We start from the raw sequence: 112,333 nt of genomic DNA on the forward strand, positions 1-112,333 counted from the left end.
GCGGTCGTTGCGGGGTGCGTCCGAGCTGTCGTACGTCAAAGCCGCCACGTTGATCACCGCGGCCACGCTCCGGAGGGCGACGGGGCACCAGGAGGACGCGCATGACCTGTGCGAGGCCGCCCTCTCGGTCGCGTCCGCGGAGAACCTCGTCGTGCTCTTCGGCCCGCGCGAGGTCGCGGTGCGCCGGCTGCTGCAGGCGCATGTGCATCACGGCACGCAGTTCGAGGAGTTCATCGAGACATGCCTCGCCGTCGACGCGGTCGGCTCCGTGACCGATCGGCTGTCGGAGCGGGAACGCGACGTCTTCCACCAGATGCAGACGGCGCGCACGCTGCCGGAGATCGCCCAGGAGCTCTCCGTGTCGGTGAACACGGTGAAGACGCATCAACGAGCGATCTACCGCAAGCTCGGGGTCTCGTCCCGGCGGGAGGCCGTCCACGCGACCGTGTGAGCAGGCACGGCGTCAGGGGCGCACACCGAGGGTGGCGACGAGTGCGGCGTTCGCGACCGCGGAGGGGATCGCCTGTGTCGCCAGGATCCGGTCCCCGGCGTCCTCGACCTCGCGGATGAAGCGGACGTCCCAGCGCTGTTCGACGAGGATGACGGCCGCGACGGCGTCGGGAGGCACCCACGGGAGGAAATGCCGGACATCGTCGAGGGAGATCAGTCCCGGTGCGTACAGGGGCAGGCCGGCGAGCGAGAAGTCGTCGCCGTCGACCTCCGTGATGCGCTGCCCCTCGGCGGCGTCGCGGCGGACGATGAGGAAGTCGAGCACGCGCAGCGTGCCGTCCTCGACCTGACGCAGCAGCGGTTCGAGGACGGGCGGTCCCGGGTGTGCGCTGCGGAGCTCGACCACGACGAACGCCACGTCGCCCAGCACCCGGCTCCTCATAGCCACCCTCGATTCGTCCCGTCCTCCGATGGTGACAGCCGCACGGAGAGGGAGTCCCGAATCCTCACCCGGAGCGGGTGAGGACCGGCGCGCGGGCGACGACGGCGGTGCCATTCTGGACCGCGGATGAAGGGTGGCGACATGAAGGAGTTCCGATTCGGGCCCGTCGAGTTCTATCTCGTGGGCTTCGACGGTGATCGGCCGGATCCGTCCACGTTCGGCGCGCTGACCGACCTGGTGTCGAAGGGCGTGGTGCGCGTGCTGGACTTCGTGCTGGTGACGCGGACGGCGGAGCGGGATCTCGACATCCTCGAGGTCGTCGAGGACGACGGCACTGCCGTCCTCGACGGCCTCGAGCCGATCGTCGCCGGGCTCGCGAGCGAGGACGACGTCCGCGCCCTGGCGGAGGTCGTGCCGCCGGGACGGTCGGCGGCGGTCGTGGTCCTGGAGCTCCTGTTCGCCCGGACCCTCGCCCAGGATGTGGCCGCCGCGGGAGGCCAGGTGCTGCGCAGCGAGCGCGTTCCGGCACCCGTCGTGAACGCGGTGATGGACATCCTCGAACAGGAAGGTGAATGACATGCCCTTGCGGAGATTCGGCCGGCCGGGGCTCATCGGTCTCGCCGCGCGGACCGCGGTGGTCGCCGGGACGGCGACCGCGGTGCAGGGAGCCGCGATGCGGCACCAGGAGCGCCGCGCACAGAGCGAGTACGAGCAGCAGCAGTACGAGGCCGCCCAGCAACAGGCCCAGATGGACGATGCGGCCCGCACCGCGGCCGCGCAGTATGCGCCGCCGACGAGCCCGCCGGCCGCGCCGCCCGCAGCGGCGGACGACCTGATCGCCAAGCTGCAGGAGCTCGGATCGCTGAAGGCCTCCGGCGTGCTGACGGACGAGGAGTTCACGGCCGCGAAGCAGAAGCTGCTGAGCTGAGCGTCGCGACGATCGAGACGAGGCGGCGATGAGCGAGATCGAGGACCTGCGGGCACGGCTGCGTGCGCTGGAGCAGGAGAACGAGGCGCTCCGACGCCCTCGACGCCGGATCTCGGCCCGCAGCATCATCGCCGGGATCGTGCTCGTGGTCGCCGTGCTCCTCGCGCCGATCGCGGCGATGGGGACATGGGCGCGGCTGCAGCTCGTCGACGCGGACCGGTTCGTCGCGACCTTCGCCCCGCTGGCCGAGGATCCGGACGTGCAGGACTTCGTCGCCGATCAGGTGACGGCCGCCATCGACGAGCAGGTCGACCTGGATGCGGTGGTCGGCGAGCTCTTCGACGGCCTGCGTGCCCTCGACCTCCCGCCGCGCGCCGCCGCCGCCCTCGGACTGTTGGAAGCGCCGGCCGCCTCCGGCCTGTCGTCCCTGATCGACGGCGTCGTGCACGAGGTGGTGTCGTCGCAGCAGTTCGCCGACATCTGGGCGGAGACGCTCCGCTTCACCCACGAGCGCGCGGTCGCCATCCTGCAGGACGAGCCCGGCACCGCGCTGGACCTCAGCGACGACGTCCTCTCGGTGGACGTGGGGGCGGTCGTCGAACGCGTCAAGGAGGCTCTGGCCGAGCGTGGGGCCGGGGTCGCCGACCTCATCCCGGTGATCGATCGCACCATCCCGGTGGTGCAGGCCGACGCCCTGGTGCTGGTCCGCACGGTCTACCAGATCGCGGTGACGGCGGGCTTCTGGCTGCCGTGGGTCGTGCTCGGTCTCGTCGTCCTCGGTGTGCTGCTCGCGGTGAACCGGCCGCGGGCGCTGTTCTGGACGAGCGCCGGGTTCGCCGTCGTCTTCCTCCTCCTCGCCGCCGGGATGGGGATCGGACGCGGGTTCTTCGTCAGCGCCGTCAGCCCGTCGATCATGACGGCGTCGGCGGCCGAATCCCTCTTCGATCAGCTCACGGCCCTCCTCGGGTCCACCATCGTCGCGCTTGCTCTGGTCGGGGTCCTCATCGCGCTGTGGGCCTGGCTCGCCGGGTCGAGCCGCAGCGCGCGCACGGTGCGCGGCGTCACGGAGAGCGGGTTCGGGGCGCTGCGCGAGACGGCGGAGGCACGGGGGCTCTCCACCGGGCGGTTCGGGAGAGCGGTCGACCGCTATCGCGGCGCGATCCTCATCGCCGGGATGGCGATCGGGGTGCTCATCCTCCTGGCGACGCGTCCGGTCACCTTCGGCGCCGTCCTCGGCGTGGCGATCGGCGTGCTCGTGCTGACGATCCTCGTGGAGCTGCTGCGACGGCCGGGCCCCGCCACGGCGCCGGAGGGGCAGGACGCCGCCGTCGGCGCGGACGCGAGCGACGCGGAGATCACCCGGGGCGGGTGAGGGCCCCTGTCGGCACGCACGCGGGGTCGGAAGACTCAGGCCGAGGAGAGCGCGGACGCGCCCTGAGCGAAGGAGAGACGATGTCGGAATTCAACGCGGACTTCTCGGGCGAGATCACGCTGGACGTCCGCGACGCCCGACCCGACTGGTCGCCGTACGAGCTGCGGAAGGCGCCGGACGGAGCGCCGAACGTCCTCGTGGTGCTGTATGACGACACCGGTCTGGCCTCGTGGTCGCCGTATGGCGGCCGCATCGCGATGCCGACGATGGACCGTCTGGCCGCCGGGGGTCTCACCTACACGCAGTGGCACACCACGGCGCTGTGCTCTCCCACGCGGTCCACCATGCTCACGGGCCGTAACCACCACGTCAACCGCGCCGGCGTCATCATGGAGGGCACGAACGGTTTCCCCGGCTTCGCGGGGCGGCTCCCCGCCGAGTGCGCGACCATCGGACAGGTGCTGCAGGAGAACGGGTACAGCACGTTCTGGCTCGGCAAGAACCACAACGTCCCGGAGGAGGACATCGCGCCAGGGGGCAGCCGCTCGATGTGGCCGCTGCAACTCGGCTTCGACCGCTTCTACGGCTTCCTCGGCGGGGAGACCAACAACTGGTACCCCGACCTGGTCGAGGACAACCACTTCATCGAACAGCCGTACCGCCCGGAGGACGGCTACCACCTGTCGAAGGACCTCGCCGACCAGGCGCTCGCGATGATCCGGAACCAGCAGGCCTCGAATCCCTCGAAGCCCTGGTACATGTGGTTCTGCCCTGGCGCGAACCACGCGCCGCACCACGCGCCGCAGGAGTACATCGATAAGTACAAAGGGGCGTTCGACGACGGCTACGACGCCTACCGCGAGTGGGTGCTCGCCCGCATGATCGAGAAGGGCGTGCTGCCGGAGGGCACGCAGATGACGCCGTTCAACCCGCTGCCGGAGGAAGCGGCGAACCCGGCCGATCACGTGCGCCCGTGGGCGGAGCTGAATGACGACGAGCGGAGGCTGTTCGCGCGGATGGCGGAGGTCTTCGCGGGCTTCTCCGAGTACACGGATGCCCAGGTCGGCCGGATCGTGGACTACCTGGAGGAGACGGGGCAGCTGGACAACACGATCATCTTCTACTGCGCCGACAACGGCGCCTCGGGGGAGGGATCGCCGGACGGCTCCGTGAACGAGAACAAGTTCTTCAACGGCTACCCCGACGACCTCGCCGAGAACCTCGCGATGATCAACACGCTCGGGTCCGCCGACACCTACAACCACTACCCGACGGGGTGGGCGGCGGCGTTCTCCACGCCCTTCCAGATGTTCAAGCGGTACTCCCAGTACTCCGGCGGCACCTGCGACCCGATGGTCGTGCACTGGCCGAAGGGGATCGCGGCGAAGGGGGAGCTGCGCCACCAGTACCACCACTCGGTGGACGTCGTGGCGACGGTGCTCGACGTGATCGGCATCGCGATGCCGGAGTCCTACCGCGGAGTGCCGCAGCGACCGCTCGACGGCGTCTCGATGAAGTACTCCTTCGACGCCGCGCCGGACGGGCCGACGCGGAAGAGCGTGCAGTACTACTCGATGCTCGGCACCAGGGGCATTTGGAAGGACGGCTGGAAGGCGGCGGCGGTGCACGCTCCGCTGAGCGGCAAGGGCCACTTCGACGACGACGTGTGGGAGCTGTACCACGTGGCGGAGGACCGCTCCGAGTCGGACGACCTCGCCGCGACGCACCCGGAGAAGCTGCAGGAGCTCATCGCCGCGTGGTTCGCGGAGGCGGAGGCGAACTTCGCCCTTCCGCTCGACGACCGGTCGGCCCGCGAGATCCTCACGGTCCCTCGGCCCCAGGCGGAGGCGCCCCGGGAGCGGTACGTCTACTTCCCCGGCACCGCGGCGGTGCCGGAGAGCGTCGCGGTGAACGTCCGAGGGCGCTCCTACAAGATCATCGCCGACGTCATCCTGGAGCAGGGCGCCGAGGGAGTGCTCTTCGCGCACGGCTCCCGCTTCGGCGGGCACTCGCTGTTCCTCAAGGACAACAGGCTCGTCTACGTGTACAACTTCCTCGGCATCCCGCCGGAGCAGTCGTTCACCTCGGACGAGCTCGCCCCCGGCCCGCACACCCTGGGCGTGGAGTTCGTGCGGGAGGGAGCGGGGGAGCACGGCGAGTCCGTCGGCACCGCAACGCTGTACGTCGACGATCGCGCCGTGGCGTCCGGTCCGATGCGGGCCCAGGTCGGGAAGTTCACGCTCTGCGGCGACGGGCTCTGCGTCGGGTGGGACAGTGCCGACCCGGTGAGTGCGCAGTACGCCAACCCGTTCCCGTTCACCGGCGGCACGCTCCTGGGCGTGGCGGTCGACGTGAGCGCGGAGCAGTATCTCGATATGGAGCTCGAGGCGGCCGCGATGCTGTCGCGCGAGTGACCGCGCGGAGCGGGCGGCGGCCTAGCATGAGGGCATGACGGCGATGATCGAGGTCCCCGGCGGAACGCTGCTCATGGGGTCGGACGAGTTCTACCCGGAGGAAGGCCCCGTCCACGAACGGCGCGTGGAGGCGTTCGCGCTGGATCAGCACCCCGTGACGAACCGCCAGTACGCCGCGTTCGTCGAGGACACCGGCTACGTCACGATCGCCGAACGGCCGATGGACCCCGCCGACTACCCCGGGGTGCATCCGGACGACCTCGTCCCCGGCGCCATGGTGTTCACGCCGACCCGCGGCCCCGTCGACCTGCGCGACTGGCGGCAGTGGTGGCGGTGGGAGCCCGGGGCGTCCTGGCGCTACCCGTTCGGACCGGCCTCGTCGATCGACGACCGCCTGGACCATCCGGTCGTGCAGGTCGCGTACCCCGATGCCGTCGCCTACGCCGCGTGGGCAGGCAAGCGCCTGGCCACGGAGGCGGAGTGGGAATGGGCGGCGCGCGGCGGCCTCGTCGGCGCCCGCTTCGCCTGGGGTCAGGAGACGAAGCCGGACGGCACCCTCATGGCGGACACCTGGCAGGGCGCCTTCCCGTACCGGAACGACGGTGCCGACGGGTGGATCGGCACCGCTCCGGTCGCCTCGTTCCCCGCGAACGGGTACGGCCTGCACGACATGATCGGCAACGTGTGGGAGTGGACGGTGGACTTCTGGACGCACCGGCACGTGCCGCCAGGTGCGGTCGGTGTCGACGCCGGTCAACGCGCGAGCCTGCTGTCCTCCGAGCCCGGGTCGCCCATCCCTCGCCGCGTGCTCAAGGGGGGATCGCATCTGTGCGCTCCGGAGTACTGCCTCCGCTACCGCCCCGCGGCGCGATCGGCGCAGGCGGAGGACACCGCCATGACCCACATCGGGTTCCGCTGCGCCCTCTGACCGGTGATCCCCGACTCAGACGGGGTCGGGGAACAGGGACGCCCAGTCGTCGCGGACGCTCACCACGGTGTACCCGCGGTCGGCGGCTGCGTGGAGGGCCTGCTCCGCTCCCGTGTCGTAGGGCGTGTCGTCGCGGTCGGCGTCGTCGTGATGGATCAGCAGCGCGAGTCCGGGCCGAGGGCCGCCGTGCGCGAAGTCGAGCATCGGCATGTCGCCGTTCGAGTTGCCGGCCGCCAGCAGCGGGCGCCGCCCGATCCGACTCCAGATCCGCACCGGTTTCTCCGGTCCGTCGTCGAAGAACGCCAGGGCCGAGGAGTAGCGGACGCTGGCGTCCTTCTCGTCGTAGGCGAGTCCGAGCGCCGAGCCGATCACGCGCTCGGGAGGGATACCGTAGTTCGCCTGGGTCATCGGCCGCATAAAGTCGCGCTCGCCGCCCGACACGATGTAGCACGTGAAGCCGTGGCCCTCGAGGTACCGCAGCAGCTCGACCATCGGGCGGTACACCGATTTGGCGTAGGGGCGGCCGAGGAGCGGGTGCTGGGCCGTGCGGTAGAACTCCGCCACGGAGCGGGCGTAGTCCTCCACGCTCACGCCATCGGTCAATCCCAGGAGCGCCTGGATGATGACGCCGAGGTCGGAGTCGTCGCCGGCGTAGTGCTTGTCGATCGCGGTGCCGAGCCAGGCGAGGTCACCGGTGACCGCGGCGCGGTAGGGCTGCCGGTCGGCCAGGGAGGGGTCGCGGGTCGCCTCCTCGCGCCAGCGCTCGACGACGTAGTGCAGCTGGGTGGGCATGGGCTTCTCCGACCAGAGAGTGCCGTCGTTGTCGAACACCGCGATGCGTTCGTCGACGGGGACGGCGTCAGGGCCGTCCGTCACGGCGGCGACGAACGCCTCGATGGTGCGCCGCGTGCCGATGTCCCGCCAGGATGACAGAGGTGAGGAGTCCATGACCGCGATCCTCCCAGGCGCGGCGTCGGATGCCGAGCGTGCCTCACCCGGAGCGGACGAGTCCCGCTGCGGCCGGGCGTGCGGGAATACCCTCGGAGGGTATAAGGTTGTGCCGAAGGAGTACCCCGGGGGGGTATCCCGAGGAAAGGAAGCATGATGAGCACGAGCGAGTACCAGGTCACCGGAATGACGTGCGGCCACTGCGAGATGGCGATCCGCGACGAGGTGTCGCGCATCCCCGGTGTCGAGGGTATCGATGTCAGCGCGCAGAGCGGGAGACTCGTGGTGCGCAGCTCCGCCCCCGTCGACGACACGGCCGTGCTGGCCGCCGTGGACGAGGCGGGCTACCAGGCGGTCCGGTCCTGATGGACACCCCGTCCGCGACCAGCGTGGAGCTGGAGATCGGCGGCATGACCTGCGCGTCGTGCGCGATGCGGATCGAGAAGAAGCTCAATCGTCTCGACGGCGTCACCGCCACCGTGAACTACGCGACCGAGAAGGCGAGCGTCACGGTGCCGGCGGGCGTCGACACCGCCGTGCTCATCGCCGAGGTCGAGAAGACCGGATACACCGCCGTCGTCCCCGCGCCTCCCGCGCCGGAGGGAGCGCAGCCCGACGGAGAGCAGCCGGATCCGGAGCTGACGGCGCTGCGGCAGCGGCTGATCGCCTCCGTCGTGCTCACCGCCCCGGTCATCGCGATGGCGATGATCCCGGCGCTCCAGTTCACGTACTGGCAGTGGCTGTCGCTCGCGCTCGCGGGTCCCGTGATCGTGTGGGCGGCCTGGCCGTTCCACAAGGCGGCGTGGATCAACCTCCGGCACGGTGCGGCCACGATGGACACGCTCATCTCGATGGGCACGATCGCCGCGCTGCTGTGGTCGCTGTACGCGCTCTTCTTCGGCACCGCCGGGATGCCCGGCATGACGCACCCGTTCGAGTTCACCGTCGCGCCCAGCGACGGTGCCGGGAACATCTACCTCGAGGTCGGAGCGGGGGTGACCACGTTCATCCTCGCCGGACGCTACTTCGAGAAGCGCTCCAAGCGTCAGGCCGGTGCGGCGCTCCGCGCGCTGCTGGAGCTCGGCGCGAAGGAGGTCGCCGTGCTCCGCGACGGCGTCGAGACGCGCATCCCGACGAGCGCGCTGCGGGTCGGGGACGAGTTCGTCGTGCGCCCGGGGGAGAAGATCGCCACCGACGGGGTGGTGGTCGGCGGCACGTCCGCCGTCGATGCCTCGATGCTGACCGGCGAGTCGGTGCCCGTCGAGGTCGGGGAGGGCGACGTCGTCACCGGCGCCACCGTGAATGCCGGGGGACGCCTCGTCGTCCGCGCGACCCGCATCGGCGCCGACACCCAGCTCGCGCAGATGGCGCGGCTCGTGGAGGAGGCGCAGACCGGGAAGGCCGAGGTGCAGCGCCTCGCGGACAGTGTCTCCGGGATCTTCGTGCCGATCGTGATCGTGATCGCCCTCGGCACGCTCGTGGCCTGGCTCGCGGCCGGGTTCCCGGCTGCCGCCGCCTTCACCGCCGCGGTCGCGGTGCTCATCATCGCCTGCCCCTGCGCTCTGGGTCTGGCCACGCCGACCGCTCTCCTCGTCGGCACGGGTCGCGGCGCCCAGATGGGCATCCTCATCAAGGGCCCCGAGGTGCTCGAGTCGACCCGGAAGGTCGATACGGTCGTGCTCGACAAGACGGGCACCGTCACCTCCGGTCGCATGACGCTGACGGCGGTGCACACCGACGACGGCGTGCAGCGCGAGGAGCTGCTGCGGCTCGCCGGGGCCCTCGAGGACGCCTCCGAGCACCCCATCGCGCAGGCCGTGGCGGCCGCGGCCACCCGGGAGCTCGGCACCCTGCCGAGCGTCGAGGAGTTCGCGAGCGTCGAGGGCAGGGGCGTCCAGGGCATCGTGGACGGCCACGCCGTCGTCGTGGGACGCGCCTCGTTGCTCGCCGACTGGTCGCAGCACCTGTCCGCGGGGCTGGCTGCGGTCAAGGCCGAGGCGGAGGCCCAGGGCAAGACCGCGATCGCGGTGGGCTGGGACGGTCGTGCCCGCGGGGTGCTCGTCGTCGCCGACACGGTCAAGGCCACGAGCGCGGAGGCGGTGGCGCAGCTCCGGGCGCTGGGACTGACGCCCGTCCTGCTCACGGGAGACAACCGTGCGGTGGCCGAGCAGATCGCCCGCGAGGTGGGGATCACCGAGGTGATCGCCGAGGTGCTGCCCCAGGACAAGGTCGAGGTGGTGCGCCGGCTCCAGGGCGAAGGAAAGGTCGTCGCGATGGTGGGAGACGGTGTGAACGACGCCGCGGCCCTCGCCCAGGCGGACCTCGGGCTGGCGATGGGGACCGGGACCGACGCGGCCATCGAGGCGAGCGACATCACGCTCGTCCGCGGCGACCTCCGCAGCGCGGCCGACGCGATCCGCCTGTCCCGCCGCACGCTCGGCACGATCAAGGGCAACCTGTTCTGGGCGTTCGCCTACAACGTCGCAGCCATCCCGCTGGCGGCGCTCGGCCTGCTCAACCCCATGCTCGCCGGTGCGGCGATGGCGTTCTCCAGCGTCTTCGTCGTCGGCAACAGCCTCCGCCTGCGGTCCTTCCGCAGCAGGGCGGTGGACACCCCGTGAACGAGAGACAGAGGAGTACCGACATGTCCGATTCCCCCGCAGGATCCTGCTGCAGCGTCCCGCGCCAGAGCGGCGTCTCCGCCGAAGGGCGCACCGACCTGCTCGCCGTGCCGGCCGAGGGCATGGCCGAATGCCCGGTGATGGCCGGAACGCCCGTCGTGATCGCGACCGCCGAGGCCGCGGGGTTGTACCGCGACCACGAGGGCACCCGCTACTACTTCTGCTGCGCGGGCTGCGGGCCGGCATTCGACGCCGATCCCGCGAAGTACACCAGGGCGGCCTGAGCCCCCGCCCGTGCGGGGCCGCGACAGATCCGGCCCCGCACGGCATCATCGACGTTGGAGGGAAGACATGAGCACCTCGCATCACGACCATTCCGCGCACGGTCACCCCGCGGACCACGCGGGACACAGTGGGCACGCCGGGCACGACGATCACGCGGGACACGGCGGTCACGGGGGCCATGGCGATCACGGCGACCACGTCGCCCAGTTCCGGCGGCTGTTCTGGATCATGCTCGTCCTCGCCGTGCCGACCGTGCTGCTCTCGGGCATGTTCGCGATGATCGTGGGCTACCCGCTTCCCGACATCCCGGGTCTGGTCTGGGTGTCGCCGGTCCTCGGGACGGTCATGTACGTATGGGGAGGGAAGCCGTTCCTCACCGGCGCCGTCAGCGAGATCCGTGCCCGGCGGCCCGGCATGATGCTGCTCATCGGGCTCGCGATCACGGTGGCGTTCGTCGCGTCCTGGGGAGCGAGCCTCGGCCTGCTGCATCATGAGCTCGACTTCTGGTGGGAGCTCGCTCTCCTCATCGCGATCATGCTGCTCGGGCACTGGATCGAGATGCGCTCGCTGGCGCAGACCACCTCCGCCCTCGACTCGCTGGCCGCGCTGCTGCCGGACGAGGCGGAGCGTGTGGAGGGCGATCAGGTCGTGCGGGTCTCCCCGTCGGACCTCCGCGTGGGCGATGTCGTGGTGGTGCGCCCCGGCGGGAGCATCCCCGCCGACGGGCGGATCGTCGACGGCCGCGCCTCGATGGACGAATCCATGGTGACGGGGGAGTCCCGCACCGTCACCCGGGCGACCGGCGACCCTGTGACCGCGGGGACCGTCGCCACCGACTCGGGGCTGCGCGTGGAGATCACGGCGACCGGAGACGACACGACGCTCGCGGGGATCCAGCGGCTCGTGACGGAGGCGCAGAACTCCTCGTCCCGCGCACAGCGTCTCGCCGACACGGCAGCCGGCTGGCTGTTCTGGTTCGCGCTCGGTGCTGCCGCGATCACCGCGGTGGTGTGGAGCGCAGTCGGCCTGCCGGACGACGCCGTCATCCGCACGATCACCGTCCTCGTGATCGCCTGCCCGCACGCGTTGGGCCTGGCCATCCCGCTCGTCGTCTCGATCGCGACCGAGCGCGCAGCTCGCGGCGGGGTGCTCGTGAAGGATCGGCTGGCCCTGGAGAGCATGCGCACCGTCGACACCGTGCTGTTCGACAAGACCGGCACGCTGACCAAGGGTGAGCCCGTCGTCTCCGCGGTGTCGGTGGCCGGTGCGGAGACCGCGGAGGAGGTGCTGGCGCTCGCCGCGGCCGCCGAGGCCGACAGCGAGCATCCGCTGGCGAAGGCCATCGTCCGCGCCGCGCGCGACAAGGAACTCCGCGTGCCGGCGAGCCACGACTTCTCGTCCTCGCCGGCGGTGGGGGTGACCGCGACGGTGGACGGTGCGGTGATCCGCGTCGGCGGCCCGCACCTGCTCACGGAGGAGGATGCCCACGAGCTCCCCGCTGCGGAGGGCTGGCGTGCGGACGGCGCGATCATCCTGCATGTGCTGCGGGATGGACACGTCATCGGGGCGCTCAAGCTCGCGGACGAGGTGCGCCCGGAGTCGCGGGACGCGGTTGACGCCCTGCACGCGCTCGGTGTCCAGGTCGTGATGATCACCGGCGATGCGGAGGCCGTCGCGCACACCGTCGCGGCCGACCTCGGCATCGACCGCGTGTTCGCGGGCGTCCGGCCGGAGGACAAGGCCGCGAAGGTGCAGGAGCTGCAGCACGAGGGCCGCAGGGTCGCGATGGTGGGCGACGGCGTGAACGACGCGCCCGCGCTCGCTCAGGCCGACGTCGGCCTGGCGATCGGCGCCGGCACCGACGTGGCGATCGCCTCCGCCGGGGTCATCCTCGCCGGAGACGACCCGCGTGCGGTGCTGTCGGTGATCGAGCTCTCCCGCGCCTCGTACCGGAAGATGAGGCAGAACCTCTGGTGGGCGGCCGGGTACAACCTGCTCTCCGTCCCGCTCGCGGCGGGTGTGCTCGCTCCGATCGGCTTCGTGCTGCCGATGTCGGTCGGCGCGGTGCTCATGTCGCTGTCGACGATCGTGGTGGCGCTCAATGCGCAGTTGCTGCGGCGGCTCGATCTCCGTCCGGAGGTCGTCACCGCGGGCATCCTGCAGCGCTGAGCGCCACCACGCCGCCGTCTCGGTCCCGGCTCAGCGCCGACGGCCGAGGCGGCGGAGAGCGCGGACGCCCAGGACCGCCGTCAGCACCCAGGGCCCCACGACGATGATCGGGTCGAGCCAGGTGTGCCGGAGATCGATGCGGCCGCGTCCGAACCGCGACGCGAGCGGACGATGCTGCGGTTCCGCGAGGACGCCGGTCTGCGTGATGGGGTCGTCCGGCCGCCGGGTGATAAGGGAGCGGGCGTGCGCGGTCACGGCATCGACGCGGTCGCCCAGCACGAGCAGCAGCCAGCGGCTGTTCTTCGTCTCGCTGAACCGGTCGTAGGCGACGCGCCTGATGGCACCCGACACGCCGTGCAGCGGTTGCGAGGTGCCCCAGACGGGAGGCAGCATGCCGTGCTCGATCGAGCGCTCGCGGCCGCGGTCGGGGCCCTGACGCTCGGGGAGGTCCCAGTGCGCGCCGGTGTCGCCGACATCCTCCAGCTGCTGCCAGGTGCGGCGGTGCTCGGGGGCGAGGTCGGCGCCCCAGCCCGGGATCCGTGCACGCAGCTCATCGGGGGTCGGTGCGGGGATGGGGCGAGATCCTTCGTACGGCATGGTCATTCCTCTCCGACGACGATGAGCGGTTTGATGCAGTCGTCGAGCTTGGACGAGAACACGTGGTAGGCCTCCGCGATGTGCTCCAGGGGGAAGCGGTGCGTCAGCAACTCGGACGGACGGATGTGCCCCGCCTGGATGTGTTCGAGCAGCCGCGGCCACTGCCTCTTCACGGGAGCCTGGTTGCCGCGCACCGTGAGGCCCTTGTTAATGATGTCGCCCAGGCGCACCGAGGTCACCAGCGGGCCGTAGGCGCCGAGGATCGACACGGTGCCGCCCTTGCGCACGCTGTCGATGGCCCAGTTCACCGCGACGGGGGAGCCGCCCTGCAGCTTGAGCTTGGCGGCGGTCACGTGCTGGACGACGCTGCCGTCCGCCTCCGCGCCCACCGCGTCGATCACCACGTCCGCGCCGAGGTAGCCGGTCGCCTTCTTCAGCGCGAGCACGATGTCACCGGCTTCGTGCAGGTGCATCGTCTCGGCGAAGGCGAAGTCCCGCGCCTTCTCGAGCCGGTAGTCGAGGTGGTCGACGACGATGACGCGGCCCGCGCCGAGGAACCAGGCCGAGCGGGCGGCGGCCAGGCCGACGGGACCGGCGCCGAACACGACCACCGTGTCCCCTTCGGCGATGTCCGCCTGTTGCGCGCCGAAGTAGCCGGTGGAGAACGCGTCGGTGAGCAGCAGCGCGTCCTCGGAGGCGAGCCACTCCGGGATCACCGAAGGGCCGACATCCGCGAACGGCACGCGCACGCGCTCCGCCTGCCCGCCGTCGTACCCGCCGGTCGTGTGCGAGTAGCCGTAGATCCCGCCGACGGCGGTCGCGTTCGGGTTCACGTTGTGGCAGTTCGAGAAGAGACCGCGGCGGCAGAAGTAGCACGAGCCGCAGTAGATGTTGAAAGGCACCATCACCCGGTCGCCCGGGCGCAGCGTCTCCACGGAGGAGCCGACCTCCTCGACCACCCCGACGATCTCGTGACCGAAGGTGTGCCCGATACGGGTGTCGGGCATCATGCCGTGGAAGAGGTGGAGATCCGACCCGCACACGGCGGCTCTCGTGACCCGCACGATCGCGTCGTTGGGGTGTTGGATCGTCGGATCGGGTTTCTCCTCGACGCGGATCTTGTACGGTCCGCGGTAGGTCATCGCCTTCATCGGGTGCTCCTTCGCTCCGTGGAGTGACCGACGCTAGGCACCGCCTCGGGGATGACTCAGGGGATTGACGGATGAGACGGAGAGGCGTACGAACGCGGACGCCGGGCGCCGAGCACCGCCGAGTGACGGTGTCCCTGGGCGCGGTTCGTGAGGGCCGCCCAGGGCACTACCCCCGGTCGGCGGTTCGCGCAATGGGCTGGGTTCCCGGCCGGAACGCTGACAGTCTCGGCGTTACCTTCCCCTGTGGGAAGGCGACGCGCGCGGCGCGGAGCGGAGGACAGGTCGTGGGAAGGTTCATCTACGAGGGCGGCCCGCGATGCGAACTCGAGGACCGCGCGCTCCTGCACATCCAGCTCGTCATCACCGCGAAGCTGCGTCGAGGGGAGCCGTTCGCGTTCAGCTGGCGGGAGGATGCCAGCGTCGGCGGCGGGAAGAACACCGTCTGGATCCACGCCTACAGCAGCATCGTCTTCCAGTACTTCGGCAGCAGGAGACCCGAGGTGAATCGCGCGTGGGTCGACGCGCTCGCCTACACGGCCAACAGCCCCACCGGGCTCTACCTGGTACCGGAACCGCCGGGCAGCGCGACGGCCGGAAACCTCGAGATCGCCTGAGGCCGGCCGTCGCGCCGGGGCATCAGCCGGCCGAGGCGGCCCCGCGCGCGCGCCGGCTTCGTGCTGCGAGCACGAGTCCGCCGAGGACCGCGGCGAGGAGGGAGCCGACGAGCACGCCGATCTTCACGTGATCGTCCGCGACGCTGCTGCTGCCGTACGCGAGCTCGCCCACCAGCAGCGAGACCGTGAACCCGATGCCCGCGAGCAGGGACATGCCCGCGAGATCCGGCCAGCGCAGCGACTCATCGAGGCGCAGGGCCGGCATGCGGCTCAACAGGAAGGTCGTGAGCAGGATGCCGACGGGCTTACCGAGCACGAGCCCCACGATGATACCGATCGTGATGGGGTCGGTCAGCGCCGAGACGAGGCCGTCCACGCCGCCGATCTCGACCCCGGCCGCGAAGAAGGCGAACACCGGCACGGCGACGAGGGTCGCCACGATGCCCCAGCGATCCGCGAAGTGCGCGGCGAGACCGTCGTAGACCGGGGCGCCGTCGGCGTCCGTCCCGGTCCGCACCCGCGCGCGCTCCGTCGGACGCACCGGCACCATGAAGCCGAGCAGCACCCCCGCGACCGTCGCGTGCACCCCGGACGCATGTACGAACGCCCAGACGGCCAGGGCGAGGGGAAGCAGGATCCACCAGGACCGGATGCCGTTCTGCACAGCGAGTGCGAAGCCCGCGAGGGGGAGGAGCGCCAGGATCAGCCAGGGGAAGCTGATGGTCTCGGTGTAGAAGGTGGCGATGATCGTGATGGCGATGAGGTCGTCGATGATCGCGAGGGTCAGCAGGAACACCCGCAGGGCGGGCGGCAGGAAGCGGCCGACGACGGCGAGCACCGCGATCGCGAACGCGATGTCCGTGGCCGTGGGGATCGCCCATCCGCGGAGGACCTCGGCGCCCGACGCGGCGTTGATCGCGACGAAGAAGAGGGCGGGGACGATGACGCCGCCCACCGCGGCGGCGATCGGAAGCGCGGCACGGCGCGGGTCACGGAGCCGCCCGGCGACGAACTCCTCCTTCAGCTCCAGTCCGACGACGAAGAAGAACACGGCGAGCAGGCCGTCGGCGGCCCAGGCGCCCACGCTGAGCTCGAGGTGCCACTCCGGGATCCCGAAACGGAAGTCCCTGACGGCCTCGTACCAGGGGGCGGCGGGGGAGTTGGCGAGAATCAGGGCGGCGAGCGTGGCGGTCAGCAGCAGACCGCCGCCGAGCACGTCGCTCCGGGCGGTGGAACGGATGCCGCGCCAGAGCTCATGCGGCGCGAGACGGAAACGGGCAGGGGACGACGAAGAAGACACAGGGATACCTCACGGCAGATGGATGGGTGACGCGATGTCGCCGCACCCGTCCGGGCGCGGCCTATCCCTGTGGCGGCGGGCAGCCCGCGATCTCGCCGTGCGAAAGGGTGCCCCAGACGCTCGTCCACCCGTTGGTGCCGGGGTGCAGCACCACGCGCATCCACTCCGTCATCGGCGTCGCGGACGACAGACGGCGCGGAGCGCGCGTCGAACCGGCGATGTGGAGGGAGGGCACGGATCCAGGCTACCCGGCTCGGCTGCGGGACGTGGACGGACTCCCGGCGGCACGAGAAGAGGGACCGCCCGTGTGGACGATCCCTCTTGCTGTACGTGCCCCCGACAGGAGTCGAACCTGCGACCTACGGTACCGGAAACCGGCGCTCTATCCACTGAGCTACGGAGGCGTACCGATCGACAATATCACTCGTCGGGGGTGGTCTCCGACCCACCGGCCTCCGTGACCGGCGCGGCGCGCAGTTCGTCGAGCGCCGCGGCGAGCTTCTCGGCGAGATAGCGGTGGCCGTCGGTGGACGGATGCTTGCGTCCGACCTCCACGTCGATGACGGAGAGATAGTTGTCCTCGGTGATCCAGTCGAGCGCGACGGGGGAGATGTACCACCAGCCGCGGGCCGAGGCGAGAGCCGCGAGATCCCGGTCGATCCGTGCCGTCTGCGCGCCCACCGGCAGCTCGTGCGGCGCGGGGCCGAGCACGACGATCGCCGCCTCCGGGTACAGCGCCGTCAGCGCGTCCCACGCGGCGGTCACGGCCTCGCGGTAGCCGGCAGCGCCCTGTGCCCGGTCGTTGATGGAGCCCTGGATGATGACGAGGTCCGGGTCGAGACTCGGGTCCAGCGCCGCGATGCGCTCGCCGAAGGTGGGGCCGTCGATGCCGGGCTTGAGGTAGCCGCTGCCGCGCACGCCGTCCACGATGGTCGTGCCGTGCAGCAGGTCGGCGAGCACGTACGCGTAGCCGAGGGTGGGGTCGGACGCGGCAGAGCCGTAGGTCCACGAATCGCCGAAGACGAGGACGGTCGGCTCGTCGGGGAGCGCGAGCGGTGCGGGAGCGATCACCGCGGCGGACTCGTCTCCGGCCGCAGCGCCGACCGGGAGGGACGACGGCGCCGGAACCCACGGTCGCCAGACCCCGATCACGCCCGCGGCGACCGCGACGAGGAGGGCGGCGGCGACGCCCGCGATGCGCAGTCGACGAGGGGCGGCGGGGGCGTTCATGGTGTGAGAGTAGATCACGGAGGACGGATCGCAAACTCGGCGGGACGCGGGGCGACGGAACGGGCCTGCGCACCCCCGTAAACTGGGGGGTCTATGAATCCTGAAACGCTCGCCCACGCCCTCCTCGCCGTCCTCGCCCCCATCGCCGAGGAACGACGTCCGGGCGAGCCGTTCGACCTCTCCGCCGCCGACATCGTGCTGGAGCGCCCGCGCAACCGCGATCACGGCGACTGGGCCTCGAACATCGCCATGCGCCTGGCCAAGCCCTTCGGCACGAATCCGCGCGAGCTCGCCCAGCAGATCGCCGACGGACTGGCCGATGTGGACGGCATCGCGAGTGTGGAGGTCGCGGGCCCCGGCTTCCTCAACATCCGCCTCGACGCGGCGGCCGCCGGCGCGCTCGCGAAGGTCATCGTCGACGCCGGTCCCGCCTACGGGACGAACTCCTCGCAGGAGGGCGTGAGCGTCAACGTCGAGTTCGTCTCGGCGAACCCCACCGGGCCGCTGCACATCGCGCACACGCGCTGGGCGGCCCTCGGCGACGCGATCGTCCGCCTGCTCCTCGCGAGCGGTGCCCGTGCGGTGCGCGAGTACTACATCAACGACGCGGGCGTGCAGATGGACCGCTTCGCCGCGTCCGTGCTGGCCGCGGCGAAGGGGGAGCCCACGCCGGAGGGCGGCTACCCGGGCGAGTACATCGCGACGCTGGCCGGCCGCGTCCTCGAGGCCCGCCCCGACCTGCTCGACCTCCCGGAGGAGGAGCAGCTCGCCGTCGCCCGCGAGCTCGGCTACGAGTACCAGCTCGCCGAGATCAAGCACTCCCTCGAGCGCTTCAACGTGCCGTTCGACGTGTGGTTCTCCGAGCGCACCCTCCACGCGAAGGACGCCTCGGGTTCCAGCCTGATCGACCAGGCCGTCGACCGTCTGCGCGAGCAGGGCCACGTGTTCGACGAGGACGGCGCCGTCTGGGTGCGCACCACCGACTTCGGCGACGACAAGGACCGCGTCATCCGCCGCTCGAACGGCGAGTACACGTACTTCGCCGCTGATGCCGCCTACTACCTGAACAAGGGCGACCGCGGCTTCCGCGACAAGATCTACCTGCTCGGCGCCGACCACCATGGCTACGTGCACCGTCTCAAGGCGGTCGCGGGAGCGGCGGGCGACGACCCCGCGAAGAACATCCAGGTGCTCATCGGCCAGATGGTCTCGATCAACGGTGCCCGCCTCAGCAAGCGCGCCGGCAACATCATCGAGATGGACGACCTGCTCGACTGGCTCGGCACGGACGCCCTGCGGTACTCGCTGGAGCGCTCGCCCGCCGACTCGCCGCTCGACCTCGACCCGGAGCTGCTGCAGAAGCGCACGAACGACAACCCGGTGTTCTACGTGCAGTACGCACACGCCCGCACCCACAACGTCGCGCGCAACGCCGCCGACTCCGGCATCGACCGCTCGGTCTTCGCCCCGGAGACGCTCACGCACGAGACCGAGGCGGCGCTGCTGGGCGCGCTGCAGGAGTTCCCGCGCATCGTCGCGTTCGCCGCCGAGGTGCGCGAGCCGCACCGCGTCGCGCGCTACCTGGAGGAGCTCGCCGGGCTGTACCACCGCTGGTACGACAACTGCCGGGTGATCCCCCTGAGCGACGCCCCGGTCGAGGACGTGCACCGCACGCGCCTGTGGCTGAACGACGCCGCCGGCCAGGTCTTCCGCAACGGGCTCGACCTGCTCGGCGTCTCCGCGCCCGAGCGCATGTAGGGAGCGCCATGAGCGACGACAACCCGACCCTCCCGTACCCGAAGCCCTCGGACGAGCACCCGACGCTCGTGGTCCCCGACCCGGCGGACGGTCGGCGGAAGAGCGCAGCGCCGCGGCGGCGCCGGTGGCCCTGGGTCGTCCTCATCGTCGTGGTCGTGCTCGCCGCCCTCGTGGTCGCGGCGGAGCTCGTCGCCCGTGCCGTGCTCCCCGGCGTCGTGCGGTCGATGGTGATCGAGCAGCTCGACCTGCCCGCCGACCAGCAGCTCGATGTCGAGACCGAGGGGATCCTGTTGCCGCAGCTGCTCGCCGGCCGCCTCGACACCCTGCGCCTGTCGACCGACGCCGTGACGCTGCAGGGCATCACGGGGGCGGCCGACGTCACCGCGACGGGCGTCCCGCTGCGCGGCGGCGACCTCGATGGCGCCGACGGCACCATCCGCATCGACCAGGAGCAGTTCACCGCTCTGCTCTCGGACACCGACCTGCCCGTCGACACGGTCGAGTTCGCCGCGCCGAACGCGACGCTCGGCGGCTCCTTCGCGGTGCTCGGGACGGCGGTCCCGGTGTCCGTCACGTTCACCCCCGGCGCCGTCGAGGGGGACCTCGAACTCACGCCGGTGGCGGCCAGCGTCGGCGGCGTGGAGGTCGACCTCGACCGCGTCGGGTCGTCGCTCGGCTCCCTCGGCGAGGGGATCACCCAGCCACGACGGGTGTGCATCGCCGACCAGCTCCCGGCCGGTCTCACGCTGACGGGGGTCGAGATCGTCGGCGACGACGCCGTGATCGACGTCGATGCGGACGGCGCGATCGTCACCGACGAGGCACTCCAGGCGAAGGGCACCTGCGACCGCTGAGCGCACCCCGGTTCACCCGGGCAGGCGCTCCTGCAGGCGCGCGGCGAGTTCCGCCGGCCGTTGCAGGGGGATGCCGTGACCGCAACCACGGAGGACCTCGAGGGTGCTGCGGGGATGGACACGGTTCAGCAGCGCGGCGGAACGGCGCATGAGCGGCTTCTCGTCGCCTCCGACGAGGACCAGTGCCGAGCCGGGGTGCGTGCTCCACGCGGGCGGCGGCGTGAAACGCAGGTTCTCCTCGACGGCGCGCAGCAGGGTCGTGCGTGAGAGGGCGGCGGAGGTCTCCAGATAGCGGGGGAGCAGTGCGTCCGGGATGAACAGCTCGCGCGCCTGCAGACGGGCGAAGCGCTCGTTCCTGGCGAGTCCGGCGGTGAGGCGGAGCAGCGCCAGAGTGGGCCCGACGGCCCGGATCGGCTCCGCCTGAGCGCTGATGACGACGGCGTCGGCGACGAGGTCCGGGCGTCGTGCCGCCAGCAGGACGGCGAGCTGCGCGCCGAGGGAGAAGCCGACGACCGTGGCCGGTCCGGTCTCCTGCTCCAGCAGGGGGACGAGCGCCGCCACCGTCTCCTCGTGCGACGCGTAGTCCTCGGTCGCGCTGCGGCCGTGACCGGGAAGATCAGGGACGATGACCCGCCGCGCAGGATCGAGGTGCGTGCGCAGCGGCTCCCACATCCAGCCGGCGACGCCGCCGCCGTGCAGGAGCAGAAGCGGTGGTGTCCCCGGGGGACCCGATGTCTCGTGATGCATGTCACTCCATCTCGAAGCTCGCGGCCATGCGGCCGACCGTGTCGATGGCGCTCTTCAGCGTGCCCCGGTCGAGCGGTCCCAGCGTGCGTGCGGCCGAGAGCAGTCCGAGGGTGGCGCTGGAGAGAGCGAGGGCCAGGGCTTCGGGCTCCACATCCGGCACGATCCGGCCCTGGCGCTGGAGGTCACGGATCCCGGCGACGACCCGTTCGTGACGCGTCCGGTACCGGGAGGTCGGCTGCGCGGCGACGTGGGCGCCGAGCACTCCCGCGTCGTCGAGGAACGCGGCCGTCATGAGCTCGTCGCCGAGCAGCGCCGCCGCCGTGGCGCGGTAGAGGGCGCTGAGCGACGGCTGCGGTCCCGCGGTGCGGGCGACGGCGTCGGCGATCCGCGCGGTGCCGCGCTGGAGCAGGGCATCGAGGATGTCGCGTTTCGCCGCGAACTCCAGGTAGACGGCGCCCTTGCCGATACCGGCCGCGCGCGCGATCGCGGCGACGTTCATCGCGTCGAAGCCCTCGGCCAGGACCATGCGCTCCGCCGCGTCGAGGATGCGTCCCCGACGGTCGGGCACGAGCGGCCTAGGCATCGGAGCCTCGGGCGAACCAGTCGCGCAGGGCGGGGATCACGAGGTCGGGACGGTCCCGTTGCACCCAGTGCCCGGCGCCGGGGGCCACGAGGAGCTGCCCGGCGGGCAGGATCTCCGCGGCCTCCTCGACCCGCCGGAGAGGGACACCGGAGTCGCGGTCGCCGTGCACGAGGAGGACCGGGACGCGGATCTCGGCGAGTCGATCACGGTAGTCGGTGCGGAGTCGCAACGGCCGCACCTGATCCCGCTGCCAGTCGCCGAACGTCGTGAGACCGGAGCCGGTCGCGGCCTCGGCGAGCACCGCGTCGACGAGACCAGGGGTGCGGGCGTCGGGGGAGCGCACGAGATCCTGGAGGCCTCGCGTCATCGCCTTCCGGTCGCGTGCGTAGACGCGTGTCATCGCACCGAGCAGGCCCGAACGCAGGAGCAGGAACGTCGACAGGTGCGAGAGGGGCCCGAAGGTGCCGTCCGTCAGGCGCGGCATCAGGCCGTAACTGCCGAGGAGGGCGGCGGCGTGTGCTCCGTCCGGGCGGTCGAGCAGATGGCCCAGCGCCATCCCCGCGCCCATCGAAAGACCCCCGATGGCATACGCGTGCAGCTCGAGGGCGTCGACGAGGTCGCCGACGTACTGCACCAGGCGCTCCTGGGTCAGCGGCGCATCGAGGCGTGGGCTGCGTCCGAAGCCGGGGTGGTCCGGCGCGAGGACGCGGTGTCCGGCCGCCGCCAGCGCCGGCCCGACCTCGCCCCAGGAGAGCTCCGCACTGTCGGCCCCGCCGCCGTGCAGCAGCAGCACGGGTGTCTGCGTCTCGCCGGAGGGGCGCCATTCCAGGACCGACACCGCGGCGCCGGGAACGGTCACGGTGTGCCGTCGTGGTGCGGACATGCGTCCCCTCTCGTTGTGACCATCCTATCGATTCCGGTCACAACGAGGACCTCACTCCGGGGCGGCGGTGCCGTTCTCCTCGGCCGCCGCGCGCTGGGCGTCGCGCAGCTCGGCCGTCGCGATCTTCACGTCGACCTCGGCGCGCTGCAGCCGTCGCTGCACGAACGTCCGCGCACCGAACCGTTCGTGCAGGCGGTCGCCGCGCTCCTCTTCGGCGGTCACGATGTAGGCGCACGCGACGAGGATGACCTGCGTGGACAGCTGGAGCCAGATCAGGAGCGCGAGGAGCGAGGCGAACGACGCGAGGAGGGGGTTGCTCGTCGCTCCGCCCACGAACAGTCCGGAGAGCTGCTGCAGCACGATGAGGCCGAAGGCGCCGAGGAAGGCGCCGCTCCACAGGGAGCGCGCGGCGGGCCGGACGCCGGACAGCAGGAGGAAGGCGCCGACGATCAGGGCCGCATCGAGGATGAAGACCACGAGCAGCGACAGGAGACGGACCGTCCAGGCGAGCAGCGGCGAATCCGACGGCACCCCGAGCAGATCGCCGATCCAGGTCACCCCGAGCTGTCCGATGAAGGTGATCCCGGCGGCGAGCACGAACGCGAGCCCGATGCCGACGGCGAGCAGGAGGTTGCGGACGATGACCCAGATCCACAGGATGTCCGCCTGGATCGTGCCGGCGATGGTCCGGATGGCCGTGCGGAGCGAGCCGATGGCGCCGAGAGCGGCACCGACCAGCGCGACGAGGGAGATGATGCCGGCGATCGAGAACGAGGCCGGAGTCCGGAGGTCGTTCGTATTGATGACACCGCCCTCGCCGATGAGCCCGGGGACCGCGGATTGCACGGCGTCGATGATCGCGCGCCAGGCCTCCGGGTTGCCGGACAGCCAGAGGGCCGCGAGGGAGAAGCCGAGGAGCACGCCCGCGAAGACGCTGAACAGGGCCCGGTAGGTCACGCTGTCGGCGAGCATCGGGCCACGGCGCTCGGAGTACAGCAGCACGGCCCTGACCGGGCGCCGGGCGAGGGCCCAGGCGATCACCGGACCCGTGATGCGGGCGACCAGCCCCGGGCGGGCCGGGGCTGCGGAGTGGTTCTCGGAGTCTCGGTTGTCGGTGTCTGCCACGTGCCCACCCTACGAGCCGGGCGGTACCGCTCCCCAGGGGGTTGACGCGGCGTGTCACCGTGACCAGGCAGCGACAGAGGGTGCCCTAGAATCGGGGCAACTCGATGTGCGCCTCCGCCCGAGATCCGTCCCACGATTGGTGTTCCGTGCTCGACTCTGCCGCCACGCTTGCTCCGGACTGGCTCGTCGTCCCCGAAGATCCGAACGATCTCGCGCCGGGTGTCTGGCCGGCTTCGGCCACGCGCGACGACGACGGCAGCCTGGTGCTCGCCGGAGTGCCGGCGCCCGAGCTCGCCCGCACCTACGGCACGCCGCTCCTCGTGCTCGATGAGGACGAGGTGCGGCACCGCGCCCGGGCCTTCCGCGACGCGTTCGACCGCGCCGCCTCGGCGCACGGCACGACCGCGCAGGTGTACTACGCCGGCAAGGCCTTCCTATGCACGACGGTCGCCCGCTGGGTCGTCGACGAGGGGCTGCGCATCGACGTGTGCACCGGCGGCGAGCTCGAGGTCGCCCTCGCCGCGGGGGTCGCACCGGCCTCGCTGGGCTTCCACGGCAACAACAAGTCGGTCGCCGAGCTGGAGCGCGCTGTCGCTCTCGGCATCGGCACGATCGTCGTCGACAGCGCGATCGAGATCGAGCGCCTCGCCGCCATCACGGCCCGGACGGACACCGTGCAGCGCGTCATGGTCCGGGTCATCAGCGGCGTCCACGCCGAGACCCACGACTTCCTCGCCACGGCCCACGAGGACCAGAAGTTCGGCTTCCCGCTCGCCGAGGCCGAGGTCGCCGTGGCCCGCATCCGCGAGATCCCGGGGCTGGAGTTCGCCGGCCTGCACTGCCACATCGGCTCCCAGATCTTCGGCGTGGCCGGCTTCCGCGAATCCGCGTCGCGCGTGCTCGAACTGCACGCCGCCCTCCTCGAGGACGGCCCGGTGCCGCAGCTAAACCTCGGCGGCGGCTTCGGCATCGCCTACACCCGCGTCGACGACCCCACGCCGATCGACGAGCTGGCCGACGGCATCGTGGCGGCGGTCGCCGAGGGCTGCGCGGCGCGGGGCATCGCGGTGCCCGCGCTCTCGTTCGAGCCCGGGCGCGCGATCGTCGGCACGGCGGGTGTGACCCTCTACGAGGTCGGCACGACGAAGGACGTCACGGTCGCCTCCGGGGCCACGCGGCGGTACGTCAGCGTCGACGGCGGGATGAGCGACAACGCCCGTACGGCTCTCTACGGCGCCAGCTACTCCGCCCGCCTCGCCTCGCGGACGGGGACGGACGAGCCCCAGCTGAGCCGAGTGGTCGGCAAGCACTGCGAGTCCGGCGACATCGTCGTCGACCACGAGTACCTCCCCGGAGACGTGACACCGGGCGATCTGCTGGCCGTCCCGGCGACCGGCGCCTACTGCGCCTCGCTCGCGAGCAACTACAACCACGTCCCGCGGCCGCCGATCGTGGCGGTGCGGGAGGGGCGCTCGCGGGTGATCGTCCGCGGCGAGACCGTCCACGACCTGCTGGCCCGCGACGCGGGCATCGACGGGGCGCACGCCCCCGAGGGAGCACGATGACCCACCCCGAAGGAGCACCCATTGACTGACTACAGACGACTTCGCGTGGCGCTGCTGGGCGCCGGGGCCGTCGGCTCCCAGGTGGCGGCCCTCCTGCTCCGCCACGGCGACGAGCTGGCCGACCGCGCGGGTGCCGCGCTGGACCTGGCCGGAATCGCGGTCCGTGACCTCGACGCGCCCCGCGACGTCGAGCTCCCGAAGGAGCTCTTCACGACCGACGCCGAGTCGCTCATCCTCGGCGCCGACATCGTGATCGAGCTCATCGGCGGCATCGAGCCCGCCCGCACCAACATCCTCCAGGCGATCGGCTCGGGAGCCGACGTCGTCACGGCCAACAAGGCGCTGCTGGCCACCCACGGACCGGAGCTGTTCGAGGCGGCGGATCGCGTCGGCGCCTCGGTCTACTACGAGGCGGCGGCCGCGGGTGCCATCCCGATCATCCGTCCGCTGCGCGACTCGCTCGCGGGCGACCGCGTCGTGCGGATCATGGGCATCGTCAACGGCACCACGAACTACATCCTCGACCGGATGGACACCGAGGGCGCCGACTTCGCCGACGTGCTGGCGGACGCGCAGCGCCTCGGATATGCGGAGGCCGACCCGACCGCGGACGTCGAAGGCTACGACGCCGCGCAGAAGGCCGCGATCCTCGCCAGCCTCGCCTTCCACACCGCGGTGCCGCTGGAGGCGGTGCACCGCGAGGGGATCACCACCATCACGGCGTCGATGATCGAGGAGGCCCGCGCGGCGGGCTTCGTGATCAAGCTGCTCGCCGTCTGCGAGCGCATCGAGGCCGACGGCGCCGAGTCCATCTCGGTGCGGGTCTACCCCGCCCTCGTGCCGGTCGCCCACCCTCTCGCCTCCGTGCACGGTGCCAACAACGCCGTCTTCGTCGAGGCCGAGGCGGCGGGCTCCCTCATGTTCTACGGCGCCGGCGCGGGCGGTATCCAGACGGCCTCGGCCGTGCTCGGCGACGTGGTCTCCGCCGCTCGTCGGCACATCGCCGGCGGCGTCGGCGTGGGCGAGTCCACCCGGGCGAACCTCCCCGTCGTGCCCATCGGCCACGTGACCACGCGCTACCAGATCACCCTCGAGGTCTCCGACGCCCCCGGCGTGCTGGCGACCGTCGCCGGTATCCTCAGCGACGGCGGGGTGTCCGTCGCGACCGTCGTCCAGACCGTCGAGGGGGAGGACGAGCCGACCGCACGCCTCATCATCGGCACGCATCGCGCGACGGAGCAGGCCCTCAGCGACACGGTGGACGTGCTCGCGGGCAGCGACGTCGTCGCCCGCGTGGTGTCCGTCCTCCGGGTGGAAGGCGAGTGACCACCGTGACGGCCACGGCTCCCGCCCCCGAGGAGCACGGTGCGCGTGTGGGTCGCACGGTCGAGGTGACGGTGCCGGCGACGAGCGCCAACCTCGGCCCCGGCTTCGACACGCTCGGCCTGGCGCTCAGCATCTACGACCGGCTCGAGGTGACGGCGCTCCCCGAGGGGCAGCTCGAGATCGAGGTCTCCGGTTCCGGTGCCGAGGACATCCCGCGGGATGCCTCCAACCTCATCGTCCGGACGATCGCCCACGTGTTCGCCGACGCAGGCCGGCCTATGCCCGGTCTGCGCATCGTGGCCGAGAACGCCGTCCCGCACGGCCGAGGCCTCGGGTCCTCCGGCGCGGCCGTCGCTGCCGGTGTGCTCGCGGCGAAGGGGCTGCTGGCGGGAGACGTCGACATCTCCGACACCGATCTGCTGCGCCTGGCGACCGAGCTGGAGGGCCACCCGGACAACGTGGCCCCTGCGCTGTTCGGCGGGCTCACGATCGCGTGGATGGGGGAGCGCGGCCCGCAGCACAAGAAGCTCCTCGTGCACCGCGGCGTCTCCCCGCTCGTCCTCGTCCCGGCGTACACGATGTCCACCTCGCAGGCCCGGTCGCTGCAGCCGCCGCACGTCTCCACGGCCGACGCGGTGTTCAACGTGTCCCGGTCCGCACTGCTCATCGCCGCGCTGATGCAGAGCCCGGAGCTGCTGCTCGACGCGACCGCCGACCGCCTGCACCAGGACTACCGCGCTGGTGCCATGCCGGAGACGCAGCGCCTCGTGCAGGCTCTGCGTGCCGCCGGATTCGCGGCGGTCGTCTCCGGCGCCGGACCCAGCGTGCTCGTGCTCGCCGACGGTCCCGGCAGCCGTCTGGACGCCGTCGAGGTGGCCAATCAGGTGACCGACACCCCGTGGGAGGCGCTCCTGCTCGCCGTCGACGTCCGTGGTGGTACAGTGGGGGATCGAGCGGAGGGCTCCACGTAGCATTCGTGAATCTGGCCCCATTGCATCTCTTGCAAGACCCGCACGCGAACCCCTGAGGCCCAAGTGCCGAGGCTGGCTGACGCCGAGCGTCAGCCCGTGCGATCGTGCGCAGCACCCGTTGTGCGCGTTCACGCTCATTTCCCATGACCTATAAGGGAGTACTCGTGGAGAACCTCTCCGAGACCCAGAACGATCAGGCGGCTCCGACCGCCGATGCCCCCGTCGCCGAGCAGGCGACCGAATCCGCTCCGGCCAAGAAGCGCGCACCGCGTCGGGCGAACACCGCTACGGCTGCGGCCAAGGCGGCCAAGGCCGCGGAGGAGTCCGGCTCGGCGGAGGCCCCTGCGGCTGCCGGCGACTCCGCCGAGGCGGCGGAGGCGGCCCCGAAGGCGAAGGCTCCGCGCCGCACGCGGGCGAAGAAGGCGGACGCCGAGGCTCCGGCCGAGGCCGCACCGGCCGAAGCGGCACCGGCTGCCGAGACCACCGAGGCGCCCGCCGAGGCCCCCAAGTCCGCCCGCGGCCGTCGCACGAAGAAGGCGGATGCCGAGGCCTCGGAGGCGAAGACCGAGAAGGCCGAGGCCGCACCGGCCGACAGCGCGGCGGAGACCGCCGACGCGGGCACCGCCCAGGGCGGCCGCGCCAAGAACGACGCGGCGAAGAGCGAGTCGAAGAACGACGGCGCTGCCGCGAAGAACGAGGCCGAGGCGGACGCTCCCTCGAAGGACTCGTCCGGCGAGGCCGACAACGGCGAGGAGCAGGGCGGTCGGGGCCGCAGCCGCAACCGCAACCGCAACCGTGGCCGTGGCCAGGGCGGCGGTCAGGAGCAGGCGCAGAACGCGCCGGCCGACGACGACCAGTCGGGTAACGGCAACGGCCGCAACCGTCAGCGCAACAAGCGTCGCAGCGGCGGCCAGGTCGACGAGTTCGAGACGGAGATCACCGAGGACGACGTCCTCATCCCGATCGCCGGCATCCTCGACGTGCTCGACAACTACGCCTTCGTGCGCACCACCGGTTACCTGGCCGGCCCGAGCGACGTCTACGTCTCGCTCGGCCAGGTCAAGAAGTACAACCTCCGCAAGGGCGACGCCGTCGTCGGCTCCATCAAGCAGCCGCGCGAGGGCGAGCAGCAGGGTCGGCAGAAGTACAACGCCCTGGTCAAGGTCGACTCGATCAACGGCCTCTCGGTCGACGATGCGGCCACCCGCGTGGAGTTCGGCAAGCTCACCCCGCTCTACCCGCAGGAGCGTCTGCGGCTGGAGACGGCTCCGGAGAAGCTCACGCAGCGGATCATCGACCTCGTCGCGCCGATCGGCAAGGGCCAGCGCGGCCTCATCGTCGCACCGCCCAAGGCCGGCAAGACGATCGTCCTGCAGCAGATCGCCAACGCGATCGCGCAGAACAACCCCGAGGTCCACCTCATGGTCGTGCTCGTCGACGAGCGCCCCGAAGAGGTCACCGACATGGAGCGCACCGTGAAGGGCGAGGTCATCGCCTCCACCTTCGACCGCCCCGCGGAGGACCACACGACGGTCGCCGAGCTCGCGATCGAGCGGGCCAAGCGCCTCGTCGAGCTGGGCCGCGACGTGGTCGTGCTGCTCGACTCGATCACCCGCCTCGGGCGCGCGTACAACCTGGCCGCTCCGGCGTCCGGCCGCGTGCTCACCGGCGGCGTCGACGCGTCCGCGCTTTACCCGCCGAAGCGCTTCTTCGGTGCCGCGCGCAACATCGAGAACGGCGGATCCCTCACGATCCTCGCCACCGCGCTCGTCGAGACCGGTTCCAAGATGGACGAGGTCATCTTCGAGGAGTTCAAGGGCACCGGCAACAGCGAGCTGCGGCTGTCGCGTCAGCTGGCCGACAAGCGGATCTTCCCGGCGGTCGACGTCAACGCGTCCAGCACCCGCCGCGAGGAGATGCTGCTCTCGGCCGACGAGGTCAAGATCACCTGGAAGCTGCGCCGTGCTCTCGCCGGCCTCGACCCGCAGCAGGCGCTGGAGGTCGTGCTCGGCAAGCTCAGGGAGACCCACTCCAACGTGGAGTTCCTCGTGCAGATGCAGAAGTCCATCCCGACGCTGCCCTCGGGCGCTCACGGGCACGACAACAACATCCGCTGAGGACCGACGTGTTCGAGTCCGTCCAGACTTTGATCGACGAGCATCGCCGGGTCCAGGAGGAGCTTTCCGACCCGGCGGTGCACGCCGACGCGGCCCGCGCCAAGCGCGTCAACCGTCGGTACGCCGAGCTGTCGCGCATCGTGGCGGCGCATGAGGCGTGGACGGCTGCCGTCGACGATCTGGAGGCGGCGCGGGAGCTGGCCCGTGAGGACGAGGCCTTCGCCGCGGAGGTCCCCGCCCTCGAAGAGGGCGTGCAGGCGGCGCAGGAGCGCCTGCGGCGCCTCCTCATCCCGCGCGACCCGGACGACGCCCGCGACGTGATCATGGAGATCAAGGCGGGGGAGGGCGGCGCGGAGTCGGCCCTGTTCGCCGCGGATCTGCTGCGCATGTACGTGCAGTACGCCGCGTCGAAGGGGTGGAAGACCGAGCTGCTCGAGCGCAACGAGTCCGACCTCGGCGGCTACAAGGACGTCCAGGTCGCCATCAAGGGTTCCTCGTCCGACCCCGCACAGGGTGTCTGGGCGCATCTGAAGTATGAGGGCGGCGTGCACCGCGTGCAGCGGGTTCCCGCCACGGAGTCGCAGGGCCGCATCCACACCTCCACGACCGGCGTGCTCGTGTTCCCCGAGGTGGACGAGCCCGAGGAGATCCAGATCGATCAGAACGATCTGAAGATCGACGTGTTCCGCTCGTCGGGCCCCGGCGGGCAGTCGGTGAACACCACCGACTCCGCTGTCCGCATCACGCACGTGCCCACCGGGATCGTCGTGTCGATGCAGAACGAGAAGTCGCAGCTGCAGAACCGCGAGGCGGCGATGCGGGTGCTGCGTGCCCGGCTGCTGGCCAAGCAGCAGGAGGAGCTCGATGCGGCCGCCTCGGACGCGCGCAAGTCGCAGATCCGCGGCATGGACCGCTCGGAGCGCATCCGCACCTACAACTTCCCCGAGAACCGGATCGCGGATCACCGCACCGGGTTCAAGGCGTACAACCTCGATCAGGTCATGGACGGCGCGCTCGACCCCATCATCGAGAGCGCCATCGCCGCCGACGAAGAGGCCCGTCTGGCCGCCGTCGGCTCCGAGGGCTGAGCGGCCGCCGCGACGGCGTCAGGTGCGCGCGGCGTACCGGTGCTCGGGACGCCCGGTCGACCCGTAGCGCAAGCGCACCTCGACGATGGTCCGTGCGGCGAGAGCCGCGAGGTGCCGTTGCGCCGTGGCCCGGGAGATGCCGACCCGCTCGGCGACCTCCGCCGCTGAAGCCTCGCCGTCGCCGAGCGCCGCGAGCACGCGCTGCTCGGTGGCCGAGCGCGACAGGGAGACCGGCTCGCCGCCGCCGTGCAGGATCGCCAGCGCGCGGTCCACGTCCTCCTGCGTGACGGGCCGATCACCCGCGAGCAGGTTGCGGTAGCGGGTGTACCGGTCGAGGAGTCCCGTGAGAGCACGTCGGTCGAAAGGCTTCACGAGGTAGCCCACGGCGCCGGCTCGCAGTGCGCGGCGCACGGTGGGCGCGTCGTCCGCGGCGGAGATGAGGATCGCGTCGACCCCGAGCTCGCGGACGAGTCCGATGCCGTCCCCGTCGGGGAGGTAGACGTCGGCGAGCAGGAGGTCGGGGCGTGTCGAGCGCACGAGGTCGCGCGCCTCGGCGCAGGACCGCGCGGTCCCGGTCACGGTGTATCCGGGCTGATCGTCCACGATCGTCCGGTGCAGGTCAGCCACCCGGAAGTCGTCGTCGAGGATGAGCGCGCGCAGCGGTTCGGTCATCGGTCCTCCTTCGGGACACGCGGAGCGGGGTCGACGGCATCCCCGAGCCGGGCGGCGAAGACCGCGCCGTGATCGGGACCGCCGGAGTCGATGATCCAGAGGTCGCCGCCGCTGCGGCGGGCGATCTCCGTCGCGAGCGGCAGTCCGATGCCGTGTCCGTGCACGGAGTCCGCGCTCCCGTCGTCGGCGTGCGGCCGGGGGTCGGACGGGCGGAGCCCCTCGCCGGAGTCGGCCACCGTGACGACGAGCGCGTCACCGTCGCTCAGCACCGAGACCTCCACCCACCGCGGCTCCCGCGCGCCCGCGACGGCGGCCACGACCGCGTTGTCCACGAGGTTGCCGAGCACGCTGGCCACGTCCTCCGCTCGACGGACGGTGCCGATCACCTGGGTGTCCGCCGCAATCCGCAGGGCGACGCCCCGTTCGGCGGCCTCGACGCCCTTGGCTCCGAGGAAGGCGTGCAGGAACGGGTCGCCCACGAGGTCGAGTCCGGTGACGGGGAACGCCACCGGACCGCGGCTCACCAGCTCGTCGAGGAACGCCCTGGCGTCGTCGACGCGACCGGCGTCGATGAGGCCCGCGGCCACATGGAGGCGGTTCGCGAACTCGTGGCGTTGGACACGCAGCGCGGAGGTCATCGTCCGGACGGCCTCCAGTCGCTCGGTCAGGGCGATGAGGTCGGTGCGGTCGCGCACGATCAGCACATCGCCGAGCGCGCGCCCGTCGCGTCGCACCGCGCGCGACTCGAGGTACAGCATCCGGTCGCCCACGACGGCCTCCGCGCGGTCGCGGGCCCCGGTGGCGGTGTCGCGCACGACAGGGGGGAGGGGAAGCGCGTCCACGGTGCGGCCGACCGGATCGTGGAGCCCGAGACGCCGGTCCGCCGCGGCATTGCTCACGCGCACGACGCCGTCCTGATCGACCGCGAGCACGCCGTCGCCGACGCCGTCGAGCACCGCCGTCTGATTCTGCACGAGGGCGACCAGCTCCTCGGGCTGCACGCCGATGGTCAACCGTTCCCAGCGCCGGCGCAGGAGGAGGAAGGTCAGGAGGGCGAGGGCGAGCGCGCCGGCGGCGGTCAGACCGAGAGCGGCGAGCAGCGGCGGCAGGTCGTCGAAGACGCCGTTGCGCTCGAACCCGACGCTGATCTCGCCGACCGGCGTGCCGGAGTCGTCGCGCACCGGCACCTTCGCGCGGGCGGACTCGCCGAGCGTGCCGGTCTGCCAGTCGACCACCTCGCGTCCCGCCAGCACCGCGGCGAACGGGGTGCTCACGACCTCGCCGATCCGCGAGGGCAGCGGATGGGCGAGTCGGATGCCTTCATCGTCCGTGATGACGACGAACAGGGCCCCGGTGCGGGCCATGACGTCGGTGGCGATCTGCTGCAGGTCTCCGTCGCGCAGCGCCTCCGCGTCCGGCTCGTCGTCCGACGCGGAGATGGCGGCGACCGCCGCCCGCACCTGCGCGTCCTCGGCCAGGGTCCTCGCGATGCCGAGCGCGGTCGACTCCGCCTCGGCGCGCAGCTGCTGGACCGCGAGGGCGAGGTACACGCCCGTGCACAGCGTCACGACGAGGGCGACGGCGGCGAGGTGCAGCAGCAGCGCGCGGGTCGCGAACCGGACCCGTCTCCGCGGGGACATCGACACCTCCTCGACGCGCAATATGCGCAGAAGTCACGGTACGCGCACAAGACGCGGTTATGCGGCATACCGCGCTCGGCGTCTCCGGATTCCCTAGCCTCGTCAGGATCCGTCAGCGATGACGGAGCGACGACGAAGGAGTCACGCATGTTCCACGCATCGACCGCGCTGATCGCTGCCGCCGAGGAGGAGGCACCGACCTACGACGTGGCCTTCGTGCCGCCGGAGGGTGTGCTCGTCATCCTCGGCTTCACGATGGTCCTCGTGTTCATGACGCTGATCATGACCAAGCGCCTCACCCCGATGGTGGCCCTGATCCTCGTGCCGACCGCCTTCGGGCTCTTCGCGGGAGCAGGGCTCGGGCTCGGCGACATGATCCTCGACTCGATCGGCACCATGGCGCCCACGGCCGCGCTGCTGATGTTCGCAATCATGTTCTTCGGCATCATGATCGACGTCGGCCTCTTCGATCCCCTCATCCGGCTGATCACGCGGGTGCTCGGCGACGACCCCGCGAAGGTGGTGCTCGGGACGGCGATCCTCGCGGGCGCGGTGTCCCTCGACGGCGACGGCTCGACGACCTTCATCATCACGACCTCCGCGATGCTGCCCATCTACCTCCGCCTCGGCATGAGCCCCGTCGTCCTCACCTGTGTCGCCGGCCTCATGAACGGCACGCTCAACATCGTTCCGTGGGGCGGCCCGACCGTGCGCGCCGCGACCGCGCTCGGTGTCCAGCCGACGGAGATCTTCGTGCCGATGCTCCCCGCCCTCGGCGCAGGCATCGTCGTGACGCTCGGCTTCGCCTGGCTCCTCGGGCTGGGGGAGCGGCGGCGTCTGGGGCGGATCGACGCGGACGGCCGGCTCACCGGAGCCGACGGCGGCGTCCTCTCCTCGGTGCCCCGGATCTTCCGCGGTGCCGAGCTCAAGCCGGGCGCTCGTGCCTCGCTGCGCACCGGCAACCTCGTCGTCGTCGCCGGCGGACACGCTCCGGTCGCCGCCGGGAGCGTCGACCCCGCGGACACGGCGATGGCCGACACCATGCTGGATCCCGCCCGCCCGACCCTGCGTCCGCGGCTGATCTGGTTCAACCTCCTCCTGACCGTCGCGGTCATGGTGCTCCTGGTGATCGACATCCTGCCGCTGCCCTACGTGTTCATGGTCGGCGCGGGCATCGCGCTCGTCGTCAACTTCCGCGGCATCAAGGACCAGGCGGCGGAGATCGTCGCGCACGCCCCGAGCATCGTCGGCGTCGTGTCGATGGTCATCGCCGCCGGCGTCCTCGTGGGGGTCCTCTCCGGCACCGGCATGGTCGACGCGATGGCGACGTGGATCACGAACGTGCTGCCGCCCGCACTCGGCCCGTTCCTCGCCCCGATCACGGGCGTGCTGTCCATCCCGTTCACGTTCTTCATGTCGAACGACGCCTTCTACTTCGGGATCCTCCCCGTGCTCGCCCAGAGCGCGGCGAACTTCGGCATCGATCCGGTCGAGATGGCCAGGGCCTCGATCACCGGGCAGCCGGTGCATCTGCAGAGCCCGCTCGTGCCCGCGATCCTGCTGCTCGTCTCCCTCGCCGGGGTGAACCTCGGAGACCACCATCGCAAGGTGCTGTGGCGCGCGGTCATCGTGTCGCTCGTGATGCTGGGGATCGGCATCCTGGTCGGTGCCGTCCCGTTCTTCGTCGCGCAGTGACCGCGCCCCGGTGCCGCGCTAGGCTCGCCCCGTGATCACACTCCTGTATCGCGGCCTGATGTACCTCGTGTCGGCCGGCCTCGGTCTGCTGGCGGCGGACCTCCTCCTCGACGGTTTCCAGATCCAGTGGGACCAGTGGTGGGGGTTCGTCGTGTGCATCGTCGTGTTCGCCGTGCTGCAGAGCGTTCTGTCGCCGTGGGTCAGCAGGCTCGCCGACCGCTATGCGCCCGTGCTCATGGGCGGCATCGGGATCTTCTCCACGCTCATCGCCCTCATGGTCGTCGTGCTGCTTCCCATCGGGGGCCTGCGCATCGTCGACCTGACCGGGTGGCTGCTGGGCGCCGTCATCGTCTGGCTCGTGACGGCGCTCGGCAGCGTGCTGCTGCCGCTCATCTTCCTGCGGCGCCGGATGGAGGGCCGCAGCGGCCGTCGCTCGGGTCGAAGGGCTGCGCGTCAGATGGAGTAGTCCGGGGCGGTCAGCAGCGCCCTGGTGTCCTCACCGGCGGTCCGCTGACGCGGCTTCGCCGGCACACCCACGAGCACGCTGTCGGCGGGGGCGTCCTTGGTGACCACGGCGTTGGCGCCCACCACCGAACGGGCTCCGACCGTGACGGGGCCGAGGATCTTCGCCCCCGCGCCCACGGCCACGCCGTCCTGCAGGGTGGGGTGCCGCTTGCCGACGTCCCTGGTCCGGCCGCCGAGGGTCACACCGTGGTACATCAGCACGTCATCACCGATCTCCGCCGTCTCGCCGATGACGACGCCCATGCCGTGATCGATGAAGAAGCGTCGGCCGATCCGGGCGCCGGGATGGATCTCGACGCCCGTCAGCCACCGGGCGACCTGCGACCCGGTGCGGGCGAGGAGCCGGAGGCGCAGCCGCCACAGCGCGTGCGAGATGCGGTGCGCCCAGATCGCGTGCAGCCCCGGGTAGAGCAGCGCGACCTCGACCGCGGTGCGCGCGGCCGGGTCGCGAAGGCGCGCGGCGGCGATGTCCTCGCGCATTCGCCCGATCATGCCCATCGACGACCTCAGTCCTCGCGCAGATCCTCGAACAGGGCGGTGGAGAGGTACCGCTCGCCGGTGTCCGGGATGATCACGACGATGGTCTTGCCGGCGTTCTCCGGGCGCGCGGCGACGGTCAGCGCGGCCGAGACGGCGGCACCGGAGGACATGCCGACCAGCAGACCCTCCTTCGCCGCGAGCGCGCGGGCCACGCGCAGCGAGTCCTCGAACTCCGCCGTGATGATCTCGTCGAGCACCTCGCGGTCGAGCACGTCGGGCACGAAGTTCGGGCCGATGCCCTGGATCTTGTGCGGTCCGGGGTGCCCTTCGGTCAGGACGGGGGAGTCCTTGGGCTCGACGGCGATGACCTGGACCTCGGGCTTCGCCGCCTTCAGGGCCTGCCCGGTGCCGGTGACCGTGCCGCCCGTGCCCACGCCGGCGATGAAGATGTCGACCGCGCCGTCGGTGTCGCGCAGGATCTCCTGCGCCGTGGTCTCGCGGTGGATCTGCGGGTTCGCCGCGTTCTCGAACTGGCGGATCCAGATGGCGCCCGGGGTCTCGTCGACGATGCGCTTGACCTCCTCGATCGCCCCCTTCATGCCCTTCGTGGGGTCGGTGAGGACGATCTCCGCGCCGAACGCCTTGAGCAGCACGCGGCGCTCCTTCGACATCGAGGCGGGCATCGTGAGGATGACGCGGTAGCCGCGCGCGGCGCCCACCATGGCGAGGGCGATGCCGGTGTTGCCGCTCGTCGACTCCACGATCGTCCCGCCGGGGGCGAGCTCGCCGGCGGCCTCGGCGGCGTTGATCATGGCGATGCCGATGCGGTCCTTCACGCTGGACGCCGGGTTGTAGTACTCGAGCTTCGCGAGCACGGTGGCGCCGAGGCCCTCGGTCACGCGGTTGAGGCGGACGAGCGGGGTGTTCCCGAAAGCGGTGGTGATGTCGGGGTGGATGCCGGACATGGGGGAGCCTTCCTGTGCGGGTGCGCTGCCGATCCAGCCTAGGCGAGCGCGATGGGGGACGGGGCATTGTGACGGTCGCGCACTCTACGCTGGAGCCATGCCCGACCTCTCCCTCGCCGCCGCCGTGCGCGCCGCGGCGCAGCGTCTCGCCGACGCCGGCGTGCCCGACCCCCTCGTCGATGCGGAGCTGCTCGCCGGACACGTCCGCGGACAGCGCAGGGGAGAGGTGCAGGCGGCGGTGATCCGCGGCGACCGGCTCACCGATGACGACGCGGCGGCGCTGGACGCCCTCGTCGACCGCCGCGCGCGCAGGGAGCCGTTGCAGCACCTCACCGGAACTGCGCCGTTCCGGCACCTGGAGCTCGCGGTCGGCCCTGGCGTCTTCGTCCCGCGTCCCGAGACGGAGACGGTGGTGCAGTACGCGATCGACGCTCTCCTGGGTTCGGGGGAGCCGTCACCGATCGGGGTCGACCTCGGCACCGGCAGCGGCGCGATCGCGCTCGCGATGGCCACCGAGGTGCCGCACGCCCGGGTGTACGCCGCTGAGCTCTCTCCGGAGGCGCACGCCTGGGCCCGACGCAACGTCGCGGGCGTCGAGAACCTCACCCTCGTGCTCTCGGACCTGGCAGACGCGTTCCCCGAGCTCGATGGCACCGCGAGCGTCGTCATCTCCAACCCGCCGTACGTGCCGGCGCAGGCGATCCCCCGCGATCCGGAGGTCCGGCTGTTCGATCCGGCGCTGGCCCTCTACGGCGGAGAGGACGGTCTCGACGTCGTCCGCGTCCTCAGCACGCGCGCACTGCGACTGCTCCGGCCCGGGGGGACGCTGGTGATCGAGCACGGTGAGCTGCAGGGCGCTCCGATCCGGGAGCTGCTCGCGGCGGACGGCTGGCGGGCCGCGGCCACCCATCGCGATCTGACGCTGCGCGATCGCGCCACCACCGCCGTGCGTCCCTGATCAGCAGACGTCGAGGTCGTCCCGAACCCGCCCCGCGTAGAATCGAACCGTCATGTCCCCCATCTTCGACTGCAGCGACGAGGCGCAGCTGCTCGCCGGGATGCGCAACGCGCGTCAGGCGATCGGCCGCGGCGACCTCATCGTCATCCCCACCGACACCGTCTACGGCGTCGCCGCCGACGCCTTCTCGCCGCCCGCGGTGCAGCGCCTCCTGGATGCCAAGGGGCGCGGCCGCAATCAGCCGCCGCCCGTTCTCGTCGGCACGAAGGAGACGCTGACGGCCCTCGCGGAGGAGGTCCCGGAGCCGGTCCAGCGCCTCGTCGACGCCTTCTGGCCCGGCGGCCTCACGATCGTCCTTCCCGCGCAGCCCTCGCTGGTGTGGGACCTGGGGGAGACCAGGGGGACCGTGGCCGTGCGCATGCCCGAGGGGCGCGTGGTTCTCGAACTGCTGGCCGAGACCGGGCCGCTCGCGGTGTCCAGCGCCAACCTCACCGGCAAGGCGGCGGCGATCTCCGCGCTCGACGCCGAGAAGATGCTGGGCGACAGCGTCGCGGTGTATCTGGACGACGGCATGAGCAGGAACGGCGTCGCGTCCACGATCATCGACGCCACCTCGCTCGTCCGCCGCGCCTCCGACGCCGAGCCGGGCGTGGTCCGGGTCCTGCGGGACGGCGTGGTGACGAGAGAGCAGCTGCGCGAGGTCCTGGGCGATCTGCTCGAGCCGGAGCCGCAGGACGGGGATTCGTGAAGCAGTACCTCTTCACGATCATCGTCACCGCCGCGATCACCTTCGTGCTGACGTGGGCGGTGTGGCGGTTGAGCCTGCGCTTCAAGCTGTATCCCGGCATCCGCGAGCGCGACGTGCACACCACGCCGACGCCCCGCCTCGGCGGCGTCGCGATCTTCTTCGGCATCGTGGCCGCCTTCGCGATCTCGGCGGCCAACCCCTTCTTCCAGAGCATCTGGACGCCCCCGCAGACCATGTGGTCCATCCTTGCGGCCGCCCTCCTCATCGCCGTGATCGGGGTCATGGACGACCTCTGGGACATCGACTGGATGATCAAGCTCGGCGCGCAGTTCCTCGCCGCGGGCATCATCACCGTGGGTGGCGGCCTGCAGATCCTCTCCCTGCCGTTCGGCGACCTCATCGTGGTGTCGAGCTGGCTGAGCATCACGATCACGATGTTCGCGATCGTGATCGTCATGAACGCCGTGAACTTCATCGACGGCCTCGACGGTCTCGTCGCCGGCGTCTGCCTGATCTCCAACGGGGTGTTCTTCGCCTACTCGTACATCTTCACGCGCGACTCCGGTGCCTCGAGCTACTTCAACCTCTCCACGTTCCTCGCCGCGGTCCTCATCGGGGCGTGCCTCGGGTTCCTGCCGTTGAACTGGAGCCCGGCGAAGCTGTTCATGGGCGACTCCGGTGCGCTCGTCATCGGCCTGCTCATGGCGACGTCGGCCATCGCGATCACCGGACAGATGGACCCCTCGGCGCTGGACCCGGAGCGCCTCGGACGCTCGCAGCTGATCGGCGCCTTCCTGCCCATCCTGCTTCCGCTGCTCGTCGTGCTCCTGCCGCTCCTGGACTTCGGGCTCGCCGTGCTGCGCCGGATGAGCGCCGGCCGCTCGCCGTTCTCCCCGGACCGCAAGCACCTGCACCACCGGATGCTGGACCTCGGTCACCGCGACCGCGACGCCGTCCTCATCTTCTACGCCTGGACGGCCGTCATCTCGCTCGCCGTCCTCCTGATGTACGTCGGCGCCAGGGAGGACTGGCCGGGCCAGTACATCCCCGGCGTCGTGTTCGGCGTCGTCGGCATCGCCGCGTGCCTCGTCATCACCCTGAGTCCCACCCGCCGACGCAAGACCGCCGCGGGCGCCGCGCCCGACCCGATCCCTCTGGAGCCCCGATGAGCCCGAGCCCCGTTTCCAGCACCCCGATCCTGCGTCGCACGCTCATCTGGTCGGCCGTGGCCACCGTCGTGCTCGCCCTCGTCGCCGGCGGCATCGGATTCGCCGTCGCGCAGGGGGAGGGGCTGATCAGCGGACTGCTCGGCGTGCTCCTCGCTGCGCTCTTCCTCGGCATCACCGGGCTGAGCATCCTCATCGCGAACCGGTGGTACGGCGACCCGCTCTATGTGCAGCTCTTCTTCGCGATCGTGCTCGGCGGCTGGCTGCTGAAGCTCGGCGTCTTCGTCGTCGTGATGATCCTGCTCGCGGGACAGCCGTGGATCGAGCCGATGGTGTTCTTCCTGTCGATCGTGGCGGGCGTGCTCATGTCGCTGATCATCGACGTGGTCGTCCTGACCCAGATGCGCCTGCCGAACGTCAGCGACACCACGCTGCCCACCGAGGTGCCGGAGGACCGCGCCCCGGGAGCAGCGAACGATGCCCCGGACGGCCCGGCGGACACGGCCCCGCGGTCTTAGGGCACCCTTGGATTCTGATAGTGTTGAGGAGTGCCCGCCGCTCGCCCGCGAGCGCTTGCGCTGTGTAGCACACCGACCATCGTCGCCCCGGTTCTGACCGGTGCCCCGAAGCTGGAGCCCGCGCTGTTTAATCTTGCTGCGACCCTGACCCCCCGACTCGCGTCCTCTGATGGCGAGTTCCACGGCCCTTCGATCGATGAGTTCTTCCCGGAGATCCTCTTCCACGTCGGACCCATCCCGGTCAACCGGATCCACCTGATCCAGTTGCTCTCGGTGATCGCCGTCGTCCTGATCCTCTGGCTCGGCACCCGCCGCATGAAGGTCGTGCCCGGCCGGTTCCAGAGCCTCGTCGAGATGGGCCTCGGCTTCGTCCGCGGCGGCATCGCCCACGACCTGTTGGGCCGCAAGGACGGCGACCGGTTCCTGCCGATCCTCACCACGATCTTCTTCATGGTGCTGTTCATGAACATCACGGGCATCATCCCGTTCCTGAACATGCCGGGAACGGCGATCATCGCGGTGCCGCTCACGCTCGCCGTGGTCAGCTACGTCACGTTCATCTACGCCGGCATCAAGAAGAGCCCGAAGAACTTCTTCAAGAACGCCCTCTTCCCGTCGGGCGTGCCGTGGCCGGTCTACTTCATCGTCACGCCGATCGAGCTCATCTCGACGTTCATCATCCGCCCGGTGACCCTCACCCTGCGACTGCTGATGAACCTCGTCGTCGGCCACATGATCCTGGTCCTCTGCTTCGCAGCGACCCAGTTCTTCTTCTTCACCGCGGGTGGCGGCTGGGCCGCCCTCGGTATCGGAACCCTCGCCTTCGGTGGCGCCTTCACTCTCTTCGAGATCCTGGTGGCCGTCCTGCAGGCATACGTCTTCACCGTCCTCACCGCGGTCTACATCCAGCTCGCGGTCGCAGAAGAGCACTGAGCGGGCGGGCAACAGCCCTCCCACCCAACGAAAGGAAAAACCCGTGGACGCAACTACGGTTCTCGCTGAAATCAACGGCCACCTCGCGGCGGTCGGCTACGGCCTCGCGGCCATCGGCCCGGCCATCGGTGTGGGCATCGTGGTCGGCAAGACCATCGAGGGCGTCGCCCGTCAGCCCGAGCTGGCCGGTCGCCTGCAGGTCCTCATGTGGATCGGTATCGCCTTCACCGAGGCGCTTGCGTTCGTCGGCATCGCCGTCGGATTCATCCCCTTCCCGTAATCCCCACCGACTTCTGAAGGAGACAGGATGCTGAACGCTCTTGTCACGAACCTCGCGGCTGAGGGTGAGGCGGCGAACAACCCGCTGATCCCCGCGTGGTACGACATCATCTGGTCGGGCTTCTGGTTCCTCATCATCCTCGCCGTCGTGTGGAAGGTCGCCCTTCCCCGTCTGACGAAGATGCTCGACGAGCGGTCCGCCGCCATCGAGGGCAACATCGCCAAGGCCGATGAGGCGCAGAAGCAGGCGGAAGCGGCTCTCGAGGAGTACACCCGGCAGCTCGCCGAGGCGCGTACCGAGGCCGGTGAGATCCGTGAGGCCGCCCGTGAGGACGGCAAGAAGATCATCGCCGAGGCGAAGGAGACCGCAGCCAGCGAGGCCGCGCGTCTGACCGCCACCGCGCACACGCAGATCGAGGCCGAGCGCCAGACGGCTCTCGTCTCCCTGCGCAGCGAGGTCGGCTCGCTCGCTCTCGACCTCGCCGGCGGCGTGGTCGGCGAGACGCTCTCCGACGACGCTCGCGCGGCCGCCGTGGTCGACCGCTTCCTCGCCGATCTCGAAGCATCCGAGAAGGCGGCTCAGTAATGGGCAGCGCGACCGCTCAGGCACTCGCGGCATCCACTCAGACGCTTGCCGCAGCGAAGGACGTCACCCTCGAGACCGCGCGCGAGCTGTTCGCGGCCGCGCGGGCCGTGGGCGAATCGTCTCAGCTGAGCGGCGCGCTGGCTGACCCCTCGGCTCCGACCACGGCCCGGCAGAACGTCGTGTCCGCGGTGTTCGGCCAGTACGGCTCCGCAGCGCAGGACGTCCTGCGCACCGCGGTCGCCGAGCGCTGGTCGAACGCGTCCGAGCTGATCGACGGCCTCGAAGAGCTCGCGATCCGGGCGGCGACCATCGCCGAGCCCGGCGCGGACATCGAGGGAGAGCTCTTCGGCTTCTCGCGCGTGATCGCGGCGAACCCGGAGCTCGAACTCGCTCTCGGCAGCCGGCTCGGGGGAGAGGACGCGAAGGCCGCCCTGGTCGAGCGTCTCCTCGCCGACGCCTCCGCCAGCGCTCCGACGGCCCTCATCGTCACGTCCCTCGTGCGTCAGCCGCGCGAGCGCCGGGTGCGGCAGCTGCTGAGCCGGGCGATGCGCATCGTCTCGAGCCAGCGCGGCCGCCTCGTGGCCACGGTGCACACGGCGACCGAGCTCAGCGACGCCCAGCGCACGCGACTCGGCCAGACGCTCTCGCAGCGATACGGCGGCCAGGTGTCCCTCAACGTCGTCATCGACCCCAGCGTCGTCGGAGGCCTGCGCGTGCAGATCGCCGATGACGTCATCGACGGCAGCATCTCCGCACGACTCGCCGACCTTCGCCAGAAGCTCGCGGGCTAACACGACTTCGCGCGGGGAACCGCGCACCCAGATACAAAGGGAAGACAATGGCAGAACTATCGATCAGCCCCGACGTCATCCGTGACGCGCTGAAGGATTTCGCCGCCGCGTACGAGCCCACCGGGGCCGCGGCGACCGAGGTCGGCACCGTCATCGACGCCGCCGACGGCATCGCTCACGTCGAGGGACTTCCCGGCGTCATGGCGAACGAGCTCGTGACCTTCGCCGACGGCACCAAGGGTCTCGCGCTGAACCTCGACGAGCACGAGATCGGCGTCGTCGTCCTCGGCGACTTCACCGGCATCGAGGCCGGTCAGGAAGTCACCCGCACGGGTGAGGTCCTCTCCGTCCCGGTCGGTGACGGCTACCTCGGCCGCGTGGTCGACCCGCTCGGCAACCCGATCGACGGCCTCGGCGCGATCGCGACCGAGGGTGTCCGCGAGCTCGAGCTCCAGGCCCCCGGCGTCATGCAGCGCAAGTCGGTCCACGAGCCGATGCAGACCGGCATCAAGGCCATCGACGCGATGATCCCGGTCGGCCGCGGCCAGCGCCAGCTCATCATCGGCGACCGTCAGACCGGCAAGACGGCCATCGCGATCGACACGATCATCAACCAGAAGGCCAACTGGGAGTCCGGCGACGTCAACAAGCAGGTCCGCTGCATCTACGTCGCCATCGGTCAGAAGGGCTCGACCATCGCTTCGGTGAAGGGCGCGCTCGAAGAGGCCGGCGCTCTGGAGTACACCACCATCGTGGCGGCTCCGGCGTCCGACCCCGCCGGCTTCAAGTACCTCGCTCCGTACACCGGTTCGGCCATCGGCCAGCACTGGATGTACGGCGGCAAGCACGTCCTGATCATCTTCGACGACCTGTCGAAGCAGGCCGAGGCCTACCGTGCCGTCTCCCTGCTGCTCCGCCGCCCGCCGGGCCGCGAGGCCTACCCGGGCGACGTCTTCTACCTGCACTCGCGTCTGCTCGAGCGGTGCGCGAAGCTGTCCGACGAGCTCGGTGCCGGTTCGATGACGGGTCTCCCGATCATCGAGACCAAGGCGAACGACGTCTCGGCGTACATCCCGACCAACGTGATCTCGATCACCGACGGCCAGATCTTCCTGCAGTCCGACCTCTTCAACGCCAACCAGCGTCCCGCGGTCGACGTGGGTATCTCGGTGTCGCGTGTCGGTGGTGACGCCCAGGTGAAGTCGATCAAGAAGGTCTCCGGAACGTTGAAGCTGGAGCTGGCGCAGTACCGCTCGCTCGAGGCGTTCGCGATGTTCGCGTCGGACCTCGACGCCGCGTCGCGCCGTCAGCTCTCGCGCGGTGCCCGTCTGACCGAGCTGCTCAAGCAGCCGCAGTACTCGCCGTACCCGGTGGAGGAGCAGGTCGTCTCGATCTGGGCCGGCACCAACGGCAAGCTCGACTCGATCGAGGTCGAGGACGTGCTGCGCTTCGAGCGCGAGCTGCTCGACTACCTGCGTCGCAACACCAAGGTGCTCGACACGCTGCGGGAGACGAACGTGCTGGACGACGCGACCGTCGCCGAGCTCGACAAGCAGACCGACAACTTCCTCCTGGAGTTCCAGGGCGGCAAGGGCCACGCCATCGGCGCCCCTGGTCACGAGGAGCACGCTGCGGCCGAGGCCGAGGACGTCAACCAGGAGAAGATCGTCAAGGGTCGTCGCGCGTAATCGCGTGAGGTACTGATTCATGGGCGCTCAACTCAGGGTCTACAAGCAGAAGATCTCTTCTGCTCAGACGACCAAGAAGATCACGAAGGCGATGGAACTCATCGCGGCTTCGCGCATCCAGAAGGCGATGGCACGCGTCAAGGCGTCCACTCCCTTCGCGCGGGCCGTGACGAGGGCCGTGTCCGCCGTCGCGACGCACTCGAACGTCGACCACCCGCTCACCCGCGAGCCCGAGACGATCCGCCGCTCCGCGGTCGTGATCTTCTCGTCGGACCGCGGCCTCGCCGGAGCCTTCAACTCGCAGATCCTCCGTGAGGGTCTCGAGGTCGCGGAGCTCCTGCGTGAGCAGGGCAAGGAGCCGGTGTTCTACCTCGTGGGCCGCAAGGCCGTCGGGTACTTCCAGTTCCGTCGTATCGAGGCCGCTGCAGAGTGGACCGGCGACACCGACACCCCCTCGTTCCACACGGCGGAGGAGATCTCGCAGACGCTTCTCGAGGCCTTCAACCGTGGGGGAGAGGACGGCGGCGTCGACGAGATCCACCTCGTGTACAACCGCTTCGTCAGCATGATGACGCAGTCGCCGGAGTCCGTGCGCCTGCTGCCGCTGGAGATCGCGGAGGCCGACGACTCGGAGGCGGGCAGCACCGTCTACCCGCTGTACGAGTTCGAGCCCGACGCCGAGACGGTGCTCGACGCGATCCTGCCGGTGTACATCCAGAGCCGCGTCTTCAACGCCCTCCTGCAGTCGTCCGCCGCCAAGCAGGCCGCGACGCAGAAGGCGATGAAGTCGGCCAGCGACAACGCCGACAAGCTCATCACCGACTACACCCGCCTGCGCAACAACGCGCGTCAGGCCGAGATCACCCAGCAGATCGCCGAGATCGTCGGTGGCGCCGACGCTCTCGCATCGAGCTGACAGACCCTCAGGAAAGAGACGAAGAAATGACCACCACCGCCACGGCTGAGCAGCCGGCGACCGCGGTCGTCGGGCGCGTCGCCCGCGTCAACGGTCCGGTTGTCGACATCGAGTTCCCGCACGACTCGATCCCCGACATCTACAACGCGCTGAAGACGACGATCACGATCGGCGAGGAGTCCACCGAGATCACGCTCGAGGTCGCGCAGCACCTCGGCGACGACCTGGTCCGCGCCATCGCCCTGAAGCCGACCGACGGCATCGTCCGCGGTCAGGAGGTGCGTGACACCGGTGAGGCCATCTCGGTCCCCGTCGGTGACATCACCAAGGGCAAGGTCTTCAACGTGATCGGCGAGGTCCTCAACGGCGAGCCCGGTGAGACCATCGAGGTCACGGAGCGCTGGCCCATCCACCGCAAGGCCCCGAACTTCGACCAGCTCGAGTCGAAGACCACGATGTTCGAGACGGGCATCAAGTCGATCGACCTCCTCACCCCGTACGTGCAGGGTGGGAAGATCGGTCTCTTCGGTGGTGCCGGCGTCGGCAAGACCGTCCTCATCCAGGAGATGATCCAGCGCGTCGCGCAGGACCACGGTGGCGTGTCGGTGTTCGCCGGTGTCGGTGAGCGCACCCGTGAGGGCAACGACCTCATCCACGAGATGGAGGAGGCGGGCGTCTTCGACAAGACCGCCCTCGTCTTCGGCCAGATGGACGAGCCGCCGGGGACGCGTCTGCGCGTCGCCCTGTCGGCTCTGACGATGGCGGAGTACTTCCGTGACGTGCAGAAGCAGGACGTGCTGCTCTTCATCGACAACATCTTCCGCTTCACGCAGGCCGGTTCCGAGGTCTCCACGCTGCTGGGCCGCATGCCCTCCGCCGTGGGGTACCAGCCGAACCTCGCCGACGAGATGGGCCTCCTCCAGGAGCGCATCACCTCGACGCGCGGTCACTCGATCACCTCGCTGCAGGCGATCTACGTGCCGGCCGACGACTACACCGACCCGGCTCCGGCCACGACCTTCGCGCACCTCGACGCGACGACCGAGCTCTCGCGTGAGATCGCGTCGAAGGGTCTGTACCCGGCCATCGACCCGCTGACCTCGACGTCGCGCATCATGGACCCCCGCTACTTGGGCGAGGACCACTACCGCGTGGCCACCACGGTCAAGCAGATCCTCCAGAAGAACAAGGAGCTGCAGGAGATCATCGCCATCCTCGGTGTCGACGAGCTCTCCGAGGAAGACAAGATCGTCGTGTCGCGTGCACGTCGCATCCAGCAGTTCCTCTCGCAGAACACCTACATGGCGAAGAAGTTCACGGGCGTCGAGGGTTCGACCGTGCCGCTGAAGGAGACCATCGAGTCGTTCGATGCGATCACCCGCGGTGACTTCGACCACGTCGCCGAGCAGGCTTTCTTCAACGTCGGTGGCATCTCCGACGTGGAGGAGCGCTGGGCGCAGATCCAGAAGGAGAACGCCTGACCATGGCGCTGCACGTCAGCCTCGTCTCCGCCGACGCGGAGGTCTGGACGGGAGAGGCGAGCCTCGTGGTCGCCAAGACCGTCGAGGGCGAGATCGGCTTCATGTCCGGTCACGAGCCGGTGCTGGCCATCCTCGCCGAGGGCCAGGTCCGGATCACCCAGACGGATGGCGCCAAGGTGCTGGCGAACGCGCAGGACGGATTCCTCTCGATGGAGGGCGACGTCCTGACGATCGTGGCCGGCAACGCGGCACTCATCTCCTGACAGTCCTGTACATCGCGTCCGCCTCGACACCCGCCCGGGTGCCGAGGCGGACGCGTCTCTTTTCCCCGAGGTCCCATGAAGATCCTGCTCCCGCCGTCCGAGACCAAGCGCGAGGGCGGTGACGGCAGCCCGCTGGACGTGTCGGCGCTCGCGCTTCCCGATCTCGCGCCGCAACGGAACGCCGTGATCGACGCGCTCATCGCTCTCGCGGACGACGAGGATTCGGCGCGCCGCGTGCTCAAGCTCAGCGAGCGCCAGCGAGGAGACGTCGCACACAACAGGGCTCTGCGGAGCGCACCCACGATGCCCGCGGTGGACCGCTACACCGGGGTGCTGTTCGACGCCCTCGACGCGGCATCGCTGTCCACCGCGTCCCGCCGCTGGCTGGATGCCCATGTGTGGATCCACAGCGCCCCGTTCGGCCCCGTCGCCGCCCTGGACGCGATTCCGACGTATCGGCTCGCTGCCGGCACGGCGCTGCCCGGAGTGGCGCCGCTCCGCCGCCACTGGGCCGATCCGACGACAACGGCGATCGCGGCCGACGCCCCCGCGTTCGTCCTCGATCTGCGCAGCGAGGCCTACGCAGCGCTCGGTCCGGTCCCGGGCGCGGTGTCGTCGGCGTACGTGCGGGTCGTCACGGAGCAGGGGAGAGCCCTGAACCACTTCAACAAGAAGAGCAAGGGGCTGCTCGTGCGCGCGCTGGCGGAGGATCGTCCGCGGCTCGGCTCTCTCCGTGCGCTGCAGCGGTGGGCCCAGGCGCATGACGTCGTGCTCCGGGACGGGAAGGTGCCCGGCGAGGTCGAGCTGGTCGTCGCCGACTGACGTCCGCCCCGAGCCCGGCGAATCGCCTCCGGCGGTCGTTGCCGCCCCCTGGGCGCACCGCTACCATGTCCAATGCGAGGCGGGGAGTCTCGTGGTGGGGGACGAAAGCCGTCTCCCCTGACCAGAGAATGTGAGCCTCATGGGTTACGACGACTACGGAGCGGGCTATCTCGGCCTGCTCTTCGCCTACTTCTTCGTCATTCTGCTGATCGCGGTCGCCGGATACGTCCTGGTGTCGCTCTTCTACATGAAGATCTTCCAGAAGGCCGGAGTCCAGGGGAACTGGCGCGCCTGGGTGCCGGTCTACAACTCCATGATCTTCTTCAAGCTCGGCGACCTGAGCCCGTGGCTCGTCCTCTACGGGATCGCGGGTGCCGCGCTGCTGAGCTGGATCGGCATCGGCTTCCTGTTCTCGCTCGCCCTCGGGGTGCTCTCGGCCATCGCCGCGTGGCGCGTGGGTCTCAAGCTCCAGAAGGACGCCGTCTGGGTCGTCCTCTACGTCTTCCTCGCCGTCGTCTGGCTCGGCATCAACGCCTTCGACAAGTCGCGCTGGAACCCGAACATCCAGCAGGCACCGTGGGCGGGCAACGGATTCCTCGGCGACCGCACGGTCTGGGACGGCATCCCCGTCCAGCCCGCCGCGGCCGCGCCGCAGCAGGGCTACGGCGCGCCCCAGGGGTACGGTGCCCCGCAGGGCTACGGCACCCCTCCGCAGGGGTACGCTCCTCCGACGCAGCCGTACACCCCGCCCGCCGCTCCGGGCTACGCACCGCCGGCCGCGCCGACCGCTCCGGCGACGGGAGCGCCGATCCCTCCGGTGCCGCCCACCACTCCGCCGGCTCCGCCCGCGGCTCCGCCCACCACGCCTCCCGCGCCTCCGGCGGCTCCGCCTGCGGCGCCTCCGGCTCCGCCGACCACGCCGAACGATCCCACGCAGCCTCCTGCGTGACGACGGTGGAAGAACCCCCGGTCTCCGGACCGGGGGTTCTTCGCGTCCGTGGTGCCGGCACGCCCCGACATGCCGCTAACGTGGAGGCATGGACTCGTCGCACCGGAGGGCCGTGCACTCTCCTCCTTTCGTCCCGCGCCCCGTTCACAGAGACCCCGGTGCGGAGCAGGAGAGCGAGTTCCACTACGATGTGTGAGTATCCTGCGCCCGTCCCCTTCGCCGCAGGTCCATCGGAGGCAGTTCGTGGCTGAGACCAAGACGCACACCGTCACGGTTGCGCATCGTCCGTTGCTGCTGTCCTGGGCCGGGGTCACCGACCAGGGGCGACGCCGGGAGACGAATCAGGACGCGCTGCTCGCCGAGTACCCGTTGTTCATCGTCGCGGACGGCATGGGCGGCCACGCCGGCGGGGAGATCGCCAGCCAGAGCACCGTCACCCGGCTGCGCGCGGTGGTGGACGCGGACGAGGTCTCTCCGTCCGCGATCGAGAAGGCGCTCGCTCTCGCGGTGGACGACATCGCCGGGCACCCGGACACCACCGATGAAGGCACCGGCACCACGCTCACGGGTGTGTATCTCGATGAGCGCGAGGGGGAACCGCACTGGGTGGCGCTGAACATCGGCGATTCCCGCGTGTACCTCCTCCGCGACGACCGGCTGCTGCAGGTCACGACGGATCACTCGGTCGTGCAGGAGCTCATCACAGCGGGAAAGCTCAGCCCGGAAGAGGCCGAGGGACACCCGTACAGCAACGTGATCACCCGCGCCGTCGGCGCCAGTGAGCTCACCGCGCCGGACTACGTGACCATCGACGTGCGGCCGGGAGATCGCTTCGTGATCTGCTCCGACGGACTCACGAAGGAGCTCACGGACTACGGCATCCAGCACTTCCTCCGCGCGCACGCCGATCCGGGGGAGAGCGTCGACGCGATGCTCGCCGCGGCTCTCGACAACGGCGGTCGCGACAACGTCACCGTGATCGTCCTGCAGGTCAGCGACCCCGAGGACTCCTCCTCCCCATCCGACGACTCCGCGGAGTAGCGCCCCGCAGCCTGTGGAGAGGCCGCATCGGCACCGGGGGTGGGATGCACTGGGGGCATGGACCCTTCGCCGCTGCTCCTGCCGTCCGCATCGACACCGCTCCGCCGCCGCCCGCTTCCCCTCGTCGCCGCCGTCGTCCCCGTGGCGGCCGGCCTCGCGCTCTGGATGACGACGGGGGCCGTGCACGCGCTGTGGTTCGCGGCTCTCGGTCCCCTGATGCTGGGCGCTTCTCTCCTCGACACGGCCCGGGGGCGCCGTCGGGAACGGAAGGCCGACGCGCTCAGGGTGAGCACCGCCTGGGCCGACATCGAGGCCGAGCTGCATCGTCGCCACGCGCAGGAGCGGGCGCAGGGGGAACGCCGTCATCCGGATGCGGCATCCTGCATCCGCGACCGACCGTTGCGGGATGCCCGACCGCCGGGCGACGACACCCCGCTGGTGGTGGGACGCGGATCCCGGGCGAGCGGGGTGCGCTGCGAAGGCGGTGACGACGCCCGTGCTCACGCCTTCCGCCGCCGCTGCGCGGTGTTGGAGGACGCGCCGTGGGTCGTCGCCCTCGGCCGTGGGGTGTGCCTCCGCGGCCGGGAGCCGCTCGTGCAGGCCGCAGCTCGCGCTCTCGTGATCCAGCTCTGCCTGCGCTTCTCGCCGAGCGTGCTGTCCCTCGTCGGCGACGAGGGGTGCGACCCGGCGCTCCGAGCGCTTCCGCATGCGCAGCGAGCGCGACGCGGCGGATTCCGTCTCGCCCTCGCCACCGGTTCGGCCGGCGGGTCGGGGCCACGTGCGGATGCCGTGATCTGGACCGTTCCGTCCGGCGCCGAGGTCCCGGAGGGCATCACGACGGTGATCGACATCGAGGAACCGGGCGCGGCCACGCTGCGGACGCCGGACGGCGAGGCCGACCTCGCCGTGGAGTTCCTCTCTTCCGCCCAGGTAGCGGCCGCGGCGGAGCTGTGCGGCGCGCGGGACGGGGCGGCACCCGCCGTCACCGCGACAGCCCTGCGAGACCTTCCGCAGCCGCCGGCGGGGCCGGGCCTCCGCGTCGCGCTGGGCACCGGGAGGGATGGCGCGCCCGTGGGAGCCGACATCGTCGAGGACGGTCCGCACGCCATCGTGACCGGGATGACGGGCACGGGCAAGAGCGAGCTCCTCGTCAGCTGGGTCGTCGCGGTCTGCGCGGGACACGGCCCTGACCGGGTGAGCTTCCTCCTCGCGGACTTCAAGGGAGGAACGGCCTTCGACCGGTTGCGCGGTCTGCCGCAGGTGGTCGGCGTCATCACCGACCTCGATGAGACGGAGGCGCGACGCGGGGTCGCCAGCCTCGCCGCCGAGATGCGGCGTCGCGAGGCAGCCCTCGCCGCGATGGGCGCCCGGGACGTGCGCGAGACCGACCTGCCCCGTCTGGTCATCGTCGTCGACGAGTTCGCCGCCTTGCTGCAGGAGCACACGGAGCTCGCGGCGGTGTTCACCGATGTCGCGGCGCGGGGGCGTGCGCTGGGCATGCACCTGATCCTGGGCACCCAGCGCGCCGCCGGTGTCATCCGTGACGCTCTCGCGACGAACTGCCCGCTGCGGATCAGCCTCCGCGTCGCGGAGGCCGCCGACAGTCGAGCGGTGATCGGGACCGGGGAAGCGGCGGATCTGCCCGGGGGCGCGGACGGGCGCGGTCGGGCGCTGCTCCGACGCCCCCAGGACGAGGAGCCCCACCCCGTGCGCACAGCGCTCGCGGATGACGAGCACATCCGTCGCATCGGGGAGCGGTGGTCCGGTACGACTCCGTCCGCACCGCCGTGGCACCCGGCCCTCCCCACGCACCTGCCGCTCGAGACGCTGCGGGCCGGGTCGAGGACGGGCGACCGGAGAACCGGGGAGGGGCCGCTGATCGTGCTCGGACGCGCCGACGACCCCGACCACCAGGCGCAGCCGCTGGAGGTCCTGCGTCCGGGGCACGAGCGCGGCCTCGCTGTGCTCGGCGCTCCGGGGACCGGCAGGACGACAGCGCTGCGCGTGATCGCCGCGCAGTATCCGGAATGCACGTGGTTCCCTGATGACCCCGAGAGCGCCGTCGATCAGCTCCTCGCATGGACGGAGGAGGACGGCGCTCCGTCCGATGTCGTGCTCGCCGACGACCTCGACGCTCTCCATGCGGCGCTGCCTCTCGAAGACGGTCAGGACTTCGTCCAGCGCTGGGAGCACCTCGTGCGGTCGAAGGCGGCCGTCACCTGGGTGCTGGCGGCGAGCCGGGCCGTGGGCCCTCTGGCGCGCGTGTTCGATGCGCTTCCGCGACGGGCGGTGCTCCGGATGCCCACCCGGGTCGAGCACCTCGCCGCCGGTGGCGAGCTGGCGGCCTTCCGACGAGACCGGCCGCCGGGGCGGGCGGTCCTCGAGGAGCGGGAGATGCAGTTCGCGTGGATCGACACCGAGGGCGTGCCCGTATGGCCGGTGCAGCCCCTCCGAAAGGTGGCGCCGGCCTGGGCACCGGCGGGGGAGCTGACGGCGCTGGTCACCCCGGGCGCGGCCTCGGTCGTCGAGACGCTGGCCTCGGCGCACCCGGAGTGGGACGTGCAGGCCGCGGGTGCCGAGACGAGCCGGAACGGCAAGCCGCTCGTGCTCGTCGCCGATGCCGAGAGCTGGCAACGTCACTGGGCGCTGTGGCAGCGGGTGCGGTCGCACGGGGAGGTGCTGATCCGGGCGGAGCGGCCCAGCGAGCTGCGTCAGCTCGTCGGCATCCGCGCTCGCCCGCCGTACGCCCGACCCGACGCCGGACGCGCGTGGTCCGTGATCGGCGACCGCGCACCCCGGCGTGTGGTCATCGATGCTCTGGGGCGTCGATGACCACCCGCCGGCGGCACACGGATCCCGTGCCGCGGATATGCGGTCAGATACCCGCGCCGGGCCGGACGACGCCGACGCGGGAGCCGCCACCGAGCACCGCGAGCGGCAGGGCCTCGGCCAGCGCGGTCACGTCGGCCTCGCTGAGGCCGCCGGCGCGCGCCAGCAGCGTGGCGGCCACGATCGTCGATGCCCGGGCACCGCCGTCCAGCATCTTGAGGGCGACCGTGGTCCCGTTCGGAGCCACCATCACCATGACGCCCTCCGCGCCGCCCTTCGCGAAGACGCCGAGCCGCTCGATCGCGATCGTGTCAGGGCGCCCCGGACCATCGATGGTCCAGGGGTTCTCGCGGACGGCCTTCACCAGGGCGCCGGCCACCCGATGCAGCGCGAACGGGGAGCGCTCGGAGGCGGTGCCGACGCGGTGGATCGCACGGGCCAGGCCCGTGAGGGTGAGGGCGTACACCGGGGCGCCGCAGCCGTCGATCGCGGTGTGCGCCATCTTCTCGCCGGTCAGGCGTTCGATGACGTCACGGATGTGGGCCTGGAGCGGGTGGGTCGGATCGAGGTAGCCCTCGACGGGCCAGCCGGTCGCGATGCAGGCGCGGAGCATCGCGGCGTGCTTGCCCGAGCAGTTCATCCGGACCCGCGCCTCCTGGCCGTGCTCGCGCACCATCTCGTCGCGGGTCGCGGAGTCGCTCGGCCACGCCGGGGGACAGGCGAGGTCGTCCTCGTTGAGGCCGCCGGCGGTGAGCATCTCGCGCACGACCTCGGCGTGCCGGTCGGTTCCGGAATGGCTGGCGGTGGACAGAGCCAACTGCTCTCCCTCGAGCACGGCGCCCGCCGTGAGGCAGGCGACTGCCTGCAGGGGCTTGAGGCTGGAGCGGGGGAGGATCAGTGCCTCCGCGTTCCCATGCCGCGCGACCACCTCGCCCTCGGGCGACAGCACGACGGCCGCACCGGCATGACGCGACTCGATGAAGCCGCTCCGCTCCACGACGGCGAGTTCGACGGAATCCTGAACGGTGAGAGTCTCCAGCACCCGACAACTCTACCGGCGGGTGCGGCGCGGCCCCGTCGAGGGCGGAGCCCGGGTGTCGGCGCCGCCTGGCAGACTGGGCGCATGCCAGAGCAGACGACTCCCCGGGCCCTCGGCGAGCACCGCTACGCCCTCACCTCCACCTGGACCGGCAACGCCGGGTCCGGCACGAGCGGTTATCGCGACTACCGCCGTGACGTCACGATCGAGGTCGAGGGGAAGCCCGAGCTGCTCGCGTCGTCCGACAAGCCCTTCCGCGGCGATCCGTCGCGCTGGAATCCGGAGGACCTCTTGCTGGCCTCCCTCTCGGAGTGCCACCTGCTGTCCTATCTGCACGCGTGCGTGACGGCCGGCGTGGTGGTCGTCTCCTATCGCGACACCGCGAGCGGCCTGATGCGCGAGAACGGCGCCGGCGGCGGGTCCTTCGTCGAGGTGCTGCTGCGACCGGAGGTCGTCGTCGCCGAGGCGTCGATGATCGAGGCGGCCGAGCGGGCGCACGCCCAGGCGAACGAGTGGTGCTTCATCGCCAACTCGGTCAACTTCCCCGTCCGGCACGAGGCGACGGTGACGGCCGCCGGCTGAACGGGGCGCTCAGCGGCGCTCGTGCGGGAGCGCCTGCTTGATCTTCTCGATCGCGTTCTGCGCCGGCGCCTCGTTGTAGGTGCCCGCGAGCTCCTGACCGGAGAGGGCGTGGATCGCGGCCATGATCTCGTCGGTCGCGAGTCGGCGTGCGCGGCCGCTCGTCGCCGGTCCGTGCGGCGACAGATCCAGGGGCTCCCCGAAGCGCACGGTGATCCGCTCGGACAGCGTGGGCATCTTGGCGCCGACCGGCATCACCTTGTCGGTGCCGATGAGTCCCACGGGGACGACGGGGGCGCCGGTCTGCAGGGCGAGGAACGCCACGCCCGTGCGGCCCTTGTACAGCCGGCCGTCGGTGGAGCGGGTGCCCTCGGGGTACAGCGCGACGGCGAGGCCCTCGTCGAGGAGCTGACGCTGCAGGTCGAGGGCGTCGAGCGCCGCCTGGCCGGCGCCGCGGCGGACCGGGATCGCACCGATCGCCTCGAAGAACGTCTTGGACGCCCAGCCCTTCATGCCGGTGCCCTCGAAGTAGCTCGACTTGGCGAGGAAGTGCACGGGCCGCGGAGCCGCCACCGGGATGGCGATGGAGTCGATGAACGACAGGTGGTTGCTGGCGAAGATCACCGGGCCGGTGGTGGGGACGTGCTCGCGTCCTTCGATGTGCGGCCGGTAGACGAGCCGGGCGAGCGGGGCGATGAGGCTGCGGCCCAGGGCGTAGGTGAAGCCGGCGTGCCGGGGCTTCGGGGAGTCCTCTGAGGGGGTTTCGGGGTCCGCGGACTGCTCAGAGCTCATCAGAGCAGGCTACTCCCGGATCCATGCCGACGTGGGAATGAAGACTCGCGCCGCCGCTTCCCAGCGCGAGCAAAGGGCGATGAGGCAGGATGGAAGCTCCCGCCCGCGATCGTGAGGTCTTCCTGTGCGCACCCGTCCGCTGCTCGTCCTGTCCACCGTCGCTGCGGCGACCCTGCTGCTGGCGGGCTGCTCCGGGAACGGCGATCCGCAGAGCACGTCCTCCCCGGACGCCTCCGGGTCGAGCCAGTGCCTCGTGAACGCGAAGGCCGGCGACACCTCGGACGCCATCGAGGTGGACGGCGAAGGCCTCGACGCCAAGATCACGGTTCCCGACGATGCGGAGTTCGCGAACGTCGAGCGGACCGTAGTGTCCGAGGGCGAGGGAGACGACCTCGCGGCGAACGACCTCGTCTCCGTCCAGTACCAGATCGTCGATGCCGCCAGCGGCGACGTGGTCGACTCGTCGGCGCGCGGCGAGGACGGCACGCTCCCCGTGCTCCTCGACCCGAACCAGTCGTCGCTGTTCGTCGCCGCGCTGGAGTGCGAGCCGGTCGGATCCCGCGTCGTCCTCGCCATCCCCGGCAGCGCGCTCGGTGAGGGGCAGAGCAACATCGTCGTCTACGCGGAGGCCGTCGACCGACTCCCCGAGGTCGCGACCGGTGAGCCCGTCGAGCCGACCGCCGGCATGCCCGAGGTCGAGCTCGACGACGACGGCAAGCCGTCCGTCACGATCCCGGACGGCGACGCGCCGACCGAGACGAAGGTCTCCGTCCTCAAGCAGGGCGACGGTGCGACGGTCGCGTCCGGCGACCTCGTGGTCGTGCAGTACCTCGGCGTGAAGTGGTCCGACGGCGAGGAGTTCGACTCCAGTTGGAGCCGCGACGCCGCCCCCGCGCAGTTCCAGACCACGGGGGTGGTCGCCGGCTTCCAGAAGGCGCTCGAGGGGCAGAAGGTCGGTTCGCAGGTCCTCGTCGTCATGCCGCCGTCCGACGGCTACGGCGCGAGCGAGGGCCACGAGCTGCAGGACGAGAGCCTCGTGTTCGTCGTCGACATCCTCGCGACGACCCCGGTCCAGCCGCAGCAGTAGGGCCGCCGTCGCGGCGTGTCCTAGGCTGGCGTCATGCGTCGCGTCATCATCCTCGGCTCCACCGGTTCCATCGGCACCCAGGCGCTGGATGTGATCCGTGCCAATCCTCGACGCTTCGAGGTCGTCGGTCTCGCCGCAGGATCGAACGCGGCGATGATGGCCGAGCAGGCGGCGCAGTTCCAGGTGGAGCACACCGCTCTGGGCGCCGCGGAGGCGGAGCAGCTGGTCCGTGACGTCGAAGCCGATGTGGTGCTGAACGGGATCACCGGCTCGATCGGTCTGGGCTCGACGCTGGCTGCGCTGGAGGAGGGGCGGACGCTCGCCCTGGCGAACAAGGAGTCGCTGATCGTCGGCGGTGATCTGGTGCTCGCCGCGGCGGCGCCCGGTCAGATCGTCCCCGTGGACTCCGAGCACTCCGCCCTCGCGCAGGCTCTGCGCTCCGGTACGCACGACGAGATCCGTCGGCTGGTGGTCACGGCCTCGGGCGGGCCCTTCCGCGGGAAGTCGCGCGACGAGCTCACCGCTGTCACGCCGCAGGATGCGCTCGCGCACCCCACGTGGAACATGGGACGCACCGTCACCACGAACTCCGCCACGCTGGTCAACAAGGGCCTCGAGGTCATCGAGGCGCACCTGCTGTTCGACGTGCCCTACGACGACGTCGACGTCGTCGTGCACCCGCAGTCGATCGTGCACTCCATGGTGGAGTTCATCGACGGATCCACCATCGCCCAGGCCTCTCCGCCGGACATGCGGCTGCCGATCTCGCTGGGCCTCGACTGGCCGCACCGGGTGGGCGGTGTGGGCCGCCCGCTGGACTGGACCACCGCCACGTCGTGGACGTTCGAGCCGCTCGATGACGACGCCTTCCCCGCGGTGGCACTCGCGAAGGCGGTCGGGCGTGCCGGAGGCACCTTCCCCGCGGTCTACAACGCCGCCAACGAGCAGGCCGTGGACGCGTTCCACGAGGGACGCCTGCCGTTCCTCGGCATCGTCGACACCGTGCAGCGGGTCGTCGACGCGCACGACGCTCCGGACACGCTGACCGTGGAATCGCTCGCGGCGGCGGAGGACTGGGCGCGGCGGAAGGCCGACCAGCTCATCGCCGCCGCCTGACGCGGCGCGGGGTCAGTCCTCGTCCGGGTACGGCACGGGCCAGCGCGGCTCCGGGACGGGCCATCCGGCGGCCTTCAGCGCACGCCGGGAGAGCTCGCGGGCGGAGTACGGCGTCCGCACTCCGCGGATGTCGCGGTAGTCCTGGTGGCCGGGTCCCGCCCAGAGGATCGCGTCGCCGTCGCCGACGAGTCCGACGGCGGCCACGATCGCGGCCTCCGGCGGGGAGTACTCGTGGATCTCGGCGTCGGGACGGGCGCGACGCGCGCCCTCGACGAGCGTCGCGCGGATCGACGCCGGGTCCTCGAACCGGGGGTGGTGATCGGTCACGACGAGGATGTCGCTGCCCTCCACCGCGGTGCGGGCCATGTCGAAGCGCTTGCTGGCGTCGCGGTCCCCGTCGGCCCCGAAGAGCATGAGCACCTTGCCGGGGGTCACCCGCCGCACGGCGGCCAGGGTCTTCTCGAAGGCGTCGGGCGAGTGGCCGAAGTCGACGAAGACGGCCGGCCCTTGCGCGCCCGAGACGAGCTGCGTGCGACCGGGCAGGTAGGCCCGGATGCCGCCGTCGCGCTGCACGGCCCCGACGATCCGCTCCCAGGCATAGCCGCCCTCGAGCAGCATGACGATCGCCAGCGCCGCGTTCGCGGCCATGTGCGGACCGATCACGGGGACGGTCGTGGTGAGCGTGCCGGCCGGTCCCGTCATCGTGAACGTGGTGCCGGTCGCCCGCTCGTCGTCGATGACGACCACCCAGTCCGCTCGCGATGCCTGGTCGGCGTCGGCGGCGATGGAGGGCGTCCCGACGGTGACGACGGGGATCTCGGAGCGTTCGACGACGAGGGCGCCGGAGGACGAGTCGAGGCAGACGACGCCGCGCACGGCGCGGTCGGGGCGGAAGAGCGGCAGCTTCGCCTCGAAGTACTCCTCCATGTCGGCGTAGTCGTCGAGGTGGTCGTGGCTGAGGTTGGTGAACCCCGCGACGTCGAACCGGATGCCGTCGACGCGGTGACGGGACAGGGCCTGGGCGCTGACCTCGACCGCGACGGCCTCGACCTCGCGCTCCCGCATCAGCGCGAGGAGGGCGTGCATCTCGGAGGCCTCGGGGGTGGTGAGCCGCGAGACGATGACCTCGCCTGCGATGTGACGCTCAGCCGTGGAGGAGAGCCCGGTGACGACGCCCATCTGCTCGAGGATGCCCTCGAGGAGGTGGGAGACGCTCGTCTTGCCGTTCGTCCCGGTGGTCGCGAAGAGGAGGGGGAGCGGATCCTCCGCCCCCGTGCCGTACACCCAGGCGCTCAGCGCGCCGAGCACGCCGCGGGGGTCGTCGACGATGAGGATCGGGAGGCCGGCGTCGGCGGCGATGTCGGCACCCGCCTGGTCCGTGATCACCGCGACCGCTCCCTTCTCGGCGGCGGTCTTCGCGAAGTCCGCGCCGTGGCGGTTCACGCCGCGGATGGCGACGAAGGCCTCGCCCGGGCGCAGATCGGCCGTGGCGAGGGTGATGCCACTGAGAGCGACGCCCTCCACATCGCCCCGCACGGAGCGGGCGAACAGGGAGGCGAGTTCGGACAGTTCGCGCCGGGGCGGGTTCGCCGGGCGGAGCACGGGGGGCAGGGTCGGCTGTTGTTCCATCGACATGTCGTCTCCATGTTCTCACGGCCGCGGTGTCAGCCCGGGCGGGTCGGTCCGCCGCGCGCCGGAGCCGGGCGCGGCGGACCGGGGGTCAGGCGCGGCGGCGGAACGCGAGCACCGCGACCACCAGCGCCGCGACGCCGGCGAGCAGACCGCCGGCACCCAGCGCGATGCCCAGCGCGTCGTCGCCGTCGTCCGCCGTCGCGGGCTGCGGCGCGGCGCTCGTGCCGTGACCGTCCGCGGTGCCGTCCGTGACCGTCACGACAGGCGCGGGGGAGTCGAGGTCGTGCGGGTCCTCACCCTTCTCGGCGAGCTGCGTCCACTCGGTCGCGCCGTCCACGCACTGCTGGACCACCGGGAAGGCGAGCGTTTCGGGCGTGTCCTCATCCAGGCCCACCGACATGCTCACGGCGCCGCGCAGGTCGGTCGGCACCGGCGTGAGGGCGGTGTACGTGACGGCGCTCACGAGACCGTCGTCGCCGCGCTCGACCTGGATGGTCCAGTCGCCGTCGAGCGTGGGGGCGACCGAGGCGAGACCGTCCGGCATGGTGATGCGCAGGGCGGTGGTGGGCGAGGTGCCGCAGCCGTGCGAGAACGAGAAGGTCAGCACGCCGTGGTCACCCGCGGCGAGCTCGTCGGGGCTGACGCTGACGTGTGCCCCGGCCATCGCGGGGACGGCGAGGGCGAGGGCGAGTCCGCCGACGAGGCCGGTGGCTCCGAGGAGGGTGCGGCGTGGACGACGGGGACGGATGGTGGTGTTCGACATGGGGTCTCCAGATGCTCGTGTGCGGGCGCGCCGGAACAGCGCAGCCCGGAAGGATGGGCCGTCGAACGGCGACGGCCGGATCGAGGGCGGCTCAGCCGCCGACGAGCACCGGAGGACCGCGTCGCGAGACCACGGCTGTCGTCGCGACGTCGAGCGGAGGGAGGAGGGCGGAGCGCAGCGGACGCGGCGGTGCCGGAGGCGTGGAGGCGGGCGTCGCCGTGCGTCGGAGGGCGGCCTGGAACCAGCGGGCGATCGTGCGCAGCACGCTCTCGCCATGCCACAGCAGCACCGTCGTCAGCAGGGCGGCGACGAGGTGCGCCGACAGCATCAGCGCTCCTGGCCCTGCGGCCGGTGACAGCGGGCCGAGTGCGCTCAGGTCGAGGTGGTGGGAGTGGACGCCGAGTCCCGGCGCCTCCTCGGCGGTGGGCGCCCCCAGGAGCTGGAAGAGCAGGTGGAACGCGCCCTGCGCCAGGATCACGGCCACCGCGACTCGGGCGCGCGAGGACCGCCGGCCGACCACGGCGGCGGAGAGCGGCACGAAGAGCGTCGCGACGGCGGCGATGAGCAGCGGGTGCGGGGCGGCCCCGCCGGCGAGCGTGTGGGAGACGGCCGCGAGGAGCGTGGCGATCGCGGACACGGCGGCGGCGCGGAGGAATCGCAGCTGCCGGGACGTCATCATGCCAGCCTAGCGACGCTGCGCGAGCCGGGCGGATTCCTAGGCGGCGGGCAGTAGCGTGGGCTCGTGGAATTCCTGCTCTATCTGGGCGGCATCGTGTTCATGCTGATCGGCCTCGGCCTCTCGATCGGTCTGCACGAGGTCGGCCACCTCGTCCCCGCGAAGCTCTTCGGCGTGCGTGTCGGCCAGTACATGATCGGCTTCGGGCCGCGCCTGTGGTCGAAGCGGATCGGGGAGACGGAGTACGGCTTCAAGCTCCTGCCCCTGGGCGGCTTCATCTCCATGTCGGGGATGTATCCGTCGTCGAAGGACAGCGGGCCCGCCTCCGGGGCGTTCCGCACGCTCATCCAGGACGCGCGTTCTGCCAACGACGAGACCATCGCGGAAGGCGCCGAGGACCGGGTCTTCTACAAGCTGCCGGTGTGGAAGCGCGTGATCGTGATGCTCGGCGGACCGCTCATGAATCTCGTGCTGGCCGTGGTGATCTTCACCGTCCTCGTCAGCGGGATCGGCGTGCAGCAGGGGACCACCACGGTCGCGGCGGTGAACGAGTGCGTGGTCCCCGCGTCGTCGACGGCGACCGAGTGCGGGGCCGACGATCCGGAGTCCCCGGCCGCTGCGGCCGACGTGCAGCCGGGCGACGTCCTCGTGTCGATCGACGGGAAGCCGGTGTCGACCTTCGCGGAGGCCACCGCCATCGTCCAGGCCTTACCGGGCGAGCCCCTCGCCCTCGTCGTGCGCCGGGACGGCACCGAGCGGACGCTGACCCTCACGCCCATCGCCGCGGAGCGCACCATCACGGACGCGAGCGGGCAGCCGGTGCTCGACGACGACGGCGATCCCGTCGTGAAGGAGGTCGGCTATGCGGGGATGATCGCGCAGATGGGCTACGTGCAGCAGCCGCTGACCGCCGGACCCCAGCTGGCGGCGGACACCGTCGCCCGGGTCGGCTCGCTGATCGTCACGCTCCCGGTGCGGCTGTGGGACGTCGGGGTCTCGCTCGTGACGGGAGGGGAACGCGATCCGAACGGGCCGCTGAGCGTCGTCGGCGTCGGGCGTCTCGCGGGCGAGGTGGCCGCGACGGACGCTCCGGTGCTCAACCGCTTCGCCGTGCTGCTCGGCCTTCTCGGCTCGCTCAACGTCGCGCTCTTCGTCTTCAACCTGATCCCGCTGCTGCCGCTCGACGGCGGGCACATCGTCGTCGCGCTGTGGGAGGGGATCAAGCGGGCGTGGGCGAAGCTGTTCCGGCGGCCGCCCCCGGCCCCGGTCGACGCCACCAAGCTCGTGCCGCTGACCGTCGTCGTCGCGACGCTGCTCATCGCGATGGGCGCGCTCCTGCTCGTGGCCGACCTGTTCAACCCGGTCAAGCTCCTGGGCTGAGCGGCCGGAACGCGCTCAGCGCAGGGCGTGCGCCGCCAGGCGCTCCAGCGTGCGGATGCCGTCGCGGGACAGGATCGATTCGAGGTGGCCCTGCACCGATGCGAAGCCGTCGCCGCGGAGCGCGTAGACGTCTCCGGTCACCGGATCCGCGGAGACCTCGGCCGGGCCCACCGTGGTCGCTCCGGGGTCGACCCGTGCCGTGAAGGTGTTGTAGAACCCGATCGAGGCATCCTCGCCGAACACCGGCACGGCCTTCTGCAGCCCCTGGTGCGGAGCGTCGAGGGGCGTCAGCGCGATCCCCATCCGGTCCGCCAGGATCTGGTGGCTCAGGCAGACCGCGAGCAGCGGCGAATGCGCCTGCAGGCGGGCCGCCACGATCTCGCGCATCCGGGCGATGCGCGGGCTCGCGTCGTCTCGGGGGTCGCCGGGGCCGGGGCCGGCGACGACGAGATCGGCCGTCTCGACCGCTTCGTCGTCCACCTCGTCCCAGGACGCGATGGTCACGTCGAGCCCGAGGTGCCGCAGCTGATGCGCGAGCATCGTCGTGAAGCGGTCCTCGGCGTCGACGACGAGGGCGGAGCGGCCGGAGAACGGACCGGTGAAGTCCTCGCCCTGCGGGTTCAGCCAGAACTCGGCGAGGCGGGCGTTGCGCGAGGAGAGGAGCGCGGCGACGTCCGGGTCGTCCGCGAGACGCTGCGGCTCACCGGGGGCGTCGGCGTCGCTGCGGGCCTCGGCCACGCGGTCCCGATCGATCGCGCCGATGGCGCCGAGCACGCCCGCGGCCTTGCCGTGGGTCTCGGACACCTCGCCGTGCGGGTCCGAGTGGCGGACGAGGGTCGCGCCGACGGGCACGCTCAGCTCGCCGTCGCGCAGGTACACGGTGCGGATGAGGATGGGCGCGTCGAGGTCGTGCCCGCCATCGGCGTTGGGCGTGAAGAGCGCCGCGACGCCCGAGTAGTAGCCCCGGGGCTTGCGCTCGTGCCGCCGGATCACGGCGCAGGCGTTCTGCATGGGGGAGCCGGTGACGGTCGGGGCGAACATCGTCTCGCGGAGGATGTCCCGCGGGTCCAGCCCGCTCCGTCCGCGCAGCATGTACTCGGTGTGCGTCAGCCGCGACATCTGCTTGAGATGCGGGCCGGTGATGCGTCCGCCGTCGGCGCAGACGGCGCTCATCATCTTGAGCTCCTCGTCCACGACCATGAACAGCTCCTCGGTCTCCTTGGTCGACGCCAGGAAGTCGGTGAGCGTCTCCTTCGTCGCGCCGCCGGCCGGATGCCGGAAGGTGCCCGAGATGGGGTTCATGGTGACGACGCCGCCGCGGGCCACGACGTGCGCCTCGGGGCTCGCCCCGACCGCGATGTGCCCGGGGGTGACGACCGCGAACGTCCAGTAGGCGCCGCGCTCGTGGGCGAGCAGAGCCCGGAACCAGGTGAGCGCCGCCTGGCGCTCGTCGGCCTCGACGGTCGCGGTGAAATCGCGGCGGATGACGAAGTTCGCACCCTCGCCGCGGCCGATCTCGTCCGCGATCACGGTCTCGACGATCCGCGCGTACTCCTCGTCCGCGATGTCGAAGCCCTCATCGCGGAGCGCGATCGGGGCGGTCGGAAGCGCGTCGAGCACAGCAGCAGTTGGCAGGTCGAGGTGCTCCGCGACGACGAGGCAGCGCAACGGGGCGCCGTCGTCCTGGGCCACGAAGCCGCGTTCGCGGACCTGCCGATACGGGACGAGCGCGAACACCTCCCGCGGCTCTCCCTCGACCGTCAGGGGGATGTCGGCGAGCAGGTCGACGTCGGTCACATCTCCGGTGAGCAGCTCGACGGTATCCGCGCCGTCCCGGGCGATCAGCACGAAGGACGCGGTGGGGTCGGCGCTGAGCTCGTCGAGGCGAGAGAGGGTCATCGATGTCTCCTGTGCGAGGGCTCCGGCTCGGCGCAACGAAAAGACCGCCCCGGAGGCGGTCTGGATTCGAGGGAACGCGAACACACCGCCTAGGAGGCGGGCCACCAGGTGATGTGCGCGATCATGGGGCGAAACTACCACACCCGCCGCATCCAGCCCTTCCGCATCCGGGCGGCGTAGGCTGGGATCGTGCCAGCAGTGAATCTTGGGATGCCGAAGGTCCCCGAAGTCCTCGCCCCGCGTCGCAAGTCCCGTCAGATCAAGGTGGGCAAGGTGCTCGTCGGCGGCGATGCGCCCGTCAGCGTGCAGTCGATGACGACGACGAAGACCACCGACATCAACGGGACGTTGCAGCAGATCGCGGAGCTCACCGCCTCCGGCTGCGAGATCGTCCGCGTCGCCGTGCCCTCGCAGGACGACGCCGACGTGCTGCACATCATCGCCAAGAAGAGCCAGATCCCGGTCATCGCCGACATCCACTTCCAGCCGAAGTACGTCTTCCAGGCGATCGACGCCGGCTGTGCGGCCGTGCGCGTGAACCCGGGCAACATCCGCAAGTTCGACGATCAGGTCGGCGAGATCGCGAAGGCCGCCAAGGACGCGGGCGTCTCGCTCCGCATCGGCGTGAACGCGGGCTCGCTCGACCGTCGCCTGCTCGAGAAGTACGGCAAGGCCACGCCGGAGGCCCTCGTCGAGAGTGCGGTCTGGGAGGCCTCGCTGTTCGAGGAGCACGACTTCCACGACTTCAAGATCTCGGTCAAGCACAACGACCCGGTCGTCATGGTCAAGGCCTACCGTCAGCTCGCCGAGCGGGGCGACTGGCCGCTGCACCTCGGCGTGACCGAGGCGGGACCGGCCTTCCAGGGCACGATCAAGAGCGCGACCGCCTTCGGCATCCTGCTGGGGGAGGGCATCGGCGACACCATCCGCGTCTCGCTGTCCGCGCCGCCGGCCGAGGAGGTCAAGGTCGGGCACCAGATCCTCCAGTCCCTCAACCTCCGGGAGCGCAAGCTCGAGATCGTCTCGTGCCCGTCGTGCGGTCGGGCTCAGGTCGACGTCTACACGCTCGCGGAAGACGTCACCGAGGGGCTCAAGGAGATGACGGTGCCGCTGCGCGTCGCCGTCATGGGCTGCGTCGTGAACGGCCCGGGTGAGGCACGCGAGGCCGACCTCGGTGTCGCCTCCGGCAACGGCAAGGGCCAGATCTTCGTCAAGGGCGAGGTCATCAAGACCGTCCCGGAGGCCGACATCGTCGCCACCCTCATCGAGGAGGCGAACCGCATCGCCGCCGAGATGGGACCGGACGCTCCGCTCGGCACCGCCCAGGTCGTCACCGCCTGATCCGAGGAGTGCCGTGTCCGACATCCTGCTGCCTGCGCCGGTCCAGGCCATGATCGACGCGATCAACGCCGGGGACACCGACGCCTTCGTCGCCGCGTTCACCGCGGACGGCTTCGTGAGCGACTGGGGCACCGTGAAAGCCGGTGCCGACGGCGTGCGCGGCTGGGCGGACAGCGATGCGATCGGCGCCGGGGCGCGGATGACCGTGCTCTCGGCCACCACGGACGGCGACACGACGCGCATCCGGTTCGCGTGGAGCAGTCGCGTCTTCAACGGCGAGTCCGATGGGATCCTCGTCGTCGACGGCGACCGGCTCGCCAGCTTCACGATCCCGCCGTCCCACTGACACCCCGTGCCCGATCGGCACCATCGTTCCGTCGTCTCTCCGAGGAGCCCCATGACCACGCCCACGATCGTCACGTTCCCGGACGGCAGCCTCCGCGGAGACGCCGTCGTGACCCGCGTGGCGGACGACGCCGACGGGACGGTGGTCGTCGTCGACGCCACGCCGTTCCACCCCGTCGATCACACCTGGCCCGATCAGCCCGGCGATACCGGCGACATCTCCGGCGATGCCGGAGCCGTCCCCGTGACCGAGGCGCTCATGGCGGCCGTCTCGGATGACGGCGCGTTCGCGGTGGGCAGCGCGATCCCCGTCAAGCGCGGGGCCGAGGGGTGGACCTGGCTGGTGGGCCACCGTCTCGATGGTGCCGCGCCCGCCTGGCTCGCGGAGGGAACGCGCGTGGCGCTCTCGGTCGACGAGGCGCACCGTGCCGGCCTCAGCCGCGGTCACACCGCGTGCCACCTCGCCTCCCTCGCCCTGGATCTCGCGGTCGCCGACCTCTGGCGCAAGGACCCGGGGGAGGATGCGCTGGGAAACCCGGACTTCGAGGGACGGGCGAACCAGTCCAGCCGCATCCACGAGGACGGCGCCGTCGACGAGTACCGCCTCGGCAAGAGCCTGCGCCGCGCGGGTTTCGACACCGAGACGTTCGCGGCCACGCTGGCGGACCGCGAGCAGCGCATCAACGCACAGCTCGCCGCATGGGTCACCTCCGCTGCCGCGAGCCGCATCGAGGTGGACGGACCGACCATCGTCGACCGGCGACGCTGGCACTGCGACCTCCCCGAGGGCGAGGCCGTGATCCTCTGCGGCGGCACCCACGTCCGTTCCCTCGCGGAATTCGCCGCCATCGCGGTGACTCTGGATCTGTCCGACCCGCAGCTCCTCGTGATGACGACGACCGCGACTCCCGCCTCCTGAGCCCTCGCCCGCCTCAGGCCTTCGCGCGAGGACAGGCGCCAGCGGCCGGTGTCGCCTGCTGTCGCATGCCTGCCTGTTCCCGCGATGAGGTCAGCGCACGAACCCTGCCTGCACCCGACCACCGGCGAGTTCCAGTTCCTCACTGACCCGCGCCGCGAACCCCGGGATGTCTCCGGCGAGCAGCGGAGCGCTGAGCTGCTCGGCGCGCTCGGGACTCCACGCGCGCAGACGTCGGGGGAGCCACTTCCCGGAGCCGATCCACTGCCCGTCGGTCAGCAGCATCAGCTCGGCGATGCGCTCGAACAGCAGGCCGGCCACGACGTGCTGCTCGAGCGGGTCCGTGGCGTCCTGGAGGTCGTCGAGCAGATCGGTGATCACGTACCGCCGGAATCGTGACTCACTGTCCTCCACCGTGGGCCCGGCGGCGAGCACCGCACCCCACCGGGCCCGCAGGTCGTCGAGCCCGGGCCCGGAGAGCACCGGCACGCCCTCCACGAGCATGTGCACGATGACGGGTCGGTGCTGCGCAAGGCCGCGGTTCGCCCATGTCTCGAACCCTTCCGCCGTGTAGGCGAAGACCTCGAAGATCTCGCCCTCGAACTCGCAGGTGAGGGCCTCGCTCTGCTGGGCGCGATCGGTGAAGAGATCATCGTCGATGAGCAGGAGGTCGATGTCGCTCGTGCGCGTGCGCTGGCCGCGGGCCGTGCTCCCGGCGACGATCGCGATGCGTGCGCGCGGATACCGCGCGGCGATGAAGCGCCCCACCCGCTCGACCTGATCCATCTCGACAGGGTAACCGGCGGCTCAGGCGACGATTCGCCGGCGCAACGCGCGGAAGAAGCCCCGGATGGCGAGCTCTCGCTCCTCTGAGCGGAGGTGCTGCCAGATCTCGAGCTGTTCACGCCGCTTCTCGAGGTCCGGGGGAAAGGGGCCGTCGCCGGAGTCCCAGACCAGGAACGCGAGGATCATCTGCACTTCCCACGCGGCCGCCATCGGTGTGCTCAGGAGGGAGTTCGGGGCGAACGGGCTGACACTCACCGCACTCTGCAGCGGGAGAAGGCTGGAAGCGAGGGGGTCCGGATGTGTCTCGCTCGTGCGGACGGCGATGCCGTCGTCGAGGATCGCCAGGATCCTCTGCCGCTGCGCTTCCATCGCGGCGAGGGCGCGGTTGCGCCAGGCGAGGCAGGCAGCGACAGCGACGAGGGCCACGGAGAAGGAGCCGGCGATCTCGAGCTGGGGGCTCAGGAACCAACACGTGTACACCACGAGGATCACGGCCGCTGCGGTCATCGCCGTGTAGGCCCGTCCTGCCCGATGCAGGTCTGCGGTCGGGGCCGTCGAGAGGACAGGGGGAGTCAGCATGAGGGCCGTCCACCCCCAGAAGGCGCCGAGCACGGCGATCGTGGCGAGCAGGAGCAGCACCTGGGGGTCCCGGCCGATCGTCGGTGTCAGCGCCGCCGCACCCGCGCCGATCGCCAGCAGCAGCGAGAACGCGACGGACAGCCCCAGTACTGCGGCACCGATCCGGTGCCGCGCCTTCCGGGCGAACCGGGTCACGCGACTGTAGCCGTTCGCGGTCAGAAGCGTGACCAGCAGGATGACGGTCGCCATCGAGCATCCGATCCCGATACCCATGCGAAGGGACATGTCGTTCGCGGTCGCAGCCGGCACAACGGTGAACGCGGCGGCTGCGCCGAGGGAGAGGAAGACCGCCAGGCACAGGCGGAAAAACCACCAAGGGGCGGAGCGCCAGGAAGACACCGGGACTTCCACGAACGAGGAGGCCAGCGCGAAGAGGTCGAGCGGGGGACGCGTCACGGATTCGACCGGCAGGGAAGGCATGGAGCGAGTATGCCGACCAGCACGGACATCGTCCCGAGAGGCGCCGACGGCCGTCTCGTCTCAGGCTGACGCTGGTGGAGGATCAGGCGAACGCGGCAGCACAGGCTCTTGCGCCGGTAAGCGCCTGATCCCGCGTCCTCGCCTGACCCGGCGGAGTCAGACGGCGAGCTCAATCTCGCCCGTCGCGATGTCCACGCGCACGACGCGCAGCCGCACCACGTCCCCGGGCCTGGCGAGACCCACCGCCGCGGTCGTCGTGACCGCGGGCTCCGCGATCTGGACGGCGGCCCGCTCGCCCCGGAGCTCGATGACCGTCGCCTCGACCGTCTGCCCGACCAGAGGCGTGAGCAGCGCGGCCTCGACGCGGTTCACGGTGTCCGCGTCCAGCTGCGACGCCCGTCGGCCCGAGTCCTGCATGAGCGCGGGGAGGTCGCCGAGGGAGGAGCGCACCCACTCCGGCACCGGCTGTCCCGTCGACACGGCGAGGCAGATGGTGAGGACCCAGCGGTCGACGAGCCGGCGGAGGGGAGCGGTCGCATGTGCGTACGGGGCGCCGATCGCGGCCTGCACGGCGTCGGCGGGCGGCTCCCCGTCGAACACGAGGTACCCCGCACCGCGGAACAGCGAGGCGGCGGCTTCCAGCACCGGGAGGGTCATCGGGTCGGAGCGGTCGAGGCCGCGGAGGTACTCGCCGTACGTGCCGTCGGTCCACGGGCGCCCGAGCGCCTCCGTCTGGTGACGGAAGGCCGCGAAAGCCGCCTCGTCCGGCTCCGGCATCGTGCGGAGGATGCCCACGCCTGCGTCGATCATGAGCGTCGCGGCCGCGATCCCGGTCATGAGCGACAGCTGCGCGTTCCACTCCTCCACGGGCAGGGGGCTGCGGCGCTCGATCGCATAGGTGCCGTCCTCGGTGCGCACGACCTCCTCGTCCGGGACGTTGAGGCTGGCTCCACCGCGCCCACGCTCCTGCTCGAGGCGGAGGGCACCGATCTCCGGCAGCAGGGCCGCGTGGCCGCCGTCGCCCCGGTCCAGCGCCTCCTGGGTGGACGCGTAGTCGAGCTGCGCACGGGACCGGATGAGGGCGCGCTCCAGCCGGAAGTCGGTCACGGTGCCCGCGGCATCCAGCGCGAACGTCCACACGAGTGCGGGACGGTCGACATCGGGGAGCAGGGAGACGCGGTCCTCGCTCAGCACCGGCGGATGCAGCGGGATCGTGCCGTCCGCGGCGTACAGGGTCTGTCCCCGTCGGCGGGCCTCCGCGTCCACGGCACCACCGGGGGTGACGAAACCCGGCACGTCCGCGATGGCGTACCGCACCCGATAGCCGTCGCCGTCGCGTTCGAGGTGGAAGGCCTGGTCGAGGTCACGGGCGCCCGCCGGGTCGAGGGTCGCGAACGGGATGTCCGTGAGGTCGAGCTCCGGGGTCGTGGCCGAGGCCGCTTCCGCCTCGGCGAGCACGTCGGCGGGAAACACGGTCGGCGTGTCCAGGGCCTCCCGCAGCGCGGAGAGCGCCGCGGCGAGCTCGGTCTGAGCGGCGGAGGGGGAGACATGCGAGCGGCGCTGGGGCATGCCGCCAGCCTAGGTCGAGCACCGGGACGATCCGCCGCAGCCGGCCCGCGTGCCCGCATCGGCCGCTAGCGTGGGGACATGACCACTGCTGCCAAGGCCCAGACCCTCGTCGAACTCTATGACGCCCCGGAGATCCTCCGTGTGGTGAACGTGTGGGATGTCGTCTCCGCACGCGCCGTCGCCACGCTGCCGGAGACGAAGGCGATCGCCACCGCCGGTCACGGCATCGCCGCGTCGTTCGGCTACGACGACGGGGACACCCCGCGCGACGTCATGATCGACATGGTCGGACGGATCGCGGCGGCCGTGTCCGTTCCCGTCACCGCCGACCTGGACGACGGGTACGGCGACGCGGGGGAGACCACCCGCCTCGCGATCGCGGCCGGCGTCGTCGGCGCGAACGTCGAGGACCGCCTCAAGCCGCTCGACGAATCGGTCGCCGTCGTCGAGGCCATCGTGAAGGCCGCGGAGGCCGAGGGCGTGCCGTTCGCCCTCAACGCCCGGACCGACGCGTTCGTGCGCGCCGGATCGCGCCCCGTGGAGCAGAGCATCGCGGATGCCATCCAGCGCGGTCGCGCCTTCCTCGACGCGGGCGCCACCGCGGTCTTCGTCCCCGGCATCCTCGACGCGAACGTCACGCGTCAGCTCGTCGAGGGGATCGGTGAGCGCAAGGTCAGCGTGATCGGCATCCCCGGCGCGCTCGCCGCCTCCGAGTACGAGAAGCTCGGCGTGGCCCGCATCTCCTACGGTCCGCTGCCGCAGCGCGTGGCGCTCACGGCTCTGCAGGAGCTCGCGGAGAGCCTCTACGGCGGCGGTGTCGTGCCGCAGGGACTCCCGGCCCTCAACTGAGCGACGAGGCGGGTGACCGCGGCTCACTACACTTGAGCCGTGGTCACTCGTCTTTCGAACTTCTTCCTCCGTACGCTCCGCGAAGATCCTGCCGGTGCCGAGGTCGCCAGTCACAAGCTGCTGATCCGCGCCGGGTACATCCGACCGCAGGCGGCAGGCATCTTCGCGTGGCTGCCGCTCGGCCTGCGCGTCAAGGCGAAGATCGAGACCGTCATCCGCGAGGAGATGGCCGCCGCGGGTGCGCAGGAGGTGCACTTCCCCGCGCTGATGCCGCGCGAGGCGTACGAGGCCACTGGGCGCTGGGACGAGTACGGCGATCTGCTGTTCCGCCTCCAGGACCGCAAGGGCGGGGACTACCTGCTGGCGCCGACGCACGAGGAGGCGTTCACGCTGCTCGTGAAGGATCTGTACTCGTCGTACAAGGACCTGCCGCTGACGATCTTCCAGATCCAGGACAAGTACCGCGACGAGGCCCGGCCGCGCGCTGGTCTCCTCCGCGGCCGCGAGTTCACCATGAAGGACGCCTATTCGTTCGACGCCTCCGACGAGGGGCTGGACGCGAGCTACCAGGCACAGCGGGACGCGTACGAGCGCATCTTCCGGCGGCTGGGCCTCGAGTACGCCATCGTGCAGGCCGACGCCGGGGCCATGGGTGGCTCGCGGAGCGAGGAGTTCCTGCACCCGACCCCCGTGGGCGAGGACACGTTCGTCCGCAGTGCCGGCGGCTACGCGGCCAACGTCGAGGCCTTCAGCACCCCGGTACCCGCGCCGGTCCCGTTCGACGCCGACGGCGCCCCCGTGGTCTTCGACTCTCCGGACACGCCGACCATCGAGACGCTCGTGGCGCACTGCAACCGCGAGCTCGACGGCGAGTACACCGCCGCCGACACGCTCAAGAACGTGGTCCTCGCCTTGAAGCACCTCGACGGCACCCGTGAGCTCGTGATCGTCGGCATCCCCGGCGACCGCGAGGTGGACGAGAAGCGCGCCGAGGTGGCCTTCGCGCCGGCCGAGGTGGAGACCGCCACCGCCGAGGACTTCGAGAACAACCCCCTCCTGGTGAAGGGCTACATCGGTCCGTGGTCGCCCACGGGCGCCGTGCTGGGCGAGGAGTCCGCGACCGGCATCCGCTACCTCGTCGACCCCCGCGTGAGCGAGGGCACGAGCTGGATCACCGGCGCGAACATCGACCAGAAGCACGCGCACTCCGTCGTCGCCGGACGCGACTTCGAGGCGGACGGCATCGTGGAGATCGCGAACGTGCGCGCCGGCGACCCGGCGCCCGACGGCTCCGGTCCGGTAGAGCTCGCCCGCGGCATGGAGATCGGTCACGTCTTCCAGCTCGGACGGAAGTACGCGGAGGCGCTCGGCCTCAAGGTCCTCAACGAGAACGGCAAGCTCGTCACGGTCACGATGGGGTCGTACGGCATCGGCGTCACGCGGATCCTGGCGATCATCGCCGAGCTCAACAACGACGACAAGGGCCTCATCTGGCCGGCCTCGGTCGCCCCGTTCGACGTGCAGGTCGTCGCCGCCGGGCGCGACCAGGTCGCCTTCGACGTCGCGGAGGACCTCTCCGCGCAGTTCGAGGCCGCCGGGCTCGACGTGCTCTATGACGACCGTCCGAAGGTGTCGCCCGGAGTCAAGTTCGGTGATGCAGAACTCGTCGGCGTCCCGAAGATCGTGATCGTCGGCCGGGGCGCCGCCGACGGCCAGGTGGAGTTCTGGGACCGCCGCACGGGCGAGCGCGAGGCGGTCTCGGTCGCCGAGGCCGTGGAGCGGCTCTCCGCCACGCGCTGACCCGGCGCCGCCGGTCGCTCAGCAGGTGACGCGGCCGTGGTTCATGATGTCGTCGTCCGGGGTGTCTCGGGTCACCAACGCCTTGAGCGCCCCGGCGGCCATCGCCACCTTGCCCTTCGCCGGTTCCCAGAACTCGGCGACGACCGGGGTGACCGCGAGCAGGGCGATGCCGGGGGTGTCCAGCCCGTCCTCGAACCAGATGTCGAGGGAGGGGGAGTAGAGCTCCTCCATCTTCGCGCGGTCGTGGACGACCTCGGCGGTGCCGGCGACGGACACGTAGCGCATGCCCTTCGCGTCGCAGTAGGCCAGCCCGACATCATGGTGACGGCGCGCCTCCTCGACCTTCTCCGTGTCTTCCGCCGTGAAGAACCAGATGGCGCCGGCGTCGTCCATCTGCCTGGTGGACATCGGCCGGCTGACGAGGTTCCCGTCCGGGTCGGTGGTGGTGAGCATGGTGAAGTCGATGTCCTCCACGAGCTCCTTGATGCGGGCGAGGGCCTCGGGTCCGGTGATCTCTGTCATGTCGCCATCGTGGCGCCACCGCCGACCGAGGGCACGGGCGTTGACACCGTGTCCCGCCCATGCTGCGGAGCGCGGGGGCGCGGATCCTCGGCGTTGCGTCCCGTCGGCGGGAGGCCGCGTGGGACGCTGGGGGCATGACCGAGGAACCGCTGCCGGCCGCTCTGAGCGACGAGATCAACCATGTGCTGGACGAAGCGGGGGTGTCCTCGGACCGCCGGCTCGTGATGCGGATGCTCCGCACGGCGCTGCTCCTCGGTGAGGACGACACCGACCGCCTCGACCTCAAGATCGCTTCCGCCGCCTTGGCCGAGATGCGCGACGCGTTCCGCCTCTTCGCCCCGTTCCGCGGCGTGCCGAAGGTGACGGTGTTCGGCTCCGCGCGCACCCTCCACGACGACCCGCTGTACCTGCAGGCGCGCGATGTCGCGGCGGCCCTCGCGAACGACGGCTGGATGGTCGTCACGGGCGCGGGCCCCGGGATCATGCAGGCCGCCGCCGAGGGGGCGGGGCCGGCGCTGTCGCTCGGCGTCTCCATCCGGCTCCCCTTCGAGGAGAAGGCGAACAGTCTCGTCGCGGGAAGCGATCAGGTCGTCGCGATGAAGTACTTCTTCACGCGCAAGCTCATGCTCATCAAGGAGTCGAGCGGATTCATCTGCCTGCCCGGGGGCTTCGGCACGCTCGACGAGATGTTCGAGCTGCTCACCCTGCAGCAGACCGGGAAGGCCGAGCCGACGCCGATCGTGCTGCTCGACGAGAAGGGCGGATCGTTCTGGCAGGGCATGCGGCGCTTCGTCGACGAGCACCTCGCCCCGATGGGGGTGATCTCCCCGGGGGATTTCGATCGCGTCGTCATCACCGACTCGGTCGAGGAGGCCCGCGCCGAGATCACCGGGTTCTGGCGCAACTACGACTCGCTGCGGTGGGTCGGGGACACGCTCGTGCTGCGGCTCAAGGCCGAGCCGACGGACGCCGAGATCGAGGAGCTCAACACCGCCTTCGCCGCACTCCTGTCGACCGGGCGGATCGAGCGCACGGCTCCCCGGTCCCCGGAGGTCGCCGACGACGACCGCCTCGACCTCCCGCGCCTCGCCCTGCACCTGGATCAGCGTCAGGTGGGCAACCTCTTCCGTCTGATCGGCGCGCTCAACGCCCTCCCGTCCGCGCCGAAGGCCTGACCAGGCGCGGGACTCCACGACGGAACAGGCCGCCGCGCGGAGGCAGGCCGGTTCCGGCAAGGGCGCCTGCTGTCGCGCGACGGCCTGTGCCGGCGAAGGCCGGATGGCCCGGGCGCGCGGCACACGGTATCGTTGTACGGATGTCGCGCGTGCATTCGGGCGCGACGAGAGCTGAATAGGGAGGCCGTCATGGACATCGAACTGAGTCTGCTGCGAGGGATCGAGAAGGAGAAGGCGATCCCGTTCGACGAGCTCGTCTCGATCATCGAGCAGGCGATCCTGACCGCGTACTCCAAGCACGTCTCGCCCGACGGCGCGACGCCGGAGGGCGTCCGCGTGCACCTCGACCGCAAGACCGGCCACGTCGCCGTCCTCCAGGTCGTCCGCGACGACGAGGGTGCGATCATCGGCGAGGAGGAGGCGACGCCGGACGACTTCGGGCGCATCGCCGCATTCGCCGCCAAGCAGGTCATCAGCCAGCGCCTCCGGGACATCGCGGACGACGCCGTCCTCGGCGAGTTCAAGGGCAAAGAGGGCGACATCGTCGCCGGCGTGATCCAGCAGGGGCCGAACCCGCGCATGATCCACGTCGACCTCGGCTCCGTCGAGGCCATCCTCCCGCCCGAGGAGCAGGTGCCCGGCGAGGAGTACACGCACGGGTCCCGGCTGCGCGTGTACGTCACCAGCGTCGCCAAGGGGCTCAAGGGTCCGCAGATCACCGTCTCGCGCACGCACCCGGGCCTGGTCCGCAAGCTGTTCGCGCTCGAGGTGCCCGAGATCGCGGCCGGCCTGGTCGAGATCGTCGCGCTGGCCCGCGAGGCCGGGCACCGCACCAAGATCGCGGTGAAGGCGAACGACCCGGCCATCAACGCCAAGGGCGCGTGCATCGGCGAGATGGGGCGCCGGGTGCGGGCCGTCACAGAGGAGCTGGCGGGGGAGAAGATCGACATCGTCGACTACGACGCCGACCTGCCCACGTTCGTGGCGCACGCGCTGTCGCCGGCGAAGGTCACGAGCTCGTTCGTCCTCGACGCGAGCACCAAGGCCGTCCGCGCCCTCGTGCCGGACTACCAGCTGTCGCTCGCCATCGGCAAGGAGGGGCAGAACGCGCGTCTGGCCGCCAAGCTCACCGGCGCCAAGATCGACATCCAGCCGGACAGCGTCCTCGACTGATCCCTGTCCGTCCTCGACGCCACGCCCGGTGGCGGCGAGGACGGACGGAACGCAGGTGTAAGATGGAACCCGTACGAACGTGCGTCGGTTGCCGCATGCGTGCTCCCCGCTCCACTCTGCTCAGGGTGGTTGCCCAGAACGACACCCTCATCCCCGATGAGCGTGCTGTCCTGCCGGGGCGTGGCGCGTGGGTGCATCCGACACCCGAATGCATGGAAGCCGCTCTGCGGCGTCGAGCTTTCGGAAGAGCACTGCGTGTGACCACTCAGCTGGACACACGGATCTTCGAACAGCACCCACCAAGAAACAAAGGCTGAACAGCTATGGAAACAAAGTGAACGGCTCGAAATGAGACCCGTCCGCGACTAGTGGTCTGCCCTGTCTGGGCAGACCGACCCAGACAGGAGAATTGTGGCTGGTAAACCACGCGTACATGAGATCGCCGCCGAACTCGGCGTCGACAGCAAGGTCGCACTTGCGAAGCTCAAGGAACTCGGCGAGTTCGTGAAGAGCCCGTCCTCGACGGTCGAGCCCCCGGTGGCGCGCAAGCTGCGCGCCGCGATCGAGGCCGACCCGTCCCTGAAGGCGGCCTCCGAGCCCGCTGCGGCGAAGCCCGCCGCGAAGCCGGCACCGAAGTCCTCGGCGCCCACCCCCGGTCCGAAGCCCGGCCCCAAGCCGGGTCCTGCAGCTCCGGCCGCACCCGCCCCGAGCCCGGCGCCCGCCCCCGCGGCGGAGAAGGCTCCGGCGCCGTCGGCGCCCGCGAAGCCGTCGGCTCCGGCCCCGGCCGCACCGTCCTCCGGTGACGGCAACGCCCCGAAGCCCGGCGCGCCCCGCCCCGGCAACAACCCGTTCTCGTCCGCACAGGGCATGGGCCAGCGTCCCGCGGGTCCCCGTCCCGGCAACAACCCCTTCGCCTCGGCGCAGGGGATGGGCCAGCGCCCGACCCCCGGCAACATCCCGCGTCCGCAGGCGCCCCGTCCCGGTGCTCCGCGCCCGGGTGCCCCGCGTCCCGGCTCGCCGCGACCCGGCGCACCTCGTGGTGGCCAGGGCGGTCGTCCCGGTGCTCCGTTCCAGCAGCGTACGGGCGGCCCCGGTCGTCCCGGCGGCGGTGGCGGTCCCGGTGCGGGTCCCCGTCCCGGCGGCGGCTTCGCCGGTCGTCCCGGTGGTGGCGGTCGTGGCCGTGGTCCCGGCGGCGGTACGGCCGGTGCCTTCGGCAAGGGCGGCGGCAAGAGCAAGCAGCGCAAGTCGCGGCGGGCGAAGCGGCAAGAGTTCGAGATGCGGAGCGCCCCGGTCGTCGGTGGCGTCAACGTCACCCGTGGCAACGGCGAGACGATCCGCATGCGTCGCGGTGCCTCCATCGCGGACTTCGCCGACAAGATCGAGGCCCTGACCGGCTACACCGTGCAGCCGGGCACCCTCGTCACGATCCTCTTCAACCTCGGCGAGATGGCCACGGCCACCGAGTCGCTGGATGAGGCCACGTTCGAGGTCCTCGGTGAGGAGCTGGGCTACAAGGTCCAGATGGTCTCGCCCGAGGACGAGGACAAGGAGCTCCTCGAGGGCTTCGGTCTCGACCTCGAGAAGGAGCTGGAGGAGGAGAGCGAGGACGACCTCGAGATCCGTCCCCCGGTCGTCACCGTCATGGGTCACGTCGACCACGGTAAGACGCGCCTCCTCGACGCGATCCGCCAGACCAACGTCATCGAGGGTGAGGCCGGCGGCATCACCCAGCACATCGGTGCCTACCAGGTCTGGACCGAGCACGAGGGCATCGAGCGGGCGATCACGTTCATCGACACCCCCGGTCACGAGGCGTTCACCGCCATGCGTGCCCGTGGTGCGCAGGTCACCGACCTCGCGATCCTCGTGGTCGCGGCCGACGACGGCATCATGCCGCAGACGGTCGAGGCGCTGAACCACGCCCAGGCGGCCAACGTGCCGATCGTGGTCGCGGTGAACAAGGTCGACAAGCCCGAGGCCAACCCGGCGAAGGTGCGTCAGCAGCTCACCGAGTACGGTCTGGTGGCCGAGGAGTACGGCGGCGACGTCATGTTCGTCGACGTCTCGGCCCGCGCCAACACCGGCATCCAGGAGCTCCTGGACGCGGTGCTGCTCACGGCGGACGCCGGTCTCGACCTGACCGCCAACCCGAACAAGGCCGCTCGCGGTGTCGCCATCGAGGCGAAGCTCGACAAGGGCCGCGGTTCGGTCGCGACGGTGCTGATCCAGTCCGGAACCCTCCGGGTCGGCGACGCGATCGTGGCGGGCACCGCCTACGGCCGTGTCCGCGCGATGATCGACGAGAACGGCGAGATCGTCGAGGCGGCCGCGCCGTCCCGTCCGGTCCAGGTGCAGGGTCTGAACTCCGTGCCCCGCGCCGGCGACGTCTTCATCGTCACCGAGGAAGACCGCATGGCGCGTCAGATCGCGGAGAAGCGCGAAGCCGTCGAGCGCAACGCCCAGCTGGCCAAGGCCCGCAAGCGCATCTCGCTCGAGGACTTCACCCGTGCTCTCGAAGAGGGCAAGGTCGAGTCGCTCAACCTCATCATCAAGGGTGACGTCTCCGGTGCCGTCGAGGCTCTGGAGGAGTCGCTCCTCAAGATCGAGGTCGACGACTCGGTGCAGCTGCGCATCATCCACCGCGGTGTCGGTGCGATCACCGAGTCCGACGTGAACCTGGCGACGATCGACAACGCGATCATCGTGGGCTTCAACGTCCGCCCCGACACGAAGGCGCGCGAGCGTGCTCAGCGTGAAGGCGTGGACATCCGTTTCTACTCCGTCATCTACAACGCGATCGACGAGATCGAGAGCTCGCTCAAGGGCATGCTCAAGCCGGAGTACGAAGAGGTCCAGTCGGGTGTCGCCGAGATCCGCGAGGTGTTCCGCTCCTCGAAGTTCGGCAACATCGCCGGTGTCATCGTGCGGTCCGGGACGATCACGCGCAACGCGAAGGCCCGCGTCATCCGCGACGGCGTCGTCATCGCCGATGGCCTCGCCATCGAGTCGCTGCGCCGGTTCAAGGACGACGTCACCGAGGTGCGGACGGACTACGAGGCCGGTATCGGCCTCGGCAAGTACAACGACATCCAGGTCGGCGACGAGATCGAGACGACCGAGATGGTGGAGAAGCCGCGCGGCTGATCCGCACGACTGCGGCGGCTGCCTCCTCCTCCCGTGACGGGGGAGGAGGCAGCCGCCTCCGCGGTTCGCTGGGAACCGCGATGCACAGAGGTGGGAGAAGGAACAATGGCTGGTGAACGACAGGCCCGACTCGCGGATCGCATCCGCGTGATCCTCGCCGAGCGCTTGGAGAAGGGGCTGCGCGACCCGCGTCTCGGCTTCGTGACCATCACCGACGTCCGCGTGAGCGGCGATCTGCAGCACGCCTCCGTGTTCTACACGGTGCTCGGCACGGAAGAGGAGCGCCTCGCCAGCGGTGCCGCGCTCACGTCCGCGACCGGCATGCTGCGCAGCGAGGTCGGTCGACAGCTCAGCACTCGACTCGTCCCCACGCTCGAGTTCATCCCGGACGCGCTCCCGGAGAACGCCGATCACATCACCGCTCTGCTGCGCGAGGCGCAGGAGCGCGACGCGGAGGTGGCCAAGCTGGCCTCGTCCGCGACCCACGCCGGCGAGGCCGACCCCTACCGGTCGGACGACGACGACGAGGACTGATCCCGTCTGATACCCTCAGGTCCGCGGCGGGACAACCGGTGGATCTGGGGGGATCGACATTCAGGCGACGAGCACGCCCGCGGGCCTCTTCGTCGCGCCTGTCGTCGTGGAGCCGCTGCTGGATGAGCTTCGACGGCGGGATCTGTGCTGCGCGCCGCACGTGGCGGCGCAGCTGGCCGCCGCGCTGCCTGACGATGCCGAGGCCGTGCTCGCCGTCGCGGCCCGCCTCACACCGGAGCAGCGCCGCGGATGGAGTCGGATGCCGTGGCCGCTGCCGTCCGCGGCGGTCCATGCCGGCATCCGCGGGCTGGCGAGCGCCGACCGACTGCTCCTGCTCACGGTGGTGCTGGCACTCGAGGAGGAGCTGGATCCGATCCTCGCGGCCGACGGACGCCGCGTGGAGGAGATACGGGCCAGCGCCGCCGCGCCGCATCTGACGATCCACGCGGGCTCGATCCGGCTCACCGACCCGCGCGTGGCCGCGGAGGTGTACGCGGCTGCGTCGGCGGCGGAGGTCGCGCGCGTGCACACCCGGCTGGCTGACGCCGCGGTCGCACGCGGCGACCGGAGTGGCGAGGCGTGGCATCGCGCGCGATCGTGCGCCGCGCGGGATCGTCGGGCCGCAGCGGTCCTGACAGCGCGGGCCCGCGTCGCGGCCGACGCGGGGCTCACCGAGCGCGCGCTGCTCCTGGCCGGTGAGGCCGCCGCGCACGCGACCGGCGTCGTGGGCGAGGAGGCCAGGGTGCTCGCCGGCTGCGCGGCGCTCGCCTGCGGCTACGCCGCGGATGCCGAGGCCTGGCTGAGCGGTCTCTTCCCGGGCGCCGCGGAGCATCGACGGGCACGGGCGCTCGGCCCCTACCTCGCCGCCCGCACCCTTCGGCACGGCCTCGTTCCCGCCGTCGATCCGCGGCGGCTCGCCTCCGGCTCCGCGGCCGACGCCACGGCATGGGCGCGATCCGCGGCGCTCGTCGCGATCCTGTGCGCGGAACGTCGCGACCGCGGGGCCGAGTGGCGCTGGCTCGCCCAGGTCCGCGGAGCCTCCCACGCGGGGACGGACCGTGCGCTGCGCGAGGCCGTGGTGGGGGTGTGCGCTCTCCTCGCCGGCGACGTCATGCCGGCGAGCGGGACCGCGGGGCTCGGTGGGCTCGGCGGCGTAGCGGCGGCGCTGCAGACGGCATGCGCGGGCGACATCGACGAGGGCCTGCGGATGCTGCGCACGGGAGGCCTTCCCGGAGCGGAGCGCGATCCGGTGTTCCCCGGCTTCGAGAGCAGCCCGGTGGTGCGGGCCTACCACGCTGTCACCGAGGTGCTGCTCCTCGTCTGGCGGGGAGACATCGGTCCGGCCAGGGAACTGCTCCGGCATGCGGCGGTCGAGCTCCCCGTCGCCATCCCGTTCGCCGGTCTCGGTGTCGTCCTGGCGCGGCGGCTCGACCTGGCGGTGCTCGGCGCCCTGGGCCCGATCGCGCGTGCGCTCACCGACGTCCTCCCTCCCGCCGCCGAGACGGACGTGCTGGTCGATCGCGCCGTCGAGGCCTTTCTGGACGGTTCTTTCGAGGTGGCCGTCGGCGCCATGGGGCTGTGGCGGGACCGCGGAGCCCCGCAGCCGCTGTTCGCGGTGCCGGGCGTCGACGAGGTCGTGCTCTGGTCGCCGGGGGGATACCGGCCGGGGACCGTGCGCCCGCCGGAGAGCGAGATCGCCGCGGCGCTGCGGCGGGCGGTCGTCGGTTCCGCCGGCCCCACATGGCGCTCGGACCAGGAGGAGCTGCGGGTGGCGGCGAGCCGGCTTCGGTCTCCGTTCGCCCGCGGGCGGGTCGAGTCCCTCCTCGGGGTCCGATCCGGTCTGTACGGAGACGTGGTCTCGGCACGCGGGCACTTCGCGCAGGCCGAGCGGCTGTTCGAGGTCGCCGGAGCGCGAGCCTGGGAGCGCGCGGTGCGACGACGGCGGGAACGGCTCGAGGCGTCCGGGACCACGGCGGACGGGACGGCGGCCCTGCCCGCCTGCCGGAGCGCCTGGGCTCAGCGACTGACGCCTCGGGAACTCGAGGTGGCGATGCTCGCGGTCGGCGGGACGGCGAACCGCGCGATCGCGGAGCGGCTGTCGGTCTCGGTCCGCACGGTCGAGGTGCACCTCGGACGCGCGTTCGCGAAGCTGCATGTCCGCAGCCGCGTCGAACTGACCGTGCTGGCCCACCGCACCGAACAGCTCCTCTGAGCGCTCACCGTGGCAGGGAGAGGCCCTCCCCGTCGGCTTCCGCGAGCCCGTCGGCGATGAGGGAGTCGATCGCACGGTCCCGCTGACGCACGTCCGGCCAGTCCGGGAGGACGGCGGTGAGCGGGACCGCGGCGGGGGCGGCGGCGCGCAGGAGCCGGAGCACGGCGCCGCGGGCCTGGCGGTCCGAACCCTCGTACGCAGCCTGTCGTCGTCGCTCATCCCCGGTGTCGGGTCGGCCGGCCGCGAGCCACGCACACCCGTCAGCCAGCGGGCAGCGTTCGCATCGGGGCGCACGGGACGTGCAGATCGTCGCGCCGAGCTCCATCGCCGCGGCGTTGAGGACGGCGGCCTCTGCGGGGTCCGCGGGCAGCAGCGCCGCCATGAGCGCGAGGTCGCGGCGGGACGGGGATCCCGGTTGCGCTCGTCCCTCGACCGCTCTGGCGAGCACGCGACGGGTGTTGGTGTCGACGACGGGATGACGGTCGCCGTAGGCGAAGACGGCCACGGCACGGGCGGTGTAGTCGCCGATCCCGGAGAGGGCGAGGAGGGCGTCGACGTCACGCGGCACGACGCCGCCGTGGCGCTCGACCACCTCGACGGCCGCACGGTGCAGCCACAGGGCGCGCCGCGGATAGCCGAGGTTCGCCCATTGCTGCACGACGTCCGCCGGAGACGCGGCCGCCATCGCGCGGGGTGTGGGCCACCGCGTCAGCCACGCGTCGAGGTGCGGGATCACGCGGGTCACGGGCGTCTGCTGCAGCATGAACTCGCTCACCAGCACGCCCCAGGCGCCGAAGGCGGCGTGGAACTCCGGGCGGCGCCACGGCAGATCGCGCGCCTCCTCGGCGTACCAGCCGTGCAGGGGCGTCATCGTCGCAGGAGACGGTGCGGGCGCGGCCATCCCTCCAGCCTAGGCGAGCGGTCGCCGCTCCCGGCCTCGGTAGGCTGGAGGGATGGCGACCCCCGGCATCCTCCTCGTCGACAAGCCCGGCGGGCTGACCAGTCACGATGTGGTCGCCCGCACCAGACGGGCTTTCGGGACCCGCAAGGTCGGTCACGCCGGGACTCTCGACCCGATGGCCACCGGACTGCTCGTCATCGGCATCGAGGGGGCGACCCGCCTCCTCACCTACATCGTGGGCGCGGAGAAGACCTACGAGGCGACCATCCGGCTCGGTGCCGTCACCTCCACGGATGACGCGGAGGGCGAGATCCTCCACCGCGCGGATGAGAGCGCCCTCGCGGCGATCGAGGAGGCGGCGATCGATGCCGGAGTGGCCGCGCTGACGGGCGCGATCTCCCAGGTCCCGAGTGCGGTGTCGGCGATCAAGGTCGACGGTCGCCGCGCCTACGACCGCGTCCGTGGGGGCGAGGAGGTCGTCCTCCCGGCGCGAGACGTCGTCGTGTCCCGATTCGACGTCGTCGCGCGTCGCCGCGACGACCACGCGATCGACCTCGATGTCGTCGTGGACTGCTCGTCCGGAACCTACATCCGCTCGCTGGCCCGCGACCTGGGCGCCGCCCTCGGCGTCGGCGGCCACCTGACCGCCCTCCGCCGCACCCGTGTCGGCCCGTTCGACGTGCGTGACGCCGTGACGATCGACGCGCTCGAGGGCGCTCCCGTGCTCACCCCCGGCGCCGCCGCCGGCCGCGTGCTCTCCGTCCTCCACGTCACGGCGGACGAGGCGCGGGACCTGCGACACGGCAAGCGCCTCGCCGGGCAGGCCGCGCGCCTGGACGGACCGCTCGCGGCGGCCGTCGAAGACGACGGCACGCTCGTGGGGATCGTCGAGAAGCGCGGTGCCGATGTGAAGAGCGCCATGAACATGCCGGAGGTCTCCCGATGATCCTGTGGTTCACGATCGTGCAGATCGTCGTCGCCGTCGCCGCCGGGCTCTTCTGCCTCGGCGCGGGGTTCGCCGGTCGCCGCCCCAGCGATTTCTCCGTCGGCGCGCTCGCTCTCGTCGAGGTGCTGCTCGTCGCGCAGATCGTCGTCGCCATCGTGGCGCCCCTCGCCGGGAACCCGCCGACCGGGGATCTGCTGGAGTTCTGGGTGTACCTCGTCTCGGCGGCCCTGCTTCCGATCGGGGCCGTGCTCTGGGCGCTGATGGAACGCAGCCGGTGGAGCACCGTCGTGCTCGGCGTGGCCGCGCTCGCGATCGCGATCATGCTCTGGCGCATGCAGGTCATCTGGACCGTGCAGGTCGCCTGAGGAGCACCCGGAGCGGACGCCGGGCAGCTCGCCCGGCTCTAGGATGGAATGCGCTATGAGCTCCACCGCCCCCTCCACTCGGATGACCGGTATCGGTCGTGTCCTGGTGATCGTCTACGCCGTGATGGCGCTGGCGGCCACCGGGCGCAGCTTCGTGCAGATCGTCCGGCGATTCGACGAGGCCCCGTTGGCCTACAGCCTCTCGGCGCTGGCCGCGGTCGTGTACGTCCTGGCGACGCTCGCGCTCGTCTTCGCGCGTCGTCGCGGCTGGTACACCGTCGCGTGGGTGGCGATCGTCTTCGAACTCACCGGTGTCCTGGTCGTCGGCGTGCTCAGCCTCGTCCTCCCCGAGCTCTTCCAGCACGAGACCGTATGGTCGCTGTTCGGGCGCGGCTACCTCTTCATCCCCCTCGTCCTCCCGATCTTCGGGATCTGGTGGCTGCGCACGCACCGGCCCGTCGAGACCGCGCGTCCGGTCGAGGTCGCCGCGTGATCGTGTTCCGGAATCCGGAGGAGGTGCCGGAGGACTTCGGGCCCAGCGCCGTTGCCATCGGCAAGTTCGACGGCGTGCACGAGGGGCACCGCGCCGTCATCCGCCGCTTGGAGGTGGCGGCCGCGGCCTCGGGGAGCCGTGCCGTCGCGGTCACGTTCGACCGCAACCCCCTCGCCGTGATCCGTCCCGACCGGTGTCCCGAGAACGTCGTGACCGTCGACCGCAAGCTGGAGCTCCTCGGCGAGCTCGGACTCGACGCGACGCTGGTGCTGACGTTCGACGAGACGCTCGCCGCCCGGAGCGCGGAGGACTTCGTCGTCGACATCCTCGTCGGCGCGCTGCACGTGTCCACGGTGCTCGTCGGCGCCGACTTCCGCTTCGGACACCGGGGCGCCGGCACCCCCGAGCTGCTGCGGGAGCTCGGCCCCCGGTACGGGTTCACGGTCGAGGTCGTCGACGACGTCTACCTTCCGGGGTCGAGCCGCCGGGTCTCGTCGAGCTGGATCCGCGAGCTGCTGATGGCGGGGGACGTCGCCGAGGCGGCCCGCGCCCTCGGGCGGTATCCCGACGTGCGCGGCGTCGTCGTCCACGGGCTGAAGCGCGGACGCGAGCTCGGCTTCCCGACCGCCAACCTCTCCACGATCATCGACGCGTTCGTCCCCGCCGACGGCGTCTACGCCGGCTGGCTCGTCGACCACGACACCGGCATCCGGCACCCGTCGGCGATCTCGGTGGGCACGAACCCCACCTTCGACGACGTGCTCGTCCGTCAGGTCGAGGCGCACGTGCTGGGGGAGACCGGGCTCGATCTCTACGGTCACGACGTGACGGTGGAGTTCGTGCAGCGGCTGCGCGGCATGGTCGCGTTCGAGGGCATCGAGAAGCTGATGACGCAGATGGCCGCCGACGTCGCACAGGCCGCGGCCATCCTCGAGGTCTCCGCGTAACACGACGGCGCCCTGCTTCCGCGGCCGGGGGTGGGGATGGCATAGAATGACTGCAGGCTCCCACCGGCCCCGCACGTATCGCGTGCTCCGGCGGGAACACCGATCCACAGTCCGCACGGTCCTGGCTCACGCCACACGCGGACGACGAGAACGGCTCACGGCTCCCTGAGGGCGCCGGAGCCCTTCAGGCTCAGGAGGAGCATGCCGACCACGGCAACCGCCGCCCCGCGGCGCAAGAAGACGTCCCGTCGCGATGACGAGGCACCCCTCATCCCGATCCTCGCGCGCAAGGTGCGCGAGATCGAGGCGAAGTCCCAGCGGGGGAAGCTGGGTCCCACGAACCGCACGAAGTTCCAGGTGATCGCTTTCCTGGTGCGCGAGGAGCGCGCCAGGGTGAAGGCCGACACGGAGATCACCGACGCGGCCCGCGCCGAGCTGCTCAAGCGGCTCGACGGTGTCGCGACGATCCTCGCGAAGACGGCCGCGCGGGACACCTCGCTCATCCAGCTGCTCGAGGCCGACCAGGCCACCTCGCCGGTCGCCAAGCGGATGCGGCGCGACTGGCTGCTCGAGTCGGGGGCCGAGCTCCCGCCGGAGGAGCTCATCATCGCCGACCCCGCGCCTGTGCAGGTGTCGGTGGTCCCCGCGGCCATCGCCGAGCGTCAGGTCACCCCGCCCTCGGTGGAGGCCCGTCAGCTGGCCAACCCGTTCCTCGCGCCCGACCTGACCCCGCGTCCGGCCAGCACGCCCCGCCGCCGCCTCGACGGCTGGGAGCTCATGGGGCCGCTGTACAAGGCCTTCGAGACCGGCGCGGGTGGTGCGGCGGCGTCGATGGAGCTTCCGCCGGCACCGGAGTTCGATCACATCTCGCCCAAGGGCCGCGAGATCATGGTGCACCAGTCCCGTTTCCTCGAGGCTGTGCGCGCCGGACACCGCAGCTTCCTGCTCGCCGACGAGCCGGGCCTCGGCAAGACGGCGCAGTCGGTGCTCGCGGCCTCCGTCGCCGGCGCCTATCCGCTGCTCGTCGTGGTGCCCAACGTCGTGAAGATGAACTGGGCGCGCGAGGTCGAGCGGTGGACACCGCAGCGTCGTGCCACGGTCATCCAGGGCGACGGCGACGACATCGACGCCTTCGCCGACGTGTTCATCGTCAACTACGAGATCCTCGACCGTCACATGTCCTGGCTCGCGTCGATCGGCCTGCGCGGCATGGTCGTCGACGAGGCGCACTTCATCAAGAACCTCTCGTCGCAGCGTTCGCAGAACGTGCTCTCGCTCGCGGCACAGGTGCGCGAGCGCACGCCGGGGCACGATCCGCTCATGCTCGCCCTCACCGGCACCCCGCTCATCAACGACGTCGAGGACTTCGACGCCATCTGGCGTTTCCTCGGCTGGACGAACGGCGAGAAGCCCGGACCCGAGCTCATGGAGAAGCTCGACGCGACGGGGCTCACGCCCGCGGACAAGGCCTTCTACCCGGAGGCCCGCGACGCGGTGATCTCGATGGGGATCGTGCGACGGAAGAAGAAGGACGTCGCCGCCGACCTGCCCGACAAGCTGGTCGCCGATCTGCCGGTGCAGCTCGACGACGAGTTCGGTCGCAGCATCCGCCAGGCCGAGCGCGAGCTGGGGGAGCGCCTGGCCGCCCGCTACCGCCGCATCATCGAGGCACGCGGCGACCGCGGTCTCGCGCCGGGAGAGATCGACGACGACATCGTCCGGCTCGTGGCGCAGAACGAGCTCGAGGAGTCGAAGGCGGCCGGCACCGGGGGAGACAACGTCTTCACCATGGTGCGCCGCATCGGTCAGGCGAAGGCCCTCCTCGCGGCCGACTACGCCGCACAGCTGCAGCGGTCGGTCGGCAAGGTCGTGTTCTTCGCGAAGCACATCGACGTCATGGATCAGGCGGAGGCGCACTTCGCCTCCGCGGGCATCCGCGCGGTGTCCATCCGCGGCGACCAGACGAACACGGCACGGCAGCAGGCCATCGACGACTTCAACGGCGACCCCGAGGTCGGCATCGCGGTGTGCTCGCTCACTGCGGCCGGCGTCGGACTCAACCTGCAGGCGGCCTCGAACGTCGTCCTCGCGGAGCTGTCGTGGACCGCCGCCGAGCAGACGCAGGCCATCGACCGCGTGCACCGCATCGGCCAGGACGAGCCGGTCACCGCCTGGCGGATCATCGCCGCGCACACGATCGACACGAAGATCGCCGAGCTGATCGACCAGAAGCAGGGCCTCGCGGCCCGCGCTCTGGACGGCGAGGCGACGGAGGAGACGGCGAGCGAGTCGGTGCAGCTGGCGGCCCTCACGCACCTTCTGCGCGAAGCTCTGGGCGGGCGCTGAGACGCCGTCAAGAACACGGGTTCTTAACGGCAATTCCAGGGCCTCATCCTGCCGGGACGCGAAGTTCGGCGTGATCGCTCCTCGCGGCCGTCAAGATCCCCGGTTCTCGACGCGCTCGAATGGCATCGCGAGGGGGCGGCGCGCTAGTGTCGATCGCAGGCACTGTCGCCGTACCCCCATCCCTCGACCTCCGAAGGCAGCAGCATGAAGATCGGCATCCTGACGAGCGGCGGCGACTGCCCCGGACTCAACGCGGTCATCCGCGGCATCGTGCTCAAGGGCACCACGACCTACGACCTGGAGTTCGTCGGCATCCGCGACGGATGGCGCGGCGTCGTCGAGGGCGACTTCATGCCCCTGACGCGGCATGAGGTGAAGGGCCTGTCCAAGGTGGGCGGCACGATCCTCGGCACCAGCCGCACCAACCCCTACGAGGGGGAGCGCGGAGGCGCCGACAACATCGCGAAGACCCTCTACGGGCACAAGATCGACGGCATCGTCGCGATCGGCGGCGAAGGCACCCTCGCGGCGGCGGACCGTCTCGCCAAGGACGGCATCAAGGTGCTCGGCGTCCCGAAGACGATCGACAACGACCTCCGGGCCACGGACTACTCGTTCGGCTTCGACACCGCCGTGAACATCGCCACGGACGCCATGGACCGGCTCCGGACCACGGGCGACTCTCACCAGCGCTGCATGGTCGCCGAGGTCATGGGTCGTCACGTCGGCTGGATCGCCCTGCACGCCGGAATGGCCGCGGGTGCGCACGTCATCTGCATCCCCGAGGTGCCGATGTCGCTGGACGAGATCACCGCTCTCGTCACGAGCGCCCACGATCGCGGTCGCGCGCCGCTCGTCGTCGTCTCCGAGGGCTTCAAGCTCGCCGGCATGGACGAGGCCTACAGCGACAAGGGCCTGGACGCGTTCAACCGTCCGCGGCTCGGTGGCATCGGCGATCTGCTCGCCCCCGAGATCGAGCGGATCACGGGCATCGAGACGCGGGCCACGATCCTCGGCCACATCCAGCGTGGCGGCTCGCCGTCGGCCTTCGACCGCGTCCTCGCGACCCGGCTCGGCCTGCACGCCGCGGATGCCATCGTGGACGGCGCCTGGGGGCAGATGGTCGCGATGCAGGGGACGGACATCGTCCGCGTCCCGTTCGCGGATGCTCTGGGCGAGCTCAACACGGTGCCCCGCTATCGCTACGACGAGGCCGCCGCCCTCTTCGGCTGACCGCCGGCTTCAGCCCCTCGCGCGGCTTCAGGAGTCCTGCTGTCTTCCGTGCCTGAATTTGCGTGAGTGCCTGTATGCGCGCGTTCGCCTGTTCTCACGGCCTCGCGCGGTGTCAGGCTCTCGCGCGGCTTCAGGCGTCCTGCTGTCTTCCCTGCCTGAACTTGCGTGAGGGCCTGTGTCCGCGCGTTCGTCTGTTCTCACGGCCTCGCGCGGTGTCAGGCTCTCGCGGGGCTTCAGGCGTCCTGCTGTCTTTCTCGCCTGTTCTCGCGCGAGTGCCTGAGCTTGTGGTCGGTCTGCTCCGCGCGAGCCGTCGCGCGACGGCGTGCGCGATGCAGCCCCTGCGCGAGCGCGGCCAGGACGGTGTCCTCGACATGAGTGTCATCGACCATGACCTGGTGGTAATCGAAGCGCAGGACGGTGTACCCGCGGAGTGCGAGCCTCGCGTCCGCCGCGAGATCACGCCGCCGGTCGCCGGCGGCGCTGTGGTGGCGGAAGCCGTCGATCTGAATGGCGAGCCGTTCGCCTATGACACCGTCGAGCGGATGGCCGTCCACCCACACCTGCTGTCGCACGTCGATGCCGATCGCGCGCATCCGTTCGACGAAGACCGTCTCGGGACCGGAGTCCGACCGGCCGCGGACGATTCGAGCGAGGCGGTCAGCGGCGTGGCACCGCCACCGCACCCGCGCGAGCGTATCCAGCTCCACCGCCCCGTGGCGGATGGCGGACTCCCAGATCGCGCGGGCCTCGACGGGCGGCCGACATCGCGCGACCTGGAAGAGGACATTCAGGACGGGATCGACCGCCGCGCGCTGATGCGCCGGCACAGGCCCCTGGGCGCAGTGCACCTGGACGCCGCCGCGGTCGAACCGAGAAGCGGTACGGGGGAGGGCGACGTGCACGTCCGTGGCCCCGATGTCCCACCATCCGGCGAGAGCCGCAGCGCTCACACAGGTGACTCTCCCGCCGACCGAAGCAGCCGCCCGGCGCCGTGGATCGACATCGGGGAGGAGGAGCCACGACCGGCGCACACGCTCGAGCGTGCCTTCCTGTACCGCACGACGCATCTGGTACTCGGTGAAACCCGCCTCACGTACGCGCGACGAATGCGCGGAGCCTCCCTGCTCTCGAACCCAGCTCTCGACCCTCGTGTGTCTCACCCCTCCACCCTGAGCGCTCGCGCGGCACTCTCCATCGCTGCACTCGGGATGGGGAGATCGTTCGCGGAATCCTGGCCCTGTGCAGGATCAGTCGTCGCGTGTGGTCACCACAGGCGTCCGCGCGAGACCAGGCAACAAGAGCCTCTTGCGCCTGATGCCACGCGAGCGCGTGATGCCGCGCGGAAGCCTGAGCCCACGTCGGACACGGGAGTGCAGGCCTCCGCGCGAGATCAGGCCAGGAGAGCCACTCGCGCCTGATGCCGCGCGAATGCCTGATGCCGCGCGCCTGATGCCGGGCGTGACCGTTGCCGTCAGGCGAGGTGGAGGGTGTCGAGCAGCCAGGCGAGCTCGAACGCCCGCTCGCGCCAGGAGTTGTACCGCCCGCTCACGCCCCCGTGCCCCGCGACCATCTCGCACTTGAGCAGCACGTCCTTCGCGCCGGCCTCCCGCAGCCGGGCGACCCACTTGGCGGGCTCCACGTAGAGCACGCGGGTGTCGTTCAGCGAGGTCACCGCGAGGATCCGTGGGTACTCCACGCCGTCGCGCACGTTCTCGTACGGCGTGTACGACTTCATGTACGCGTACACCTCCGGGTCGTGCAGAGGGTCGCCCCACTCGTCCCACTCGATCACCGTGAGGGGGAGCGAGGGGTCGAGGATCGTGGTCAAGGCGTCGACGAACGGCACCCCCGCGAGGATCCCGGCGAACAGCTCCGGGGCGAGGTTGGCGACCGCGCCCATCAGCAGACCGCCCGCGCTGCCGCCCTCTGCGACGAGCTGGGCCGGGGTCGTGGTGCCCTCGGCGACGAGGTGCCGGGCGCAGGCGACGAAGTCCGTGAAGGTGTTCCGCTTGTGCAGGAGCTTGCCTTCTTCGTACCACTGCCGGCCCATCTCGCCGCCGCCACGCACATGCGCCACGGCGAAGACGACTCCGCGGTCCAGCTCCGAGAGTCGGGCGACGGAGAAGCCCGGGTCGATGGAGTGCTCGTACGAGCCGTAGCCGTAGAGGTGGACGGGCCGGGGCGTCGCTCCGGGCTCTCCGAAGGAGCGCTTCCAGACGAGGGAGATCGGCACGCGCGTGCCGTCCTCCGCGGTGGCCCACTCCCGCCGCTGTCCGTAGTCGGCGGGGTCGTAGTTGCCGAGCACCGTGACCTGCTTGCGGAGGACGAGTTCGCGCGTCGCGAGGTCGAGTTCGTAGACCGTGCCTGGGGTGACGAAAGACGTGTAGCCGAGGCGCAGGAAGGGGGAGTGCCACTCCGGGTTGCCGCTGACGCCCGCCGAGTAGAGGGGCTCGTCGAACTGCAGCTCCTCCACGGCGTCCGTCGCGTAGTCCAGGAGCCCGACGCGCTCGAGGCCCTCGCTGCGGTACTCCACCGTGGCGAAGTCGCGGAACGCATCCACCCCGAGCAGCCGTCGTCCCGGCTGATGCGCGACGACGACGCGGCGCTCGCCCTGCGGGTCATCCGCCGCCACGGAGACGAGCTCGAAGTCCAGGGCGTCGTGATTGTGCAGGATGAGCAGGCGGTCCTCGCCGTCCACGACCGCGTGCTCGAGCGAGTACTCCACGCCCTCCCGCCGCGGCCATACCGGACGTGGCTCCGCGGTGATGTCACCGGTCAGGTCGACGAGGTACTCCTCGCTCGTGATGCTGGAGCCCACGCCGATCACGAGGTAGCGACGACTGCGCGTGATCCCGGCGCCGAGCCAGAACTTCTCGTCGGGCTCGTGGAAGAGCTGGATGTCGTCCGACACCGGGGTCCCGAGCCGGTGCAGCCACAGGGTGTCGGGGCGCCAGGCGTCGTCGCGCGTCGTGTAGAGGATGCCGGTGCCGTCGGGGGTGAAGAACGCGCTGCCGGTGTCCGGGATCTCGTCGGCGAGCGTGACGCCCGTCTCCAGGTCGCGGACGCGCACGGTGTAGAGCTCGTCGCCCTCGAAGTCCGTCGACCACAGCAGCTTCGTCGCGTCGTCGGAGGTGTCGAACGCGCCGAGGGAGAAGAACTCGTGCCCCTCCGCCTCGGCGTTGCCGTCCAGCAGCACCACCTCTCCGGGGACGGGCACCCCCGGCTCGAGACGCGGCGGCGTCCAGTCGCCCTCGACGGCGGCGGCCCGGCAGCGTATGCCGTACTGCGCGCCTTCCTCGGTGCGGCTGTAGTACCACCAGTCTCCGCGTCGCGTCGGCACGGAGAGATCCGTCTCCTGCACGCGGCCCTTGATCTCCTGGAACAGCGTCTCGCGGAGCGCCGCCAGATGCGCCGTCTCCGCCTCGGTGTGCGCGTTCTCGGCCTCCAGGTGCGCGATGACCTCGGGGGAGTCCTTGGCACGCAGCCACTCGTACGGGTCGTCGACCGTGTCGCCGTGGTGCGTGCGGAAGGTGGAACGGCGGGCGGCGATCGGGGCGTCAGTCACCGTCCCACGCTATCCCAGGTCGAGTTGACCGGCACGGGGGACGGTGGCAGGATTTACCGGGGCCGGTAAACGGAAGTCAAACCCACGGTGAACTCTTCGTTCGTCACGTCGATCCCGTCGACATCTCCCTCTTCCTCAAGACCGAAAGCGAACGGTGGAAACCGCAGCCCTCATCGTCGTGCTCGTCATCGCGCTGGCACTCTTCTTCGATTTCACGAACGGGTTTCACGACACCGCGAACGCGATGGCCACGCCCATCGCGACCGGGGCGCTCAAGCCCAAGACCGCGGTGCTCCTGGCCGCTCTCCTCAACCTCGTCGGCGCCTTCCTGTCGACCGAGGTGTCCAAGACCATCTCCGGCGGCATCATCCAGGAGGATGCGATCCTCGCCGCGGGGGCGGAGCTGTTCCTCTCGCTGATCTTCGCCGGACTCATCGGCGCGATCACCTGGAACATGCTGACCTGGCTGCTCGGCCTGCCGTCCAGCTCGTCCCACGCCCTCTTCGGCGGTCTGATCGGCGCGACGCTCGTGGGAGCCGGCCTCGGCGGCATCGACTTCGGCGCCGTGCTGTCGAAGATCGTCCTCCCCGCTCTCATCGCCCCGATCACCGCCGGCATCATCGCCTTCGTGGCGACGAAGATCGCCTACTCGATCACCCGGCGCTATGACGGCAAGCCCGACGGGCGCGACGGCTTCCGCTGGGGTCAGATCTTCACGTCGTCCCTGGTCGCGCTCGCCCACGGCACCAACGACGCACAGAAGACGATGGGCGTCATCACCCTCGCGATGATCACGATCGGCTGGCAGTCCGGTGCGCACCACGAGCCCGAGCTCTGGGTCATCGTCGCCTGTGCGTTCACGATCGCCCTCGGAACGTATCTCGGCGGCTGGCGCATCATCCGCACGCTGGGCAAGGGCCTGACCGACGTCAAGCCGGCGCAGGGCTTCGCGGCCGAGAGCTCGACGGCGGCGACGATCCTCGCCTCCAGCGCCCTCGGCTTCGCCCTCTCCACCACGCAGGTGGCCTCGGGATCGGTCATCGGATCGGGTCTCGGTCGCCGCGGCTCGACGGTGCGCTGGCGGACGGCCGGTCGCATCGGCGTCGGCTGGCTGCTGACCCTGCCCGCGGCCGGAGGGGTCGGCGCCCTGGCGGCGCTGCTCGTCGTCTGGCTCGGTCCCTGGGGTGTGGCCATCGATGCCGTGCTCGCCGTGGTGATCATCCTCGGGCTGTACATGCGTTCGCGGCGCAACGCCGTCACGCCCGCCAACGCCATGAGCGACGTCGCCGAGTCCCACCTCGCGGTCGAGGTCCCCGACACACCGCCGCCCACGCGTCGCCAGCAGCGCATCGCTCAGGCCAAGGCAGAGGCGAAGGCCCGCGCCGAGGCCAAGGAGAAGGCGAAGGCGGAGGCCAAGGACAAGGCGAAGAAGAAGGCCAAGGCCAAGGCCGACGCGAAGGCCGCGAAGACCGGCAGCGTCTCCTCGTCCGACGCCTCGCAGAACGGGGACTCGGCATGAACGTCACGATCGACTGGATCGCCTTCCTGCAGGTGTTCGCCGCCGCGCTCATCGGCGCCGCCGCCATCGTCACCTTCTACGCCCTGGGCCTGCGTCTGCTCGTACGCAGCGGACGGGCCCCCGTGGTGAGCCCGGCGGAGTTCACCGACGCCATCACGGTGATATCCGAGAAGGAGCTCAAGCGGGCCGCCAAGCAGGCGGCGAAGGCGGCGAGGAAGAGCCCGCTCACCGAGGGGCAGAAGACCCTCGCCCTCGTGGGCGCCTACGGCTGCTTCGTGCTCTGCGGGGCCGCGGTCATCGCCGGCATCCTGCTCATCGTCGTCGGCCACTGAGCCTCCGGCGCGCCAGGGACGGGCGTCGGCACCCGCCCCTAGGCTGAGGGCATGTCCGCAACCAACGGAACGCCCCCGGTCTTCGGCCGATACGCCCCCGCGTCCCATGTCCTGATCCATGTCAGCGACCCGCACTTCCTGGCCGGCGGGGCCGCGCTGGGGGGACGGTACGACGTCGAGCACACGTTCGCGCGGACGCTCGAGGCGATCCGCGCCGTGCATCCCGCTCCCGCCGCCATCGTGATCACCGGGGACCTCGCCGATCTCGGCGAGCCGGACGCGTACCGCCGGCTGCGTGCGGCGATCGAGCCGGTCGCCGCCGAACTGGGCGCTCCCGTGGTCTGGGTCGCGGGTAACCATGACGAGCGCCCGGCGCTCCGCGAGGCGCTCCTGGACGGCGAGCCCACCGAGGAGCCGGTCACCGGGGTGTGGGATCTCGACGGGCTGCGCCTCGTGGCCCTCGACACGAGCGTCCCGGGATGGCACCACGGCGACCTCGACCCGGCGCAGCTCGCATGGTTGGCCGACGTCCTCGCGGAGCCCGCGCCGCACGGGACGATCCTGGCGATGCACCATCCGCCGCTGCCCAGCCATCTGCCATTGTTCGACATCCTCGAGCTCCGTCATCAGGACGAGCTCGCCGCCGTCATCCGCGGCACCGACGTCCGCGGCATCCTCGCCGGCCACCTGCATTACTCCGCACACGGTCTGTTCGCCGGTGTCCCGGTGAGTGTCGCGTCCGCGACCTGCTACACCATGAACGTCGCCCGTCCGGCGGCGGAGGTGAACGGCATGGACGCCGCCCAGGCGTTCCAGCTCGTGCACGTGCGGCCGGAGACCCTCACGCACACGGTCGTCCCCGTGGTCGACGCGCCGACCGACGACTACTTCTCGGAGGAGTGGATCGCGCGGATGGCGGCGCTGACCCCGGAGGAGCGCCTGGAGGCGTTCTCCCGGAAAACCCCGCAGGGACCGGCGTAGACTGGTCGCATCCCCCACTTTTCCGTTCGCCACGACCCACGAGGATGTGACATGGCTTCTGCCGCGCCCGCCCATACCCGCACCGAGACCGATTCGCTGGGGAGCATGGAGATTCCCGCCGACGCGTACTGGGGGATCCACACCGCCCGCGCCGATGCGAACTTCCCGATCACGAAGCGCCCCATCTCGGTCTACCCCGAACTGGTGATCGCCCTCGCGATGGTGAAGCAGGCCAGCGCCAGGGCCAACAAGGAGATCGGCGTCCTCGACGCCGAGCGGGCCGACCTCATCGACCGCGCGGCACAGCGCGTCATCGACGGCGAGTTCCACGACCAGTTCACGGTCGGCGTCATCCAGGGCGGCGCCGGCACGTCGACGAACATGAACGCGAACGAGGTCATCACCAACATCGCGCTCGAGATGGCCGGACGCGAGAAGGGCGACTACGCCTTCCTCTCTCCGATCGACCACACGAACCGCAGCCAGTCGACCAACGACGTCTACCCGACCGCGGTCAAGATCGGCCTCTCGCTGACGCTGCGCTCGCTGCTCGACGAGCTGGACGCCCTGCGCGTGGCCTTCCTCGGCAAGGCGGGGGAGTTCCACGACATCCTCAAGGTCGGCCGCACCCAGCTCCAGGACGCCGTGCCCATGACGCTCGGCCAGGAGTTCCACGGCTTCGCCACGACCCTGGGCGAGGACCACAGCCGCCTCACCGAGAACGCCTCCCTCATGTTCGAGATCAACATGGGCGCGACCGCGATCGGCACCGGCATCACGACCCACCCCGACTACGCGCCCGCCGTGCTGAAGCACCTGCGCGAGATCACCGGACTCGACCTGGAGACGGCCACCGACCTCGTCGAGTCCACGAGCGACACGGGCGCCTTCATGTCGTTCTCCTCGTCGCTCAAGCGGAACGCCATCAAGCTCTCGAAGATCTGCAACGACCTGCGCCTGCTGTCGTCGGGTCCGCAGGCGGGCCTCGGCGAGATCAATCTGCCCGCACGCCAGGCCGGCTCGAGCATCATGCCGGGCAAGGTCAACCCGGTGATCCCGGAGGTCGTGAACCAGGTGGCGTTCGCGGTCGTCGGCGCCGACATGACCGTGACCATGGCCGTCGAGGGCGGTCAGCTCCAGCTCAACGCCTTCGAGCCCGTCATCGCGCACTCGATCTTCCAGTCGATCACCTGGATGCGTCAGGCCATGTGGACGCTGCGCGTGAACTGCGTCGAGGGCATCACCGCGAACCGCGACCGTCTGGGCGCGATGGTCGGCGCGTCGGTCGGCGTCATCACGGCGCTCACGCCCTTCATCGGCTACGCGGCGGCCGCCGCCCTGGCCAAGACGGCCCTGCTGACCAACCGCAACGTCGCCGACCTGGTGGTCGAGGCCGGACTCATGTCCCGCGACGAGGTCACCAAGCAGCTGTCTCCCGCCCGTCTGTCGGGCCTGGAGGCGGTCACGGCGGCCATCCCGATCGTCACCCCCGACGACCTCATCCAGATCTGAGCGTCGACCGGATACGCGAAGGGGACGGGAGCTCGCAGCTCCCGTTCCCTTCGTCGCGTCCGGTCAGTCGAGGATGCGGCAGTGCGTCGTGAGCTCGCCGATGCCGTCGATGCCGACCGTGACGGTCGAGCGGTCGCGGAGGAAGATCTGCGGGTCGCGCGAGTAGCCGGCGCCGCCGGGGCTGCCTGTCGAGATCAGGGTGCCGGGGAGCAGGGTGAGCGACTGGGAGAGGTGGGCGATGAGCTTCGCCACCGAGCGCACCATCTGATCGGTGCTGGCGTCCTGCACGGTGTGTCCGTCCACCACGGTCCAGATGTGGAGGTCCTGCGGGTCGGCGATCTCGTCGGCGGTCACCGCGAACGGGCCGGTGGGGGTGAAGCCGTCGAACGACTTGCAGCGGGACCACTGCGCCTCGGAGAACTGGATGTTCCGTGCGGTGATGTCGTTGACCACCGTGTATCCCCACACGTGCGTCAGGGCGTCCGCCTCCGGCACGTCCTTCGCGGGCGTGCCGATGAGCACGCCCAGCTCGGCCTCGTAGTCGACGGCCTCGCTGAGGCTCCGGGGCCAGGACGTGGTCTGGTCGTGACCGGTCAGCGAGTTCGGCCACAGCGTGAACACGGTCGGCGCGGCGTCGGTCTTGAGTCCGAGCTCGCTGGAGTGCGCGGCGTAGTTGAGACCGACGGCGAGCACGGCCGGCGGCGCGATCACGGCGGAGGCGAAGCCCCAGCCGGTCAGCGGGTGGCGCGGGGCCGTGCTGTCGCGCAGGGCGGCGCGGAGCTCGTCGAGTCCGGCGTCTCCTCGCTCGATCAGCTGCTGCAGGGTGGCAGGCGCGTCGGACAGGAGATCGGAGACGAGGATGGCGTCCGAGCCCTCCACCACGGCGAGAACCGCCTGGGAGGAGTCTGGACGGCGCAGGTGAGCGAACCGCATGGTTCTACGCTACCGGGTGCGTGCGGCCGGTCGGGTGGAGGAAGCCCCCAGAGCCCGGCGCGGATGCTTGTGCCCCATAAGCTTTGAGCATGACCTTCGGAGGACCGTCCGACCCCCAGCAGCCCGCCCGGTACACGCCGCCGTCCGCGCCGCCCGCGCAGCCGAGTGCGTACTCCGCCGCGCAGTACGCACAGTCGCCGTATCTGCCGCCGACGTTCGGACAGCAGCCGGGCTATGCGTCGGCCCTCGCGCAGCCGACGCCCTACACGCCACCGGCTCCCGTCGCGCCGTCGCCCGCGGAGTCGCTGCCGGCTCTCCCGGTGCCGAACAAGAAGGGCCGGACGATCTCGCTGTGGCTGTTCGGCTTCCTCGGGTTCCTCCTCCTGGCGCTCATCGGCTACTTCGGCTGGGCGCTCGGACCGACCGCCTCGGTGATCGGGCTCGTCCTGGCGTTGATCCCGCTCACGATCGTCTTCCTCGGGGTGCGCATGATCGACCGGTGGGAGCCGGAGCCCAAGCGTCTCGTGGCGTTCGCCATCGCCTGGGGTGCCGTGGCCGCGGTCGGCCTCACGCTCCTCGTCGACATCGGCCTCACTATGCTGTTCGACATCCGCTCCGAGGAGTTCTCCGCGGTGATCCAGGCGCCCATCGTCGAGGAGTTCTGGAAGGGCCTCGGGGTCTTCCTCATCTTCCTGCTTGCGCGGCGCTCCTTCGACGGTCCGGTGGACGGCGTCGTCTACGGGGCGCTCGTCGGCGCGGGCTTCGCGTTCACCGAGAACATCCAGTACTTCGCGATCAGCCTGATCGAAGGCGGCGGCGAGCAGCTCGGCGTCACCTTCATCGTGCGAGCGGTGCTGTCGCCGTTCGCCCACGCGATGTTCACCTCGCTGACCGGGTTCGCGATCGGCCTCGTGGCTCGCCGGCACGCCTCCGCGGGAGCGGCCGCCGGCGCGGGCCTGCTCGGCATGGTCGGGGCGATCCTCCTGCACGGCCTGTGGAACGGCTCGGCCACCTTCGCCGACTTCTTCGGGCTCTACTTCACCCTGCAGGTGCCGCTGTTCATCGGCTTCATCCTCGGGATCGTCGCGCTGCGGCGAGAGGAGGCGCGGCTCACGCGGGCGCGCCTGGCCGAGTACGCGGCCGCCGGCTGGTTCACGCCGGAGGAGGTCACGATGCTCGCCACGCCCGCCGGGCGCAAGGTCGGGCTGGCGTGGGCGGCGCAGCTGCGCGGCGACCGCCGGCCGCTGATGCGTGAGTTCATCAAGGACGCGACGGCTCTGGCGGCGGTTCGCCAGCGGGCGATCACCGGTCGCGACCCGCTCGCGGTCGAGGACGAGCGTGCCCTGCTGATCCGCACGAGGGCGGCACGCGCCGCGCTGCTGGCCTACTGAGGGACCGCTCCGGACAGACTCAGCGCCCGGTGCTGCGGCGATGCCTGCATGTCTCCCGGGCGCTGAGTTGATCTGCCACCAGGGTGCACCCGGCCCCGGGGATGTGTCAAGGGTCTCCGCGACGGGCGGCCACGGCGGCTCGACGAGGTGTTCGCTGTGAGCAGGTGCGGTCGCGTTGACCGCGCGCGCGGCGGTCGGGTTGGATGGAGCCATGACTGATCGCACAAAGCCCGAGTTCGACGCCCCGACCGGCCCTGCCCCCGCAGAACTGGTCATCCGCGACATCATCGAGGGTGACGGTGCCGAGGCCAAGCCCGGCGACACCGTGACCGTCCACTACGCCGGCGTGGAGTTCGAGTCCGGCGAGGAGTTCGACTCGTCGTGGGGTCGCGGGGAGACCATCCAGTTCCCGCTCCGCGGCCTGATCCAGGGCTGGCAGGACGGCATCCCCGGCATGAAGGTCGGCGGCCGCCGCGAGCTGATCATCCCGCCGCACCTCGCGTACGGCCCGGCCGGGGGAGGGCACTTCCTCTCCGGCAAGACGCTGATCTTCATCATCGATCTCGTCGCCGTCGGCTGACATCCTCGTTCGGAAGCGCCCCGCACCCTGTGGTGCGGGGCGCTTTCGATGTCTCCGGACTTTCTGCTCGACACGGGAATACATGCGAGTGAATGTATGTTGTCGGAAGGGTGCCGCGGACGATCGCGGTGCCATCCCTTCGCCGCCGCCGCGGCCGACGTCTCCTGAGGAGCAATCATGAGCAGCATCGACATCCCCGGTTACCGCCCCGGCACCTGGGTCCTGGACCCGTCCCACAGCGAGGTGACCTTCAGCGTCCGCCACATGATGATCTCGAAGGTGCGCGGCACCTTCGGTGTGAAGAGCGCGACGCTCGTGGCTCCGGAGAACCCGCTCGACGCCAAGGTCGAGGCCTCGGTCGACGTGACCTCCGTCGACACGAAGGACGAGGGCCGTGACCAGCACCTCCGCTCCGCCGACTTCTTCGACACCGAGAACTTCCCGACCATGGACTTCGTCTCGACCGGCGCGCGCGTCGAGGGCGGCGACTTCCTCGTGGACGGCGACCTCACCATCCGCGGCATCACCAAGCCCGTCACGTTCGAGCTCGACTTCGGCGGCTTCGGCAGCGACCCGTGGGGCAACTACAAGGCCGGTGCCTCCGCCAAGACGGTCATCAACCGCGAGGACTTCGGCCTCACCTGGAACGCCGCGCTGGAGACCGGCGGCGTGCTCGTCGGCAAGGACGTCACGATCACGCTCGACCTCCAGGGTGCGCTGCAGCAGGACTGACGCGCGCAGACCTCTCCGAACCCCGGGCCTGTCAGGGCTCGGGGTTCTCTGCGTCGTAGGCGCGGAACCGCGGGTGCCGACGGGCGAGGAGGGCGACGAGCACGATCACGAGGATGCCGCCGAGCAGCGGGGGGAACCACAGCGACGTCAGCGTCGCGAGGGTCCCGGCGTAGAGGGCGCCGACGCGGGGGCCGCCGGTCACCACGACGACGAAGAGCCCCTGCAGGCGTCCGCGCATGGCGTCGGGCACTGCCGCCTGCATCATGGTGTTGCGATAGATCGAGCTGATGTTGTCCGAGGCGCCGGAGAGCGCGAGCGCCACGCAGGCGGCGACGATGAGGAGGACGTGCGGCCGGTCCTCGCCGGCGGGCGTCGCGGAGAAGGCGCCGATCAGGAGGACGACGCCGAACAGGGCGATCGCGGCGCCGTAGGCCTCGATGGCACGGGCGATCCCACGACCGTGCCACCGGTACTGCACCACGCGGCCGGAGAACAGGCTCGAGGAGAAGGTGCCGACGGCGACCGCCGCCGTGAGGATGCCGGTCGTGAACGCCCCGCCGCCGAGGATCACGGTGCCCAGCGCCGGGAAGAGCACGAGCGGCTGCCCGAAGGTCATCGCGATGATGTCCATGACGTACTGCATCCGGATGTTGCCCGCCCGGCGGAGGAAGCGCCAGCCGTCGACGAGTGAGGCGAGACCGGGGCGCACGGTGTCGCCTTCGGGGCGCAGGGCGGGGAGGGTCCACAGTCCGAGGAACATCGACAGCATGAGCACGACGTCGATCGTGTACGTCCAGCCGTACCCGGTGAGGGCCACGAGGAGTCCGGCCAGCGCGGGGCCGGCCATGACCGTGAGTCCGAAGGCGACGCCGTTGAGCGCGGACGCGGCGGCGAGCATGCGGCGGGGGATGAGCCGGGGGACGATCGCCGTCCGGGTGGCCATGCCGACCGAGTTCGCCGCCGAATTCACGATGCTCAGCGCGTACAGCCACCAGATCGTCTCCGTCCCCGTCCACGTGAGCGCGGCGAGGAGCGCGGTGGAGGCGAACGTCACGGTGGCCGCGATCAGCGCGACCCGCCGGCGGTCGAACGCGTCGGCGAGCATGCCGCCGTACAGACCGGCGAGGATCATCGGGAGGAGACCGGCGACGGCGATCATCGAGACGGCGAACGTGCTCTCGGTCAGTTCGAACACGTGCAGCATCACGGTCACGATGGTGAGCTGACCGCCGATGCCGGCGAGCGTCGAGCCGATCCACATCCGGGCGAAGGCCGGGCTCGCCTTCAGCGGGGTGAGGTCGATCAGATGGCCGCGTCGGGAGCTCACAGGGCGATCTTCTTCTGCACATCCCGAGCCTAGTTGACCGGTGCGCCCCGCTCCGGACCCCGTGTCCCGTCGTGGTCGTTCGGGCTGGTAGACTCGTCAGGTTGCCGTTCGATCGGCCGCGGATAAAGAGAGCTCACGCATCAGGCGTCGGGCGCCGCGCAACAAGCAGAGAGGGGATCGAATCTATGGCACTGGAAGCAGACGTCAAGAAGGCGATCATCGAAGAGTACGCGACGCACCCCGGTGACACCGGATCCCCCGAGGTGCAGGCCGCGATGCTGACGCAGCGCATCAAGGACCTCACCGAGCACCTGAAGGAGCACAAGCACGACCACCACTCGCGTCGTGGTCTGTTCCTGCTCGTGGGTCAGCGCCGTCGTCTGCTCGGCTACCTCCAGAGCGTCGACATCGAGCGGTACCGCTCGCTGATCGCACGCCTTGGTCTTCGCCGATAAGGCACCACGGACCCAGCGTTCAATCGCGCAGAACATTCTTGAGAAGGCCGCCCCACGGTGTGGGGCGGCCTTCGTCATGTCCGGACGGTGTGGATCCGCTCAGGCGGGCGCCTGCACCAGGTCGGGGTGGTGGATGGCCGCCACGTCGGGGTGCGCCCGCAGGCGGGACTTCATGGCGTTCTCGCCGTAGGTCGCGTGGATCGGATTGCTCGGGTCCTCGGTGACTCCGGTGGCCTCGGCGGCGAGGTCGGCGGGGAGCTCGAGCAACGGCAGTTGCTGGTCGAGGGCGGGGTTGAAGAAGAACGGGATCGAGATGCGCTCCTCGGGCGCCCGCGGCGAGATCACCCGGTGGTTCGTCGCCTTGAGGTAGCCGCCGGTGGCGTACTCGAGCAGCTCGCCGATGTTGACGACGAAGGCGCCGGGAACCGGGGGAGCCGACACCCACTCGCCGTCACGCTCGACCTGGAGCCCGCCCTTGCCGGGCTCGACCCAGAGCAGCGTCAGCACCCCGGAGTCCTTGTGCGCGCCGACGCCCTGCTGCGGTTCCGGCTCGTTCGTGCCCGGGTACCGCACGATCTTGATCAGGGTGGACGGATCGCGGAACGTCTCGTCGAAGTAGGTCTCCTCGGCCCCGAGAGTGAGGGCCCAGGCGCGCAGGAGCTTGCGGGCGATCTCCGTCAGGGCGTCGTGCCACTCGGTGACGACCTGCTTCAGCTCGGGCTGGGCGGCCGGCCAGAGGTTGGGGCCGATGAGGCGGTTGAAGGCGGGGCCGCCGTCCACCGGCTCGCGCTCGGGGCCGATGTCGATCTGCTCGCGCCAGTCGACCTTGCCCTGCGTCCGTTCCCCGCCGATCCGGGTGTAGCCGCGGAAGTGCGGGCTGTTGACGTTCTCGATCGCGAGCTTGTCCTCCTCCGGCAGGGCGAAGAAGTCGAGGGCCGCCTGGTGCAGCCGCGCCTCGAGTTCCGGTGAGATCCCGGTGCCGGTCAGGTAGAAGAAGCCGACGTCGTGAGTGGCCGCGCGGAGGTCGTCGCGGAAGCGCGCCGCGGCCTCGGGGCCGTCGTCGAGCTGGGACAGGTCGAGGATGGGGAGCGAGAGTTCAGCCATGGACCGAGGCTATGTCGGGGATGTGGCCGGAGGACGCTCTGTTGCACTCCATTACCTCCGGCGGTGGTGTCGGGGCGGCGCCGGTTGCGGTGCTAGAGTCTCGGTGGTAAGGGATGCCTTACCTCAGTCGTCAGTCAGAGAGTGTCTCCCGTGCTCGCCACCTTCCTCATCGGACTCCGCGAGGGTCTCGAAGCCGCGCTCGTCGTCGGCATCCTCGTCGCCTACCTCCGCCGTCTCGGTCGCCGGGACGCGCTGCCGAAGATGTGGGCCGGGGTCGGTCTCGCGATCGCCCTCGCTCTGGGCATCGGCGCGATCCTGACCTTCGGGGCCTACGAACTTACCTTCCAGGCGCAGGAGCTGATCGGCGGCGGGTTGTCCCTCGTCGCGGTGGCGATGGTGACGTGGATGATCTTCTGGATGCAGCGCGCCGGCCGCACCATGAAGGCGACTCTGGAGGGCGGCATCGATCGCGCGCTGACGGTGGGTGGTCTCTGGGCGCTCATCGCGATCGGCTTCGTCTCCGTCGCCCGCGAGGGGATCGAGACCACGCTGCTGCTGTGGTCGATGGTGCAGTCCTTCGGCGACGCCCCCTCGGCCCTCGTCGGCGCGCTCCTGGGACTCTCCGTGGCCGTCGTGCTCGGCTGGCTCATCTCCCGCGGGGCGCTGCGCCTGGACCTGCGCCGCTTCTTCGCCTGGACGGGCGGCTTCCTCGTGATCGTCGCGGCCGGCGTCCTCGCCTACGCGCTGATGGATCTGCAGGAGGCGGGCGCCCTTCCTGGCCCGTTCACCGCCGCCGCTCCGCTCGACCCGGTCACCGGCGCCGTCGCCGTGGGCGCGGCCGGCTTCCCGTTCGGCTGGGCGTTCGACGTGTCGGCGGCGATCGCTCCCGGCGGAGCGCTGGCCTCCGTCCTGCAGGCCACGGTCGGCTTCATGCCCGCCATGACCTGGCTGCAGGTGCTCGCCTGGGGTCTCTACATCCTCGTCGTGGGCGGGCTCTACCTCCGCGGCCTGCGCTCGGCACGCCCTTCGACGCGCGGCGCCTCCGCCGCCACCCCGACGTCTTCCCTCACACAGCAAGGAGCAGCATGATCACCTCGCACCGGGTCCTCGCCGCGGCAGCCGCCGCGGGTACCGCCGTCCTCCTCCTCAGCGGCTGCGTCGCGAAGAGCGATGCCCAGGCGACGGCGGCGTTCGACGTCTCATCCACCGCCACGGACTGCGCCGTCTCCGCGTCCACCGCGAAGAGCGGGACGCTGACGTTCGATGTGACGAACGACACCGATCAGGTCTCCGAGTTCTACCTGCTGGCCGAGGACGGACTGCGGATCGTCGGCGAGGTCGAGAACATCGCCCCGGCCGCGTCCCGCACCCTCACGGTGGTCGCCCAGCCGGGCGAGTACTTCACGCTCTGCAAGCCGGGCATGGTCGGCGACGGTGTCGGCCGGGCGTCGTTCACGGTGACCGGAGACCGCGTGGCGGTGGACGGCCCCGACGCCGAGCAGAAGCAGAAGGCCGTCGATCTCTACGGGGCGTTCGTGAAGGATCAGGTCGGGCAGCTCGTGCCGGCCGTGGAAGACCTCGTGACCGCCTACGAGTCCGGCGACGACGAGACCGCCCGTACGCTCTTCCCGCAGACGAGGGCGTTCTACGAGCGCATCGAGCCCGTCGCCGAGGCGCTCGGAGACCTCGACCCGCGGATCGACTACCGAGAGGTCGATGCGGTGGCGGAGGGCCTGGACTGGACCGGCTTCCACCGCATCGAGAAGGACCTCTGGGCGCCGGCGAAGGACGCACTGAACGCCGACGGAGAGACCCCGGCATGGCAGGACTGGGCGCCGTCCACGCCCGCGGAGCGCGCCGATTACGGCGACCTGCTCCTGGCCGACGTGCAGGAGCTGTACGACTACGTGCACTCGGACGACTTCACCACCGCGCTGGATGACCAGGGGATCGGCGGCATCTCGAACGGCGCGATCGCACTGCTCGACGAGGTGGCCACCGGCAAGATCTCCGGCGAGGAGGACTGGTGGTCCGGCACGGATCTCTTCGACTTCGCCGCGAACGTCGAGGGCTCCAAGATGGCCTTCTCGCTGGTGCAGGACTTCGCCGCGGCGCAGGGCGACGACGGCGAGGCCCTCGTCTCCGAGATCGAGACCGGATACACCGCCCTCGAGGAGTCCCTCGCCGCGCACGGCTCGCTCGCCGAGGGCTTCGTGGGGTACGGCGAGCTGACCGATGCCGACAAGCGCGAATTCACCGACCTCATCAACGCGCTCGCCGAGCCGCTCTCGCAGCTCACCGGCACGGTGCTCGACTGACGACGGCACACGGAGGAGCACGGACGTGAACGAGTCGGAATCCGTCGCCCGGGAGGCGCCGGCGGCCCTGCCGTCGGAGCCCTCCGGCGGCGGTCTCAGCCGCCGCGGGCTGCTCGGGCTGGCCGTCGGCGGTGGTGTCGCCGGCCTGGCCGTCGGGCTGGGGGCCGGGACGGCCGGAGGCATGGCGCTCGGGCGGGCGCGTGCCGCCGAGGACGCCGAGTCGCGGTACGAGTTCTTCGGCGCGCACCAGGCCGGCATCACGACGCCCGTGCAGGACCACCTTCACTTCGCGAGCTTCGACATGATGCCCCGCACCGATCGGGACGACCTCATCTCCCTGTTGCAGGACTGGTCGTACGCCGCGGCGCGGATGACGCAGGGGCTGGAGGTGAGTGCGAGCGGCGCGGTGAACGGTCCCGCCGAAGCGCCCCCGGATGACACGGGGGAGGCGCTGGGGCTCCCCGCCGCGGGCCTGACCCTCACGTTCGGGTTCGGTCCGGGGCTGTTCGAGAACGAGGACGGCGATCGCTACGGTCTCGCCGCTCGGCGTCCGTCCGGCCTCGCACGGCTCCCCGCCTTCCTCGGGGACGACCTCGATCCGGCGGCGTCGCACGGCGACCTGTGCATCCAGGCCTGTGCCGACGACCCCCAGGTCGCCGTGCACGCGATCCGCAACCTCAGCCGCATCGCGTTCGGGCGGGCCCGCCTGCGCTGGTCGCAGCTCGGATTCGGCAAGACCTCGCGCACGACGGCAAGTCAGGCCACGCCCCGGAACCTCTTCGGCTTCAAGGACGGCACGGCCAACATCCTCGCCGACGACACCGCGGCGCTCGCCGAGCACGTCTGGGTCGCCGGGGGTGACGAGCCGTCCTGGATGGCCGGCGGTTCGTATCTGGTCGCCCGGAAGATCGCCATGCTCATCGAGACCTGGGACCGGGTGCGCCTGGCCGAGCAGGACACGATCATCGGACGGGACAAGGGGGTCGGGGCACCGCTCTCCGGAGGCGACGAGTTCACGGCCCCCGACTTCCGCGGCACGGAGATCGATGCGAACAGTCACGTCCGGCTCGCGCATCCGGAGCAGAACGACGGCATCCGCATCCTGCGCCGCGGGTACAACTACGTCGACGGCAACAACGCCCTGGGACGACTCGACGCCGGGCTGTTCTTCCTGTCCTACCAGCGTGATCCCGCCCAGTTCATCAGCCTGCAGCGCCGCCTGTCGACCGACCGTCTCAACGAGTACATCCGTCACGTGGGCTCGGGCATCTGGGCCATCCCGCCGGGAGCGCGACCGGGTTCGTACGTGGGGGCGGAGCTGTTCGCCTGAGCAGACTCAGCCGGCAGCGACGTCTTCGAGGACGGCGACGGCGTCCGCGGCGAACGCATCCGCTCCGGCGTGATCGTGGGCGGTCACCGTCACCACCGCGTCGCCGAGGAAGAGCAGCAGCTGGCCGTGGGCCCCGTGCAGCCGCCACGCCCGCCCCGGGCCCTGCCAGCCCGCGAGCGCATAGCGGTCGTAGCCCGGATTGACGCCCGCGACGACGCCGTCCTCGTGCATGGCGTCGATCCACTCCGGGGCGACGAGTCGACGTCCCTGCCAGGAGCCGCGATCGCGGATGAGCAGCCCCAGGCGCGCGACCTCCTCGGTGCGGAGCGGCAGGCCGCCACCCGCCTCGATGCGTCCGTTCGGGCATCTCGACCAGAGCACGGCCTCGATGCCGAGCGGGGCGAAGAGGCGCGTCGAGAGGTAGTCGCCGACGTCGCCCACGCGGGTCGCGAGGGCGGTCATCGCGGTGTAGGTGCTCGCGTTGGAGTACTGGAACACACGCCCGCGCGACGGCCGTCGCAGGAACTCGCGGGCCAGATCCGGCCAGTCCGTCATCAGCGTCTCGGACCACGGCAGGTCGATGCCGCTCGACATCGACAGCAGATGACGCAGGGTGACGCGAGCGACGCCCTCGCCGAGTTCGTGCTCCGGCAGGAGGGTGGCGACGGGGTCGTCCAGGCGGATCAGTCCGTCGTCGGCGGCGAGGGCGGCGGCCAGCACGCAGACGCCCTTCGCGATCGAGTGCACGTCCTCACGGACGTCGGGCGTCCAGCGGTGATCCGCGGTGTCATCGCCGATGCGCACGTGGAGCCCGTGCGCGGCGAACCCCTGGGAGTCGGCGATGGCGACGAGCCGGTCCCGGACCTCGGACGCGGGGCGGGCGGCTGTCATCGCGGACGCCGGGAGCCGGTCGGGTCGTTGCGGCGACCTTCCCGCGACGCGAGCTCGGGATCGGCGAACAGCCACCGCGGCCGCGGCTCCACGAGCGGACGGAACACCCGCCGCACGGGCTTGGTCGCGAGCAGCAGTGCGAGGACCACCGAGAGCGCCGTGACCGCAGGGAGCCAGAACCAGGTCGGCTCGAGGTCGCGCAGCACGCCGCTCTCGCGGAACGGGTAGAGCACGAAGGAGTGCAGGAGGTAGACGTACATCGTGTACTGACCGAACGTGGTCCACCAGTACGCGCCGCGGGGGATGAGGGCGAGGAAGGCGGCGCACAGCACGACCGCGAGCAGCATGAGCAGGATGCGGATGCCGCCGGCCCACCACTGGTCGCCGACGAGGTCGACGTAGGAGTCCTCGTAGAACAGCCAGTGCCGCAGGTCGACCGCCTGCCACAGCGGCAGCCAGTTCCACGCCGCCCATCCGGCCGTGCCGAGGACGACGAGCGCGAGGACGCGGCTCCACCACGGGCGGACGTCGAGGAGGCGGAGGCGGTCGACGACGTTCTTCTCCCGGAGCCACCAGCCCAGGGTGAAGAACGGCAGCAGGCCCAGGGTCCGGGAGAGTGAGAACGTGCTGTCGACGTTCGGCAGGTAGCCGGCGCCGATGGAGATCACGATCGTCCACAGCAGCGGCCAGCGCAGGAGCGCGAGGTACGGGAGGACGAGACGGAAGATCCCGAGCGCGAGCAGGAACCAGAGCGTCCAGCTGGGCTGCGTCGGGTTCGGGGTGGTCTCTCCCTCCACGAGCCACTTCGTGAGCGTCCAGAGCGCCTCGAAGATGACGTAGGGGAGGATGATGTCGGTGATGACGCGGGCCATCTGCGTCCGGGTGGGGGAGCCCGACTTGGAGAAGTAGCCCGAGATGATGGCGAACGCCGGCATGTGGAACGCGTAGAGCGCCAGATAGAAGGCGAAGGCGATGTCCGAGTCGTAGCTGAGGCGCTGGATGGCATGGCCCAGCACGACGAGGACGATGCAGGCGTAGCGGGCGTTGTCCCAGAAGGGCACGCGGCGGCGTCTGCGGGGAACCGGTCCGGTGCTGGGTCCTGTGGTGCCGACCCCGGTGGTGCTCATTCTCCGAGGCTACCGGTCGGGAATAAAGTTGCCGTGCACGCGTTGACCCAATTACATTCAAATGAATAGAACCGGATGTCCGGCATCCGATTCGGAGAACACGGAGCAATCATGAGCGAGCAGTCAGGCGCGCAGGCGATGCAGTTCGGCATCATGTCGGTCAGCGACATCACCCGCGACCCCACCACGGGAGTCACCCCCAGCGAGCAGGAGCGGATCAAGGCGACGCTGGCCATCGCCACGCATGCCGAGGAGGTGGGCCTCGACGTCTTCGCCATCGGCGAGCACCACAACCCGCCGTTCTGGTCGTCGAGCCCCACGACGTTCCTCGCCGCGCTCGCCGCCCAGACGGAACGCCTCATCGTCTCCACCTCGACGACGCTGATCACGACGAACGACCCGGTGCGCATCGCCGAGGAGTACGCGATGCTGCAGCACGTCTCGGACGGCCGCATGGACCTCATGCTGGGCCGCGGCAACACCGGCCCGGTGTACCCGTGGTTCGGGCAGGACATCCGTCAGGGCCTTCCGCTCGCGATCGAGAACTACGCGCTGCTGCACAAGCTGTGGCGCGAGGACGTCGTCGACTGGGAGGGCAAGTTCCGCACGCCGCTGCAGGGCTTCACCTCCACGCCCCGTCCGCTCGACGGCATCGCCCCGTTCGTGTGGCACGGTTCGATCCGCACCCCGGAGATCGCGGAGCAGGCCGCGTACTACGGCGACGGCTTCTTCGCGAACAACATCTTCTGGCCGAAGGAGCACTACCAGCGGCTCATCGAGCTGTACCGTCAGCGCTTCGAGCACTACGGCCACGGCACGCGCGAGCAGGCGATCGTCGGTCTCGGCGGCCAGGTGTTCATGGCCGCGAAGTCGCAGGACGCGGTGAACCAGTTCCGCCCGTACTTCGACAACGCGCCCGTCTACGGTCACGGCCCCAGCATGGAGGACTTCACCGAGATGACCCCGCTGACCGTGGGATCGCCGCAGCAGGTGATCGACCGGTACGCGGCGATGCGCGAGCACTACGGCGACTACCAGCGCCAGCTGTTCCTCATCGACCACGCGGGTCTGCCGCTGAAGACGGTCCTCGAGCAGCTCGACATCCTCGGCTCCGAGGTCGTGCCGGTGCTCCGCAAGGAGCTCGCGAAGGACCGCCCGTCCACGGTGCCCGACGCGCCGACCCACGCCGCGCGTGTGCAGGCGACGTACGGCGACGGGCCCACGCGGCAGGCGCGCCCCGGTGCGAACCGCGGAGACAACCTCACCGGGGACTCGCCCTACCAGGACACGCCGGCGCCCGCGGGTGCCGCCTTCGGACTCGGCCGGAAGGAGGCCTGACATGACCACGCGTCGCATCGCCGTCGTCTCGGCGGGGCTGTCCAACCCCTCGTCCACCCGGATGCTCGCCGACCGGCTGGCCGCGGAGACCGTGAAGGCGCTCGCGGAGCGCGACATCGAGGCCACCGTCGACGTGATCGAGCTGCGCGACCACGCGCACGACATCACGAACAACATGCTGACAGGCTTCGCGCCTCCCGCACTCGAGACGGCGATCAACACCGTCGTCTCGGCCGACGCCCTCATCGCGGTCACCCCGATCTTCTCGACGAGCTACTCAGGGTTGTTCAAGTCGTTCATCGACGTGCTCGACCCGGACGCGCTCACCGGCAAGCCGGTGCTGATCGGAGCGAACGCGGGAACGCCGCGGCACTCGCTCGCGATCGACTACGCGATCCGTCCGCTGTTCGCCTACCTGCATGCCGAGGCCGTCTCGACGGGCGTCTTCGCGGCGTCGAGCGACTGGGGCGGCGCGGGGGACGACGTCGCGCCGCTGGCGAAGCGGGTCGAGAAGGGAGCGAGGGAACTCGCCGAGGCGGTCGCGCGCCGGGATGCCGCCGCCGTCGTCGACCCGTACGACCCCGCCACCTACCTGGGCGAGGGACGCTCCTTCGGTCACATGCTCGGCGGTCTCGCCGGGGAGTGACCGGAACGGCCGCCCGACACGGACGTGCCCCGTGCCTTCCGGCGCGGGGCACGTCCGTGTCTGCGGAGGGGGATGCGGGAGCAGGAGAGCGGCTCCCGCATCCTCGCGGTCAACCGCTCTTGCGTCGGAACTCGCGCCGCGTCTGCGGGGCGTGGGCGGCGTGCACGGCGGAATCGCCGTCGAGGTGAGCCTCGCCCTGCCGGTGGTGCGCGTTCTTCTTCTCGAGCGCTTCCTTGAACTTGCGCTTCATGTCCTCGGAGGAGGAGCCGGCGCCTTCTTCGGTGCTCATGCTCCCGAGCCTAGAGCACGGCCGGACGAGCGGCGAGGGTCACCGCGTCGGTCGCGACCGACCCCGGGGCGGTGAACGGGAACCGGAGCGCGGATAGCCGGTGACCCGTGATCCAGCATCCGGTGAACATCCGGTGCCCGACGCCGATTCCCCTCGGCGGGGACGGGGAGCGCCGCCATCCTGAGGGTGTGAGAGTCGCGATCGTCACCGAGTCCTTCCTTCCGCACATGAACGGTGTGACCGGATCCGTGATGCAGATCCTCCGTCACCTGGAGCGCCGAGGGCATGACTCCTGTGTGCTCGCTCCGGCCGCGATCGGAATGCCGGTGGAGCTGCACGGCGCGCCTGTCACCGCGATTCCCAGCGTCCCGCTCCCGGGGTACCGGGACGTCCGGGTGGGCGCGGCGACCACTCGGAGGATCGGCGCGGAGCTCGACCGCTTCCGTCCCGACGTCGTCCACCTGGCGTCGCCGTTCGCGCTCGGGTGGCGGGGCCTGCTCGCCGCAGAACGCGGGGGTGTCGGAACGGTCGCGGCGTACCAGACCGACGTGGCCGCCTATACGGAGAGATATCGCGTCGCGGCGACGACCGGGATCGCCCATGCCCACATCGCCCGACTGCACAGGAGGGCCACACTCACGCTCGCGCCGTCCACCGAGTCGGCACAGCAGCTGAGCCGGCTCGGCATCGACCGCATCCGGCCCTGGGGGCGGGGTGTGGACGCCGAGCTCTTCCACCCCTCGCGGCGCAGCGACGCGCTTCGGGCCGAGTGGGGAGCCGAGACCGTCATCGGCTACGTCGGACGCCTCGCCCCCGAGAAGCAGGTGGAGGATCTCGCCGCGCTGCACGGCATCCCCGGCACGCGTCTCGTCATCGTCGGAGACGGCCCCCGGAGGGAGCGGCTGCAGGAGCAGCTTCCCGACGCCCTCTTCCTCGGGCGGCTCGACGGGGAGGCGCTCGCGGCGGCGCTGGCCTCCTTCGACGTCTTCGTGCATCCGGGGGAGAGCGAGACCTTCGGGCAGACACTCCAGGAGGCCCATGCGAGCGGTGTCCCCGTGGTCGCCACAGGCAGAGGAGGCCCGCTCGACCTCGTCCGGCCCGGCGTCGACGGGTGGCTCTACCGACCAGGAGACCTCGCAGAGCTCCGCCGTCGCGTGACCGATCTCGCCGGAGACGAGCGCCGGCGTCGGGCGTTCGGGGAGGCGGGCTGGAGCGCGGTGCAGGGCCGGAGCTGGGCGCACCTCGGAGATCAGCTCCTGGATCACTTCGAGGAGGCGCGGACGCTGCATGCCGTGGACCGTCGTCTGCGCGCTCGCCGCCTCGTCCGGCCGGAGCCGGCCCCGCCCGCCCCCGCGCGCCGCTGGCGGCGGATCGTCGCCCTCGGCGACTCGGTGACCGAGGGGCTCTGCGACCCCGGACCCGATGGGGCGCTCCGCGGGTGGGCGGACCGGCTCGCGCTGCTCCTCGCCGCGCGGGGAGGCCTCCACTACGCGAACCTCGCGATCCGGTCGAAGCGGGTGTCCGACGTGTGCGGACCGCAGCTGGAGCGGGCGCGCGAACTCCGCCCCGACCTGGTCACCGTCCTGGTGGGTGCCAACGATCTCGTGAGGCACCGCGTCGACGTGCCCGCGCTCGCCGCGAGCCTGGAGACCGCGGTGCGGCGGCTTCGCGCGACCGGTGCCGACGTGATCCTGGTCACGCCGTTCCTGCCCGCCCGCCGAGCGGCGGCGCTGTACGCGCGGCGCTTCTCCGCCTTCGCCACGGCGCTCGCCGGGGTCGCTGCGCGGACCGGTGCGATCCTCATCGACACGGATCTGCTCCCGGCGCTGGGAGAGCGACAGCACTGGGGCGAGGACCTCGTGCATCTCGGCAGTCGGGGGCACCGCGTGCTCGCCTATCGCGTCGCGGAGGTGCTCGGGGTACCGCACGCCGA

105 protein-coding genes and 1 tRNA gene (2 of these 106 running past the window's edge) are annotated in these 112,333 nt (G+C 70.9%); 71 read left to right on the top strand and 35 right to left on the bottom strand.

What is annotated here, in order from left to right:
- Positions 1-451, top strand: partial view of a LuxR C-terminal-related transcriptional regulator gene (locus tag ACFU8V_RS08610; RefSeq protein WP_238695638.1) — the 3' end only. It extends 2,096 nt beyond the left edge of the window; 451 of the gene's 2,547 nt are visible here — the last part of the coding sequence; its start codon lies off the left edge, out of view; it ends in the stop codon at positions 449-451.
- 12 nt (positions 452-463) lie between these two features.
- On the opposite strand, the gene ACFU8V_RS08615 is transcribed toward ACFU8V_RS08610, so the two are convergent.
- A complete protein-coding gene (locus ACFU8V_RS08615) occupies positions 464-892 on the bottom strand; it encodes a DUF6325 family protein (protein ID WP_126893914.1) in 429 nt (142 codons plus the stop codon).
- 141 nt (positions 893-1,033) lie between these two features.
- Here ACFU8V_RS08615 and ACFU8V_RS08620 point away from each other — a divergent pair, with 141 nt between their 5' ends.
- The 5 genes from ACFU8V_RS08620 to ACFU8V_RS08640 all read left to right on the top strand — a co-directional run bounded on the left by ACFU8V_RS08620 (position 1,034) and on the right by ACFU8V_RS08640 (position 6,534).
- Positions 1,034-1,468, top strand: a complete 435-nt coding sequence (locus ACFU8V_RS08620; RefSeq protein WP_378870488.1) for a DUF6325 family protein — start codon at positions 1,034-1,036, stop codon at positions 1,466-1,468.
- 1 nt (position 1,469) lies between these two features.
- Complete coding sequence (locus ACFU8V_RS08625; protein WP_085607242.1) at positions 1,470-1,820, top strand: SHOCT domain-containing protein; 351 nt, start codon at positions 1,470-1,472, stop codon at positions 1,818-1,820.
- A gap of 28 nt (positions 1,821-1,848) precedes the next feature.
- Positions 1,849-3,192 (top strand): hypothetical protein, encoded by a 1,344-nt coding sequence (locus ACFU8V_RS08630; protein WP_025103113.1) that lies wholly within the window; start codon positions 1,849-1,851, stop codon positions 3,190-3,192.
- A gap of 80 nt (positions 3,193-3,272) precedes the next feature.
- On the top strand, positions 3,273-5,606 hold the full coding sequence (locus tag ACFU8V_RS08635; RefSeq protein WP_378870492.1) for an arylsulfatase: 2,334 nt from the start codon (positions 3,273-3,275) through the stop codon (positions 5,604-5,606).
- Positions 5,607-5,649: 43 nt separating this feature from the next.
- Positions 5,650-6,534: a formylglycine-generating enzyme family protein gene (locus tag ACFU8V_RS08640; protein ID WP_378871848.1), complete on the top strand. Its 885-nt coding sequence runs from the start codon at positions 5,650-5,652 to the stop codon at positions 6,532-6,534.
- Between the two features lie 15 nt (positions 6,535-6,549).
- On the opposite strand, the gene ACFU8V_RS08645 is transcribed toward ACFU8V_RS08640, so the two are convergent.
- Positions 6,550-7,482: an HAD family hydrolase gene (locus ACFU8V_RS08645; protein WP_378870495.1), complete on the bottom strand. Its 933-nt coding sequence runs from the start codon at positions 7,480-7,482 to the stop codon at positions 6,550-6,552.
- Between the two features lie 156 nt (positions 7,483-7,638).
- Here ACFU8V_RS08645 and ACFU8V_RS08650 point away from each other — a divergent pair, with 156 nt between their 5' ends.
- From ACFU8V_RS08650 to ACFU8V_RS08665, 4 genes are all read left to right on the top strand, one after another.
- Complete coding sequence (locus ACFU8V_RS08650) at positions 7,639-7,848, top strand: heavy-metal-associated domain-containing protein (RefSeq protein WP_025103117.1); 210 nt, start codon at positions 7,639-7,641, stop codon at positions 7,846-7,848.
- Positions 7,848-10,103, top strand: coding sequence for a heavy metal translocating P-type ATPase (locus ACFU8V_RS08655; RefSeq protein WP_378870498.1), 2,256 nt, complete (start codon positions 7,848-7,850; stop codon positions 10,101-10,103). Before ACFU8V_RS08650 ends, ACFU8V_RS08655 begins: the two co-directional genes overlap by 1 nt.
- Positions 10,104-10,126: 23 nt before the next feature.
- Positions 10,127-10,387, top strand: a complete 261-nt coding sequence (locus ACFU8V_RS08660) for a YHS domain-containing protein (protein ID WP_025103119.1) — start codon at positions 10,127-10,129, stop codon at positions 10,385-10,387.
- Positions 10,388-10,454: 67 nt separating this feature from the next.
- Positions 10,455-12,557: a heavy metal translocating P-type ATPase gene (locus tag ACFU8V_RS08665; RefSeq protein ID WP_378870501.1), complete on the top strand. Its 2,103-nt coding sequence runs from the start codon at positions 10,455-10,457 to the stop codon at positions 12,555-12,557.
- Between the two features lie 30 nt (positions 12,558-12,587).
- Here the strand turns inward: ACFU8V_RS08665 and ACFU8V_RS08670 are convergent, their stop codons facing one another.
- Together ACFU8V_RS08670 and ACFU8V_RS08675 are read right to left on the bottom strand one after the other, a co-directional pair.
- Positions 12,588-13,154, bottom strand: coding sequence for a hypothetical protein (locus ACFU8V_RS08670; RefSeq protein WP_378870504.1), 567 nt, complete (start codon positions 13,152-13,154; stop codon positions 12,588-12,590).
- Between the two features lie 2 nt (positions 13,155-13,156).
- Entirely contained in the window at positions 13,157-14,305 is a 1,149-nt protein-coding gene (locus ACFU8V_RS08675) for a zinc-dependent alcohol dehydrogenase (protein ID WP_378870507.1), read from the bottom strand.
- Between the two features lie 284 nt (positions 14,306-14,589).
- Between ACFU8V_RS08675 and ACFU8V_RS08680 the strand changes: the two genes are divergently transcribed.
- Entirely contained in the window at positions 14,590-14,919 is a 330-nt protein-coding gene (locus ACFU8V_RS08680; protein WP_378870509.1) for an ATP-dependent DNA ligase, read from the top strand.
- Positions 14,920-14,941: 22 nt separating this feature from the next.
- On the opposite strand, the gene nhaA is transcribed toward ACFU8V_RS08680, so the two are convergent.
- From nhaA to ACFU8V_RS08700, 4 genes are all read right to left on the bottom strand, one after another.
- On the bottom strand, positions 14,942-16,219 hold the full coding sequence (gene nhaA / locus ACFU8V_RS08685) for a Na+/H+ antiporter NhaA (protein ID WP_378870512.1): 1,278 nt from the start codon (positions 16,217-16,219) through the stop codon (positions 14,942-14,944).
- 61 nt (positions 16,220-16,280) lie between these two features.
- Positions 16,281-16,454: a hypothetical protein gene (locus ACFU8V_RS08690; RefSeq protein WP_172400128.1), complete on the bottom strand. Its 174-nt coding sequence runs from the start codon at positions 16,452-16,454 to the stop codon at positions 16,281-16,283.
- Between the two features lie 96 nt (positions 16,455-16,550).
- Positions 16,551-16,623: transfer RNA gene (locus tag ACFU8V_RS08695), tRNA-Arg, on the bottom strand.
- A gap of 16 nt (positions 16,624-16,639) precedes the next feature.
- Positions 16,640-17,449, bottom strand: coding sequence for an SGNH/GDSL hydrolase family protein (locus ACFU8V_RS08700; protein WP_081811567.1), 810 nt, complete (start codon positions 17,447-17,449; stop codon positions 16,640-16,642).
- Between the two features lie 93 nt (positions 17,450-17,542).
- Between ACFU8V_RS08700 and argS the strand changes: the two genes are divergently transcribed.
- Together argS and ACFU8V_RS08710 are read left to right on the top strand one after the other, a co-directional pair.
- Entirely contained in the window at positions 17,543-19,207 is a 1,665-nt protein-coding gene (gene argS, locus ACFU8V_RS08705; protein WP_062766536.1) for an arginine--tRNA ligase, read from the top strand.
- Between the two features lie 8 nt (positions 19,208-19,215).
- Positions 19,216-20,061 (top strand): DUF2993 domain-containing protein, encoded by an 846-nt coding sequence (locus tag ACFU8V_RS08710; RefSeq protein WP_025103126.1) that lies wholly within the window; start codon positions 19,216-19,218, stop codon positions 20,059-20,061.
- A gap of 12 nt (positions 20,062-20,073) precedes the next feature.
- On the opposite strand, the gene ACFU8V_RS08715 is transcribed toward ACFU8V_RS08710, so the two are convergent.
- The 4 genes from ACFU8V_RS08715 to ACFU8V_RS08730 are packed head-to-tail and all read right to left on the bottom strand — an operon-like array spanning position 20,074 to position 23,399.
- Complete coding sequence (locus ACFU8V_RS08715) at positions 20,074-20,808, bottom strand: alpha/beta fold hydrolase (RefSeq protein ID WP_025103127.1); 735 nt, start codon at positions 20,806-20,808, stop codon at positions 20,074-20,076.
- 1 nt (position 20,809) lies between these two features.
- The gene (locus tag ACFU8V_RS08720) at positions 20,810-21,391 is read right to left on the bottom strand and encodes a TetR/AcrR family transcriptional regulator (RefSeq protein WP_378870518.1); all 582 of its coding nucleotides are present in this window, start codon (positions 21,389-21,391) and stop codon (positions 20,810-20,812) included.
- Complete coding sequence (locus ACFU8V_RS08725) at positions 21,384-22,274, bottom strand: alpha/beta fold hydrolase (RefSeq protein ID WP_378870521.1); 891 nt, start codon at positions 22,272-22,274, stop codon at positions 21,384-21,386. Before ACFU8V_RS08725 ends, ACFU8V_RS08720 begins: the two co-directional genes overlap by 8 nt.
- A gap of 51 nt (positions 22,275-22,325) precedes the next feature.
- Positions 22,326-23,399, bottom strand: a complete 1,074-nt coding sequence (locus ACFU8V_RS08730; RefSeq protein ID WP_172400129.1) for a YihY/virulence factor BrkB family protein — start codon at positions 23,397-23,399, stop codon at positions 22,326-22,328.
- 146 nt (positions 23,400-23,545) lie between these two features.
- Here ACFU8V_RS08730 and lysA point away from each other — a divergent pair, with 146 nt between their 5' ends.
- The 5 genes from lysA to prfA all read left to right on the top strand — a co-directional run bounded on the left by lysA (position 23,546) and on the right by prfA (position 30,466).
- Positions 23,546-24,964: a diaminopimelate decarboxylase gene (gene lysA / locus ACFU8V_RS08735; RefSeq protein WP_303708106.1), complete on the top strand. Its 1,419-nt coding sequence runs from the start codon at positions 23,546-23,548 to the stop codon at positions 24,962-24,964.
- A 21-nt stretch (positions 24,965-24,985) separates the two neighbouring features.
- The gene (locus ACFU8V_RS08740) at positions 24,986-26,290 is read left to right on the top strand and encodes a homoserine dehydrogenase (protein WP_025103132.1); all 1,305 of its coding nucleotides are present in this window, start codon (positions 24,986-24,988) and stop codon (positions 26,288-26,290) included.
- Between the two features lie 5 nt (positions 26,291-26,295).
- Positions 26,296-27,261, top strand: a complete 966-nt coding sequence (gene thrB / locus ACFU8V_RS08745; RefSeq protein ID WP_231729613.1) for a homoserine kinase — start codon at positions 26,296-26,298, stop codon at positions 27,259-27,261.
- Positions 27,262-27,425: 164 nt separating this feature from the next.
- On the top strand, positions 27,426-29,378 hold the full coding sequence (gene rho, locus ACFU8V_RS08750) for a transcription termination factor Rho (protein WP_378871853.1): 1,953 nt from the start codon (positions 27,426-27,428) through the stop codon (positions 29,376-29,378).
- An 8-nt stretch (positions 29,379-29,386) separates the two neighbouring features.
- Complete coding sequence (gene prfA, locus ACFU8V_RS08755) at positions 29,387-30,466, top strand: peptide chain release factor 1 (protein WP_025103135.1); 1,080 nt, start codon at positions 29,387-29,389, stop codon at positions 30,464-30,466.
- Positions 30,467-30,484: 18 nt separating this feature from the next.
- Here the strand turns inward: prfA and ACFU8V_RS08760 are convergent, their stop codons facing one another.
- Together ACFU8V_RS08760 and ACFU8V_RS08765 are read right to left on the bottom strand one after the other, a co-directional pair.
- Positions 30,485-31,138 (bottom strand): response regulator, encoded by a 654-nt coding sequence (locus tag ACFU8V_RS08760; protein ID WP_303708099.1) that lies wholly within the window; start codon positions 31,136-31,138, stop codon positions 30,485-30,487.
- Positions 31,135-32,778 carry an ATP-binding protein gene (locus ACFU8V_RS08765; protein WP_378870527.1) on the bottom strand — a complete coding sequence of 548 codons (1,644 nt, stop codon included), beginning with the start codon at positions 32,776-32,778 and terminating at the stop codon, positions 31,135-31,137. The genes ACFU8V_RS08760 and ACFU8V_RS08765 overlap by 4 nt, the downstream gene beginning before the upstream one ends.
- A gap of 147 nt (positions 32,779-32,925) precedes the next feature.
- Here ACFU8V_RS08765 and ACFU8V_RS08770 point away from each other — a divergent pair, with 147 nt between their 5' ends.
- Positions 32,926-34,473: a CitMHS family transporter gene (locus ACFU8V_RS08770; RefSeq protein ID WP_025103138.1), complete on the top strand. Its 1,548-nt coding sequence runs from the start codon at positions 32,926-32,928 to the stop codon at positions 34,471-34,473.
- Between the two features lie 31 nt (positions 34,474-34,504).
- Complete coding sequence (locus ACFU8V_RS08775; RefSeq protein ID WP_025103139.1) at positions 34,505-34,939, top strand: phage holin family protein; 435 nt, start codon at positions 34,505-34,507, stop codon at positions 34,937-34,939.
- On the opposite strand, the gene epsC is transcribed toward ACFU8V_RS08775, so the two are convergent.
- Positions 34,927-35,496: a serine O-acetyltransferase EpsC gene (gene epsC, locus ACFU8V_RS08780; RefSeq protein WP_303708092.1), complete on the bottom strand. Its 570-nt coding sequence runs from the start codon at positions 35,494-35,496 to the stop codon at positions 34,927-34,929. The genes ACFU8V_RS08775 and epsC overlap by 13 nt on opposite strands.
- Before the next feature lie 8 nt (positions 35,497-35,504).
- Positions 35,505-36,443, bottom strand: a complete 939-nt coding sequence (cysK, locus tag ACFU8V_RS08785) for a cysteine synthase A (protein WP_025103141.1) — start codon at positions 36,441-36,443, stop codon at positions 35,505-35,507.
- Positions 36,444-36,540: 97 nt separating this feature from the next.
- Here cysK and prmC point away from each other — a divergent pair, with 97 nt between their 5' ends.
- From prmC to ACFU8V_RS08865, 16 genes are all read left to right on the top strand, one after another.
- Positions 36,541-37,401 (top strand): peptide chain release factor N(5)-glutamine methyltransferase, encoded by an 861-nt coding sequence (gene prmC, locus ACFU8V_RS08790; protein ID WP_025103142.1) that lies wholly within the window; start codon positions 36,541-36,543, stop codon positions 37,399-37,401.
- A gap of 52 nt (positions 37,402-37,453) precedes the next feature.
- Entirely contained in the window at positions 37,454-38,149 is a 696-nt protein-coding gene (locus tag ACFU8V_RS08795; protein WP_025103143.1) for an L-threonylcarbamoyladenylate synthase, read from the top strand.
- The gene (locus ACFU8V_RS08800) at positions 38,146-39,318 is read left to right on the top strand and encodes an MraY family glycosyltransferase (RefSeq protein ID WP_025103144.1); all 1,173 of its coding nucleotides are present in this window, start codon (positions 38,146-38,148) and stop codon (positions 39,316-39,318) included. The genes ACFU8V_RS08795 and ACFU8V_RS08800 overlap by 4 nt, the downstream gene beginning before the upstream one ends.
- The gene (locus tag ACFU8V_RS08805) at positions 39,315-39,833 is read left to right on the top strand and encodes a hypothetical protein (RefSeq protein WP_025103145.1); all 519 of its coding nucleotides are present in this window, start codon (positions 39,315-39,317) and stop codon (positions 39,831-39,833) included. Before ACFU8V_RS08800 ends, ACFU8V_RS08805 begins: the two co-directional genes overlap by 4 nt.
- A gap of 144 nt (positions 39,834-39,977) precedes the next feature.
- Positions 39,978-40,766, top strand: a complete 789-nt coding sequence (atpB, locus tag ACFU8V_RS08810; RefSeq protein WP_036292497.1) for a F0F1 ATP synthase subunit A — start codon at positions 39,978-39,980, stop codon at positions 40,764-40,766.
- A 43-nt stretch (positions 40,767-40,809) separates the two neighbouring features.
- Complete coding sequence (gene atpE, locus ACFU8V_RS08815) at positions 40,810-41,046, top strand: ATP synthase F0 subunit C (protein ID WP_025103147.1); 237 nt, start codon at positions 40,810-40,812, stop codon at positions 41,044-41,046.
- 27 nt (positions 41,047-41,073) lie between these two features.
- A complete protein-coding gene (locus ACFU8V_RS08820; protein WP_025103148.1) occupies positions 41,074-41,631 on the top strand; it encodes a F0F1 ATP synthase subunit B in 558 nt (185 codons plus the stop codon).
- Positions 41,631-42,422 (top strand): F0F1 ATP synthase subunit delta, encoded by a 792-nt coding sequence (locus ACFU8V_RS08825; protein ID WP_025103149.1) that lies wholly within the window; start codon positions 41,631-41,633, stop codon positions 42,420-42,422. Before ACFU8V_RS08820 ends, ACFU8V_RS08825 begins: the two co-directional genes overlap by 1 nt.
- A 47-nt stretch (positions 42,423-42,469) precedes the next feature.
- Positions 42,470-44,110, top strand: coding sequence for a F0F1 ATP synthase subunit alpha (gene atpA, locus ACFU8V_RS08830; protein ID WP_062634989.1), 1,641 nt, complete (start codon positions 42,470-42,472; stop codon positions 44,108-44,110).
- Positions 44,111-44,129: 19 nt separating this feature from the next.
- Positions 44,130-45,026, top strand: coding sequence for a F0F1 ATP synthase subunit gamma (locus tag ACFU8V_RS08835; RefSeq protein ID WP_025103151.1), 897 nt, complete (start codon positions 44,130-44,132; stop codon positions 45,024-45,026).
- 26 nt (positions 45,027-45,052) lie between these two features.
- Positions 45,053-46,507, top strand: coding sequence for a F0F1 ATP synthase subunit beta (gene atpD / locus ACFU8V_RS08840; RefSeq protein WP_025103152.1), 1,455 nt, complete (start codon positions 45,053-45,055; stop codon positions 46,505-46,507).
- A 2-nt stretch (positions 46,508-46,509) separates the two neighbouring features.
- A complete protein-coding gene (locus ACFU8V_RS08845; RefSeq protein WP_025103153.1) occupies positions 46,510-46,770 on the top strand; it encodes a F0F1 ATP synthase subunit epsilon in 261 nt (86 codons plus the stop codon).
- Positions 46,771-46,845: 75 nt separating this feature from the next.
- Positions 46,846-47,592: a YaaA family protein gene (locus ACFU8V_RS08850; RefSeq protein ID WP_303708077.1), complete on the top strand. Its 747-nt coding sequence runs from the start codon at positions 46,846-46,848 to the stop codon at positions 47,590-47,592.
- A 139-nt stretch (positions 47,593-47,731) separates the two neighbouring features.
- Positions 47,732-48,541 (top strand): large exoprotein, encoded by an 810-nt coding sequence (locus tag ACFU8V_RS08855; protein WP_378870541.1) that lies wholly within the window; start codon positions 47,732-47,734, stop codon positions 48,539-48,541.
- A 243-nt stretch (positions 48,542-48,784) separates the two neighbouring features.
- On the top strand, positions 48,785-49,582 hold the full coding sequence (locus ACFU8V_RS08860; protein WP_025103156.1) for a PP2C family serine/threonine-protein phosphatase: 798 nt from the start codon (positions 48,785-48,787) through the stop codon (positions 49,580-49,582).
- Between the two features lie 57 nt (positions 49,583-49,639).
- Entirely contained in the window at positions 49,640-52,414 is a 2,775-nt protein-coding gene (locus ACFU8V_RS08865) for an FtsK/SpoIIIE domain-containing protein (RefSeq protein ID WP_378870545.1), read from the top strand.
- Positions 52,415-52,457: 43 nt separating this feature from the next.
- Here the strand turns inward: ACFU8V_RS08865 and ACFU8V_RS08870 are convergent, their stop codons facing one another.
- Entirely contained in the window at positions 52,458-53,453 is a 996-nt protein-coding gene (locus tag ACFU8V_RS08870; protein ID WP_303708072.1) for an asparaginase, read from the bottom strand.
- A gap of 81 nt (positions 53,454-53,534) precedes the next feature.
- Here ACFU8V_RS08870 and ACFU8V_RS08875 point away from each other — a divergent pair, with 81 nt between their 5' ends.
- On the top strand, positions 53,535-54,032 hold the full coding sequence (locus ACFU8V_RS08875) for an OsmC family protein (RefSeq protein ID WP_029989208.1): 498 nt from the start codon (positions 53,535-53,537) through the stop codon (positions 54,030-54,032).
- Between the two features lie 9 nt (positions 54,033-54,041).
- Here the strand turns inward: ACFU8V_RS08875 and ACFU8V_RS08880 are convergent, their stop codons facing one another.
- Complete coding sequence (locus ACFU8V_RS08880; RefSeq protein ID WP_085607265.1) at positions 54,042-54,821, bottom strand: 1-acyl-sn-glycerol-3-phosphate acyltransferase; 780 nt, start codon at positions 54,819-54,821, stop codon at positions 54,042-54,044.
- Positions 54,822-54,945: 124 nt separating this feature from the next.
- Here ACFU8V_RS08880 and ACFU8V_RS08885 point away from each other — a divergent pair, with 124 nt between their 5' ends.
- Together ACFU8V_RS08885 and dxr are read left to right on the top strand one after the other, a co-directional pair.
- The gene (locus tag ACFU8V_RS08885; protein ID WP_085607267.1) at positions 54,946-55,908 is read left to right on the top strand and encodes an FKBP-type peptidyl-prolyl cis-trans isomerase; all 963 of its coding nucleotides are present in this window, start codon (positions 54,946-54,948) and stop codon (positions 55,906-55,908) included.
- Between the two features lie 33 nt (positions 55,909-55,941).
- On the top strand, positions 55,942-57,024 hold the full coding sequence (gene dxr / locus ACFU8V_RS08890) for a 1-deoxy-D-xylulose-5-phosphate reductoisomerase (RefSeq protein ID WP_378870551.1): 1,083 nt from the start codon (positions 55,942-55,944) through the stop codon (positions 57,022-57,024).
- Between the two features lie 12 nt (positions 57,025-57,036).
- Here the strand turns inward: dxr and ACFU8V_RS08895 are convergent, their stop codons facing one another.
- The 3 genes from ACFU8V_RS08895 to ACFU8V_RS08905 form a co-directional block, all read right to left on the bottom strand.
- Entirely contained in the window at positions 57,037-58,653 is a 1,617-nt protein-coding gene (locus ACFU8V_RS08895; protein WP_172400133.1) for a Mur ligase family protein, read from the bottom strand.
- 91 nt (positions 58,654-58,744) lie between these two features.
- Complete coding sequence (locus tag ACFU8V_RS08900; RefSeq protein ID WP_378870553.1) at positions 58,745-59,419, bottom strand: YcnI family protein; 675 nt, start codon at positions 59,417-59,419, stop codon at positions 58,745-58,747.
- A 91-nt stretch (positions 59,420-59,510) separates the two neighbouring features.
- Complete coding sequence (locus ACFU8V_RS08905; protein WP_085607408.1) at positions 59,511-60,095, bottom strand: hypothetical protein; 585 nt, start codon at positions 60,093-60,095, stop codon at positions 59,511-59,513.
- Between the two features lie 66 nt (positions 60,096-60,161).
- On the opposite strand from ACFU8V_RS08905, the gene ACFU8V_RS08910 reads away from it, so the two are divergent.
- A complete protein-coding gene (locus ACFU8V_RS08910) occupies positions 60,162-61,475 on the top strand; it encodes a M50 family metallopeptidase (RefSeq protein ID WP_378870556.1) in 1,314 nt (437 codons plus the stop codon).
- A gap of 15 nt (positions 61,476-61,490) precedes the next feature.
- On the opposite strand, the gene ACFU8V_RS08915 is transcribed toward ACFU8V_RS08910, so the two are convergent.
- Entirely contained in the window at positions 61,491-63,374 is a 1,884-nt protein-coding gene (locus ACFU8V_RS08915) for a chorismate-binding protein (protein ID WP_378870559.1), read from the bottom strand.
- A gap of 210 nt (positions 63,375-63,584) precedes the next feature.
- Between ACFU8V_RS08915 and ispG the strand changes: the two genes are divergently transcribed.
- From ispG to ACFU8V_RS08930, 3 genes are read left to right on the top strand one after another with little or no spacing between them, the layout of a single operon-like run.
- Positions 63,585-64,715 (top strand): flavodoxin-dependent (E)-4-hydroxy-3-methylbut-2-enyl-diphosphate synthase, encoded by a 1,131-nt coding sequence (ispG, locus tag ACFU8V_RS08920; RefSeq protein WP_025103167.1) that lies wholly within the window; start codon positions 63,585-63,587, stop codon positions 64,713-64,715.
- Positions 64,716-64,728: 13 nt separating this feature from the next.
- Positions 64,729-65,061 carry a nuclear transport factor 2 family protein gene (locus ACFU8V_RS08925; RefSeq protein ID WP_249522025.1) on the top strand — a complete coding sequence of 111 codons (333 nt, stop codon included), beginning with the start codon at positions 64,729-64,731 and terminating at the stop codon, positions 65,059-65,061.
- Between the two features lie 51 nt (positions 65,062-65,112).
- Positions 65,113-65,979: a hypothetical protein gene (locus ACFU8V_RS08930; protein WP_249522024.1), complete on the top strand. Its 867-nt coding sequence runs from the start codon at positions 65,113-65,115 to the stop codon at positions 65,977-65,979.
- A 90-nt stretch (positions 65,980-66,069) separates the two neighbouring features.
- Here the strand turns inward: ACFU8V_RS08930 and ACFU8V_RS08935 are convergent, their stop codons facing one another.
- The 3 genes from ACFU8V_RS08935 to ACFU8V_RS08945 form a co-directional block, all read right to left on the bottom strand.
- Positions 66,070-66,762, bottom strand: a complete 693-nt coding sequence (locus tag ACFU8V_RS08935) for a hypothetical protein (protein WP_025103170.1) — start codon at positions 66,760-66,762, stop codon at positions 66,070-66,072.
- A gap of 21 nt (positions 66,763-66,783) precedes the next feature.
- Complete coding sequence (locus ACFU8V_RS08940; protein ID WP_025103171.1) at positions 66,784-67,821, bottom strand: hypothetical protein; 1,038 nt, start codon at positions 67,819-67,821, stop codon at positions 66,784-66,786.
- A gap of 156 nt (positions 67,822-67,977) precedes the next feature.
- Positions 67,978-69,390: an RNB domain-containing ribonuclease gene (locus tag ACFU8V_RS08945; RefSeq protein ID WP_249522023.1), complete on the bottom strand. Its 1,413-nt coding sequence runs from the start codon at positions 69,388-69,390 to the stop codon at positions 67,978-67,980.
- Between the two features lie 78 nt (positions 69,391-69,468).
- Here ACFU8V_RS08945 and ACFU8V_RS08950 point away from each other — a divergent pair, with 78 nt between their 5' ends.
- On the top strand, positions 69,469-70,239 hold the full coding sequence (locus ACFU8V_RS08950; RefSeq protein ID WP_126894547.1) for an isocitrate lyase/phosphoenolpyruvate mutase family protein: 771 nt from the start codon (positions 69,469-69,471) through the stop codon (positions 70,237-70,239).
- A gap of 39 nt (positions 70,240-70,278) precedes the next feature.
- The gene (locus tag ACFU8V_RS08955; protein WP_378870565.1) at positions 70,279-72,039 is read left to right on the top strand and encodes a proline--tRNA ligase; all 1,761 of its coding nucleotides are present in this window, start codon (positions 70,279-70,281) and stop codon (positions 72,037-72,039) included.
- A gap of 18 nt (positions 72,040-72,057) precedes the next feature.
- Here ACFU8V_RS08955 and ACFU8V_RS08960 read toward each other — a convergent pair whose 3' ends face one another.
- Complete coding sequence (locus tag ACFU8V_RS08960) at positions 72,058-72,561, bottom strand: pyridoxamine 5'-phosphate oxidase family protein (protein ID WP_062634954.1); 504 nt, start codon at positions 72,559-72,561, stop codon at positions 72,058-72,060.
- Positions 72,562-72,695: 134 nt separating this feature from the next.
- Here ACFU8V_RS08960 and ACFU8V_RS08965 point away from each other — a divergent pair, with 134 nt between their 5' ends.
- The 6 genes from ACFU8V_RS08965 (at position 72,696) to ACFU8V_RS08990 (ending at position 80,799) form a co-directional block, all read left to right on the top strand.
- Positions 72,696-73,736 carry a TIGR00730 family Rossman fold protein gene (locus ACFU8V_RS08965; RefSeq protein ID WP_025103176.1) on the top strand — a complete coding sequence of 347 codons (1,041 nt, stop codon included), beginning with the start codon at positions 72,696-72,698 and terminating at the stop codon, positions 73,734-73,736.
- A 189-nt stretch (positions 73,737-73,925) separates the two neighbouring features.
- Complete coding sequence (nusA, locus tag ACFU8V_RS08970) at positions 73,926-74,909, top strand: transcription termination factor NusA (RefSeq protein ID WP_025103177.1); 984 nt, start codon at positions 73,926-73,928, stop codon at positions 74,907-74,909.
- A 95-nt stretch (positions 74,910-75,004) separates the two neighbouring features.
- The gene (locus ACFU8V_RS08975; protein WP_378870568.1) at positions 75,005-75,226 is read left to right on the top strand and encodes a YlxR family protein; all 222 of its coding nucleotides are present in this window, start codon (positions 75,005-75,007) and stop codon (positions 75,224-75,226) included.
- Positions 75,227-75,320: 94 nt separating this feature from the next.
- Positions 75,321-78,053, top strand: a complete 2,733-nt coding sequence (infB, locus tag ACFU8V_RS08980; protein ID WP_062634951.1) for a translation initiation factor IF-2 — start codon at positions 75,321-75,323, stop codon at positions 78,051-78,053.
- A 105-nt stretch (positions 78,054-78,158) separates the two neighbouring features.
- Positions 78,159-78,587, top strand: a complete 429-nt coding sequence (gene rbfA, locus ACFU8V_RS08985) for a 30S ribosome-binding factor RbfA (RefSeq protein ID WP_025103179.1) — start codon at positions 78,159-78,161, stop codon at positions 78,585-78,587.
- 160 nt (positions 78,588-78,747) lie between these two features.
- Positions 78,748-80,799, top strand: coding sequence for a LuxR C-terminal-related transcriptional regulator (locus ACFU8V_RS08990; protein WP_378870573.1), 2,052 nt, complete (start codon positions 78,748-78,750; stop codon positions 80,797-80,799).
- 4 nt (positions 80,800-80,803) lie between these two features.
- Here ACFU8V_RS08990 and ACFU8V_RS08995 read toward each other — a convergent pair whose 3' ends face one another.
- Complete coding sequence (locus tag ACFU8V_RS08995; protein ID WP_374209036.1) at positions 80,804-81,700, bottom strand: A/G-specific adenine glycosylase; 897 nt, start codon at positions 81,698-81,700, stop codon at positions 80,804-80,806.
- A 52-nt stretch (positions 81,701-81,752) separates the two neighbouring features.
- On the opposite strand from ACFU8V_RS08995, the gene truB reads away from it, so the two are divergent.
- From truB to ACFU8V_RS09025, 6 genes are all read left to right on the top strand, one after another.
- Positions 81,753-82,646 (top strand): tRNA pseudouridine(55) synthase TruB, encoded by an 894-nt coding sequence (truB, locus tag ACFU8V_RS09000; RefSeq protein WP_378870577.1) that lies wholly within the window; start codon positions 81,753-81,755, stop codon positions 82,644-82,646.
- Positions 82,643-83,011, top strand: coding sequence for a hypothetical protein (locus ACFU8V_RS09005; protein ID WP_126893052.1), 369 nt, complete (start codon positions 82,643-82,645; stop codon positions 83,009-83,011). The genes truB and ACFU8V_RS09005 overlap by 4 nt, the downstream gene beginning before the upstream one ends.
- Before the next feature lie 55 nt (positions 83,012-83,066).
- Positions 83,067-83,504, top strand: coding sequence for a hypothetical protein (locus ACFU8V_RS09010; protein ID WP_231729434.1), 438 nt, complete (start codon positions 83,067-83,069; stop codon positions 83,502-83,504).
- Positions 83,501-84,451, top strand: coding sequence for a bifunctional riboflavin kinase/FAD synthetase (locus ACFU8V_RS09015; protein ID WP_378870581.1), 951 nt, complete (start codon positions 83,501-83,503; stop codon positions 84,449-84,451). The genes ACFU8V_RS09010 and ACFU8V_RS09015 overlap by 4 nt, the downstream gene beginning before the upstream one ends.
- A 201-nt stretch (positions 84,452-84,652) precedes the next feature.
- On the top strand, positions 84,653-86,797 hold the full coding sequence (locus tag ACFU8V_RS09020; RefSeq protein ID WP_062766558.1) for a DEAD/DEAH box helicase: 2,145 nt from the start codon (positions 84,653-84,655) through the stop codon (positions 86,795-86,797).
- A 204-nt stretch (positions 86,798-87,001) separates the two neighbouring features.
- Positions 87,002-88,030, top strand: coding sequence for a 6-phosphofructokinase (locus ACFU8V_RS09025; protein ID WP_025103187.1), 1,029 nt, complete (start codon positions 87,002-87,004; stop codon positions 88,028-88,030).
- A 233-nt stretch (positions 88,031-88,263) separates the two neighbouring features.
- Here the strand turns inward: ACFU8V_RS09025 and ACFU8V_RS09030 are convergent, their stop codons facing one another.
- Entirely contained in the window at positions 88,264-88,980 is a 717-nt protein-coding gene (locus tag ACFU8V_RS09030) for an endonuclease domain-containing protein (RefSeq protein WP_378870586.1), read from the bottom strand.
- A 521-nt stretch (positions 88,981-89,501) separates the two neighbouring features.
- On the bottom strand, positions 89,502-91,595 hold the full coding sequence (locus ACFU8V_RS09035; RefSeq protein WP_378870589.1) for a S9 family peptidase: 2,094 nt from the start codon (positions 91,593-91,595) through the stop codon (positions 89,502-89,504).
- Between the two features lie 154 nt (positions 91,596-91,749).
- Between ACFU8V_RS09035 and ACFU8V_RS09040 the strand changes: the two genes are divergently transcribed.
- From ACFU8V_RS09040 to ACFU8V_RS09055, 4 genes are read left to right on the top strand one after another with little or no spacing between them, the layout of a single operon-like run.
- On the top strand, positions 91,750-93,114 hold the full coding sequence (locus ACFU8V_RS09040) for an inorganic phosphate transporter (protein WP_025103190.1): 1,365 nt from the start codon (positions 91,750-91,752) through the stop codon (positions 93,112-93,114).
- Complete coding sequence (locus ACFU8V_RS09045; RefSeq protein WP_025103191.1) at positions 93,111-93,446, top strand: hypothetical protein; 336 nt, start codon at positions 93,111-93,113, stop codon at positions 93,444-93,446. The genes ACFU8V_RS09040 and ACFU8V_RS09045 overlap by 4 nt, the downstream gene beginning before the upstream one ends.
- 51 nt (positions 93,447-93,497) lie before the next feature.
- Positions 93,498-94,427, top strand: a complete 930-nt coding sequence (locus ACFU8V_RS09050) for a phosphodiesterase (protein WP_085607304.1) — start codon at positions 93,498-93,500, stop codon at positions 94,425-94,427.
- Between the two features lie 51 nt (positions 94,428-94,478).
- Entirely contained in the window at positions 94,479-95,939 is a 1,461-nt protein-coding gene (locus tag ACFU8V_RS09055; protein WP_025103193.1) for an aspartate ammonia-lyase, read from the top strand.
- A gap of 63 nt (positions 95,940-96,002) precedes the next feature.
- On the opposite strand, the gene ACFU8V_RS09060 is transcribed toward ACFU8V_RS09055, so the two are convergent.
- Positions 96,003-96,872: a fumarylacetoacetate hydrolase family protein gene (locus ACFU8V_RS09060; RefSeq protein ID WP_025103194.1), complete on the bottom strand. Its 870-nt coding sequence runs from the start codon at positions 96,870-96,872 to the stop codon at positions 96,003-96,005.
- A gap of 89 nt (positions 96,873-96,961) precedes the next feature.
- On the opposite strand from ACFU8V_RS09060, the gene ACFU8V_RS09065 reads away from it, so the two are divergent.
- The 3 genes from ACFU8V_RS09065 (at position 96,962) to ACFU8V_RS09075 (ending at position 99,575) form a co-directional block, all read left to right on the top strand.
- Positions 96,962-98,263: a PrsW family intramembrane metalloprotease gene (locus ACFU8V_RS09065; protein WP_025103195.1), complete on the top strand. Its 1,302-nt coding sequence runs from the start codon at positions 96,962-96,964 to the stop codon at positions 98,261-98,263.
- A gap of 211 nt (positions 98,264-98,474) precedes the next feature.
- Complete coding sequence (locus tag ACFU8V_RS09070; protein ID WP_025103196.1) at positions 98,475-98,843, top strand: FKBP-type peptidyl-prolyl cis-trans isomerase; 369 nt, start codon at positions 98,475-98,477, stop codon at positions 98,841-98,843.
- Between the two features lie 177 nt (positions 98,844-99,020).
- Positions 99,021-99,575 (top strand): YceI family protein, encoded by a 555-nt coding sequence (locus tag ACFU8V_RS09075; protein WP_025103197.1) that lies wholly within the window; start codon positions 99,021-99,023, stop codon positions 99,573-99,575.
- Between the two features lie 31 nt (positions 99,576-99,606).
- Here the strand turns inward: ACFU8V_RS09075 and ACFU8V_RS09080 are convergent, their stop codons facing one another.
- Positions 99,607-100,902: an MFS transporter gene (locus tag ACFU8V_RS09080; protein ID WP_025103198.1), complete on the bottom strand. Its 1,296-nt coding sequence runs from the start codon at positions 100,900-100,902 to the stop codon at positions 99,607-99,609.
- A gap of 185 nt (positions 100,903-101,087) precedes the next feature.
- Between ACFU8V_RS09080 and rpsO the strand changes: the two genes are divergently transcribed.
- Positions 101,088-101,357: a 30S ribosomal protein S15 gene (rpsO, locus tag ACFU8V_RS09085; protein WP_017203073.1), complete on the top strand. Its 270-nt coding sequence runs from the start codon at positions 101,088-101,090 to the stop codon at positions 101,355-101,357.
- Between the two features lie 99 nt (positions 101,358-101,456).
- Here rpsO and ACFU8V_RS09090 read toward each other — a convergent pair whose 3' ends face one another.
- Entirely contained in the window at positions 101,457-102,461 is a 1,005-nt protein-coding gene (locus tag ACFU8V_RS09090; protein WP_025103199.1) for an isopenicillin N synthase family oxygenase, read from the bottom strand.
- A 150-nt stretch (positions 102,462-102,611) separates the two neighbouring features.
- Here ACFU8V_RS09090 and efeU point away from each other — a divergent pair, with 150 nt between their 5' ends.
- The 3 genes from efeU (at position 102,612) to efeB (ending at position 106,109) form a co-directional block, all read left to right on the top strand.
- A complete protein-coding gene (efeU, locus tag ACFU8V_RS09095; RefSeq protein ID WP_025103200.1) occupies positions 102,612-103,550 on the top strand; it encodes an iron uptake transporter permease EfeU in 939 nt (312 codons plus the stop codon).
- Positions 103,547-104,779 (top strand): iron uptake system protein EfeO, encoded by a 1,233-nt coding sequence (gene efeO / locus ACFU8V_RS09100; RefSeq protein ID WP_029989215.1) that lies wholly within the window; start codon positions 103,547-103,549, stop codon positions 104,777-104,779. The genes efeU and efeO overlap by 4 nt, the downstream gene beginning before the upstream one ends.
- Before the next feature lie 67 nt (positions 104,780-104,846).
- Complete coding sequence (gene efeB / locus ACFU8V_RS09105; RefSeq protein ID WP_115642552.1) at positions 104,847-106,109, top strand: iron uptake transporter deferrochelatase/peroxidase subunit; 1,263 nt, start codon at positions 104,847-104,849, stop codon at positions 106,107-106,109.
- A gap of 6 nt (positions 106,110-106,115) precedes the next feature.
- Here the strand turns inward: efeB and ACFU8V_RS09110 are convergent, their stop codons facing one another.
- A complete protein-coding gene (locus tag ACFU8V_RS09110; protein ID WP_025103203.1) occupies positions 106,116-107,000 on the bottom strand; it encodes a serine hydrolase in 885 nt (294 codons plus the stop codon).
- Positions 106,997-108,127, bottom strand: a complete 1,131-nt coding sequence (locus ACFU8V_RS09115) for an acyltransferase family protein (protein ID WP_378870603.1) — start codon at positions 108,125-108,127, stop codon at positions 106,997-106,999. The genes ACFU8V_RS09110 and ACFU8V_RS09115 overlap by 4 nt, the downstream gene beginning before the upstream one ends.
- A 111-nt stretch (positions 108,128-108,238) precedes the next feature.
- Here ACFU8V_RS09115 and ACFU8V_RS09120 point away from each other — a divergent pair, with 111 nt between their 5' ends.
- Positions 108,239-109,465, top strand: a complete 1,227-nt coding sequence (locus tag ACFU8V_RS09120) for an LLM class flavin-dependent oxidoreductase (protein ID WP_025103205.1) — start codon at positions 108,239-108,241, stop codon at positions 109,463-109,465.
- Position 109,466: 1 nt separating this feature from the next.
- Positions 109,467-110,111: an FMN reductase gene (locus tag ACFU8V_RS09125; RefSeq protein ID WP_025103206.1), complete on the top strand. Its 645-nt coding sequence runs from the start codon at positions 109,467-109,469 to the stop codon at positions 110,109-110,111.
- Positions 110,112-110,220: 109 nt separating this feature from the next.
- On the opposite strand, the gene ACFU8V_RS09130 is transcribed toward ACFU8V_RS09125, so the two are convergent.
- Entirely contained in the window at positions 110,221-110,400 is a 180-nt protein-coding gene (locus tag ACFU8V_RS09130; RefSeq protein WP_025103207.1) for a DUF5302 domain-containing protein, read from the bottom strand.
- A 188-nt stretch (positions 110,401-110,588) separates the two neighbouring features.
- Between ACFU8V_RS09130 and ACFU8V_RS09135 the strand changes: the two genes are divergently transcribed.
- On the top strand, positions 110,589-112,333 hold the 5' portion of the coding sequence (locus tag ACFU8V_RS09135; protein WP_025103208.1) for a GDSL-type esterase/lipase family protein. Its footprint extends 196 nt past the window's final position; the window shows 1,745 of its 1,941 coding nt (coding positions 1-1,745); its start codon is at positions 110,589-110,591; its stop codon lies beyond the right edge, outside the window.

It is taken from the genome of Microbacterium sp. NPDC057658 (assembly GCF_042799975.1).
Classification (GTDB): Bacteria; Actinomycetota; Actinomycetes; order Actinomycetales; family Microbacteriaceae; genus Microbacterium.

Excerpts from the sequence above, each read along its gene's own strand:
- ACFU8V_RS08615 (WP_126893914.1), bottom strand. The coding sequence starts at position 892 with ATGAGGAGCCGGGTGCTGGGCGACGTGGCGTTCGTCGTGGTCGAGCTC.
- ACFU8V_RS08620 (WP_378870488.1), top strand. The coding sequence starts at position 1,034 with ATGAAGGAGTTCCGATTCGGGCCCGTCGAGTTCTATCTCGTGGGCTTC.
- ACFU8V_RS08625 (WP_085607242.1), top strand. The coding sequence starts at position 1,470 with ATGCCCTTGCGGAGATTCGGCCGGCCGGGGCTCATCGGTCTCGCCGCG.
- ACFU8V_RS08630 (WP_025103113.1), top strand. The coding sequence starts at position 1,849 with ATGAGCGAGATCGAGGACCTGCGGGCACGGCTGCGTGCGCTGGAGCAG.
- ACFU8V_RS08635 (WP_378870492.1), top strand. The coding sequence starts at position 3,273 with ATGTCGGAATTCAACGCGGACTTCTCGGGCGAGATCACGCTGGACGTC.
- ACFU8V_RS08640 (WP_378871848.1), top strand. The coding sequence starts at position 5,650 with ATGATCGAGGTCCCCGGCGGAACGCTGCTCATGGGGTCGGACGAGTTC.
- ACFU8V_RS08645 (WP_378870495.1), bottom strand. The coding sequence starts at position 7,482 with ATGGACTCCTCACCTCTGTCATCCTGGCGGGACATCGGCACGCGGCGC.
- ACFU8V_RS08650 (WP_025103117.1), top strand. The coding sequence starts at position 7,639 with ATGAGCACGAGCGAGTACCAGGTCACCGGAATGACGTGCGGCCACTGC.
- ACFU8V_RS08655 (WP_378870498.1), top strand. The coding sequence starts at position 7,848 with ATGGACACCCCGTCCGCGACCAGCGTGGAGCTGGAGATCGGCGGCATG.
- ACFU8V_RS08660 (WP_025103119.1), top strand. The coding sequence starts at position 10,127 with ATGTCCGATTCCCCCGCAGGATCCTGCTGCAGCGTCCCGCGCCAGAGC.
- ACFU8V_RS08665 (WP_378870501.1), top strand. The coding sequence starts at position 10,455 with ATGAGCACCTCGCATCACGACCATTCCGCGCACGGTCACCCCGCGGAC.
- ACFU8V_RS08670 (WP_378870504.1), bottom strand. The coding sequence starts at position 13,154 with ATGCCGTACGAAGGATCTCGCCCCATCCCCGCACCGACCCCCGATGAG.
- ACFU8V_RS08675 (WP_378870507.1), bottom strand. The coding sequence starts at position 14,305 with ATGAAGGCGATGACCTACCGCGGACCGTACAAGATCCGCGTCGAGGAG.
- ACFU8V_RS08700 (WP_081811567.1), bottom strand. The coding sequence starts at position 17,449 with ATGAACGCCCCCGCCGCCCCTCGTCGACTGCGCATCGCGGGCGTCGCC.
- argS (WP_062766536.1), top strand. The coding sequence starts at position 17,543 with ATGAATCCTGAAACGCTCGCCCACGCCCTCCTCGCCGTCCTCGCCCCC.
- ACFU8V_RS08710 (WP_025103126.1), top strand. The coding sequence starts at position 19,216 with ATGAGCGACGACAACCCGACCCTCCCGTACCCGAAGCCCTCGGACGAG.
- ACFU8V_RS08715 (WP_025103127.1), bottom strand. The coding sequence starts at position 20,808 with ATGCATCACGAGACATCGGGTCCCCCGGGGACACCACCGCTTCTGCTC.
- ACFU8V_RS08720 (WP_378870518.1), bottom strand. The coding sequence starts at position 21,391 with ATGCCTAGGCCGCTCGTGCCCGACCGTCGGGGACGCATCCTCGACGCG.
- ACFU8V_RS08725 (WP_378870521.1), bottom strand. The coding sequence starts at position 22,274 with ATGTCCGCACCACGACGGCACACCGTGACCGTTCCCGGCGCCGCGGTG.
- ACFU8V_RS08760 (WP_303708099.1), bottom strand. The coding sequence starts at position 31,138 with ATGACCGAACCGCTGCGCGCGCTCATCCTCGACGACGACTTCCGGGTG.
- ACFU8V_RS08765 (WP_378870527.1), bottom strand. The coding sequence starts at position 32,778 with ATGTCCCCGCGGAGACGGGTCCGGTTCGCGACCCGCGCGCTGCTGCTG.
- ACFU8V_RS08770 (WP_025103138.1), top strand. The coding sequence starts at position 32,926 with ATGTTCCACGCATCGACCGCGCTGATCGCTGCCGCCGAGGAGGAGGCA.
- epsC (WP_303708092.1), bottom strand. The coding sequence starts at position 35,496 with ATGGGCATGATCGGGCGAATGCGCGAGGACATCGCCGCCGCGCGCCTT.
- cysK (WP_025103141.1), bottom strand. The coding sequence starts at position 36,443 with ATGTCCGGCATCCACCCCGACATCACCACCGCTTTCGGGAACACCCCG.
- prmC (WP_025103142.1), top strand. The coding sequence starts at position 36,541 with ATGCCCGACCTCTCCCTCGCCGCCGCCGTGCGCGCCGCGGCGCAGCGT.
- ACFU8V_RS08795 (WP_025103143.1), top strand. The coding sequence starts at position 37,454 with ATGTCCCCCATCTTCGACTGCAGCGACGAGGCGCAGCTGCTCGCCGGG.
- ACFU8V_RS08805 (WP_025103145.1), top strand. The coding sequence starts at position 39,315 with ATGAGCCCGAGCCCCGTTTCCAGCACCCCGATCCTGCGTCGCACGCTC.
- ACFU8V_RS08820 (WP_025103148.1), top strand. The coding sequence starts at position 41,074 with ATGCTGAACGCTCTTGTCACGAACCTCGCGGCTGAGGGTGAGGCGGCG.
- ACFU8V_RS08825 (WP_025103149.1), top strand. The coding sequence starts at position 41,631 with ATGGGCAGCGCGACCGCTCAGGCACTCGCGGCATCCACTCAGACGCTT.
- atpA (WP_062634989.1), top strand. The coding sequence starts at position 42,470 with ATGGCAGAACTATCGATCAGCCCCGACGTCATCCGTGACGCGCTGAAG.
- ACFU8V_RS08835 (WP_025103151.1), top strand. The coding sequence starts at position 44,130 with ATGGGCGCTCAACTCAGGGTCTACAAGCAGAAGATCTCTTCTGCTCAG.
- atpD (WP_025103152.1), top strand. The coding sequence starts at position 45,053 with ATGACCACCACCGCCACGGCTGAGCAGCCGGCGACCGCGGTCGTCGGG.
- ACFU8V_RS08845 (WP_025103153.1), top strand. The coding sequence starts at position 46,510 with ATGGCGCTGCACGTCAGCCTCGTCTCCGCCGACGCGGAGGTCTGGACG.
- ACFU8V_RS08850 (WP_303708077.1), top strand. The coding sequence starts at position 46,846 with ATGAAGATCCTGCTCCCGCCGTCCGAGACCAAGCGCGAGGGCGGTGAC.
- ACFU8V_RS08855 (WP_378870541.1), top strand. The coding sequence starts at position 47,732 with ATGGGTTACGACGACTACGGAGCGGGCTATCTCGGCCTGCTCTTCGCC.
- ACFU8V_RS08865 (WP_378870545.1), top strand. The coding sequence starts at position 49,640 with ATGGACCCTTCGCCGCTGCTCCTGCCGTCCGCATCGACACCGCTCCGC.
- ACFU8V_RS08875 (WP_029989208.1), top strand. The coding sequence starts at position 53,535 with ATGCCAGAGCAGACGACTCCCCGGGCCCTCGGCGAGCACCGCTACGCC.
- ACFU8V_RS08880 (WP_085607265.1), bottom strand. The coding sequence starts at position 54,821 with ATGAGCTCTGAGCAGTCCGCGGACCCCGAAACCCCCTCAGAGGACTCC.
- dxr (WP_378870551.1), top strand. The coding sequence starts at position 55,942 with ATGCGTCGCGTCATCATCCTCGGCTCCACCGGTTCCATCGGCACCCAG.
- ACFU8V_RS08895 (WP_172400133.1), bottom strand. The coding sequence starts at position 58,653 with ATGGAACAACAGCCGACCCTGCCCCCCGTGCTCCGCCCGGCGAACCCG.
- ACFU8V_RS08900 (WP_378870553.1), bottom strand. The coding sequence starts at position 59,419 with ATGTCGAACACCACCATCCGTCCCCGTCGTCCACGCCGCACCCTCCTC.
- ACFU8V_RS08905 (WP_085607408.1), bottom strand. The coding sequence starts at position 60,095 with ATGACGTCCCGGCAGCTGCGATTCCTCCGCGCCGCCGCCGTGTCCGCG.
- ACFU8V_RS08915 (WP_378870559.1), bottom strand. The coding sequence starts at position 63,374 with ATGACCCTCTCTCGCCTCGACGAGCTCAGCGCCGACCCCACCGCGTCC.
- ispG (WP_025103167.1), top strand. The coding sequence starts at position 63,585 with ATGCCGAAGGTCCCCGAAGTCCTCGCCCCGCGTCGCAAGTCCCGTCAG.
- ACFU8V_RS08930 (WP_249522024.1), top strand. The coding sequence starts at position 65,113 with ATGACCACGCCCACGATCGTCACGTTCCCGGACGGCAGCCTCCGCGGA.
- ACFU8V_RS08935 (WP_025103170.1), bottom strand. The coding sequence starts at position 66,762 with ATGGATCAGGTCGAGCGGGTGGGGCGCTTCATCGCCGCGCGGTATCCG.
- ACFU8V_RS08940 (WP_025103171.1), bottom strand. The coding sequence starts at position 67,821 with ATGCCTTCCCTGCCGGTCGAATCCGTGACGCGTCCCCCGCTCGACCTC.
- ACFU8V_RS08945 (WP_249522023.1), bottom strand. The coding sequence starts at position 69,390 with ATGCCCCAGCGCCGCTCGCATGTCTCCCCCTCCGCCGCTCAGACCGAG.
- ACFU8V_RS08950 (WP_126894547.1), top strand. The coding sequence starts at position 69,469 with ATGACCACTGCTGCCAAGGCCCAGACCCTCGTCGAACTCTATGACGCC.
- ACFU8V_RS08960 (WP_062634954.1), bottom strand. The coding sequence starts at position 72,561 with ATGACAGAGATCACCGGACCCGAGGCCCTCGCCCGCATCAAGGAGCTC.
- ACFU8V_RS08965 (WP_025103176.1), top strand. The coding sequence starts at position 72,696 with ATGACCGAGGAACCGCTGCCGGCCGCTCTGAGCGACGAGATCAACCAT.
- nusA (WP_025103177.1), top strand. The coding sequence starts at position 73,926 with ATGGACATCGAACTGAGTCTGCTGCGAGGGATCGAGAAGGAGAAGGCG.
- ACFU8V_RS08975 (WP_378870568.1), top strand. The coding sequence starts at position 75,005 with ATGCGTGCTCCCCGCTCCACTCTGCTCAGGGTGGTTGCCCAGAACGAC.
- rbfA (WP_025103179.1), top strand. The coding sequence starts at position 78,159 with ATGGCTGGTGAACGACAGGCCCGACTCGCGGATCGCATCCGCGTGATC.
- ACFU8V_RS08995 (WP_374209036.1), bottom strand. The coding sequence starts at position 81,700 with ATGGCCGCGCCCGCACCGTCTCCTGCGACGATGACGCCCCTGCACGGC.
- truB (WP_378870577.1), top strand. The coding sequence starts at position 81,753 with ATGGCGACCCCCGGCATCCTCCTCGTCGACAAGCCCGGCGGGCTGACC.
- ACFU8V_RS09005 (WP_126893052.1), top strand. The coding sequence starts at position 82,643 with ATGATCCTGTGGTTCACGATCGTGCAGATCGTCGTCGCCGTCGCCGCC.
- ACFU8V_RS09010 (WP_231729434.1), top strand. The coding sequence starts at position 83,067 with ATGAGCTCCACCGCCCCCTCCACTCGGATGACCGGTATCGGTCGTGTC.
- ACFU8V_RS09020 (WP_062766558.1), top strand. The coding sequence starts at position 84,653 with ATGCCGACCACGGCAACCGCCGCCCCGCGGCGCAAGAAGACGTCCCGT.
- ACFU8V_RS09025 (WP_025103187.1), top strand. The coding sequence starts at position 87,002 with ATGAAGATCGGCATCCTGACGAGCGGCGGCGACTGCCCCGGACTCAAC.
- ACFU8V_RS09045 (WP_025103191.1), top strand. The coding sequence starts at position 93,111 with ATGAACGTCACGATCGACTGGATCGCCTTCCTGCAGGTGTTCGCCGCC.
- ACFU8V_RS09050 (WP_085607304.1), top strand. The coding sequence starts at position 93,498 with ATGTCCGCAACCAACGGAACGCCCCCGGTCTTCGGCCGATACGCCCCC.
- ACFU8V_RS09055 (WP_025103193.1), top strand. The coding sequence starts at position 94,479 with ATGGCTTCTGCCGCGCCCGCCCATACCCGCACCGAGACCGATTCGCTG.
- ACFU8V_RS09060 (WP_025103194.1), bottom strand. The coding sequence starts at position 96,872 with ATGCGGTTCGCTCACCTGCGCCGTCCAGACTCCTCCCAGGCGGTTCTC.
- ACFU8V_RS09065 (WP_025103195.1), top strand. The coding sequence starts at position 96,962 with ATGACCTTCGGAGGACCGTCCGACCCCCAGCAGCCCGCCCGGTACACG.
- ACFU8V_RS09070 (WP_025103196.1), top strand. The coding sequence starts at position 98,475 with ATGACTGATCGCACAAAGCCCGAGTTCGACGCCCCGACCGGCCCTGCC.
- ACFU8V_RS09075 (WP_025103197.1), top strand. The coding sequence starts at position 99,021 with ATGAGCAGCATCGACATCCCCGGTTACCGCCCCGGCACCTGGGTCCTG.
- rpsO (WP_017203073.1), top strand. The coding sequence starts at position 101,088 with ATGGCACTGGAAGCAGACGTCAAGAAGGCGATCATCGAAGAGTACGCG.
- ACFU8V_RS09090 (WP_025103199.1), bottom strand. The coding sequence starts at position 102,461 with ATGGCTGAACTCTCGCTCCCCATCCTCGACCTGTCCCAGCTCGACGAC.
- efeO (WP_029989215.1), top strand. The coding sequence starts at position 103,547 with ATGATCACCTCGCACCGGGTCCTCGCCGCGGCAGCCGCCGCGGGTACC.
- ACFU8V_RS09110 (WP_025103203.1), bottom strand. The coding sequence starts at position 107,000 with ATGACAGCCGCCCGCCCCGCGTCCGAGGTCCGGGACCGGCTCGTCGCC.
- ACFU8V_RS09115 (WP_378870603.1), bottom strand. The coding sequence starts at position 108,127 with ATGAGCACCACCGGGGTCGGCACCACAGGACCCAGCACCGGACCGGTT.
- ACFU8V_RS09120 (WP_025103205.1), top strand. The coding sequence starts at position 108,239 with ATGAGCGAGCAGTCAGGCGCGCAGGCGATGCAGTTCGGCATCATGTCG.
- ACFU8V_RS09125 (WP_025103206.1), top strand. The coding sequence starts at position 109,467 with ATGACCACGCGTCGCATCGCCGTCGTCTCGGCGGGGCTGTCCAACCCC.
- ACFU8V_RS09130 (WP_025103207.1), bottom strand. The coding sequence starts at position 110,400 with ATGAGCACCGAAGAAGGCGCCGGCTCCTCCTCCGAGGACATGAAGCGC.